Here is a 115,343-nt window from a genome sequence, read left to right as displayed (position 1 = left end):
GAACTGCCGAAGCCCGCATGGCGAAACAGGCCGTCAGCGTGGCACTCGACACGGGTGCGGCTCCACGAAACTGGAGCGCTCCGGTCAGCCGGGCTGCCAAGACGGCGGCACGCATCGCGCTGCGCCAGGAGGCGAGGCTTGCCGCCCATCACGCCAACACCGGGCGCGCCGGCATCGTCACCGAGTGGCAAGTGGCGTTCGACCAATTCGACCCGGAGGCAGCAGAGAGCATTGAAGAAGAAGCGCCCGGGCATTAGAGCGCCGGACGCGCAAAGGTCGCTCGAACAGTTTGATCTGGCGCGTGCCGGGTGACGCATGTCACCCCGGGTGGCGCATGCCGCCCCCTTTCCGAAAAACGATTCCGATTTTCGGCAGGACCAAGACGGTTATTTTGTCGCCTGAAGCTTGTCGACCGCAGCGGTGAAGCCCTTGAGCGAAACTGGAATGGTGACGGGCTTGCGCGTCACCGACTCCATGCCGATGCTCAGCGTGGTGCCCGACTTCAGCCCGGTCAGCAGTTCCGGCGTAAGCGGCACGGCGGCATAGGCGCCGTTCTGATCACTGGTCTGGATGGCGACAGCCGCCTTGTTGCCGGAATCGATCTGGTAGGAGGCGCCGGCGGGCAGGAACAAGCCGTGCGGCAATGCCAGCAGCATGGCGAGACTGCCATTGTCGGCCTGACGGCGCACGGTCAGCGTCAGCACACGCTGGCCGGTCTTGGATTCCGTCAAATTCTGCGAAGCCTGGCATTCGAGATCGGTGCCGGAACCGCCGCTGGCGCAATTGACTACCCAGGGATTGCCTTCGGGCTGCCTGGCTTCGGCTGGCTTGGCATCGGCTGGCTTGGGCTTCGCCTCCTCGGCCGATGCGCCTGAGCTTACCGCACCGAGCGCCGCGACTGTCACCGCCGCGCATGCCAGCATCCTGAACCGAGCGCCGCAAGACCCACGCAATCTGCCTGCCGTCATTTCCCACCCCACGAACCTGTGTGACATCCATCCCACTGCAGGCGATCCACAAAACTGGACCACATCTGCAGGATATATGCTCCGCTATATATTGTTACCGAATAACCACAGTATTGATGACTCTTCTTGGGAGTGTTTCACTCAAGGACTCGCTAATCAAGCGATTTCGGATATTGTCCCCCGACCTGGGGATTGTATTGAATGGGTTCGGGGGAACGTTCATCGCTTGGGATTAAGTCCAGCGCGCGCAGTTCGATGCGGCGCACGAGTACTCGTGATTTCCCGCAAACATCTTTGCCGTATACATATTTTCGGTATACACGGCAGCTTCTGAAAACCTCTGCATTGTCTACATTTGCATTTGCGCTGTCCGGTGCTGCAGCAGCGCAGGCAGACGACCTCTGGCAACCGCAGGTGCGCGCCGTCATCGGCGCCGACAACCGTGGCGCCAATGCCGCGATCGAAGGTTTCATCCCGCTCAAGCAGACCGCGGAGTCGGTCCTGTTCCTCGATGTTCGCGGCAAGCACCGGTTCGACGACGGCTTCGGCCAGGATGTCGGCATCGGCGTGCGGCGACTGGTCAATCCCGATCTGCTCGTCGGCGGCTATGCCTATGCCAATGTCCAGACCATCGACGGCCATACCTTCAGCGGGGCGACGCTCGGCATCGAGGCGATCACCGCCAATTATGATGGCCATCTCAATGTCTACGTGCCCTTCGGCGGCGACGGCAACGAAAGCAAGGGCAACTCCAGCCTGTCGCTCGTCGGCAACCAACTGCTTGAGCAGGTCTCCGTTCTCGACCGCCGCAGCTACAGTGCGTGGGGCATCGAAGGCGAGTTCGGCGTACAGGTGCCGTTCGACCTGCCGGACAACCATTCGCTGAGGCTGGATGTCGGTGGCTATCATTTCGCCGATCCCGACCATCGCGACGGCAGCATCACCGGCGCCAAGGCCGGCATCGAATATGCCATCCGCGATGCCTTCAACGCCGGCTGGGACATCACGCTAGCCGGCGAAGTGCGCAGCGACAATCGCGACCACACGCAGTTCGCAGGCTCGATCCAACTCAGCGTGCCGTTCAACCCACCGGCCCGCAACGCCTCGCAGGAGGAGATCGCAACCGCCTATCCGGCGAGCGAAGGTCTGCGCAAGCGCGTCAACGAGCGCGTGCGCGGCGATATCGGCGTCCGCGTCAACACGCAGGAGACGACGCGCGGCTTCACCCGCAACGCTATCAATGCGGCGACCGGCGCGGCATTCGGCACCTTCTTCTTCGCCGATGGCGAGAACAGCCTCGGTCTCGGCACCCAGGGCGACCCGACGACGCTGGACGACGCCGTCGCACGGGCCGGCAAAGACGGTTTCGTCGTCGCGCTCGGCGGCAAAGGCAACATCCTGACAGGCGGAGCGGCACTGGTGCAAGGCCAGACCGTGATCGGCGGCGCGGGTACGGTCAAAGCCCTCAGCTATTTCGGTGGCACCACAACCTACAACTTCGGCGGCTCGAACGGCATCATCGCCGGCACGAATCCCGGCAAGGCGGTGCTCAGTCTCGCCAATGGCAACACGATTTCCGGCATCACCGTCACGGGCGGTGGCATCGGCATCTCCGGCAACAACATCAACGGTGCGGTGCTGAACGATGTCACGGTGACCGGTACCGGCTCACACGGCGTCGCCTTCACCGGTACATCGACGGGGGTGACAGGCACCAACCTGACCTCGAGCGGCAAAGGCGGCGACGGGCTGCACATCGAGAGCGACGGCACCTTCAATTTCGCCGGAACCACCCTGCTTTCTGGCAATGCGGGCGACGGTCTCGACATCAAGGGCAAGGGCACCTACGCATTCGCGACGCTGCATGCGCAGAACAACACTGGCGACGGCATTCATGTTGTCGGCACGGCCAGCACCGGCAAATTCTCCAGCACGGGCGGCACCGTCTCGGGCAATGGCGGCATCGCCGTCTTCATCGACCCGATCACCGCGAATGTGGTGCTGGATCAAATCAGCCAGAAGGGCGGTGCAGCGGGCATCGTCCTCGACCAGGTGTCGGGCTCGTTCTCCGTCACGGGAAAGACAACCATCACCGGCACGTCCGGCGCCGGCATAAGCATTTCCAATGCGCCGGCGGCGATCCGCTTCGGTGATGTCGAGATCGGCACGCCGGGCGGAGACGGCATTTCCTTTGCCGGTGTCAACGCAGCCGTGGCTGCCGGCAACATCGTCATTTCCGGCCTGGGCCTCGGCGCCACCGGGCTCGACTTCTCAGGCAGCCAGACCGTCTTCACGGCACAGTCCGCCAGCATTGCGGGTGGCGCGGTTGGCATCGACCTCACCGGCACGCTCGCCGGCTCGAAGATCACGATCGCCAACGGCGGCAGCATTACCGGCGGTAGCACCGGCGTGCGGCTCGGCATTGCCGGCTCGCTTGCGGGCACCGCCAATGCCGATTTCAGGTTTGGCGGCGGCACGATCGGCGGCAGCCTTGCCTCGCTCGACGCGCGCGGCCTCAATCCCGGCGCCGGTACCTATGCGTTCAGCACGACCGTGTTCACCGGCGCGCAGCTCTTCGACATCCGCAACCTGATGTTCGTCGGCGCGACCGCGACGGGTAGCGGTGACGGCTCATCGATCGACGACCTGGCGACGATCGCGCAGGCCGACGCCAGCACCGATGGCGATGCCACCTTCATCCTCGTCAACCGGGGAACGGCAATCGACGCGGCTGGCGGCTTCACCCTCGTCACAGGCCAGATTCTGGCCTCCTTCGGCAATGGTCGCTCCTTCTCGCTGGGCGGGGTGCCGCTCAATGTCACCGGCACCAACGTCCAGAACGGAACGGCGATCAGTGATGCCGGCGGCGCGGCGACACTGACCAGCAGCGCCGGTTCCTCCACCATCGCGATGGCCAACAACACGTCGCTGCTGGATGTAAACCTCACCAATGCCAAACCGGGAGGCGGCATCGTCGTCCAGGTCACCGGAGCCTCGAACATAGTGCTCAACGGCACGGCGATCAGCGGCGGCTCGACCGGCTTCCAGGGCACCAATGTCAACGGCGCCGCGCTGACCAATGTTTCGGTTTCCGGCGCTACCCAGGACGGCATCGCTTTCGACGGCACATCGACGAACATTGGCGGCGCAAACCTCACATCGACCGGCAACGGCAATGCCGGCCTGCTCATAGCCTCGGATGGCTCGTTCAGCTTCACCGGTACGACACTGCTGTCGGGCAACACCGCTCTCGGCTTGGGGATCAGCGGCAATGGCGACTATCGGTTTGGAACGCTTAATGTTCTCAACAACGCGATCGGCGGCATCAGCGTTACTTCGGCGAGCAATGGGAAATTCTTCACCGCTGCCGGCACGATCTCGGGCAATGGCTCGGCGCCGGCTGCCCTTGGCGGAATTTTCTTCGGCGGCGTCGATCTCAACGTCACGCTCACCAGCCTGACCCAGAATGGCGGTGCCTTGGGCGCAGTGATTGCGGGATCCAAGGGCTTCTTTGCGATAACGGATGCAACGACCATCAGCAATGTCGCATTGGGCGGCATTTTAATGCAGGGAGGGACCGCCGACATACGTTTCAGCGGTCCGGTCTCCATCTCAAATTCCAGCAGCGGCGGTATCCTTGTCGACACCTACGCCGGTGCGGTCTCGTTCGATAGTTCCGTAACGATCAAAAATACCCTCGCGGGACCCGGCATACAGATCACGGATACGACGGGGGCCGTGACCTTCAGCGGATCTGTGGCGGTCAACAACGCTGGCTCGTTTGGCCTTGCTCTTGCAGACAACAGCGGTGCAGTCCGCTTTGGAGATGTCTCCATCGATCAGCCGGGTGTTGATGGCATCACGGTCAAGGGAACAAGCGGCGTCATTTCGTTCGGCAATGTAGACATCACCCGCCTGTGCAACTGCGGCATCGGTCTCGACCTATCCTCGAGCACATCGATCTTCGCCGCCAGCACGCTTGACGTCACCGGAACGACAGGCGCCGGCTCGACAGGCATCGACCTGTCCGGCACGCATGGCGGATCGGTTATCATCGGCGGTGGCGTCATCGCCGGCGTCGACACTGGCATACAGCTCGGCACCCACGGAATTGCCGGGGCGCAAGCCAACACTGCTTTCAATTTCGGAGCAACTGGTAGCAGCTCCGTCACCGGAGCAATCGCCTCGCTCGATACCCGCGGCTTGCTAGCCTCGAGCGGCAGCTACGAATTCAACACGACAATGTTTAATGGCCCACAGCTGTTCGACCCAATCAACGTTATCTTCGTTGGTTCCACAGCCACTGGCATCGGCGACGGCTCGTCGGTGGACAACCTTGCCAACATCGATTTTGCCGACGGCATCACGACCGCCAATGTGATCTTTGCTCTGGTAAACGATGGCGCCGCTATCAACGACACCACCGGCTTCACCCTGTCGGATGGCCAGACGCTGGCGTCGTTCGGCAACGGCCGCATTTTCAACCGCAGCGGCGCGCCACTTAACGTCACCCACGGCGCCAACATCATAAGAGGCGGTACCCAGGACGACCCCACCCACAATGGTGCGGCGACGCTCACCAACAGCGGCGGCGGCAACACACTTACCCTGGGCAATGGCAATCTTGTCGCGGATCTGATCGTCAATTCGATCGGGGTGGCGATCGACGGAACCGGTAACATTACCGACTTCAACAGCTCCGGTGTGACGATCCAGAATGCGACAACCGGACTTTTCCTGACCGGCACGCTCGGCGCCGTCACAGTCAACAATCTGACGATCCAGGGTCCGGTTCAGAGCGGCATCGTTCTTGCCAATACTGCTGCCACTTTCAATTTCACCGGCACCACAACCATTGCTGGCGGCTCGAACGCAGCGCTGCTCGCCAACAATTTCGATGGCATCGCCGATTTCGCCGACATCAACATCACCGGTGGCAATTTCGGCATCGGCATTGCAACCGGATCAAGCGGAACGCTGACCTTTGGCAACGGGAGCTCCATTGCCAACACCAGCAACACTGCCTTCTCAGTGGGATCGTCAGACGCGACTGTCGCCTACAGCGGCACCATCACGCAAAACAACGCCGCGAACGCTGTCGCCCTAACCGCCAATACAGGTGGCACGATCACTTTCGGCGCGATAACGGCCACCACTGCGGGCGCAAAGGCGATTTCGATCGCCAACAACACCGGCGGCATCTTCAATTTCACCGGACAGGTCAACGCCAACACCACCACTGCAACGGCCGTCATGCTCGACACCAACACGGGCGCGACAATCAACTTCACCGGCGGGCTGGATATCGTGACGACCGGCGGCGATGGCTTCACGGCTATCAACAACGGCCCGGGTCTCTATGGCGGTACGGTGACCGTCACCGGCGCCGGCAACACGATCGCATCTGGAGGCAATGGCCTCCTGATGGGGGGGATGGTGGTCGGCGCGGGTGGTATCACCTTCGACAGCATTTCCGCGAAATCCAACGCGGCCGGGGCCGGCGTTGCCTTGAGCTTCGCAAATCTGTTGGGTGACGTGCGTATCGGCGGCCTGACTGATACTGGTTTTGTTGGCGGTGTCTTCGCCGGCCTCTCGGGCCCAGGAAAGGTCAATCTCACCGGCACCATCGACCTCGACCTCACCGATCCATTCAGTATCGGCTTCGATTTCGGCGGCACGATCGGCACCGTCAACATTGCAAACGTCGCCGGCTCAACACTCACCATCGATGGCGCCTGGCTTGGTATCCAATTCAGCGGGGCGCAGGGCGGCACGGCCAACATTGGCGGCAATGGCGGCGCGGCCACCATCACCGCCGCTCAGGCCACCGGTTCGGCCATCGCTTTGAACAGCAACACCATTGGCGGGCCAGTGCTCAACTATACCGGCACGCTCAATGTGAGCGCGGGCAATGTGCTTTCCACCGGCGGCGCCGACCTTGCCGTGCTCAACCTTGCTGGCACCGTCACGTCGACGACAAGCGCCACAGCCTTCAATTTCGCCGTGGCGTCGGGCACCTACAACATCTCAAGTTCGATCACCCATTCCGGTGGAACTGGTGTCAATGTCGGTCCAGGCGCACTTGCAACCGGCACCATCACATTCTCTGGCGCCGCGAAGACATTCAACACCGGCGCCAGCACCGCCGTCTCGATGGCCGGCCTGGGCACGCTCTCGTTCACCAATGGCGGCCTTGGCATCACCACCAGCTCGGGCACCGGCCTCAGCGCGATCGCCGGCACCGTCAACATTTCGGGCGCCACCGGCAACACCATCAATTCGACTGCCGGCACCGCGGTCAGCCTCAGCAACGTCACGGCTAACGTCACGCTCAATTCCGCCACGGCAACAGGCGGCCCGAACGGCATCAGCCTCAACAACATGGCCGGCAGCTTCAGCGTCTCCGGCGCAACCCAAGTGTCTGGCACGACCGGCGCCGCGATCAACATCAAAGGCAGCAACGGCACGATCAGCTTCGCCGACCTCGACATCACGCTGAGCGTTGCGAACTCGACCGGCTTCGATGTCTCCAGCGCGACGGTCAACGCAAATATAACGGCGACAGACTTCGACCTGACCAGTTCGAGTTCGGCAGGAACAACTGCCGTCGACCTTGCCGGCACGACGGGTACAGCTACGATCCAGCTTGGCGACACAAACCCCAGCGGCGCCAGCGCCACGATCGGAGGCACAGGCTCCGGACCTGCCACCGGCTTCAAGTTCAGCGCCACCACCAATGTCGCTTTCATATACGGCGACGGCGAAGCAACCGACAAGGCTTCCGCGGTCAAGGCGGCCGACATCTTCTTTGCGCCTGGCAATGCCTTCCCGACGAACGGCAGCTACAATTTCCTCGATGTCGATGGCGCGGCGGGCGGCTTCATCGGCGACACATCCGAAGCGACCGGCCCGACCGTCTACTATGTCAGCCCGGCGGGAACCGGGACCGGCACCGCCGACAACCCTGGTTCGATCGCCGGTGCCGAGGCATCGGGCGCCAAAGTCATCGTCCTGGTCGATACAAACCAGAACGGCACATCCGACCTGATCGACATGCTGGTGCAGTCCAGCGGCAACAACACGCTCAACCTCGCCAACAGCCAGATCCTCATCGGCCTGGCGGCCGGTCAATCGATCGATACCGCGCCTCTCGGCGCCATCGGCGGCATCCTCGGCACGCCGCCGTTCCAATTCAGCGGCATCAATTCGTCCACCATCATTGCGGCCGCCGGCAATGTCGATACGGTGCTGCCGATATTGACGACGAGTGTCGGCAACACGATCCAGTTCGGCGCCAACGGCATTGGCGCGATCCAGAACGTGCGGGTCGACAACACCGGCGCCGGCTATGCGATCCAGGGCAGCAATGTCGCCGACATCATCATCCGCGGCGGCACCATCGGCACGCCGGTGAGCGACAGCTTCATCAAGGGCGGTAACGCCGGCGGCCTGCTGCTCAGCGACGGCGCCGCGAACAGCAAAATAGCGTTGTCCAATCTGACGCTGTCGGCCACCGGCGGCGGCGTTGCCACGATCGACGGCTCCGTTGGCGCAGGTGCAATGACCGTCAGCGAGCTGGAGAACCTCACCCTCAATCACCTGGGCGAAACAGGTGGCCTCGGTCTGTTCGATGTTACTTTCGACGCCAACCCGTCAACACCGGCGATCGATACCGTCAACGGCGGAACGCTGATTGCCGGTACCCAGGCAGCACCGCTCGCAGCCTATGGCGCATGGTTCGACGGCTATCGGGGCAAGATCGCCTTCTCCAACACGACGGCGGCTTCCGTTACCGGCCTCAATGCACCGCTCTCGGCGCAACTGGGCGCAGCCACCCCTAGCAGCATGGCGCTGCTGGTTGCTCCTGTGGCCGGCGCTGGATCGGAGATCGATTTCGGCACGGCGACGCTTTATGCGGACGGTACGGGACCAACGCCGGGATGGAAGGCCGCCTTCTACAGCCAGATCGGAAGCGGCAATCGTGCTGGCTTCTCCGGCGGCGTCACGATCGCGACCACCAATGCTGCGGGCTTGCTCTCGGAACTGGGCGGTACGCTTTTCCTCGGCACAGCAAACAACGTCATCACGACCAGTGGCGGCCCGGCGCTTGCCTTGTCCAATGTCGGAACCCGCATCGAGAACGGCTCAGGCGGTTCCGCCCACTTCGGTGCGATAACGGCGAATGGCGGCCAGAACGGCATCTACATCAACACGATCGCGTCCTCGCCGACCATCGTCTTCGACAGCACGGTCAACATCAGCAACACGACGCTGAATGCGATCCAGTTGGACAGCGCCGGAAGCGTCAGCTTCAACGGAAATGTGAGCATCACCGCGGCAAGCGTGGGCGGTGTCAAGTGGACCACAGCCAGCGCAACCGACACGCTGACCTTTGCCGGCAACCTTTCGATCGCCAACAGCAACGGCGTCGGCTTCTTCGCCTCCGGCGGTGTCGTCAATGTCGCCAATGGCGGCCAGATCACGACAACCTCCAACACCGCGTTTCGGCTGAGTGGCGTCAGTGTCGGCGCATCGGGCATCAAGTTCACAGGCGTGACCGCCACCGGGGCAGGCTCGGGCATAGACATCGCAAATGTAACGACAGCGGCCAGCGGCACGATCGATCTCGGCATCGTATCGCTCACCGGCATCACCTCTCGCGGCGTCGACATCACCGGCACGCTGGGTGCAGCGCTGAACTTCGGCAGCCTGACCATCGGCCTGAACAATTCCTCGGCTGTGGCGTTCGACCTCAATGGCGTGACGCTCGGCGCGGCGATCACCGCCAATGATTTCGATGTCTCGAACGCAGCTGCGACCGGAACCTCGATTGGCGTCGACCTCAGCGGTGTCACCGGCCACCAGATCGTGCGCCTCGGCGACAGCAACCCGGCCGGCAACTCCAGCAGCATTTCCGGCGTCAACACCGGCGTGATGCTGAACGCGACAAGCGATGCGCTGTTCACCTTCGGCGACGGCGGCAATGTGGCCGACGATGGCGACGAGGGCTCCACCATCAGCGCCGTGGTCGCCATCGATGCCAGCAACGCCCCGGTCGCCGGCACCTACAACTTCAAGGATGTCAGCTTCCAGTCCAGCCCGGGCAACGGCTTCGGCATCGGCAGGACTTTCTTCGTCGCCGCGACGGCGACCGGCGACGGCAGCGGCCGCGATGCCGCCAACCGCGCCACGCTGGCGACGGCCGAACTGGCGGCCGGCGTCAACGACATCTTCATCGTCATCAATGACAGCGGCGCGATCACGGCATTCAATTCGAACGGCAACAACAGCTTCGTGCTGAAGAACGGCCAGCGCATCCTCGGCTTCGGCACGCCGACGAACACGGCCAATATCGCGATCATCGCGCCGTCCACCATCCTGCTGGCCAGCAACACGATCAGCATCGCCGATCCGGAAAGCGGCGGCGGCGCGGGCCATGGCGGCGGCGCAACGCTCGTGACGAATGCCGGCAGCAACATCATCACGCTCGGTGCGAGCGGTAACTTCATCGACGGCTTCATCCTCGACGGCGCCGGTGGCGTTGCCCGTGGCATCAAGGACAACGGTGCCGGGGCCACCAACACCACCATCAGCCACATGACGGTCCGGAATTTCGCGACCACCGGTATCGAGATCACGCCGTCGACGAACACCACCGTCAGCGACGTCACTTTCTCGGGCAATGCGCAGGACATCTTCCTGAACGCATTGGGCACAACGCTTCGCAACATCACCAGCACCGGCAGCACCGGCGCCGCCGCGATCCGGCTCGACAACACCACCGGCACGACGACGCTGGACAATATCGACGTCAGCGGCGCGGCGGGTATCGGCCTGCTGCTGAACAATGTCGGCGGCACCATCAACGCCACCGATGTCGATCTGGCCGGTTCGGGCGGCGGCGTGTCGGTCGCCGGCGGCGCGGGCACAGTGGCCTTCGATGCCAGCAGCTCGATCAGCACGACCGGCGGAACCGCGCTCTCGCTGACCAACACGACAGGCAACATCACTTATGCGGGCGGTATCACCCATGTCGCGGCCACCAACGGCATCAACATCGACAACCACGAAACCGGTACGGTGACTTTCAATACCGGCACGATCAACATCTCCGGCGGCGGCATCGGCATCAGGGTCGCCAACAGCGGCAGCGGCACCGTCAATTTCAACAATTCCAGCATCCAGCTTTCGACGCAGAACGCCAACGGCGTTGCCCTGACAAACACCGGTGGCACCGTCAACTTTGCCACCGGCGCCGGAGCGGGACTGGACATCACCACCACGGCCGGCTCCGGTTTCACAGCAACCGGCGGTGGCACCATCACCGTTTCGGGCACTGGCAACAGCATCACGACCGGCACCGGCACCGCGCTCAATCTCGTCGGCATGACGCTCGGCGCTGGCAATGTCACGTTCGGCAGCGTCAGCGCGAACGGCGCTTCGACTGGCATCTATGTCGAGGCCGTCACCGGCGGCAGCCTGAACATCGGCGGCGGCACGATCCAGAATACCGGCGGCACGGCGATCGACATCTTCGGCGGCAGCAGCGACATCAATGTCTCGAACGCGACGATCACCAATGCGGCGGGCCGGTCGATTTCCGTGCGGACGCGCAACGGCGGCGCCATCAGCTTCCTGAACACGGACATCTCCGACACCGGCCAGGGCCTGCTGTTCTCGGGCAACACCGCCGGCACCACCGGCTTCTCGGGCACCGGCACGCGCACCATCAATGTCGCGGGCGCCAACAACGCCCTGACGGTCATCGGCGGCGCCGGCCATACCGTTAGCTTCGCCGGCACCACGGCGCTGTCGACGAACGGCGCCGGCAATGCCGTCGACGTCTCGAACGGCGCAACGCTCGCTTTCACCGGCACGGCGATCAGCGCCAATGGCAGCGGCGCCGCCCTGCAAGCCGATGGCGGCGGCACCGTGGCGATCAGCGGAACGGGCACGCTCTCCGCCGGCGTTACAGCGACGGCAGTCGATCTGAACGCCGTTGCGACCAACGGCATCAGCTTCGCATCCACCAGCAAGGCTGCGGGTGGCACCAGCGCCGTCGTCATGAACAGCGTGACCGGGACAGGTACCGTGGCGCTCGGTTCCGGCACGCTGAGCGGCGGCTCGGGTGCGGTGATCCGCATCGGCGACGGTGCCGGCGGCGCCAGCACAGGTGGCACCGCTGGTCTCACCTCTTCAGGCACGATCACCAGCGGCACCGGCCAGGCCATCAACATCCAGGACCGCACCGCGGGTGCGCAGGCCATCACGCTCTCCGGCAACATCAGTCACGCTGTCGCAGGCCAGAGCGGCATCGTTCTGGCCGACAATGCGGCGGGCGCAATCACCTTCTCGGGCGGCACCAAGGCGATCAACAGTGCGAACGCCTCCGCCGTCAGCATCCTCAACAATGCGGGCGCCACGGTCAGCTTCCTCAATGGCGGCCTCGATATCGACACCACCACCGGCACCGGCTTCAGCGCGGCGGGCACCACAAGCATCACCGTCGGCACCGGTGCGAGCCAGAATACGATCCAGTCGACAACCGGAACCGCGCTCAACCTGTCCGGCGTCGCCGTTGGACTGGGCGGCATCACCTTCAACAGCGTCTCAAGCAGCGGGGCAGCGAACGGCATGCTGATCAACTCGGTCAGCCATGTCGCCGGTTCCACCGGCATCGATATCCTCGGCGGCTCCATCCTCAACGCCACGAGCAACGGCGTCAGCATCGACTCCACTTCGACCGACGTCGCAATCGCCACGACCATCTCGAACACCGGCGGCCGCACGGTTTCGGTGACCAATTCCGGCCGGGCCGGCGGCAGTCAGATCACCTTCTCCGGGGCGATCGACGAAAATGGCCAAGGCATCAACCTCGACAACAACGACGTCGGCAGCAACGCGACGATCGGCTTCTCGGGCGGCCTCGACATCAACACCGGCGCGAACACCGGCTTCAATGCCGTCAATGGCGGCGTGGTCGAGGTCACGGGGTCGGCCAACACGATCATCACGACCACGGGCACAGCGCTCAATGTGGCCAACACCAGCATCGGGGTATCGGGGCTTACATTCCGCTCGATTTCCTCGAACGGGGCGGCAAGCGGCATCGTTCTCAACAATACCGGGACGCTGGGCGGCCTGACAGTGACTGGCGACGGTACTGCGGCGAACAATGGTTCCGGCGGCACGATCCGGAATTCAACGGGCGACGGCATCAGTCTGACGAATACCACGGATCTCCACCTTGCCCGGATGAACATCACCAACAATCTCGGCGACGGTATCGGCGGTTCGACCATCAACGGCATGGTGCTGGACCGGCTGAACATTTCCGGCAATGGCAACGATGCCGGGACGGACGAGTCGGGCATCAACATCGTTGACCTCACCGGAACGGCTTCCGGCGGCGCTCACCGTACCGCGATCACGAATTCAGTCATCAGCAACAATTACGAATTCGAGATCCAGATCACCAATCATGCCGGGACGCTGACCAACCTCCAGTTCACCAACAACAACGTGACCGCCGACGTCAGCGGTGTTCTTATCGGCAACGCGTTCAATTTCCTGGGAGACGGCACCTCCACCATGGGGCTGACCGTCAGCGGCGGAAGCTTCACTGGAAACTACAATCCCGCCAGCCCGCCCGCCAGCTCAACAGGGACCGGGCTCCATGCCGATACCAGCGGAACGGCGATGACGGTGAATGTGTCTGGCGCGACATTCACCGGCAACAATGCCGGCATCAACATCTCGACAGGACCGGGCAGCAGCACGCTGACTTTCGACCTCGACAACAACACATTCGTCAACCAGCGCTCGACCGCGATCAATATTTTCAACAACGGCAACGCCCCGTTCACCCGGACGATCAACGGAACCATCACCAACAACATCATCGGCAATGGTGCCGACTTCTCGGGTTCCACCGTTGGCCGGGGCATCGATGTCGGCAACGAGGGAGCGGTCAATCTTACCGTGCTGATCAGCGGCAATACAATCCAGGACATCGGCACGCCGGGAGGAGCTGCAAGCACCGGCAGCGCGGGTATCGGCTCCAACATCGGAATCATGGGATCGCCGACAGGCGGGGGTACGACCAACCTGACAATCACGAACAACACCATCAGCGATATACAGGATAGCCGCGCCATCCTGGTGGACGAAAGCAACGAAGCAACTGGCCCGCAGCCGACGGTGTTCGTCAACATCTCCGGCAACACCATCGGCGGCTTCATTGGCGGCCAGGCCGGCGACGGCTCGAAGATCCGCCTGGATCAAGACAACGGCACCTTCCGCGTGACGCAAGGCGCGCCGGGGAGTGGTGCAACCTCACTGGAGGCCGTCAACACCGGCGTCACCGGCGTTCAGATCAGCGTCGGAGGAACGGTCTCATACAACCAGGGTACCCCGCCGCTGCCGACAACCAACCCACTGCCGCTGCTTGCTGCACCGGGTGGCGTCGAAGCTCAGGGTGACGACCTGTGGGGCGACGTGCTGACTGGCGAAACGCTGGACACCATCATCGCCGCTGCGATCCAGCGTTGGGCCGCCACAGGCCTGACCGACGAACAACTTGCAGCCCTCAACGCATCGACCTTCCAGATCGCCGACCTTGGCAGCAACTATCTCGGACTTGCCAGCGGCAATGTGATCCGCATCGACGACAATGGGAACGGCCTCGGCTGGTATGTCGACGTCACCCCACTCAGCGACGAGGAGTTCGCCAACCGTGTCGGCGACACCCTGCTGTTCGCAGACGGAACAGCCGCGCCAGCCGGGCAATACGACCTGCTTACCACTGTCATGCACGAATTCGGCCATGTGCTCGGCCTTGGCGATCTCCACGCCGTGAATGACAGTTCAGATCTGATGGGCGATGCGCTCACAACGGGAGAACGACGCCTGCCTTCCGTGATATACACACCGCAAGTGAGTTATTATCAAGAACAAACCAGTAGATAAAGGTCGCGCTGATCGATTTAATCCACTTGTCCCGGCAATTAACGTGACAATAGTCATATATTTTGCTAAACTAATATTATAATATTACGCATACCTTCGTCTTAATTGCATACTCTGAACCTGAGGTGAAAAGGGGACATAGCCGTGGCGGAACCGTTTCTGTCTGAAATCCGGATCATGTCATTCGGGTTCGCGCCAAGAGGCTGGGCGCTTTGCAACGGTCAATTGTTGCCAATCAATCAAAACCAGGGCCTGTTCTCGCTGCTTGGAACGACATTCGGCGGTGACGGCAGAGTGAACTTTGCGCTGCCTGACTATCGCGGCAGAACACCCATCCATGTCGGTTCGGGGCATACGCTTGGCGATCGAGGCGGCGAGCCGGCGCACACGTTGTCGATATCGGAAATACCCCAGCATTTTCATGTGCTGTATGCGTCCAGTCAAACGGGCAACACGAACAATCCGAATTTCGCGGGCACAGGCAATGTTCTCGCCCAAGATCCTGGGAACGTCTATTCAACCGGGTTTTCTCCCAGCGCCGTTTCGCTCAACGCGGGATCCGTCGCCAATGTCGGCGGCAGCCAGGCGCATCAGAACATGCAGCCCTTCCTGACCCTGTCCTTCTGCATCGCGCTTCAGGGCATCTTTCCTTCGCCGACCTAGGAGATATCCATGGCACAGCCTTATGTTGGCGAAATCCGTATGTTCGGCGGCAATTTTGCGCCGGCAGGGTGGATGTTCTGCGAAGGGCAGCTTCTGCCCATCTCGGAGAACGAAACACTCTTCAATCTGATTGGCACGACCTATGGCGGTGATGGCCAGTCAACCTTCGCGCTGCCGGATCTGCGCGGCCGCATTCCCATCCATCAAGGCAACAGTTTTATCCTTGCGGAGAACGGAGGAGCGGAAGAGGTCACGGTGACGATTACCCAGATGCCGGCGCACAGCCATCCGCTTCTCGGTTCGACCGGCAACGGCTCGCAGGCAAATCCGCAAAACAATGTGCTGGCAAGTTCGACACTTGTGAAGCCGTATGCGGCCGAAAGCGCAACCGCCAGTTTGGCGCCCACGTCGATCGGCACGGTTGGTGGAAGTCGTGCGCATACCAACTTCCAGCCGTACCTCTGCATCAATTTCATCATATCGCTGTTCGGGATATTCCCGTCACCGTCTTGAGAGGACGATATGGCCGACCCTTTCGTCGCTGAAATCCGCATTTTCCCCTTCAACTTCGCTCCCAGAGGCTGGGCGTGGTGTGACGGCCAATTGCTGCCATTGTCGCAGAACACGGCGCTTTTCTCGCTGCTCGGCACTACCTATGGAGGCAACGGCAAATCGAACTTCGCGTTGCCGGACCTGCAAACGCGTGCACCGATGCATCCGGGCCAGGGGCCAGGGCTTTCGCTGCACGATCTTGGCGAAACCGGTGGCTCAGAAACGGTCACCTTGCTTGAAAGCGAGCTTCCCAATCACTCCCATCCATTTCGAGGAACCGTCGAAGACGGAACGCAGGGAACGCTGGCTCAGAACATAACCCTCGCCACATCCGTTAGCGGCACTTTGTACCAAACCGGGACGGCGAGCGCCTCTCTGGTGGCCATGTCGGCCCAGGCTCTCGCTCCCGCCGGCGGCGACGGCGCACACAACAATCTCCAACCCTATCTCACCTGCTATTTCTGCATCGCGCTGCAAGGCGTTTTCCCGCCGCGAGGCTGATCTGAACCGAAGCCCGGGAGGGGTATCATGGCCAATACCGAAGCCGCAGCCGCACCGGTCGCCGAAGCACCCAGTGCCGGACAGCCGCCTTTCTTCGAACTGTCGCGGCTGATGGTCGTCGCCGTCGACACCTCGACGTCATTCCTGTCCTACAAGGCGCAGACCAAGCCGAACGGCCCGTGGGAAGCGAACTGGACGCCGATCGACAAGAAATACATCTACACGCTCGCCACAAGCGGGCTGACCAAAGACGGGCGCGTCGCCGTCGCCGCCCAGGTCCAGGGCGGCGGCATTGCTTATATCGATGAATCCACCGACCAGTCCGGCGGCATCGAGCGCTGGAACGCGCCCACCCTGCTCGGCTCGCCGGGCGGCAACACCAACGTCGTCAGCCTGTCGATGGCGCGCGATGTCGACGGCCGCGTCGAAATCTTCGCCGTGGTCGCCACCACCGGGACGATCTGGTGGATCTACCAGAATCCCGACCAGATCGTCGAAAAGGACGTGACGATCACGCCGCCCGGCACGACCACACCAATCACCGTGAAGGTGCAGGAGCGCGTGCCGCCGGCGACACCCTGGAGCGCCTGGCAGCAGATTCCCGGCGGCCTGATCAGCATCAAGGCCTGCCGCCAGGGCGACGGCCGCATCGCGCTCTTCGGCATCAATTCCAATGGCAGCCTCTACCGCTGCGTCCAGGCCAATGCCACGGCGCTGAAAGTCAGCGACTGGTCGCAGTGGGTCCAGATGGACGACGCCCTCACCGGCAAGGTCCTCTACATGGCGCCGGTCGTCGGGCCGCTGGGCGCGCTGCATCTGTTCGCGATCAATTCGAACAAGCAGCTGATGCATACGCTGCAGCGGCCTGCCGCCTCCGACACATGGACGCCATGGCTGCGCAACGGCTTTTCGCGCACGGGGCTCAACATGGTGGCGGCCGGCCTGGACGGCAACGGCCATCTGATGCTGGTTGCGTCCGATGCGGCCAACGTCATTTCGGCCAACACGCAGACCAATCCGGCCGCGCTTGCCTGGACCGGCTGGCAGGACGTCGCCAATTCGTCATGGCCGGTGCAGCTTGCGCTCGACTACAATGCCGATGGCCGGCTCGCGCTGTTCTCGCACTGGCTGCTGCCGCCCGGCTCCGGCATTGGCGGCCTGTGGACCATCTCGCAGGCGGCGATCGACAGCACCGAGTGGGAATTGGAGTGGACACAACTTGCCGCAAGCAGCATCCAGCAATATTCGGTGGTGCGCGACCTGACGCCGCCGGCCAGTTGACCAGGCAAACTGAACCCCTGCCAGCCGGATGGCGCGGCGCTAGATCGGCTGGGCTGGCGTTTCGCCCGATCGGCGATGGCGATATGGCGTTCCTTGCCGCACTCTATGCGTCGACGCGCCTGGAAGAACTCGCCCAGACCGGCTGGTCTGAGGTCGCCAAACTCGACTTCCTCAACCAGCAGTTCCTCGCCCAGCACCAGCACTACATGCGCCACTATGCGGGCGCGCAATGGTTGATCGTCGAAAGCGACGCGACGGCCGTGGGGCGACTCTACTTCGTCCACTGGCCGCAGGAGATCCGCATCATCGACATCGCCCTGACGCCGGCGGCGCGCAACAAGGGTTTCGGCAGTGCCGTGCTGCAGGACCTGATCGAGGACGCGATCTCAACCGGCAAGTCCGTCTCGATCCATGTCGAGCGCATGAACCCGGCGCTGTCGCTCTACCGGCGGCTCGGCTTCCAGCAGACCGAAGACAAGGGTGTCTATCTGCTGATGGCGCATCCGGGCGGTCAGGCCGATCCGAGCCGCGCTCCCGGGTAGCACCCAAATGCCACTGAAGCGGCAAGCAGGTCAGGTGAAGACGGCCTCATAGCGCATGCCGTCATTCTGGCGTGCGATCGGCACGATGAAGATGTCGAGCGTGCCAAGCCTGGGATGGACAAGCGGATAGATGGCCTGCGACAAAGGCTCGGCCAGCGGACCACGAAAGGTCAGTGCGAAGGCGCCGCCGCTACGCAGCGCTGTCCCCAGCTGCCGCACCTCGAGCAACTGCAACGCAAGCGCCGTTTCAGCGACATCGAAATCCGTACCGATATGCGGCTCGAAATCCGCGCCCGTCAGTTGCGCAACCATATTTTCTCCCCAGCTCGACATGTTTTGCGGCCTGCGGCGAGCCCTGTCCAGTCCCCCGGCCCGATCCGTTACGCAGAGGTTTCCGCCGATCCTCCCGCGACCGACGAAAGATCAAAAATGAGGCCGCTGCCGGCCGAGGATGATTTTCTCGCGGATGTCAGGCGACGATGATTTTGAGCCCCGAAGACGCGAATGCTTCCGCCAGTTGCGACGGCGGCGGTCCGTCGCTGACCAGCCGTAGTCCCGCCTGCGGCGGCACGACATGCGCGATCGCATGCCTGCTGAACTTGGACTTGTCGCCCACGAGAATGGTGGCGTCGGCCCGCTGGATGGCGGCTTTCTTGACCGCTATCTTGTCGAGGTCGTAGTCCATGACGGTGCCGTCGTCATCGAAGCCCGAATAGCCGATGAAGGCGAGGTCGAAGCGGATCGACAGAATGCCGGCGACGGTGGCAGGGCCTGTCAACGAACCGTCCGGGCCGCGCGAGATGCCACCGAAGATGTGAAGCTCGAGGTCGGGCTCGCCCGCCAGTATCATTCCAGTGGCCAGGCTGGAGGTGAAGACCCTGATGCCGGCCCGCCGGCCACGCAGGTTCTCGGCCACCGCCTCGACCGTCGTGCCGACGTCGAGGAAGATCGCGGCCCCGGCAGGCACCATGGCGGCGGCGGCCTTGCCGATCCTCGCCTTGGCCTCGGCCGAACGCGACCGTTTCTCGTGGTAGCCGAGACGGATGGTCGAGTCCGACGGCCCTGCCCCGCCGTGGAAACGCTGGATGAGCCCGAGCCGGTCGAGCTGGATGATGTCGCGGCGCACCGACTGCATCGACACGTTGAAGCGGCCGGCGAGCGCTTCGAGCGTGGCATAGCCGCGCTCGCCGACAATCCCGACGATATCGGCCTGGCGCTGCGTCAACTCGCTGAGGAGCTCACCGTCGACTGTCATTTTTCTTCCTCGCAAGTTATATAGCTTACAAAGCTTGCGGCGGGACGCAACCGGGAAAGAGAGCCTATTCACGATGACAGCGCTGCGATGGATCAAACAGGACGAAAAGCTGACCCGCGATGGACAGGCCTTCGATCCTTACCGGCTGGAATGGACCGCCGACGGCAGCAGCCAGGATCATCCATCACAACCGGTGACGCCCGTCGAAGCGCTTTCCCTGCTGGGGGAGCGGGGGCTGCTGCGCCGCGTTCCGGTCGGCATCATCGGGCCGCGCGAAGCCACGCCTGCGCAATGCGCGCTGGCCGAAAAACTGGGTGAAGCGCTGGCGAAACACGGCCTGCAGCTGCTGTGCGGCGGCAAATCCGGGGTGATGGAGGCCGCCTGCAAGGGCCATGCCGCCGGAGGCGGACTGCCGATCGGCATTCTGCCCGATGATGAATGGCAGGCGGCGAACGCCTATGTGGCGATCCCGATCGCCACGGGACTGGGGCCGGCCCGCAACGCGATCATTGCCCGCGCCTGCATGGTCCTGGTGGCGATCGGCGGCGGCGTCGGCACGCTGTCCGAGATCGCGCTGGGGCTGCAGTTCAACCGGCTGGTGCTGGCGACCGCCGACGCACCACCGGTCAGCGGCGTGCCGCTGGTGGCGGATGTGGACGACATCCTGGAGCGGATCGCGAAAAGGGTATTTTCTTTCGCGTAAGATTTCTACCATTTGTCGTGAATCTATCATACAACCACGCTACGGAGCAGTGAACAGGGTCCGAAACCCAGCCAAGGGGACCGCCTTGCAGGTAATTGCGATCGCGTATCTGGTCTTTCTCGCCGCGCCGGTGCTGCTGCTGCTGCTCGGCTCGTTCGGCGAGACCTGGAGCAACACGTTGCTGCCGTCCGGCTTCACCGGACGCTGGTACGAAGAGGTGGCCAACGATCCGAGTTTCCGCCGGGCCTTCTTCACCAGCCTGCAGATCGTCGGCGTCACCTGCGTGCTCAACATGCTCATCGGCTTTCCGCTGGCCTACGCCATCCAGGCGGGCGCGCGCGGCGGCATGCGGTTCGCCGCAAGGCTGGTGACGCTGATGCCGGTGGCCGTGCCGGAACTCGTGCTCGCTTTCGGTTTCATCCTGGTCTTCTCGTCCGACGCGCTGCCCTGGCTGGGCAGCTTCTGGCTGCTTGCGGCCGGACACCTGGTGCTGACCCTTCCCTATACGGTGACGGCGCTTGTCGCCGACATGGAGCAGCTTCGGCTTGATGAATATGAACACGCCGCCGCGACACTGGGCGCCTCGTTCGCAGCGCGGCTGACCGACGTCACGCTGCCGCTGCTGCGCACGAGCCTGATCTCGTCGATGCTCACGGTGGCAGCCCTTTCCATCGGCGAGTTCCAGCTGTCGAACCTCGTCGCCGGCTTCCTGTCGCGCACCTATCCTGTGGTGCTGCTGCAAGCCTTCTACGGCGCGACGGGCTTTGCCTGCGCCGCCACCGTCGTCCTGCTCATCCTGGCCGCGCTCGCTTCGATCACCAGCAGCACGACCGCCCAGATCGCCGGCGTCGAACGGAAGAAGCCGCAATGACCCTCAGATATGAAGCCGTCAGCTATACCTATCCGGGCACGTCGATCGGTGTGTTCGACGTCTCGCTGGAGATCGGGCGCGGCGAACTGCTGGCGATCATCGGCGCGTCGGGATCCGGCAAGTCGACACTGCTCAAGCTGCTCGCGGGATTCGTGAAGCCGGCAAACGGCCGTGTCCTGATCGACGGCAAGGATGTCGGCGAGCTGCTGCCGGAGAAGCGCCGGCTTGGCGTCGTCTTCCAGAACTACGCGCTGTTTCCGCACATGCGGCTGTGGGAAAATGTCGGCTATGCGCTGAAGGTGCGCGGCATCGGCAAGGCGGAGCGCCGCGCCCTGGCAATCGAGATGCTGGCCAGGGTCGGCATGGGTGCGCGCGCCGACGACCTGCCGGGGATGCTTTCGGGCGGACAGCAGCAGCGCGTTGCGCTGGCGCGCGCGCTGGTGTTCGAGCCGCAGGGCCTGCTGCTCGACGAGCCGCTGTCGGCGCTCGACGCCGGACTGCGCGTGGAGATGCGCGACGAGATCCTGCGCGTGCAGCGCTCGGCAGGCATTGCCACCCTTCTGGTGACGCACGACCAGGAAGAGGCGCTTTCGATCGGCGACAAGGTCGCGGTGATGCATGAGGGCCGGCTCGTGCAGATCGGAACGCCACGCGACCTCTATGAAACGCCGGTCAATGCCTATGTCGCGGCATTCGTCGGCCAATCCAACCTGTGGCGCGGCAGGGTCGCCGGCACGGGACGGGTGGACACGGAGATCGGCCCGCTGGCCTGCGATACCAAAGGCAGGTCGAATGGCGAGGCCGTCATCGCCTTCGTCCGTCCCGAACGGGTCCAGCCGATGCCGAGCCCAGCAACCGAACCCGGCCGCTTTGCCGGCACCATCGAAGCCGACCGTTACCTTGGGCCGATCCGGCGCATCGATCTTGCGGTCCCGGGCGGCCGCATCCGCCTCGAAACCCATCTGCGCGGGCCGGTCACATCGGTCGAGATTCCACCCGACGCCATACGCCTCCTTCCAGCCAGTTGAGCAAACACAACCCGAAAAAGGACTTCCCGATGAAACGACGCCAATTCATTGTCAGGGCAGCCGCAATCGCTTTGACGCTGAGCTTCACGCATGCAAGCCAGGCCTTCGAAGGGCCTGAACTCTATGACGGCGAAAAGGCGCTTTACGAGAGCGCCCAGAAGGAAGGGCTGGTCGTATCCTTCGACACCGGCCCGACCTGGGCAAACTGGGCAGGGCAGTTCAAGGCCTTCCAGAAACGCTATCCGGGTGTCGAGATGGTCTACAACGACCTCGGCTCCGCAGCGACCGTCGTCGCGCTCGACAAAGCGCGCAATCGCCCGCAGGCCGATACCGCCTATTATTTCGCGGCCTCGGCGCTCGACGCGGCCAAGGCCGGCGTCGTCGAGGCCCACAAGCCGGTGAACTTCGACCGCCTGCCCGAGACACTGCGCGAAAAGGATGGCCGCTGGGTCACGGTGCACACGCTGAACGTGGCTTTCCTCGTCAACACAAAGCTGGTCAAGACGATCCCGCAAAGCTGGGCCGACCTGCTGAAGCCGGAATACAAGAGCGCCATCGTCTATCAGGACCCGCGCTCGACCGGCCAGGGCCAGGTCGTCACCTTCGCGGCAAGTTTCGGCAATGGCGGCGACATGGACAATGTCACACCCGGCATCAACTATCTCGGCGCGCTGACCAAGGCCGGCAATGTGCTGCGCACCGTCGGCACCACGCCCTATGCCCAGTTCCTCAAGGGAGAGATTCCGATCTGGATCGGTTACGAAAATGACGGCCTGAAAGCCAAGTTCGGCGACGGCATGGGCGACGGGGTCGCGGTGGTCATCCCGCAGGAAGCTTCTGCCGCGGCACCTTATGCGATCTCGCTGGTCAAGAACGGCCCCAATCCGAACGCCGGCAAGCTCTGGCTCAATTTCGTGCTGAGCGATGAAGGCCAGAAGATCTTCGCGGAAGGTTTTGTCCGCCCATCAGTCAGCGGCATCGCGCTGCCGGAGGCAGTTGCCTCCAAAATGCCGAACGCGCCGCAAGTCCATCCGCTCGATATCTCAAAATCGACGGCAAAGAAGAGCGAGATCGATGCCGGCTGGGCCAAGGCGGTTCTCGGGCAATAGAAATGCCCTGGTTCGCCACACGATCTTATCCGGACGGCTAGCGCCGATCCGGGCTCTACGCCGCCCGCGCCTGCCGGCGCGGGCGGCGTCTCCAGAGCAGTTCCAGCAAGAATGCAGGCGGGTTCGCGTCCGGAATTGCGCAAGAACAAAAAGGGGCGGAGCGTTTCCGTTAAAAACGAGAACGCCCTGTCCAACGGGAGCATGCCATGAGCATCAGAGCCTCGACGCCGATCCTCGCCGCCTTCTTGGGCCCGGGCGTGATCGTGCTGGCGTTGTTCTTCATCGTTCCGGTCTGTTCGGTGCTGATCGGGGCATTTTCCAACGGCGGCAGTGCCTTCTCGCGCCTCGCCGCCGATCCGGTGTTCTGGAACGGCCTCAAGGGTACGCTCATCCTCGGTACGGTCGCCCCGCTGTTTTCGCTGTTCATAGGCTTCTGCGTCGCGCTGACTCTTGCCCGGCTGGCGCCCGGGCTTCGCATGGCCGCCCTCATCGCCATCTCGCTGCCGCTCACCTTCTCGGGCCTGATCGTCGCCTACGGATTCATCCTGCTGCTCGGCCGGTCCGGTTTCGTCACGCTGCTTCTGGCCGAGATCGGCTTCGACCCTGCCGTGACCGGCTCATTCATCTTCTCGCCGATCGGCCTCGGCCTTGCCTATTCCTACTATCTGGTTCCGCGCGTCGTGCTGATCGTGCTGCCGGCGATCAGCAATTTCGACCGCAACCAGCTGATCGCCGCCCGATCGCTCGGCGCCGGCGGGATGCGCGCGCTGGTCGACGTGATGCTGCCGCAGATCATGCCGAGCCTGGTGGCGGCGTTCTGCCTGACATCGGCGGTTGCCGTCGGCGCCTATGGCACCGCGCTGGCGCTGGTCGGCACCCAGGTCAACATCCTGCCGCTGGTGCTCTACAGCAAGATTTCGGAAACCGGCACCGATCTGCCGGCGGCATCGGCCGCATCGCTGGTGCTGATCGCCATCTGCGCGGCCGTGGTCGCACTCGGCGAAGCGGCCGGCAGCCGGCGGATCGCCCGCCGCTAGAGCAATTTCAGGAAACGTGCCCAAAGGTTTTGCTGGAATTGCTCCAGCTCTTTGTTCTTGCGCAATTCCGGGGCGCAAAACCGCTTACACTTTTGCTGGAATTGCTCTTTGTCAGCCGCCCTTGCGCAGTTTGGCGACGTCGTCGGGCTTCACGTCGGGCTGCCGGCCGCCCCAGGTCGCCCGCGCCCAGTTGGCGAGATCGGCCAGCTGCTGGTCGCTCAGCTTGTCGTCGAACGCCGGCATGGGCTGCATGCGTTCCAATCCCGGAAACCGCTGCGCGGAGATACCGTGCAGGACGGTGTGGACGAAATTGCGCGCATCGGTGATGCGCATCGAGGCATTCGTCGCCAGCGGCACCACCACATGCGGAATACCTTGCCCCTCGACGCCATGACAGCCAGAGCAGAGGTTGATGTAGGTGGCGCGCGCCGATGCCGTCAGTTCCGCGGGAACACTGACCGGCGCAGGCGCGGGCGGCGGCTCGGACTGGCCAGGCGCGGCATCAAGATCGAAGAGGAACGCCGACAGCGCCTCAAGATCTTCGTCGGTCATGTATTGCGTCGAGAAATGCACGACGTCGAACATCTGGTTGGTCATAGCGCCTTGCGCCGAAATGCCGGACTTCATGAAGCTCGCCAGCAGCGGCACGTCGAAGCCCATGCGCGCCAGGCCGTCTTTGGTGATGTCAGGCGCATTGATGCCCTCGATGATGGTTCCCTGCAGATATTTCGACGGATCCATGCCTTGCAGCACGTTGCGTGGCGTGTGGCATTCGCCGCAATGCGCCAGCGCATTGGCCAGATAATTGCCACGGTTCCACAGCTCCGAGCGGGCAGGATCGTTTGCCGGCTTTTCGCCGGGCAGGTTGACGAGGTTCCAGAACGTCAACGACTGACGAATGTTGAAGGGAAAGGCGAGCTCGTTGTCCCTGTTTGCGACCTTCATCGGCTCGCGCGTCATCAGATAGGCGTAGACCGCATCGACATCTTGCGGCGTCATCTCCCGATAAGAGGCGTAAGGCATGGCCGGATAGAGATGGCGTCCGCCCTTGCCGACGCCGTCGCGCAGCGCGCGGTGGAAGTCGGCACGGGTCCAGTTGCCGATACCGTTGTCCTTGTCGGGGGAAATGTTGCTGGCATAGATGGTACCGAACGGTGTCTCGAACGGCAGGCCTCCGGCCCAGGCCGCGCCCCCCTTGGCGGTGTGGCAGGCATAACAGTCCGCCGCCACCGCGACATAGGCGCCGCGCTCGGCCAGCGTCTTCATCTCGTCAGCGCCGAGCGGCTGGTCGATATCCTTCGCCACGACGCTCTTTTCGAACAGGCCTATAAAAATGCTTCCCGCAACGATCGCAGCCAGAACGGCGAGTGCGACCACGCCCCACAGCAGCCTGCGTAAAGTCATGGAATGCTCCCTCAGGCTTTGACGAGGTCAGGCATTTTCAGAACCAGATCACGCACCGCCTGATGATAGCGGACGTAGCCGGTGCAGCGGCAGATGTGCTTGTCGAGCGCTTCGGTTATGGCCTTCTCGAGATCGGCCCTGGCGACCGGCTGGCGTTTCAACTGGTCGATGAAGACGGAGGCACCGGTGACGAAGCCCGGCGTGCAGTAGCCGCACTGGAACGAGAAATTCTCGATAAAGGCCTGCTGCACCGGCGACAGTTCGGAAATCGCGCCGGCGGCATCGCGCCTGGCGTGGCCTTCCACCGTGCGCACCTTCTTGCCTTCGAACCAGTGCGCGCCGGTGATGCAGGTGCGGACTTCGTCCAGCACGCCGTCATCCTTTTCCACGATCACCGTGCAGGCATGACAGATACCCTGGCCGCAGCCCATGCGCGAGCCGGTGAGATCGAGATATTCGTGGAGAAAATCCTGCATCATCATGGCTTCGGGCACGTCGGCGGGTCCGATTGCCTTGTCGTTGACGGTGAGCGAGAGCTTTTTCGTGGGTAGCGTCATGCCAGTGCCCCCCGTATCTTTTCCGGCGTTATCGGCAGATCATAGAAGCGCTTGCCGATGGCGTGCGCGATGGCATTGGCAAGGGCCGGCACCACGGCGATCATCACGACCTCGGCTATGCCCTTGGGTGGATCGGTTTCCGAAAGCGGCGGCAATATTTCCGACGTCTGCGTCCACACCGCCACGTCCCTGGCGCGCGGCAGTTCATAGCGGTTCCAGTTCCAGGTGCCGTCGCCGGGCCCGTCCTCGTAGAGCGGCAGATATTCCTTCAGCGCATGGCCGATGCCCATGGCCAGACCGCCCTGAAGCTGTCCGGAAACCAGTTCGGGCACCACCTGCGTGCCGCATTCCATGATCGAATGATGCGACAGGATCGTCACCTCGCCCGACGCCGTATCGACGACGATCTCGGCCAATGTCGCCATCGGTGCGTAATAGGTGACGCCGGCATTGTTGCGCTGCGCCGGCGGATAAAAGACCGCCGCGCGGTCGACGAACTGCCAGCCGTCCAGCGTCATCAGCGCCTTGGCCTGCGCCGTAGCCCCATCACCATATTTGAGCGCGAGCGCATCCACCGGCAAGCGTGTCCTGCCGATGCCGGGAACATCGAAATCGGCCTGCGCCCACTGCCAGCGGTTGAAGGTGTGGACCGTCACGCCGGTGACAAGGCCCAGCCGATGCGCTTCGGCGGCCACCGCCTCAAAAGTCAGCGGAGGCATACCGCCGGCATTCACCATGCCGTTTTCCATGCGGATATCCTCGCGCCGCACGAAATAGGGCGCGATGGAACCGCCGCCGATGCCTTGCGACCACAGCGACCTTGCCGCCGGCCAGATGGCGAATTCGACAAGCGCATGCGCCGCCTGCCGTGTGGCGTGGCCGAGATAATAGACGCTGTTGGTGGCGCTCATCGGCGAGGTGAAACTCGGCGTCCAGCGCGGATTGGCGCTGTTCCTGTCCTCGTCCGCCTGCGGCATCGTATAGGGCTCGTCGGTGGTTTCGAGCGGCATCTGCGGCCAGCGCACCTTGCCATACTCGGTCACCTCGGGCACGCGACCCAGTATGTCACCCACCATGATCGCCTGCGAGGTCGTGGTGCCGGTGCCGATCTCATGCGCGACATGCGCGAAGCTCACCCGTCCCCGGACATTGAATTCGAGCGCGGCAAGCGCCGCCTCCGCGCCGGTGCCGTAGTCCTTCTGGACATGGCCATAGCCGACGCCATAACGCTTGCCGGGATTGGCTGCATCGAAAGCCGCCTTTTTCGCCTGTCGCTGCGTCCAAAGCGGATGGGCCTTGGCCCTGAGCAGGATCTCCTCGTTGCGCAACGCTCCGGCCGGGATCGCCCCTTGCGTGTTCTTCATGCCCGACTTGAAGACATTCTTCAGCCGGAGATCGATCGCATCCATGCCGAGCGCTTCGGCCGCTTCGTCGACCATCATCTCGGTCGCCGACATAGATTGCAGCGTTCCGTAGCCGCGTGTCGAGCCCGCGTCGACAGCGCGCGAGGCAATGGCCGCAGCGGAAAAATCGCTTTTCGGCAGGTAGTAGATCGACTGCGCCGCGGTGGCGCCGACGAAGCCGACGGAGAATGAAAAATTGGCGCGGCCGCCGCCATCATTCTTGAAATGACCGGTCATGATCCGGAACTGGCCGGTCTTGCGGTCGACCACCAGCGTGTTGTCCATCCAGAAAGCGTGCCGCTTCAAACCCATCTGGAACTGTTCGTAGCGATCGTTGGCGAGGCGAACGGGACGGCCATCGCCGTAGAGGCCTGCCACCACGCAGAAGAACGCGAAGATCGAGTGGTCCTTGGTGCCGTAGCCGACGGTGTAGCCAACCTTGAGGTCGACCTCCTTGAGCGGAAATTTCGACTTGGAGACCAGTCCGGCCGAAACCTCGGCCACTTCATAGGGCGACTGCGTCGCCACCATGAGATGCAGGATACCGGTCGCCGCGTCGTACCAGACATTGCCGTTGTCGGCCTCCATGGCCGAAGCGTCGACCGACTGCGAGAAATACTCATTCCTCAGCACCAGGGCATCATCGCCGGCCATGCCGATTTCCTGCTCGATCTCGGCGGCCGCGGCCATGCCGCGCGCCATGGCGCCGCCAGCAGCATCCGCCTCCGGCCATTTCGGGTCGTCGCCGGAAAAGCCGCCATAGATGACTGTATCCTTGAGCGGCGAAAACCGGTCGGCCGCATCTGGAGTACCGCCGTCGATGCGCACATAACGCGCCGCGCCATAATGGGCTGGATGGCTGTAGGGCGCCTTTTCACCGTAGCGCACCACCGTATCGTCGAAACGGACCAGCCGCTTCGCCGCGTCGTAGCGAGCAAAATCATGATAGATGAGCAGCGCGACCGGCTGGCCGAGCAGCCTTGCCGTCTGCCCCTTGGGCACCAGGAAAACATCGCCGTAAAAACCCGGCACCGGAATGGCGATGCCATCGGCGACAAGATCTTCATGAAGCACCAGCCGGTCCGGCTTCAGGGCATCGCCGAGCACGCCGAGATCGATGCCCTCGAAGGTCCGATCGGCCTTGGTGGCGTGGATCATGAACGCGTGCGCCTGCTGCTTCGGCCAGCCGTTGAGGTCGCGGGCGCGGTAGTCGCGCGAGAAGGTCTTTTCGCCGGTCACCTTGGCGATGGCGTCGAGCCGGTATTTCGGCCTGCCATCGGCCTTAAGCCAATCCGGGCCGGGTTGCGGCGGTGTCTCGATCAGCCGCGCGGCGGCCGGGGAAGGCAGGAAGGAAACCTTGATGGCGATGCCTGCGGCGGCACTGGCCTTGAGAAAATTCCGGCGCGAAAGACTGGATCCCATCATCTCCTCCTGCGTCAGACCAGGGTCGTCCAACGTGATCAGAAAGCCGACATATCTTCCACGAACCACAAAGGTCCGGCGCTATCGTTCGAGCGATTATGGGACTGTGCAGGTATTTGTGCAACAAACCCGCTCAGAGATTTGCAGCCGATGGAAAACGCATTGTTTCCGCGCCGGCTTGCGACGCGAGCCTTGCAAATTCTGTAAGCACGGCGAGGCGTTCAGCCCCAGGGCTCCCTCACACGCGGCCAGACCGGACGTACCAGCTTTTCATAGTTCGTGGCGGCCGGGTCGCTCGGATAGGAACTCGGCGACGAGACATAGATGATCTCGGCGGCGATCGGCTCGAAGCCGGCGTAGAAATGGTTGGTCGACTTGATCAGCAGCACATCCTTCGACAGCGGATCGACGCCGAGATTGGAGAAGATATCCGGCTCGAAGGTCTGGGTACGGTTGGTGTTGAGGATGATGTCGATCTCGGTGCCTTCCAGGCGCACCAGCGCGGACGCCCCCAAGGTGACGCGGCTTGGACCAAAACTCTGCCAGCTCTCGGCAACAGCCTTCACCACACGCACCCTGGCGTCGATCGGCTCGCCCGCCAGCGGGCCGGCCTTGCCGCCGAAGCGCAGGTCGATGACCGCCCCCTCGCCCGCGGCGTGACAGAAGGTGACCGCGAGCGGATCCCAGATGGTGGCAACGCCGACATTTTTCAGGCCGCGCACCAGCATCGCGCGCAGCAGCGAGGTGCCGTCGCCGGCGACGCCGCCGCCGGGATTGTCCCAGACATCGGCGATCACCACCGGCTTCGCCTTGTTGGCGGCGCGAACCTCCAGCGCACGGTCGATGCCCGGCTCGGCCGTCAGCATCGGCATGGCCAGCTGCCCGCGCAGCGCGTAGAGTTCGCGTCCCAGCTGCTCGGCCAGGGCATCGCCCTTGGCCTTGTCATTGTCGGTGACGACCATGATGCGCGCGCCCATCTCCGGCACGTCGGCGGCCATGAAGCCATGGATGACGGAGGCCGAAAGCACGCCATCCTTGCCGTGCAGCGCCTTGATGCGGTCGACGAAGCCGCGCATCGGCTGGCGGCTGGTCGGCATCACCTCGATCATGTGGCAATCGAAGGTCGAGATCACCGGCCTGATCTCGCCACGCGCGGCGGCAAGACCGAGCTCGACGACATGTTCACCGCGCTCGTAGAAATCGGTATGCGGAAACTCCAGGAAGGCTGCGAGCACATTGGCGGCAGCGACGCGCTTCGGCGTCAGGTGACTGTGCGGGTCGAGCTCGGAAGCAACCACGACATCCGGTCCGACGATGTCGCGGACGCGAGCGAGAAGATCGCCTTCGCAGTCGTCATAGCCTTGCGCCACCATGGCGCCGTGCAGGCCGAGGATGACCGCGTCGACCGGAAGCGCTGCCCGCAACTGGTCGAGGATCTCGTCACGCAGCGCCTCGAAAGTCTGGCGCTGTACCAGCCCGCCGGGTTCGGCCCAGGTCGCGGTGCCTTCGATGACGGTCAGCCCTTCAGCCGCCGCGCGGCGGCGCAGGACAACGATCGGCGAAGAGCACAGCGTCGGCGTTTCCGGGTGCTGGCCTGGACCGGCATAAAAGGCCATCTCGAAAGAGGCGCGGTCGGTTGGCACCGGCGAGAAGGTGTTGGTTTCCGTTGCCAGCGAGGCGGTGAAGATACGCATGCGCTTTACTCGATTGATCCGTCGGGGAAGTTGCCTTCCGCGATGATCGCGGAAGGCATCCGGCTCATTTTGCCGGTGCGTAGGCAACCGCTTCGATCTCGACCTTGATGTCGATCATCAGCCGCGATTCCACGGTGGTACGGGCCGGTGGTTCCTTGGCGAAGAAGGAGCCGTAGACCTTGTTCATGCCGCCGAAGTCGCGCGCATCCTCGATCCACACAGTGGTCTTGACGACGTCGTCCATGGTGGCTCCTGCCAGCGCCAGCGCCGCCTTGACGTTTTCCAGCACCTGCCTGGTCTGCGGCTCGATGCCGCCGTCGACCACCGTGCCGTCCGCGCGCACCGGCACCTGGCCGGAAACGAAGACAAAATCGCCGGCGCGCACCGCCGGCGACAGCGGCACATGCGACGTTCCGAAAACCTGTTTGCGTGACATTCTCAAAAATTCTCCTGTTATTTGACGGCACCCAGGGCAAGGCCCCGGACGAGATAGCGCTGCAGCCAGGCAAACAGCACCGCCACCGGCAGGGTGGCCAGAAGCGCTGCCGCCATGACGTGGTGCCATTCGACGGTGTAGCGACCGGCAACCAGCGCGAACACCTGGATGGGCAGCGTGTAATTCTCCTGGCTGCGCAGAATGGTCAATGCGATGATGAACTCGTTCCACGCGTTGATGAAGGTGAAGATCGCGGTCACCGCGATCGCCGGCAGGCAAAGCGGCAGGAACACCTTGCGCAAGGTGAGCCAGCGACTCGCGCCTTCCATCCAGGCGGCCTCCTCGAGATCACGCGGGATGGTGTCGAAATAGCTTTGCAGCATCCACACGTTGAAAGCGACGTTGAAGGCCATGTAGACGACGCCGACGGCGGTCGTGCTTTCGATCAACCCCCATGCAGCGATCAGGCGAAACAGCCCTAGCACCAGCACGATCGACGAGATCATCTGCGAGACGAGCAGGAACTGCCGTATTGCACCGTGACCGGCGAAACGGAAGCGCGACATGGCATAGGCGGCGGGAACAGCGATGACGATGGCGCCGACGGTTGCCAGCACCGATACATAGAGCGAATTGAGCAAGGCCCGGCCGAAGCCCGTCGCCACCCACATCTCGGCAAAGTTCGACCAGCGGAATTCGCTCGGCCACCAGTTCGGGGTCAGCACCTCGGCACGCGGCTTGACCGCGGTGAGCAACATCACCGCGAAGGGGAACAACGTCACGACGATCAATGGCGACAGCAGCAGCCAGGCAATGACGGAGCGGGCGAGCTTGCTTCTCCTCATGCTTCGCGCTCCCGCATGGCCAAGCGAACATAGATCATGGTGAAGACGAGCAGGATCGCGAACATCACCAGCGAAACGGCCGAGGCCTCACCCAGTTTGCCGACGCGGAAAGCCAGCTTGTAGAGATAGGTCACCAGAATGTCGGTGGAATTGGCCGGGCCGCCCTGCGTCATCACCCAGATGATCGGGAACGAGTTGAAGACGTAGATCATGTTCAGAACAATGGCGATGTTGATGAACGGCTTCAGCAGCGGCAGCGTGATGGTGCGGAACTGCTGCCAGGCCGAAGCGCCTTCAAGCGCGGCCGCCTCATAGAGATCGTCGGGGATCGAGGACAGGCCGCCGAGGAAGATGGTGACGGTGAACGGCACGGTGACCAGGATGCCGATCAATATCTGCATCGGAAAGGCCGTGCCGGCGCTGGCCAGCCACTGGATGTTCTGGTCGATGATGCCGAGGCCCATGAGGGCCGAATTCAGCATGCCGCTTTCGCCGTTGAGCGCCCAGCGCCAGACCACGGCGGTCATGGTGAGCGAGACCGCCCAGGGCAGCATGATGATGACCCGGGCAAGGCCGCGGCCATAAAAATCCGAATTCAGGATCATCGCGACGGGAACCGACAGGATCAGCGCGCCGGCAACGACCGAAAGCGTCCACAGGCCGGTGCGCCACAGCGCCGAAATGAAGTCGGGATCGTCGGCAAGAGCCGCGAAATTGGCGAAACCGATGAAGTCGCGCAGCTGGCCGAAGCGGCTGACGTCGTGGGTCGAGATCTGGACCAGGTCGTAGACCGGCCAAAAGATCACCACCGCCGCCAGCAGCAGGCTGGGCAAGGTGAGCAGATAGGGCAGTGCGCGATTAGGCATGCGGAATCACGAACCAAGGACCTCAAAGTTTTAATGTCTGCGCCGCCCCTCATCGCCCCGCCGGGTACCTCTCCCCGTGAACGGGGAGAAGTGGGCTGACCGGCGGCACAGACAATCGAGTTCTAAAAGATAGGCTTACTTCTTCAGGACGCCGTTGGCCTTGGCGGCGGCTTCCTTCAGGACAGCTTCCGCCTCGCCCTGTCCAAGATAGATCTTCTGGACGGCGTCAGAGGTGATCTGGGCGATCTCTTCCCAACCCGAAATGACCGGTGCGAAACGGGCCTCGGGCAACAGGGCGGTGAAGGCGGCAAGACCGGCATTGTCGACGTAATACGGCATCTTCGCCTCTTCCTTGTTCACCGGCAGGAAGCCTTCGTTCTGGGTGAACTTGGCGCGCTGCTCGGTCGTGAACAGATAGTCGAGCAGCTTCCAGGCCTCCTCCTTGTTCTTTGAGTTCTTGAACATGATGATGGAGTCGGTGACGCCGTAGGTGCCGCGCGCGCCAGTCGGTCCGGCCGGGATCGCCGCCACGCCATATTTCAGGTTCGGCACCTCGTCCTTGATCTGGTTCATCAGGAACGGTGCGGTGATCATCATGCCGACCTTGCCCTGCTTGAACAGGTTCTGCACGTCTTCGCGGTTCATCGAGGTGACGCCCGGCTGGGTCAGACCCTCGTCGATCATCGACTTGTAGAGCTTGGCCGCATCGAGCGCGCCCGGCGTGGAGAGGCCCGAAGTGCCGTCCTTGCTGAGGATCTCGGTGCCGAACGACCACATGCCGTAATAATAATAGACGTCGGTCTCGATCTCCTTGCCCTGGATGCCGTAGCCGAACGCTCCCGCGGCCTTGATCTTGCGGGCGTCCTCCTGCAACTCGGTCCAGGTGCCGGGCGGGTTGGCGATGCCGGCCTTCTCGAACAGTTCCTTGTTGTAATACATGGCACGTGCCGAAGCGGCGATCGGCAAGCCGTAGGTCTTGCCTTCCATGATCGACGGCGACAGGAAAGTTTCGATGAAACGACCCTTGAAATCAGGCGTCATGTAGCTGTCGAGCGGCTCGGCGACGCCCTGCTGTACGAAATCGATCAGCCAGCGCGTGCCGATGATCGAAAGGTCGGCATTGGTGCCGGCGGTGATGTCGGTGGTCAGCTTCTGCAGCAGCACGTCCCACGGCACCACCTCGATCTTCAGGGTCGTGCCGGGATTGGCGGCCTCGAAGCCCTTCTTGACCTCTTCGAAATAGGGGCCGGTCTTCGAGCTGTACTCCGCGACGGTCACGCGCACCTCGCCTGCATCGGCCTGCGCGGTCACCGCCAACATGCTCAAGCCGGCCAGAAGGCCGGCAGTCCATTGTGCCAGTCTCATAAAATCTCTCCCATTGTCATTGCGGGCCATCGTCCTCGCGGACCAATGCCCCGGGCGGTAACATGCGGCTTTTCCCTTCATGTTACTTTCCTACATTATCGCTGAAAATCTGCCTTTCAAGCAGATTTTTCTGTTGCTTAATTACATTTTTGATTACATTTTCGCACCGGCTGGCTGGAGGAGAACTGCGGGCGATGTCCAATACGGAATTCCAGGGCAAGACCGTGGTGATCACCGGGGCCGGCGGCGGGCTGGGCTCGGCACTGGTGGCGCTGTTTGCCGAACGCGGCGCCCGCGTGGTCGGCTGCGACCAGTCGGCCGAGGCGCTGAACGGCGAAGCAATTGCCTCGCGCCATGTCTTCGACCTGACCCGACGCGAGGAGATGGAGGCCGCCGCAAGCGCGGTCGTCGCGCGGGACGGCGTGCCCGACATCCTGATCAACAATGCCGGCTGGACGCGTGCGGAGACGCTGACGGCGCTCAATGCGGCAACCATCGAACGCGAGCTCGACCTCAATCTCACCGGCGTCATGACCTTCGCCGACCCGCTGACCAAGGCGATGGCCAGGCGCGGCAGCGGCAGTGTCGTCTTCATCTCTTCGGTCAACGCCATCGCGCATTTCGGCAATCCGGCCTATGCCGCCGCCAAGGCCGGAATCAACGCCTATGCAAAGGCGCTCGCGGTCGAACTCGGCCGCAGCGGGGTGCGCGCCAATGTCGTCTGCCCCGGCTCGATCCGCACCGCCGCCTGGGATCACAGGCTGGAAAAGAACCCGGAAGTTCTCGGCAAGCTGAAGCGGCTTTATCCGCTCGGCCGCATCGTCGAGGCGCGCGAGGTGGCCGAGGCCGTCGCCTTCCTGGCATCGGCGCGTGCTTCAGGCATCACCGGCGTGGTGATGCCGGTGGACGCCGGCTTGACGGCAGGTTTCCTGCCCTTCATCGACGACATACTGGGAGGCTAGCCATGACCGATGTCTCGTTCCGAGGCCTGTCGAAATCATACGGACAGCACAAGATCCTCGAGGACATCAATCTGGAGATCGCCAGCGGCGAGTTCGTCGTGCTGGTCGGTCCGTCCGGCTGCGGCAAGTCCACGCTGCTGCGCATGCTGGCCGGTCTGGAGACGATCTCCTCCGGCGACCTTCTGGTTGGCGGCGAACGCTCCAACGACCTGCCGCCGCAGAAGCGCAACATCGCCATGGTGTTCCAGTCCTACGCGCTGTTCCCGCACCTCAAGGCTTCGCAGAACATCGGCTTCGGCCCCAGGATCCGCGGCGAGAGCGCGCCGGTGATCGAAGAGAAGGTCAAGAAGGCTTCCGGAATCCTCAACCTGTTCTCCTATCTCGACCGCTATCCGCGCCAGCTTTCCGGCGGCCAGCGCCAGCGCGTCGCCATGGGTCGCGCCATCGTGCGCGAACCTTCGGTGTTCCTGTTTGACGAGCCGCTTTCCAATCTCGACGCCCAGTTGCGCGTGCAGATGCGCACCGAGATCAAGGCGCTGCACCAGCGGCTCAAATCCACCATCGTCTATGTCACGCATGACCAGATCGAAGCGATGACCATGGCTGACCGCATCGTGGTGATGGACAAGGGCCGTATCCAGCAGGTTGGAAAACCCCTCGATCTCTATGACAAGCCGGCAAACAAGTTCGTCGCGTCTTTCATCGGCTCGCCGTCGATGAGCTTCGTTTCCGGCACGGTCAAATCGGAAAGCGACGGCATCTGGTTCGAACCTTCAGGGGGCGGCAAGCTGAAACTCGGCAAGGATCACGCGGCGTCCGGATCGATCGAAGCCGGCATCCGGCCTGAACATTTCGTCGTCAACGGCGATGGTCCGGTCAGCCTGCGCGTCGACGTGGTTGAGCCGACCGGCTCGGAGACCCATGTCTATGGTGCCATCGGCAACGACGCCATCCGTGCCGTGTTCCGCGACCGCATCGCGGTGAAGCCCGGCGACCGGCTGCCGGTCAGCGTCGCGCCCGGCAACATCCATCTGTTCGACACGGCGACAGGCCTGCCCCTGTGAAGACACCGACGGACATCATCACCCGCCTGCAGATGATGGCGCAGGACGGCACCAAGTCGGACCGTCGCCTAGCTGGCATGGTGCTGTCCGAACCCGATTTCGTCTCCAAGGCGGCGATTTCCGAAATCGCCACACGCGCCGGCATCAGCGAGCCGACCGTCACGCGTTTCTGCCGCAATCTCGGCTATGACGGCCTGCGCGATTTCAAATTCTACCTCGCCCAGGCAATCGCCATCGGCGGCCAGTATCTTTCCGCGGAACCGCCCGGCAGCGACGTGCGCGACCAGCGGATCGCCGCCGCCATCACCGAAGCGGCGATCGCCGCGATCCAGCGTGCCAGCGCCATGCTGCCGATGCCGAAGCTGATCGAGATCGCCGAACGCATCGCCGTTTCCGGCAACATCCTGTGTGTCGGCTCCGGCGGCATCTCCTCGATGATGGCGACCGAAATGCAGAACCGTCTGTTCCGGCTCGGGCTTTCCGCGCTGGCGCAGGTCGATGGCCAATTGCAGCGCATGTATGCCTCGGTGGCGACTCCAGAGACCACGGTGCTTGCATTCTCCGTTTCTGGCTACGCGCGCTCCACGGTCGAGGCCGTCCAGGTGGCACGGCAATATGGCGCCACCACCGTTGCCGTCACCCCGCCGGACTCAGCGCTCGCCAAGGCGGCGGAGACCCTGATCCCGTTCCAGTCGCTCGAAGACGGCAACATCTACAAGCCAACCTCGTCGCGCTACGCCCTGCTTGCCATCCTCGACATCATCGCCACCGCAACCGCCGAAGCTCGGGGGCCGAAAGCGCTGGAAAACCTTCGCCGGATCAAGCAAAGCGTATACACGCTGAAAGTGGCCGACCCGCGCCTGCCGCTCGGCGACTGATCCGCGGCATGATTTCATCCGAAAAATTGCAGACTTCGCGGATCAGATCATGCGACAGCACAACGAGTTTCCATCAGGTGATCCCATGACCTCGCGCCCCAAGACCATTGCCGAAATCGACACCCCTGCCGTGCTGATCGACCTCGACCGCGCCGAACGCAACATCGCCAATGCGCAGAAGGCGGCCGATGCCGCAGGCGTCAAGCTGCGGCCACACATCAAGACGCACAAGCTGCCCTTTTTCGCCAGGAAGCAGGTCGAGGCCGGTGCCGTCGGCATCACCTGCCAGAAGATCGGCGAGGCAGAAGTGATGGCCGATGCCGGGCTGACCGACATCTTCCTGCCCTACAACATCATCGGCAAGGCGAAGCTGGATCGGCTGCTGGCGCTGCACAGGCGCATCACGCTGTCCGTCACCGCCGACAGCGCGACCACCATCGCCGGCCTCGCCGAGACCTTCACGGATCCGGCGCGGCCGCTCAAGGTGCTGGTCGAATGCGACACCGGTGCGGCCCGCTGCGGCGTCCAGACGGCCGAGCAGGCGCTGGCGCTGGCCAGGCAGATCGATGCGGCGCCGGGCCTCGGCTTCGGCGGCCTGATGACCTATCCGGCCACCGGCGCACCGGAAGGCGCCGAAGCCTGGCTGGCCGCCGCGCGCGACCTGCTCGCCAGGGAAAGGCTGGCCTGCGAGACCGTGACCAGCGGTGGCACGCCCGACATGTGGCGCAAGCAAGATGCGGCGATCATCACCGAATACCGGCCAGGCACCTATATCTACATGGACCGCTACCAGGTGAAGCAGGGTGCTGGCACGGCCGACGATTGCGCGCTGACCGTGCTTGCCACCGTGGTCTCGGCACCGACGCCGACCCGCGCCATCCTCGACAGCGGCTCCAAGGCGCTCACCAGCGACCTGCTCGGCTTGCCGGACCATGGCGAACTGGTCGGCATTCCAGGCGCCCGCGTGACGGCGCTGAGCGAGGAACATGGCAAGGTCGAACTGAGCGGCGGCGCGACTCTGGCGGTCGGCGACCGTGTGCGGGTGCTGCCGGACCATGCCTGCGTCGTCACAAACCTTTTCGACGAAATCTACCTTGTTTCCGGTGATCGCGTCGTCGACGTGCTGCCGGTCGCCGCGCGCGGCAAACTTTCCTGAACCCTTCTCCAGACGAACGGAGCCTTCATGTCTGAAACCAAGAACCCATTTGCCGGCGACGCGGACCGTGCCTTCATCTGGGAAATGCTGATGCCGCGCGATTTCGAGGCCTTTGCCTCGCAGGACTGGTCGATGGTGGCCGGCGACTTCGACGAAACGCGCTTCCTCGGCATCCATGCCCACAATTCGCCCAACCAGGACGACTGGAACGCCGCCTTCCCGACCCTGCAAGCCTATCGCGACGAATGGCTGCGCCAGGCCGCCGAATCCGCTTCGGTCGCCTATGCCGAGCCGTTGCCGTCGGCGCTGCTCAAGGCGGTGACGCTCAACCGCATCGACATCAACGGCCATGTCGCTGTGGCACACAAGAAGTTCGACGGCACCGTGCCGCTGGCCGATGGCGGCGTCGACCATCTGAACTGGCAGACGCTCTATTTCTGCCGCAATGACGGCGACCGCTGGCGCATCACCGGCTTCGTCGGCTACATGAAATACCGCTGACGCGATCCAGGCGATCGCCGCAGGAGCGGCCCGTTTTTCACCCTGGAATGGCGCCTAGAGCGTTTCCGTTTTTCACGGAAACGCGGAAACGCTCTAAGCTTTTGTTTTCACAGCATTTTTGTAACGCCAAGTGATTCCACTTGGCTACAAAATGCTCTAAAATCGAGACTCGCGCGGGCAGTTTATTAACTGGCGCTGCAATAAGCTCTTTTCGGCCGCATATCGGCCACCGCCCGTATCCTGCGGGTGTGTATCGGAGCCGAGAAATGTCCGTGCATCGCCATCCCCTATTGGAAGGCCGCCTTACTGATGCCGCCAGCATCAAGATCAAGGTTCCGGCATGTCTCTGAAAGGCTCTGCCAAGCGGTTCCTGAAACACGGCGCGATCCGTGCCGGCCTGGAAGGCGTGGCGCTGACGCGGGCCGGAGCGCTGTGGCCGGCGGCTGCGGGGCGCGGCGTGATCTTCACGCTGCACCATGTACGCCCGGCGCGCCGCGGCGGCTTCGACCCGATCGCGACGCTCTCGGTGACGCCGGAGTTCCTCGATCAGGCGATCCGCGTCTGCATCGAGGCGGGCCTGACGCCGGCGGCGCTGGACGACCTGCCGCGCCTGCTTGCCGATCCGAGTGACAAGCGCCGCTTCGCGGTGTTCACGCTGGATGATGGCATGCGCGACAATGCCGAGCATGCCGCACCGGTGTTCCGCCGCCACAGCGTGCCCTACACCATCTTCATCGCCAAGGGTTTCGTCGAGCGTACCCGCTCGATGTGGTGGGAGACGGCCAAGATCCTGACGCGCTCCAAGGACCGGTTCGAGTTCGATTTCGGCAAGGGAACCGAGACTGTCGTCACGCAGAGCCTTGCCCAGAAGCAGGATGCCTATGAGCGGATCGTTCATTTCGTGCATTCCCACAACGAAGACGCCGCCGTTGCTGAAATCGACCGGGTGGCGCGATCACGCATGATCGACCCGCTCGCCATCGTCGACCAGCTGACGATGCCGGCCGATGAATTGCGGGCGTTGTCGACCGACCCCCTGGCGCGCTTCGGCGCGCACACGCAAACCCATATCGCCATGGCGAGGGTCGATGAAGCGCGACTTGCTGCGGAAATCACCGGATCCATGGATGCCGTCGAAACCTATGTCGGTTACAGGCCAACGACCTTCGCCTATCCCTACGGAACCAGGATTGCGATATCGCAACGCGAATTCGATGCCGTTGCGAAGGCCGGCATCAAGCTGGCCGTCACCACGCGGCCCGGCACACTGATGGCCGACAGTCTGGACAAGCCAACCGAGCTGCCGCGCGTCTCGCTCAACGGCCACTACCAGCAGCGGCGCTATGTGAAGGCGCTGCTGACCGGCATTCCCTTCAAACTGTTCTGAGGATCAGAACGCCTCGCTTGCCGGTCGTGCGGTTCAACAATCATTCAAATTGACCATCGGCAGTCGATGTCGGCAGCGGTCCCTCATAGCGGGCGCGCGGACGGATCGGCTTGCCCGACAGGACCTGTTCGATGGCGTGCGCGGTCCAGCCGATGCTGCGGCCCAGCGCGAACAGCCGGATGGGCGCATCGGCCGGCAGGCGATAGGAGCGGGTCAGCGCCACCAGCGCGAAATCGATCGTCGGCTGCGCGCCGGTTGCTTCGATGGCCGCCTGGCGCAATTCGACGATCTCGCCATCCAGCTCCATATCCGCCAGCAGGGCCGCCCCACGCGGATCGCCATCCGGATAGAGCGGATGGCCAAAGCCGGGCAGCGGCCGATCATGATCGATCCAGCGTGCCATGGCCGCGCGCACGCCGATCCTGGCCGCATCGTCGACCAGCATGGCAACGGCATCGGCGGCGGTGCCGTGGCGCGGGCCATAAAGTGTCGACAGCCCCGCCAGCAGGCAGGCAACAAGTGGTGCGCCGGTGGAAGCCGCGACACGGGCGGCAAAGGCCGAAGCATTGAGTTCGTGGTCGGCCACCAGCACCATGACACGGCGCAGCACCTCCGCCGCCTGATCGACCCGCCAGCCTTTCGCGAGCCTCAAATGCACGGGCTCCGTGCCAGGGGCGGCACCCAGCGCGCCGGCGAGGGCCGCGATGGCCGGCATCGCGTCGGCCTGCAAAACGGCGGCATTGCGCCCCAGCGAAGGCTGCCCCCTGGGCGCCAGGCCGGCAAGAACGGAAAAGGCCTGGATGATACCAGTCTCCGTCGGCGCTCCGGACGTTGCAAAACGCGGAGTGGCTGTGCTGGCCCATAGGAGCCGTGCCGCCTCCTCCAGGCTGGCCTCGCGCGAGAAGGTGACCGCGTCCTCGCCACGGTAGATCAGCCGGCCGTGGATGACGGTCGACAGCCCGGTGGCGAAGACCGGCTCACCCCAGGCAACCGCACTTTCGGCGATCGCGGCGACACGACGCCCGCGCGCCCGGCGAGAGGTGAGCGCTTCGATATCCTGCGAGCGGTAGAGACTGCGGCGCGGGTCGGCGGGGTCGGGCTGCATGCCGATCTGGTTGCGGCTGACATAGGCGTAGAGCGTCTGCGCACGCACACCCAGCCTGTCCAGCGCTTCGTCCCGTGTCAGCCAGGCGCTCATATCAACTCACATATTGATTATATTGATCAAGATTGATGACAATCAACAACAGCATTATCTCGGATCGAAAATTGGTCAAGGAGAAGATGATGACAAGCGGACTGGATGATGTGATCGCCGCCGAAACCGTGCTGTCGGAAGTGGATGGGCTCGGTGGGCACCTGACGATCCGGGGCCATGCTTTGCGTGACCTTGCCGGACGACGCGACTTCGCCGGCGTGATGCACCTGCTTTTCGATGGCTTCTTCAGCGAACTGCCGGGTGAGAGGGAACTGGCGGCAAGGCTTGGGCGTGCCCGCGTCGAGGTGTTCGAGCGCGTCGAAGCGCTGCTGCCGACGCTGGCCGGGCTCTCCGTCTATGACGGCATGCGCGCCGGCACGGCGCTGATGCCTGATGGCGACACGCTGGACGACGCGCTGCGCCTGATCGCGGCGCCGGCCGTGCTGACGCCGGCGCTGCTGCGCCTGCGCAAGGGCCTGGAAGCCATCGCGCCAAACGCCGAAGCCGGCCATGCCGCCGACATGCTGACCATGCTCGCCGGCACTGGCGTCAACCGCGACCTGAGCGCGGCGCTCGACACCTATCTTGTCACCGTCTGCGATCACGGGCTGAACGCCTCGACCTTCGCGGCACGCGTGGTGGCCTCGACCCAGGCCGGCCTGACCTCGGCGGCGCTGGCCGGGCTCGGCGCCCTGAAAGGCCCGCTGCATGGCGGCGCGCCGGGGCCGGTAATCGCCATGCTCGATGCCATCGCCGCGACAGGCGATGCAACCGGCTGGCTCGAAAAGGAACTCGCCGAGGGCCAGCGCATCATGGGCTTCGGCCATCGCATCTACCGCGTGCGCGACCCGCGCGCCGACGTGCTGAAGACGGTGGTGCGGCGCATTGGCCCCGATGGCGCGGCCGGCCGTCGCCTGGCCTTCGCCGAGACCGTGGAGCAGGCAGCGCTCGATGTTCTGAAGCGGGCCAAGCCGGACCGCGTGCTGCAGACCAATGTCGAGTTCTACACCGCGCTGCTTCTGGAAGCGGCGGGTTTCCCGGAAGAGGCCTTCACCTGCGTCTTCGCCGCCGGGCGCATGGCCGGCTGGATCGCGCACGCCCGCGAGCAGCAGGCGACCGGACGGTTGATCCGGCCGCAGTCGCGCTACATCGGACCGGTGCCGGATCTGGTTGCCTAGAGCAATTCCAGGAAAAGTGCGTAGCGGTTTTCCGTGAGGAAACACTCTCGGGGGCCGGACAACGGAAGAGTGCCGATCGCCCGGTTGGCACTCCTCCGACGTTGCCATCTCCACGACACGGAAAAGCCTCTTGACTTAGAGCGCACTCTAACTCGTAGCTTCCCCTGCGTCGTGACGAAAGAAGGCGTTGATGAAGATTGGCGAGCTGGCGAAGCGTTCGGGACTGTCTGCCTACACCATCCGTTATTATGAGCGGATCGGGCTGCTTCCGTATGCCGACAGGGATCCATCGGGCCAACGTGACTACGACGCATCGATCCTGACCTGGATAGAGTTTCTCGACCGTCTCAAAACGACCGGGATGCCTGTTCGGGAAATGCTGCGCTACGCGGCCTTGCGGGAGCGCGGCGTCAACACGGAAGCCGAACGCGGGGTGTTGCTCGAGCAGCACCGTGAGCGCGTCCGCGCGCATGTGGCCAAACTGCAAGCCTGCCTTCTCGTCCTCGACACCAAGATCGCCGGATATGCCGGCGTGAAACAGAGGATGAAGGACTATGACGCATCAATCCCCGAACGCCAGCGAAAGCCGGCTCGAACGCGGCAAGCGCGCGCTCGCTGAAATCGACGGCGAAGCCGGCCACAAAGTCATCGCCGCACTGGCCGACATTGCCCCCGACTTCGCGAACTACGTGTTCGAGTTTTCGTTCGGCGACATTTACAGCCGCCCCGGCCTCGACCTGCGCTCGCGCGAGATCGCGACCATCGCGGCGCTGACGGCGATGGGAACCGCAACCCCGCAACTGAAAGTCCATATCGAGGCGGGGCTGAATGTCGGGCTGACCAGGGACGAAATCATCGAAACCATCATCCAGATGACGGTTTATGCCGGCTTTCCGGCGGCGCTCAATGGGCTGTTTGCAGCCAAGGAAGTCTTCACCGCACGGTCTCCCGTTCAGAAAGAGGAAGCGGCATGACGCGCTTCCGCGCGCCCTGACCAGCGACCGGTGACAGCATCGCGCGGTAATCCCCCGTGAAGGGATCACCGCATCCCGTCATGCTCAGACACCTTCGACGAGCACGATCTCGCCATCCGCCACCTTCTGGCGGATGGCCGCGGCGCGCTGGTACTCCGGCGAGTGGTAGCAGTCATGTGCCACCTGCAGGCTTTCGAACTCGATGATGACGTTGCGGCCGCGCCCCTGCCCTTCGGCCTTCTCATGCGCGCCGCCACGAGCCAGGAACCTGGCGCCAAAACGATCGAAGGCGAGTTTGGCGGCATCGACATAGGCCTTGTAGCCTTCCGCATCGCGCACATCGACACGAGCGATCCAGTATCCCTTCGGCATATGCAAACTCCCTGCTGAGTGTTCAGGCCGCGGCCATCTCGTCCAGGATAGCCTGGGCGGCGGCGCGCCTGTCAACCGCGCTAACGATCGGCCGCGCCACGACGAGGTGACTGGAGCCATTGCGGATGGCGTCAGCGGGGGTGACGACACGCTTCTGGTCGCCACGGTCAGCACCGGCCGGCCGGATGCCGGGCGTCACCACGGCCATGTCCGGACCGACGACCTTGCGCACGGCCGATGCTTCTTCGGCCGAGCAGACGATACCGCCCATGCCCGCGGACAGGGCCTGTTCGGCACGCCGCAGCACCAGCGTGTGCGGGTCGTATTCGTAGCCGGCATCGATGACGTCCTGCTCGTCCATCGAGGTGAGCACGGTGACGGCAAGCAGGCAGAGATCACTGCCTTTTGCCGCTTCCACCGCCGCACGCATGGTCTTTGGATAAGCATGCAAGGTGAGCATGGTCATGCCCATCCTGACGATGTTCTCGACACCCTTGGCAACGGTGTTGTCGATGTCGAGCAGCTTCATGTCGAGGAAGATCTTCTTACCGTCGGCGGCAAGGTCACGCGCGAATTCCAGGCCGCCGGCGAAGGCGAGCTGATAGCCGATCTTGTAGAAGGAGACGGTGTCGCCAAGCTCCTTCACCGCCTTCTCGGCCTCAGTCACGGTTGGAATGTCGAGGCCGACGATCAGCCTGTCGCGCATGTCATTCATATCGCTCATCCCTTCGTTCTCTAGCCGCATGATCTGTGTCCGAAAACCGGTAACCACTTTTTGCTCCGCTGACCTTCGGTTCGGGATCATGCTTTGGTGCGTGCACGCTCGACAAGCGCCTGCGCCACCAGGTCCATGGCGTGGCGAAGCCGTTCGTCGACAAAATTGCCGTCGGTGTCGAAAGCGCTGCCGCCGTTCGGCACCGAACATTCCGGCGTGACGATGTCCATGTGGCAGCGTAGCAGGATGGCGCGCAGATGGTTGATGGCACGCACGCCGGCGAAATGTCCTTTCGACGACGAACACAGCGCCACCGCCTTGCCAGCCATCGGCTTCAACTGCCGGCCGCCGTCATGGCGCACCATGCTCACCCAGTCGATGGCGTTCTTGAGCAGCGGCGAGACCGAGCCGTTGTATTCCGGCGTGACCAGCAGCAGCCCGTCATGGGCACCGAGCTGACGCGCCAGCTTCATGACGTTTTCCGGGATGCCGGTTTCCTTCTCGATGTCCTCGTCGAAGATCGGCATCGGATAGTCGGCCAGCGAGATGCGCGTCACGTCAGCGCCGTGCATGGCCAGCGCCTTCTGCGCGACATCGGCGGTCCTGCCACTGAAGGCACCGCTGCGGATCGAACCCGCGAAGACGAGGATCTTGGGAATCACGGCATGGCGCTCCTTTGCCGTCCGGCAGCTATAGGCGATGCCGCCGCCGAATCAAGCGCAAAGCTGTGGACATGCCGGCTTCCAGGCAAGCCAGGGGCAGGTCCCGGGTCATGCAGCTACATCGTCAACGGCCAGCTGGCGGCTGGGCGTGTCTATCTGTCGAGAGGATCGACTGAACGCGCTAGTTCGCCGGCCTGCGGTAAATCCACAGCCGCGTCGGCGGGATGTTGCGCAGCACGAAATGGAAATGTTCCACCGTGTAGTTGCCGCGCCCGGGTGGGATCGGTGACATCGGGCCATAGGTCAGCTGCACCACCGGCCGGCCGGCCGGAATGCGGTCGAGCAGGCTTTCGAGGTAGCTGATGCGCTGGGCGACCGGGAAATTGAGCAGCGGCACGCCGGTGACCACGGAATCGAAGGTCAGGCCACTGTGTTCGCCGAGCGTGTCGTTGAGGTTGAAGGCATCGCCCTCGATGACGTTGACGCCCGGATAGAGGCGACGCAGGTGCTGTACGAAATCGTGCGAATATTCGACGGCGTAGAGGTTTTCCGGCTTCACACCGCGCTCCAGAATGGCGCGGGTGATGACGCCAGTGCCGGGACCGACCTCCAGGACCGGCAGGCCGGAGCCGGTATCGATGATCGAGGCCATCTTGCGGGCGGTGATCGAACTGGTCGGCACGATCGAGCCGACAGCCTTCGGCTTGTCGATCCATCCCTTGAAGAATTTCAGCTCGTCGTCGAATTTCTCGGCGAGCGACTTCCTCAGTCCAGGGCCACGTCCCATCAAGCTCTCCTGACCGGCTCCCCCCGGAACCAACTATCGCATGCTACTTAGCAGTTACGCAGGGGTAGGCAAGGCAAACGTCCACCAATGTCGTGGACAAGACATTTTTTGTCGTCGCCGGGAGCGAAGCGTCTCACGCCTCAGCGCTCTCCGAACGACTCGAAAAAGTCCTTCATGCGCGAGAAGAAACCGCTCGACTGCGGGCTGTTGTCCTTCGACGACAACTGTTCGAACTCCTCCAGGATCTCGCGCTGGCGTCGCGTCAGATTCTGCGGCGTCTCGACCGCGGTCTGGATATAGAGATCGCCGATCTGTGGCTGGCGCAGCACCGGCATGCCCTTGCCCTTCATGCGGAACTGGCGACCGTTCTGGGTGCCTTCCGGCACCTTCACCCGCGTCTGGCTGCCATCCAGCGTCGTCACCTCGAACGAGCCGCCAAGGGCAGCCGTCGTCATCGAGATCGGCACCTTGCAATAGAGATCGGCGCCGTCGCGCTGGAAGAACTCATGCGGCTTGATGGCCAGGAAGATGTAGAGATCGCCGGACGGGCCGCCGCGCAGTCCGGCCTCGCCTTCACCGGCAAGCCGGATGCGGGTGCCGTCCTCGATACCGGCCGGGATGTTGACGGAGAGCGAACGCTCCTCGGTGACGCGACCCTGGCCGGCGCATTTCGGGCATGGATCCTTGATGGTCTGGCCACGCCCCCCGCACTGCGGGCAGGTGCGTTCGATCGAGAAGAAGCCCTGGCTGGCGCGCACCTTGCCGTGACCGTGACACATCGAGCAGGTCACCGGCTGCGTGCCAGGCTTGGCGCCGGAACCCGAGCATTCGTCGCAGGACAGCGATGCCGGCACATGGATCTGCGCGGTCTTGCCGGCATAGGCCTCCTCGAGGCTGATCTCCATGTTGTAGCGCAGGTCGGCGCCACGCTCGCGGCCACCTGAACTGCGGCGGCGTCCGCCGCCCATCATCTCGCCGAAAATGTCTTCGAAGATGTCGGCGAAACCACCAGCCGCGAAGCCGGCGCCGCCGCCATTCATGCCGCCATTCTCGAAGGCGGCGTGGCCGAAACGGTCATAGGCCGCGCGCTTCTGCGGGTCCTTCAGCGTCTCGTAGGCTTCGTTGATTTCCTTGAACTTGTGCTCGCAGGAGGCATCGCCGGGATTGCGATCGGGATGGAACTGCATCGCCAGCTTGCGGAAGGCGCTTTTGAGCTCCTTCTCGTCGGCGCCCTTTTGCACGCCAAGCGTTTCGTAGAAATCAGCTTTCATCGAGAGCCTGTTCCAATCCCGCCGACCGATGGCTCAAACAAAGGCCAACGTCTGAAGCGCATTGTTTCGACCAGTCGTCCAAAGACTGGTCTCCGATTTAGTAACGATGCGGCGCTAATGCCAGTACCGGCAAGGAAACGCTGCATTTTTCTGGTGTACGGTTGCAAAAAAGCCCGGCTCGGCGCCGGGCTTTTCTGGATTTTTGACCCTCAGGCCACTCAAGCCGACTTCTTCTTGTCGTCCTTGTCGTCGATTTCCTCGAAATCGGCGTCGACCACATCGGAATCCTTGGCGGCGTCCGCCTTGGCGTCGGCCTCCGCGGCTTCCTTCTGCGAGGCCTCGTACATGGCCTGGCCGAGCTTCATCGAAGCTTCGGTCAGCGCCTGGCTCTTGGCCTCGATCTCGGCAGCGTCGTCACCTTCGTTGGCGGTCTTCAGCGCGGCGATCGCATCGGCAATCGCGGTACGATCGGCTTCGGAGACCTTGTCGCCGTAATCCTTCAGCGACTTCTCGGCCGAATGCACCAGAGCCTCGGCCTGGTTGCGGGCCTCGACCAGCGCGCGACGCTGCTTGTCGGCCTCGGCATTGGCCTCGGCGTCCTTCACCATCTTCTCGATGTCGGCGTCGGACAGACCACCGGACGCCTGGATGCGGATCTGGTGCTCCTTGCCGGTGCCCTTATCCTTGGCCGAGACGTTGACGATGCCGTTGGCGTCGATGTCGAAGGTGACCTCGATCTGCGGCACGCCGCGCGGAGCCGGCGGAATACCAACCAGGTCGAACTGGCCGAGTATCTTGTTGTCGGCCGCCATTTCGCGCTCGCCCTGGAAGACACGGATGGTCACCGCGCTCTGCGAGTCCTCGGCGGTCGAGAACACCTGGCTTTTCTTGGTCGGGATCGTGGTGTTGCGCTCGATCAGGCGGGTGAACACGCCACCCAGCGTCTCGATGCCCAGCGAAAGCGGGGTCACGTCGAGCAGCAGCACGTCCTTGACGTCGCCCTGCAGCACGCCGGCCTGGATGGCGGCGCCGAGTGCAACGACTTCGTCAGGGTTCACACCCTTGTGCGGCTCCTTGCCGAAGAACTGCTTCACGACTTCCTGGACCTTCGGCATGCGGGTCATGCCGCCGACCAGAACGACTTCGTCGATCTCGCCAGCCTTGAGGCCGGCATCCTTGAGCGCTGCCTTGCACGGCTCGACGGTGCGCTGAATCAGGTCGTCGACCAGCGATTCGAACTTGGCGCGGGTGAGCTTCAGCGTCAGGTGCTTCGGACCGGAAGCATCCGCGGTGATGAAGGGCAGGTTGATTTCGGTCTGCGCCGAGGACGACAGCTCGATCTTGGCCTTTTCGGCAGCTTCCTTGAGGCGCTGCAGGGCGAGCTTGTCGTTCTTCAGGTCGATGCCCTGTTCCTTCTTGAACTCGGCCGCCAGGTATTCCACCAGGCGCATGTCGAAGTCTTCGCCGCCGAGGAAGGTGTCGCCATTGGTCGACTTCACTTCGAACACGCCGTCGCCGATCTCGAGAACCGAGATATCGAAGGTGCCGCCGCCAAGGTCATAGACGGCAATGGTCTTGCCTTCCTTCTTGTCGAGGCCGTAGGCGAGCGCGGCAGCGGTCGGCTCGTTGATGATGCGCAGCACTTCGAGGCCGGCGATCTTGCCGGCATCCTTGGTGGCCTGGCGCTGGGCGTCGTTGAAATAGGCCGGAACGGTGATGACCGCCTTCTCGACTTTCTCGCCGAGATAGGCTTCCGCCGTTTCCTTCATCTTCTGCAGGATCATGGCCGAGATCTGGGAGGGCGACTGCTTCTTGCCGCCGGCTTCCACCCAGGCGTCGCCATTGTCGCCGTTGACGATGTTGTAGGGGACAAGCTTCTTGTCCTTCTCCGTCACCGGATCGTCATAGCGGCGGCCGATGAGGCGCTTGACCGCGAAGACCGTGTTTTCAGGATTGGTGACCGCCTGGCGCTTGGCCGGCTGGCCGACGAGGCGCTCGCCGTCGCCGCTGAAGGCGACGATCGAAGGCGTGGTGCGTGCGCCTTCCGCATTTTCAATGACCTTCGCGTCCTTGCCGTCCATGACGGCGACGCAGGAATTGGTCGTCCCGAGATCGATACCGATTACTTTTGCCATCTAGTCTCTCCACTAAGCAGGCTTTCAAGGACCCTGTCAGGCGTTCCGGCGAAAGCCCCTGTTCACAGAAATTCCGCGCCAGCCCACTGTTCAAGGCGGTCCGCACGGTTGCGGCGTATATAAGAACAGGCCGCCCTGCACGCAAGCATTCTGCGCCGCTGCTTTTCCACTGCCAATCTTCCTTTTGGCCGTCGAGGCATTCTGAAGGTCGCCGGACGCTCGCCGGCAGCCTAATGCCTTGAATCCACGCAACATGCCTGCCGCAAATCGAATCTGGTTCGGCGTCAGGCGGTGCGCCAATCACTTATGGCAACGACCTGTCAGACACCGCCAGAACCCGGGATCAGCACCAAAGTCCCATGTCTGTCACGGCTTTTTGCACAAAATGGTGCGAAAACAGCGGCAAAGGCACATTCCTGGGGCCAGAATCAGCCAAGGCGAATGGACGCCGTGTGCCGGCTCGGCTAGGGTCCGCCCGTCTCAGCGCATCGTCTCAAGTCTTCCTCGGAATGCCCACCCTGCCAGCCTCGCACCTCTACGCCTTCGCCCGCAAATGTCTCATCGCCCTTGCCGCAGTGGCCTTCCTGGCCGGCTGTACGGCCGCGACCCCGCCCGAGCAGGTGCTTTCCGTGCCGGCGCCGGCGCAGAAATATGCGGCCATCGTCGTCGACGCCAAGACCGGCGCGACCGTGTTCGAGGTCAACTCGACCACGCCGCGTTATCCGGCCTCGCTCACCAAGATGATGACGCTCTATCTGCTGTTCGAGGCGCTGCAGAGCGGCCGCATCACCAAGGAAACCCAGATTCCGGTCTCTGCAAACGCCGCCTCGCAGCCGCCGACCAAGCTGCGCTTCCGGCCCGGCGAGACGATCGATGTCGATTCCGCCATCCGCGCGCTGGTGGTGAAGTCGGCCAACGACGTCGCAGTGGCGGTCGGTGAATATCTCGGCGGTTCGGAAGAAGGTTTCGCTGCCGCAATGACGGCCAAGGCGCGCCAGATCGGCATGCGCTCGACCACCTTCCGCAACGCGTCGGGCCTGCCCGACGACAGCCAGCAGACGACGGCGCGCGACATGGCCGTGCTTGGGCTGGCACTCAGGGCGCACTTCCCGCAGCACTATCACTACTTCTCGGAAGCCGACTTCATGTTCCGCGGCAAGCTGGTGCGCGGCCACAACGACATGCTGGGCCGCGTCTACGGCGTCGACGGCATCAAAACCGGCTACATCCGTGCGTCCGGCTTCAACATCGTCACCTCCTACGACGCTGACGGAAAGCGTTTCGTGGTGGTGGTGATGGGCGCAGACACAGCCCGCCAGCGCAATGCCCATGCCGAAGCGCTGCTGCAGCGGGCGCTGAACCCCAACGGGTCAACTACGCGCCTGCTCTACACGGCGGCGCAATAGCCGCCGCCGGGGCATGACTTACGCCAACGTATGCCTTTCTCGGCCACGTGACGGCTCGGATGCTTACCCCTGGACAACGGAGTCCGATACATTGAGCATGCATATAAGATCCTGAGCGACGTCACGGATCCCCAAAACACCTGGCGGAAACTTGCGGCGATGACCATCAAACCGCTGTTGCTGATGGCCCTCCTGCTTCCCACATGCGCCTATTCGGCTCAGTCTGCGCCAACCACACAAGCGGTGCAGAAGCACGACCTCACGAAAAACTGCCACTACGCGTTCCAGACCGAAAAGAGCTTCGTCTCGCTCCCCGAGAGCCTGCCGTGCACGTTGAACCTGGCTGCCAGCGACACCTTCTTCGCCAGCTACATCACCTCGATCCCCGATGCATTGAAGGGCGACGGCGTGTTCGGCAACTTCCGGCTGGATGGCGGAAAGCCCACCCTGACCGTACGCAGCTATACGGACGAAGCCCGCGGCATTCAGCAACGGCTCATCACCACCAAACTGGTGAACTTGCCTTCACCCTCGAACCGCGATTACGCCACCGTGTCGACGATCGTCGTCGCATACAGCAAACAACGGTCCGGCTCGGAGACGCTCGAGGCTGTCGAGGAAACCTACGACTGCTGGAACAGCATTTCCTATTCGACGCGAACGGCAGTCATCGCCTCGCTGTGCGACCGACGATCTGCCGTGTCCGCCACCGACGCCAGTTGGCAGGCGAAACTGATCCGCAGCATCAAGGCCGAGTAGAGCCGGTGAGGCAGCCTTTCGACTAACGGCTTTCGGCAGCGCAAGCCATCGCCGGGGGTCTGCTGCGGCGAGTTTCCTCATCTCACCCAGAGCGTCGCCGTTCTCACGGAGAGGCGGAGACGCTCCACATCTTTGTTTTCGTGCAATTTCGAATGGAACGCCGCTGCACAGTTTCGTGGGCTTACTCCACAGCTAGGCGAAGAACCGCCGCAGCTCGCTGGCGACCAGCCCTGGCTTGCCAACATTGTCGGCCGCGATGTGGCCGACGCCCTTGAGCAAGACCCGTTGCGCCTGCGGCAGCTGGTGCTGCAACGCATCGAGCGCCATCGGCAAATAGGGGTTGGACTTGTCGCCACCGATGAGCAGGACCGGCATGCGGATGGCACCAAAACTCCGCACCTGCCCAGCCGTGGCGGCGATCAATTGCGCATCGTAGCGGAAGGTGGGCACCAGTTCGCGGATGGCCGCCGCTTCCTCGTCCTGGCCGCGCAACGCCATGCCCATTATCGCAGCCAGCAGCAGCCGGGGCAGTCCGGTGAACCAGTCGCGCCGGTCGCTTGTCCCTTTCATAATCGTGCTCAGGGCGGCCGCCAGATTGCCTGCGGCAAGCTCGCGCTCGTAACGCGGCACAAAGTCCAGCGGCGATGGGGTGCCAACGGGCAGCGGCGGCTCGTACAGCGCGATTCTACCCAGCATTTGCGGCCGGCGCAGCGCCGTCCACAGCGTGGCAATGGCGCCGGAGCTCAGGGCGAAGACGTCACGCGCGCCTGTCTGCGCCAGCACCGTCGACAGATCGTCCACCTCGGTGTCGACGCCGTAGTCCGGTGGCGGCGGCCCACTGAGGCCACGCCCACGTCGATCAGGCAGATGCAGCGTGAAGCGATCGGCCAGCAACTCCGCCAACTGGGTGAAGTTACGGCTGCTCTGCATGCCTCCTGCCAGCAGCACGAGACTGGGGCCAGTGCCGACCTGCCGGTAGCCGATGATCGTGCCATCCCGCGAGACAGCGTGATCGACGGTCCATTCGATCATGGCGTTTCTCCAAACCCGCCGCCGATCCCGTTGAGAGGTAGGTGATGGACGCAGGACTTGCGAGACCTACAGGACACCGCATCGACAGTCACCAGTCAAAGATCTTTCCATCATCACCACGGAGCCAAGCCAGTCTGGCTGAGGCTGTGACACCACAATCGATCCTCCGCTCTAGCGCGGCTTTCGCGTCGCGATACCGGCGGCGAAGATGCCGAGCAGCGTCAAAAGCGCAATGCCGAGGCTGACATAACGCGCCGCATCGACAACCGAACCCCCGCCGGCCGCCATCAAGGTGCCGGCGAGCGCCGAGGTGATCGAGAAGGCGATGAGCTGCGTGATGGTGATCGCGGCAGCCGCCTTGCCGCCCTCGGCAGGATCGGTGGTGCTGCTCATGGCGGCGACGCCGAGCAGCGGCCAGGCAAGGCCGATGCCGATGCCGGCCAGCGCAAGCATCGCCGCCCAGATCGCAGCCAGGGTCAGATCCGCGCCTTCCGCCTGCAGCAGGCCGTAGGCCATCAATCCCGCCGTCAGCAGCAAAGGGCCGAAACGGATGGCGCGGCGGCGCACCGTCTCGGATGAGACCGAGACGATGAAAAGCTGGGCGATGACCCAGGCCAGCGACAGTATCGCGCCGAGCAATCCGGCGACCACCGGGCTCAGTCCGGCGAGCTTCTGACCAAAGAACGGAATGAAGTTTTCGACCATCACGCCGGCGCTGAGCGCGGCGACGGTGAGGTAGACCCATTTCAGCGTGTTGCCACGCCGATAGGTCAGGCGAGGCAGCAGCGTGTTGTGCGAGCGTTGCTCGACCATGACGAAGAGAACGAGCAGGGCAAGCCCGAAGGCAACCGCCACAAGGGTCGGCCAGCCGATCGGCACGACGGCGCTGAGGCTGACGGCGACAATGGCCAACGTCAGCGGGATGAGCGAGCCCACCGGCACGGGTGCATGCTGGCCGGAACCGATCTTGCCTGCGAAAGAGCGTTGCGCGACGATTGCGAACAGCAGCGCAAACACCGCCAAGGCGCCATAAGACCAGCGCCAGAGCCCGAACTCCGCGAAGACACCGCCGAGCACCGGGCCGAACAAGGTGCCGACGCCCCACATGGCCGAGACGACGCCGGTTGCCCTGGCCCAGTGCCGGTCCGGCAGCGCCGCGCGGATCACCGCATAACCGAGCCCGGCCAGCAGGCCCCCACCCAACCCCTGCATGACGCGGGCAACGATCAGCAGCTCCATTGTCGGGCTGGCGGCATTGGCGGCGCCACCAATCGCGAAGGTGACGAAGGCCAGCACATAGGCCAATGCCGGCCCTTGCCTGTCGAGGATGCGACTGACGAAAAGCGCGGCAAAGATGGCCGCGATCACAAAGGCTGTCGTCACCCAGGCATAATAGTGCTGTCCACCGATATCGGCGACGATCGAAGGCATCAGCGCGGCGGTGAAATAGATGTTCATCGCGTAAAGCAGCACGCCGCTCGCCATCACCAGCACGATGGCAAGGTGCTTGCCGGAAAGCAGATCGGACCAGCCATCCGCTCCATTCGCAGACATGGTCGCTTTTTCGTGCATGATCTTTGTCTGAAAAGTCTGCAACTTTTCAGAGTCATGCACCAAGGGTTCGGCCGAACCGGCCGACGCAACGGGGTCGTTCATGGATGTCTCCTGGGGAATCTTGGGCGGCTCAAAGCCGTTTGGAGGGACGTGTTCTCTTCATTGCACCTCGTGCAAGGACCCGGCAGCGCCGCGCAGGGAACTGGACGCGGCCGCCACTTCATAATAGATTGAGCGATCACTCTATTTATCACTGCCGCGACGTCAAGATATAATAGAGCGATCATTCTAAGATTCTTCGGGGAGCCGATGGCACGCAAGCTCGTTCACGAACAGCATGAAGGCAAACGACAGGAGATCCTGGCGGCGGCGCACCGCTCGTTCCTGCGCCATGGGCTGCAGGGCGCATCGATCTCGATGATCTGCAAGGAAGCGGGGATCGGCCCAGGGCACCTCTATCACTACTTCCCGAGCAAGGAGGCCATCGTCGAGGATATGGCCAATGACTACCTGACCGCACTGCATGGCCATTTCAGCGGCCACGGCGAAGGCGCCAGCACGGCAACCGTGCTGTTGTCGGAGCTGTGGAGCATGAAGGACTGGGATGCCCTTTCCGAATGCCGCATTCTGTTCGAGTTGTTGGCCGAGGCAGGCCGCAACGAGAAGATCCATGCCATCCTGAAGGACAACACAGACGGCGTGCGCGCGTTACTGGCCAGGACGCTGAAAGCGGGACAGGCGCGTGGCGAGGTCGACCCCGGCCTCGATCCGGGACACACCAGCGCCATGCTGGTGGCGATCCTCGACGCCGCGCCCATGCTGCCGCTGATGGCCTCGGACATCGACTTCGAGGAAAGCCGCAAGCTCATTACCACGATGGTGGCGAGGTTCCTGCAGCCGCCGAAATGAGTGGCACGCAGACCAGGAGGCGCCCGGCGTGTCGTCCCGGTTCGCACCGCGACGACACTTGACCTTTCAGGTCTCGATCAGGCTCGCTCGGCCGCAATCGCCCAGTTGTGCAGACAACGATCCAGGCCGATCGCTATTTCCAGAACGAGCACGTCGTGCTCACGAGTGGCACCACCTTTTGATCTCGACACGAACTTGTGCGGAAAGTCAGTCCGGCGCGAAATCGAGCAGACCTCCATCCATTTGAAGCCGTTGTCGACCTCGACGTCCATGGTGATCTGCGAGTAGCTGGGAAGCCGGTCGGACGCGACAATGCGGGTTGGAAGATTGATCACGGAAGCAATCATCTTGCGGACGGGCTCAAGGCAGGCGGTATGATAGTCCATGCCGGTATCCGCGGTGAAGGCCGCCTGAAACTCCATCTGCCAGAATTCCTTGAGCCGCATGTGAGCGGTGGTCTGCTCCTGCTCGCGGCGATAGGAGCGGCCGGCCTGCCAGATGCAGAGCGGCAATCTGGTGCCGGTGTGCGTTTCGAGAAGATGGGTCATGTAGGCATAGGTGGAAGGGGTGGTCTCGGGGCGAAGGACCAGTTCCGTCTCGGTCGCCGTCAACCTCTCCTGTACCCAGACGTCGTCGTTCTCGTAAGCATTGGAAATCAGATGCCGGGGAACGAGCGTGGGAGCCTCCACGCGCCGCACATCCCACGCGGGATTGATGGATCGCAGGAAGGTACGGACTTCTTGTGAAAAATGACAAATGAATTCCTCGCGCCGGAGGATGTCACCTTCCTCCCAATGCACGAGCGAATTGACGTTGAGAATGCTGAGCATGGCCCAATCTCCATGATGGCCATTGAAGGATGCGGTGGATGCTTTACGTCCAATCGGCGGCGCGAAAACGCGCTGCGTCACGACTGGACGAAAAGACCTCGCCCTCCAAACACGCATGCGACGACGGTCCGCTGGTTGCGGCCTCCCTTCGTCGACATTGCATGTGCCCTGCTCATGGTCGGTACGGGTGCCTGAATATCGGCACCCGGTCAACCCCGGGACGTATCCCTCCTACCGCCGATGGGCGTTGCCGCCCTTGCCTTCCTCGTTGGGGGCGAGGCCGTAACTCATGCGGCGCATCTGTTCGATGACACGCTCCATCTCGTCCTCGGGCAGGATCGGCGGCTCGCCCAACATCAGCGCCTGGACATACATATGCGACAGCGTCTCCACTTCGATCGCCAGCCACAGCGCCGCTTCGAGCGTGGTGCCCAGCGAGATCTGCCCGTGCTGGCCGAGCAGGCAGGCCAGCCGGCCTTCCAGCGCAACCAGGGCATGGTCGGACAGCGCCTGCGTGCCGAAGGTGGCGTATTTCGCACAGCGTATGGTCGAACCGCCGGCAACGCCGGTCATGTAGTGGAAGGCCGGGATCGTCTTGTGATGGCAGGCCAGCGTGGTGGCATGCACCGAATGGCAGTGCAGCACGACATTGACGTCACTGCGATTGGTGAGGATGTCGCGATGGAAACGCCATTCCGATGACGGCATGCGGCCAATATAGGCGCCCTCGAAATCCATCGACACGATATCGTCGGCTTCCATGGTCTCATAGGGCATGCCCGATGGAGTGATCAGGAAGCCCTCACCCGAACGTACCGAGAGATTGCCCGCGGTGCCCTGGTTGATGCCGCAGGAATTCATGCGCCGGCAGATCGAAACCATCTCCTCGCGCAGGGCGCTGTCGCTGCTGGTTGCTCTACTCATCGTCTACTCCATATGAAAAACCTGCTGCAGCGGCACCACCTGCGGTTCGTTGCGGTCGGTGACCTGCATGATGTCGGCCATGAAGTCCCACCAGCGGCGGTTGACCTCGGTTTGCGGCAGCGCGTCCATGGCGTGGTCGTCGGCCCGGACCAGCGTCGCGAACAGATGATTGGTCTCCGGGTCCAGCCAGATCGAATAGTCGGAGACGCCGGCCCCCTGCAGCGCCTGTCGCAGTTCCGGCCAGATCGCGTCGTGCCGCCGGCGGTACTCTGCGGCCTGGCCGGGATTGAGCACCATTCGAAAGGCGATGCGTTCGGGCATGGTGGTCGCTCCGCTCAGACGATGCCGCCGCCCGCGGCTGAAACGGCCGGCCGCTCGGACGCGACCTTCGCCCGATAGCCACTGGCGCGATAGGCCGTGACCGGATCAACGGCGCCACCTCGTCTCAGGCGGGCCATGGCTAGGATCGGTTCGACGTCGGTGCGATAGGCCGCCTTCAGCGTCTGTGTCGCCATCAGCGCATCGTTCGTTTCCTGGAAACCTTCCAGCGCCTTGCGGTCGACCAGCAGCGCCGCCGCATAGGCGCGCTGCACCTCGATCGCCGACAGCATCAGGCTTTCGATCGGGTCGGTGACGTTGTGGCTCTGGTCGAGCATATGCGCCGGCTGGAAATCGCTTGCACCGTTCAGCTCGGCATCGACCAGTTCATTGAAGACGAGGAACAGCCGGTAGGGATCGATCGAGCCGGCATCGAGGTCGTCGTCGCCATATTTGGAATCGTTGAAGTGGAAGCCGCCCAGTTTGCCGAACTGGATCAGCCGCGACACGATCATCTCGATATTCACATTGGGCGCGTGATGGCCGAGATCGACCAGGCAATAGGCCTTGTCGCCGAGCTCCCTGGCGATGATGTAGTTGGTGCCCCAGTCCTGCACGACGGTAGAATAAAAAGCCGGCTCGTACATCTTGTGTTCGGTGAACAGGCGCCAGTCCGGTGGCAGCTCGGCATAGATCGCCTTCATCGCGTCGAGATAACGTTCGAAGGCACGTGCGAAATTGACCTGGCCGGGGAAATTCGAGCCGTCGCCGATCCACACCGTCAGCGCCTTGGAGCCGATCGTCCGGCCGATCTCGATGCATTCGAGATTGTGCTCTACCGCCTGGCGGCGCGCACCGGCATCGGCATGCGACAGCGAGCCGAATTTGTAGGACAGCTTCTGGTCCTGCGCATCGGAGAAGGTGTTGGAATTCATCGCGTCGAAGCCGAGACCGAAGCGCGAGGCAGCCTGCTTGAGCCGGTTCGGATCGGCCTTGTCCCAGGGGATGTGCAGCGAGACGGTCGGCGTCGCCCGCGTCAGCTGGCTGATAACGGCGCAATCCTCGATCTTGTCGAAGACATCGCGCGGCTCGCCGGGCCCGGGAAAACGGGCAAAACGCGTGCCGCCGGTACCGACACCCCAGGACGGGATCGCCACGCCAAAGGCCTCAACCTTGTCCAGGATCGCGTCGATCGAAATGCCGCGCCGGTCGAGCTGCTCGCCGAGCACCCCATAGTCTGCCTTGAGCGCTTTCTCGCGCGCGGCATTGCTCTTCTCGACAACATCCCGCGCGATCACCGTTTCCATATCGTCCTCCTCACCATCTGAAAGCGCGCAGCAGGAAATCCGGCGTCGCGTCGTGCTCGGCATAAAGCTGCTGTCTTTCGGCAACGCTCGCGGTCTCGAGGATGCCGGTCGTCACCAGAGCGGTGCGCAACCCGGCCCCTCCCCCGCCGGCAATGTCGTGCTCGATGCTGTCGCCGACGCAAACGACACGGGCACGGTCGGGATTGCCCAGCAGCTTCAGCGCAGCCGCATAAATCTCGGCAAACGGTTTGCCGATCCATGTCACCGGCCCGCCGAGTTCGACATAAAGCTCGGCTATACGCCCGGCACCGAAACGCCGGCCGACCGACGTCAGCATGATCTTGTCGGGGTTGGTGCAGAGGCACACCACGCCGCGCGCCGCCGCGGGTTCGAGCAGGCGGCGGTAGTGGTCGAGATCGAAGCGATCGCCCTCGCTGGCCGCGAGCAGCACGATGTCGGCCTCCAATCCATTGTCGACCAACGTCAGCGGCAGTCCCTCGACAGCGGACCGGTCGCCATCGCGCGCGATAAGCAGGCAGCGCACATTCTTTCCGCCGGCAAGCGAGCCGTGCAGGCTTTGCCAGGCGACCTCGCCGGAAGAGAGAAAATGTCCCCAGCTTCCGGGAATGAAGCCGAGCTTTTCCAGCCGCGCCTCATTGGGCTGGGAACGCTTGCCGGAATTGGACAAGAGCAGGGTCTGCTTGCCGGCCTGTTTCAGATGCATCAGCGTCTCGACCGCGCCGGGGTAAGGCGCGGTGCCATCATGCAGCACGCCGAACTGGTCGAGGATGAAGACATCGAAGCGGTCGGCAAGATCACGAATGCCTGAGAGTTCTAGCGTCATTACAAGTCTCCCACCGCCTGCAGCCCGCCGAGGGCAAGCCGCGCCGCGCCGGCCGCTGCCTCGGTCGACCGGGCCGGCAGCAACGGAACCTGCAGTTCGCGCTGCCGTATTGCGCTCCATTGAGCGTTGGCAGCGCCGCCGCCAACGCTTCGCACCGAGCGAAGCGGATCGGCGCCGAGCTCGGCAAGGCGGGCAAAACCCAGCCTTTCGATCGCCGCCATGCCTTCGAACATTGCTTTCAGGAATTCGGCGTCGCTGGCCGGGCGCGGCGCCAGTCGCGGCGCAAAGGCGGCATCGAAGACGGGAAAGCGTTCACCGGGCTCCAGCAGTGGATAGAAGTCCAGGCCGGTCGAAACCGCGGGATCGATCGCGGCCGACAAGCGGACAATCTCATCGGAAGAGAAGAAATGCGACAGCACTTTGCCGCCGCTGTTTGAGGCGCCGCCGGCAAGCCACATGCCGTTGATGCGGTGGCTGTAGACGCCGTAGTCCGACGCAAAGATCGGCCGGTCGCACAGCAGCTTCAGCGTCAACGTGGAGCCCAGCGCGGTAACGCCGTCGCCTGGCCTATCGGCGCCGGTCGCCAGGAAGGAGGCGCAGCCATCGGTGGTGCCGGCAACGATCACCACCTCTTCACCAAGCCCGAAGGCCCTGGCCATGTCGGGCGCGATGGTCTCCACCGGCGCGCCGGGTGCGACAACGCGCGGCAGCAGGTCCATGTCGAGCCCGGTCGCGCCGATCCATTCCGGCCATAGCCGCTCGACCGGATCATAGCCGGTCTTCAGCGCGTTGTTCTCGTCGGTGGTGCCGAAATGGCCGGCCAGCCGCCCGGCAATCCAGTCGGCCTGGTGCAGGACCTTCGCAATACCCGGCACCGCCTGGAACCGCAGCGCCTTGGCGAGCCCGGAGGTGGCGCCGTGGGCACCACTCTCGGCCGGGATGACGGCACGGATTCGCGCCAGCAACGCGTCATCCTCGACCCTGTCATTGTACATCAGCGGTGCGGCGAGCGGCTCACCGTCGCCAGCGACAGGCAGCAATGTGCCGGACGTGGCATCTACCGCGATGGCATGCACGCTCGCCCGATCGATCCCGGCAAGCGCCTGCGTCAGTGCGCGTTCCACCGCCTTCCACCAGATCGACGGATCGCGTGGATCGGGTCCGAATTCCGCGAGCCGGGCAGCACCCTGCGCCACGATATCGAAGGACGGCGTCATCGCTACGGCGCGGGCGCCGGACGTGCCGAGATCGATGCCAATGGCCAGAGCGTTTCCGCCTTCGGAAACGCGGAAACGCTCCGACTTTTGCTGGAATTGCGCGAGCTGCTCGTCCATCAGGCAATCTTCTTCCGGGCAAGCTCCTGGCGATACTTCTCCGCGTCCCAGTCGGTCAGCTGCCGATGTTCTTCTTCGGTCAGCACACGGACCGGCGCATCGGCCGCAACGCGTGCCGTCACATCGGCAAGGCAGCGTGCCATGGCATCGGCGCCCGGCACGGCATCATCGCGCATCAGGACGCCGATCCCCGGCCAGAGGATCGCGACGGGTGCGGTGCCCAGTCGTGCAACGACGGCGGCGGCATTTTCATTGCCCCCGGCGATGACCGAACCGGCGCCGAGGAAAATCACGTGATCCGGATAGAGACTGCCTCGGGATGCCAGCGCGATGCTCTGCGGATCGGTCGCGACCGAATGTGTGGCCTCGGACAAAGGCAACCGGTAGTCGGAACCAGCCATCAACCGGGTCAGCCCGTCCATGTCCGGGCCGAGGGCAGCACGAGGGGCTATATGCAACCGCGCCTTGACGTCATCGAGCAACGCCTTGGCCTGCTCGACCGTTTCAGCACCGACAACCAGACCATGATTGGCGAGGATCAGCACATCCGGCCGGTTGCCGCTGTTTTCCGCAATGGCAAGCGCCAGCGGCAGGCCGGGTCGTGCATAAGGCACATAGGCCCAATTGAGGCCGGCAAGGCGCGGCGCGACCTGCTCGACGCAGTCGCTGCGTACGGCAAAGGCAATCGTGTCGACGCAATGGACATGCAGCACCACGCGATGCAGCATCAGCGCATGCACGGTGGTCTCGATCGATGGGCGCAGGCCCGAACCATTGAGTTCGCTGACGACGAATTGCTGCGCCTGTTCAGCGGCAGGGTCGACGGCCTCGACCGCCGCGACCAGCGGCGCCATCTCGACGGGCACCATGATGTCGCGCTCGGCGGCATGGGCGAGCCAGGTGCCGGAGGCCTTGATCCACAGCGTGCCGTCGACCTTCAGCGAGGTGTTGCCGCCGGCACCCTGGGTCAGCAGGGGATCGCTGCCGATGTCGGCCGACAGGGTTTTCAGCGCGGCAAGCTCGGCTCGCCAATCGACCGCAGGCATGACGCGATCCTTTCCAGATCCGGTGTCGAAATCGGCCGGCAGGCGGGCCGGCCGATTTCACGGGAGGAGGCGCCAACCGGCGCCTCCTCCCGCAAACTCAGAAGTCGAAGTTGTTGATGTTGTCCTTGCTGAAGACGGTCGGCGCGCCGAGCAGGATCTCCGAGCCGTTGATGACGGAGAGATCGCCAAGCTTGCCGGCCTTCACCGAAGTTGCCCCCGGTGCCAACGTGCCGTCAGCGACGGCGCGCAGCACATGGGCGGCGGCATAACCGAGATCGACCGGGTTCCACAGCACCACCGACTTCACGCAATCCGCCGCAACATAGGGCTTCATAGCGTTCGGCGTGGCAAGACCGACCACCGCAACCTTGCCGCACTTCTTGGCCTGCGTGACCGCATCCGCGGCGGCCGGCGTGGCGACACTGGTCATGCCGAAGACGCCCTTCAGCTCATCACCATATTTGTTGAGCAGCGTGTTGGTCTGGTTGAAGGAGAGGATGTTGTCCTCTTGCGCTTCCACCGTTTCCAGCCACTTCATCTTCGGATGGCACTTGGCCTGGTAAGCCGCCATTTCGGAGATCCAGCGCGCCTGGTTCGGCGTCGTGAAGGTCGAGGTGACGATGGCGAAGGCACCATCTTCGCCGGTTTCCTTGGCCATGGAATCGACCATCGCCTTGGCGATGCCGTTGAACTCGGCCTGGTTGACGAACCACTGGCGCGCATCTGGTGTCGAGTTTGCATCGTAGCCGACGACGTTGATGCCGGCGGCCAGCGCCTTCTTCAGCACAGGCGCGATCGCGACCGGATCGTTGGCGGCGAACAAGATGCCGTCGACGCCGCTGGTGATGTAGTTGTCGATCAGCGTGATCTGGTCATCGATGTTGGCCTTGCTCGGACCGTCGGTCTTTGCATCCATCGTGCCGATTTCCTTGGCGGCGTCGGCGATGCCCTTGGACGTGGCATTGAAGTAGCCGATGCCGACGAGCTTCGGCACGTCGACGACTTTCAGCGTCTTGCCCTTGCGGTCGGGCGCGTTGGTCGGCGAGCCACCGTCATAAGGCTTGGCAGCAGCCGTCGCCGGGGTGGCATCGCAGGCGAGCGGGTTGGTCGGCAATTCATCGCCACCGGTCCAGGCGGCGGATTGGGCATGGCTGAGGCTTGTCGAGAACGACAAGGCCAGCAGTGCGCTGAGCACTCTATTACGCATTTTCATCCTCCAATTGTTCGTCCGGACACTGATGAGCGGCAGTGAAGGACGCTTCTCCCGTTGTTATCGAGTGCCGCTCCTCTCGAAGAGGTTGCTGGCGAGGATCGCCAGGATCAGGACCGCGCCGATGAGCATGATGGTGCCGTCGCCCTTCACACCGGCGAGCGACAGGCCGTTCTTCAGCGCCTGGATGAGACAAAGGCCGATCATCGTGCCGGCAATGGTGCCGCGGCCACCGAAGATCGAGGTGCCGCCAAGCACCACCGCGGTGATGGCGTCGAGCTCGATGCCGGTTCCCATGTCGGAGCGCGTGGTCGAGACGCGCGAGACGAAGATCACGCCGGCCACAGCCGCCGCAAAACCCGATGCGGTGTAGAGGGCAAGTTTGGTCTTCTCCACCGAGAGGCCGGAAAAGCGACTGGCGACCTCGTTGGAGCCGATGGCGTAGACCGTGCGGCCCCAGCGTGTGTAGGCCAGGATGATCGAGGCGATGATCGCAGCCGCCGCCAGGATCCACAGTTGCGTCGGCACGCCCAGGACCTCGCCCTGGCCGAGCACATAAAACCACTCCGGATAGCCGCGCACCGAACGCGCCTGGCTGATGCCTTCAGCCAGCCCGCGATAGAGCGCCAGTGTCGCCAGCGTCGCGATCAGTGGAGGTACGCTGAAACGGGTGATAATCAGGCCGTTGCCGAAACCGGCCAGCGTGCCGACGGCGATCGCCGCCACCGCAGCCAGAGGCAAAGGCAAGCCGATATTCTGCCAGAACACCCCGGTCAGGATCGCGGTGAGGCCGAGGATGGAGCCGACCGAAAGATCGATGCCGCCGGTGGCGATGACGAAGGTCATGGCGATGGCGATGAGGCCGATCTCCGTCATCAGCCGGCCCTGGTTGAGCAGGTTGGAGACGGTGAGGAAACGATCGGACTGGAATGACAGCACGATCAGCACGACGACCAGCAAAAGGGCCAGAAAGGTTTCGTGACGGAGCAGGGATTTCCAGTTCATCCGTGCCCCCTCAAATCCTGCTGCGCCGGCGCAGCATGTCGGCAAGCACCGTCGCCAGGATCAGCAGGCCGATGACCGCGCGCAGCCAGTAGGCCGAGACGTTGACGAAGATCAACGCCGAGCCGATCGTGGCGAACAGGATGGTCGCCAGCGTCGAGCCTATGACCGTGCCGGAACCGCCAAGGATCGACACGCCGCCGATGACGGCGGCGGTGATGACGGTGAGCTCCAGATTGGGCGGCACCGTCGACTGGATCACCTGCAACTGCGTGGCGAACAGGATGGTCGCCAGACCGGCGAAGGCACCGTGGATGACGAACACCGCGACAGTGCGGCGCTCGACCGGAATGCCGGTGGCGAGTGCCGCCTCGGCATTGCCGCCGATGGCATAAAGCGAGCGACCGAAGGCCGAGTAGCGCATCCAGAGGGCTGCAAGCACGGTCAGCACCACCATGAAGACCAGCGGCACTGGCAGGCCGAAGACACTCTTCTGGGCGATCAGGAAATCGGGCGGCAGGTTGGTGATCCAGGTGCCGCCAGTGACGCTGATCAGGCCGCCGCGCATGATCGACAGGGCGCCCAGGGTCACCACGATCGACGGGATGCGCGCATAGGCGACGAGCATGCCGATGACGGCATTGACCGCCATGCCGACCAGAACCGGCGCCAGCCAGGCGACCCAGACCGGATAACCGGCAACCGCCAGCGTGCCCGAGATCGTCGCCAGCACGCCAATCAGCGCGCCGACGGAAACGTCGATATGGCCTGTGATGATGACCATGGCCATGCCGATTGCGGCGACGGCGATGTAGGCGTTGCCGGAGAAGATCGTGGTCAGGTTGTTGGCGCTGATGAAACGCGGATTGACCATCGTCACCACGACGAAGAGGGCAACGATCGCTGCCAGCACGACGAGCTCCTGGCCATAGTCGGCAAACAGCCGCCGCAGGAAGCCCGACCGTTGCACGGCCGGACGGGTCGGCGGCAGATCGACGATTGCACTCATCACGCCGCCTCCCCGCTCTGGTGCGCCGTCATTGCCATGCCGACACGTTCGGGCGTGGCGTCGGCCCGGTCGATCTCGCCGGTGAGGCGGCCGCCGCTGATCACCAGCACGCGGTCGCTCATGCCGAGCACTTCCGGCAGCTCGCTGGAGATCATCAGTATGGCGACACCCTGTTTCACCAGCTCACCCATGATGGTGTGGATCTCGGCCTTGGCGCCAACGTCGACGCCGCGCGTCGGCTCGTCGAGGATCAGCACCTTGGGATTGGTCTCCAGCCATTTGGCGATCACCACCTTCTGCTGGTTGCCGCCCGACAGTTCACCGACCGGCTGGCCGATGTTGCGGCAGCGCACGCTGAGCCGCTTGACTGCGTCGAGCGCGCGTTGCGTTTCTTCGCCGGCCTTGATGAAGATGCCGGCCGAAAAGCGCTCGATGGAGGCCATCGACACGTTCTTGCGGATCGCCATCTGCTTGACCAGGCCCTGCTGGCCGCGATCCTCCGGCACATAGGCGATGCCGAGGTCGCGCGCCTGGCGCGGCGAGGTGATGGCAACCGTCCTGCCTTCAAGCACGATCTCGCCCGAGGTTGCCGGGGTCATGCCGAACAGCGTGAGCGCAAGTTCAGTGCGACCGCTGCCGACCAGGCCGGCAACGCCGAGAATCTCGCCGCGCCGCAGGGCAAAGGAGATGTCCTGCACATGGCGTCCATGGTTGAGGTTCTTCACCTCCAGCACCGTGTCACCGATCTTGGCGTCAGCCTTGGGAAACAGGCTGTCGATCGGCCGGCCGACCATCATGGCAACGAGAGCGGCTTCATCGACCTCGCCAATGTCGCGGGTGGCGACATAGCCGCCGTCGCGCAGCACGGTGACGCGGTCGGCCAGCGCGAAGATCTCCGGCATGCGGTGGCTGACATAGACGATGCCGACGCCGCGCTCGCGCAGCTGCCGCACCACCGCCATCAGGCGCTGCACGTCCGCTTCGACCAGCGAGGCGGTCGGCTCGTCCATGATCAGGATGCGCGCATTCTTGGAAAGCGCCTTGGCGATTTCGACACGCTGGCGCTGCGCCACCGACAGCGTCAGCACCTTGGCGTCGACGTCGAGGTCGAACGTGTCGAGCTGGTCGAGCAAGGCGCGCGTGCGTGCCCGCACCTCGCTCCAGTCGATCCAGCCGCCGGGCCTGCGTGGATAATTGCCGAGGAAGACATTCTCCGCCACGGTCAGTTCGGGAAACAGCAGCAGTTCCTGGTAGACGGTTGCGATGCCGGCAGCCGAAGCATCGCGCGTCGAAGCGAACCGGACCTCCCTACCGTCGACCGTGATGGTGCCGGCATCGGGCGAATAAAGGCCGGACATCATCTTGATCAGCGTCGACTTGCCGGCGCCGTTCTCGCCGAGCAGCGCATGCACCTCGCCCGGCCGTACGTCGAAACTGACATCCTTCAGCGCCTTCACGCCGACGAAGGATTTCGACATGCCGGCGAGGCTGACATAGGGGGCGGCGGTCACAGGCTTGCCTCCCTTTTCTCCGCACGTGCTGCATCACGGGCATTGCCGGCCAGTTCGCGCCAGCGATCGCGATAGGCTTCGAGGCCAGGCACGACGCTCGCGACGACCGGCACCGTGTCGTCGCGGAACGGCATCGTTCCGAGCGCCTTGAAGGCAAGGGCGGCGGCACCCGTGGCCGAGCCCTCGCTCATTTCGGAATGGATGACCGTCTGACCCGGGCGCAGTTGCGCCAGCATCGCCGTCAAAAGGTCGATCTTGGCGAGGCCGCCATCGACGACGAGAAGATTGTCGGAACGGATCAGGTCGAGCGACAGGTCGGTCATCATCAGCACGTAGAGGGCAGCGACCGCGGCACGCTCCTCACCCTCGACATCGCCGCCGACGATCCTGCCGCTGGTTTCCGGAAACGGTCCGCCGGCAGCCCATGACGGCAGGGCGAAGACACCACGCGCCATCACCCGCTCGACCGCCTGCTGCGGGATCGCCTGGTTCCAGCTGTCGCTGATCAGGTCATATTCGCGCCCACCCATGAAGCGCAGCGATGGCGCCGGCTCGCCATCGACCGTGACATTGGCGATCATGTCGCGCTCGCGGTCGAGCGCATCGAGCGGGCAATCGAGATTGATGATGATGACCCAGGTGCCGGTCGACACCAGCGTGAAGCCGGACAGGCCGGTCATGCGGTAATAGGCAAGTGCGGCATTGGAATCGTGCACGCCGTTGTGGACGCTGATGGTGCGGCTGGATCCGTCCGCCAGCGCGACATCCGTCTCGCCGATGACCGCACCGGCAGGCGCTATTTCCGGGAACTTGCCGCGCCAGCCCAGCCGGTCGACCAGCGAGGAGAAATCGCGCTTCAGCGGCGCCCATAGCTGGCTGTGCGCGCCGAGATAGGACCATTCCGCCAGCGGACGGCCGGAGAACCGCCAGCCCCAATACTGCGGATAGCACAGGATCGCCTCCGCATTGGCAAAGGCACGTGGCTCTTCCTGTTTCAGCCAATAGATGTGGCGCGCGATCGAGAAGCCGAGCGGCAGCCAGGGCGTATAGCTTTCGGAAAAATCCGGCAGCATCGGATCGATCACCCGCGCGATCGACGGCGGGATTTCCTGCTCGTAGTCGAGGATCGGGTGCAGAAGCTCGGCGCCGCGCACCAGGGCGAAAGCGCAGCCATGGGCCGAGACCATCAGCCCGCCGACATCATGCATCGCCACGACGTCGGCGAGTTCGCGGCTCATCCAGGCGAACAGGCGCTCGTCGTCAAGCACGTGCCTTCCGCGGTACTCCTTCCAGACCGGCCGGGTGCGGCGCTCATCGAGCAGGGCGCCGTCGGGGGCGAACACAAACAGCTTCGAATTGGTCTTGCCGAGATCGAAAACTGCGAGTGCGCGGCTCATCCCATCAATCCCCCGCTGGGCGCGATGCGCAGGGCGATACCGGCCGCCTCCAGCATCTTGGCCTGCTGGTCCGACAGCCCGTCATCGGTGATCAGGACGCCGATGCGGGTCAGCGGCAAGGCGGCGTGACGGGCATGGATGGAGAATTTGCGGCTGTCGGCCAGAACGATGACCTGGTCGGCGCTGCGGCTGAGATCCTGGATGGCACGCACCATCAGCGGATGCGATTCAAGCAGGCCGTCGGCGCTGATGCCCTGCGCACCCAGGAAGAACTTCGAGGCAAAGAAAGCCGGCTGCGACGGCGAATAGATGACGCGCGGCTCACGGTACAATTCGCCGCCAGCAATCGTCAGGCTGCATTTGCCATGCTCGCCAAGATAGGCGGCAAGCGGCATGGAATTGGTGAAGAGGCGGACGTTGCGTTCGGCCAGTTTGACGCCGAGATGGTAGCAGGTCGAGCCGCCATTCACGATGACGGCATCGCCATCCATCACCATGGTCGACGCCAATTCAGCGATCTGGCGCTTGGCATCGACGGCGAGGTCGCGGTTTTCATCGTAGGGCCGGGCAAAGGCCGTCGTCTGGGAGGCTGCGCCATCGAGCGCAGAGATGCCGCCATAGACCTTCCGCGCGCCGCCGGACTGGTCGATCTTGTCGATGTCGCGCCGGATGGTGGCAGCCGACACGCCAAGCTGTTCCTGCAGCTCGCGCACCGACGCAAAGGGCCGGTCGCGCAGCAGATCGATGATCTGCCGATGGCGGACCAAGTCGTTCAAGCCAAAATCCTCCCAAGACGGCCGATTACCGAGCGCCATGATCCAAGTTACGCAAAATCGGTGATCGCGCAAGTCATTTGTGAAAAACTTTGCTCATATTGCGATGCATATAAATCAGTTAGCAGCCGCGATATGATCGAGTTTAATCTTTCATGATTGACAAACCGCATGGCTTGGATTGATTTTAGCGTTCATGCTGCGCCCGGGAGGCCGGCGGGAGGATCAGATATGCTCGACAAACAGCCGGCGCGGCTCGCCAATCTCTGGAACGACGAGAAAGCGGCCGCGATGAGCGAGCCCGAACGGCTCGTCTATCGCTCCAACCTGTTGGGTTCCGACAAACGCATCACCAACTACGGCGGCGGCAACACGTCCTCGAAGGTCTGGCAGAAGGATCCCCTGACCGGCGAGGATGTCGAGGTGCTGTGGGTGAAAGGCTCGGGCGGCGACAGCGCCTCGATCAAGCTCGACGGTTTCGCCACGCTTTACATGGACAGACTGCGGGCGCTGAAGAACCTCTATCGCGGCGTCGCGCATGAAGACGAGATGGTCGGCTACCTGCCGCACTGCACCTTCAACCTCAACCCGCGGGCGGCCTCCATCGACACGCCGTTGCACGCCTATGTGCCGAAGCCGTTCGTCGACCACATGCACCCCGATGCCATCATCGCGGTGGCGGCCGCAAGCAATTCCAAGACGCTGACGAAAAAGATCTTCGGCGAGGCAATCGGCTGGCTGCAGTGGAAACGGCCCGGCTTCGAGCTCGGCCTGTGGCTGGCGAAATTCTGCGCGGAGAACCCTGAAGCGCGCGGCGTCATCCTGGAAAGCCACGGCCTGTTCACCTGGGGCGACACCCCAAAGGAATGCTACGAAACGACCGTCGACGTCATCAACCAGGCGATCGACTGGTTCGAGCGCGAGACAAAGGACAAGCCGGCTTTTGGCGGTGCGGTCACGCAGTCCCTACCCGCTGCGGAGCGTCGCGCCATCGCGGCACGGCTGATGCCGATCGTGCGCGGCATGATTTCGAAGCCAGGCGCGATGAAGATCGGTCATTTCGACGATTCCGACGCCGTGCTCGAATTCGTCAACGCGGCCGAGCTGCCGGCGCTCGCGCCGCTCGGCACCTCCTGTCCCGACCATTTCCTGCGCACCAAGATCCGGCCGCTGGTGATTGGTTTCGACCCGGCCAAGCCGGATATCGATGCGGTTGCCGCAGCCCTGCCTGGCGCACTCGACGCCTACCGCGCCGACTACCAGGCCTATTACGAACGCTGCAAATACGCCGACTCGCCCGCTATGCGCGACCCCAATGCGGTGGTCTATCTGATGCCGGGCGTCGGCATGTTCACCTTCGCTGGAGACAAGGCCACCGCGCGCATCTCGGCCGAGTTCTACGTCAACGCCATCAATGTCATGCGCGGTGCCGCAGCCGTCTCGTCCTATGCCGGTCTGCCCGAGCAGGATGCCTTCGACATCGAATACTGGCTGCTCGAGGAAGCAAAGCTGCAGCGCCTGCCGAAACCGAAGTCGCTGGCCGGCCAGATCGCCTTCGTCACCGGCGGCGCCGGCGGTATCGGCAAGGCAACCGCCATCCGCCTGCTGCGCGAGGGTGCCTGCGTGGTCCTGGCCGACATCGACGCGCCGGCGCTCGCCGCGGCACAGGATGAACTGGCCAAGGTTTTCGGCAAGGATTTCCTGCGCAGCGTCAGGCTCGACGTCACCGACGAGACGGGCGTGGCTGCCGCCTATGCCGACAGCGCGGTCGAATTCGGTGGTGTCGACATCCTGGTCTCGAATGCCGGCATTTCCTCATCGGCACCGATCGAAGACACCGAACTGTCGATGTGGAACCGCAACATGGACATCCTGGCCAAAGGCTATTTCCTGGTGTCGCGCGAGGCCTTCCGCACCTTCAAGCAGCAGAAGCTCGGCGGCAACATCGTCTTCATCGCTTCCAAGAACGGGCTCGCCGCCTCGCCCAATGCGGCAGCCTACTGCACCGCCAAGGCAGCCGAGATCCACCTTGCCCGCTGCCTGGCGCTCGAAGGCGCGGACCATCAGATCCGCGTCAACACTGTGAACCCGGACGCGGTGCTGCGCGGCTCCAAGATCTGGACCGGCGAATGGCGTGAGCAGCGCGCCGCTGCCTATTCGATGCAGCCGGACGAACTGGAGGAGCATTACCGCAAACGCTCGATGCTGAAACGCTCGGTGTTTCCGGAAGACATCGCCGAGGCGGTGTATTTCCTGGCGTCCGACATGTCGGCGAAATCGACCGGCAACATCCTCAATGTCGATGCCGGCAACGCCCAGAGCTTCACGCGTTGAACAAGTTTCACGCGCTGACAACAGTCAATCGCACGCGGTGGGGGCACCGCGTGTGGGGCGACTGGCATCACCAGATGCCAGTCGCCTGACTTCAGAGTATCTATGCCCCTCTGACGTAAGGCAGCAGCTCCAGTCCACCGCGGTAGATCATGTCGCCGGCCACATAAAGGATGACGACAAGGCCGACATAGGCGATCCAGCGATACTTCTGCAGCAGATTGGCAATGAAGCTCGCGGCGATGCCCATCAGCGCGATCGACAGGACGAGGCCGAACACCAACACCCGGGGATGCTCGCGCGCCGCACCCGCGACGGCCAGCACATTGTCGAGCGACATGGTGATGTCCGCGATCACGATCTGCCAGGCGGCCTGCGCGAAAGTCTTTCTCGGCGCGGACGCGCTGCCATGCGCGTTTTCGCCGGCAACGCCTGCAAGCGCTTCCTGGCCATGTCCATGCTGCAGTTCCTTCCACATCTTCCAGCATACCCAGAGCAGAAGCAGTCCGCCGGCAAAGAGCAGGCCGACGATCTGGAGAAGCTGGGTGGTGGCGGCGGCAAAGCCGATGCGCAGGATGGTGGCGGCGATGATGCCGAGCAGGATCGCCTTGGCGCGCTGATCCTTGGGCAAGCCTGCCGCTGCAAGGCCGATGACGACGGCGTTGTCGCCGGCGAGCACCAAGTCAATCATGATGACCTGGAACAGCGCTGTCATCGCTTCGGGAGTGAAAAAGGAATTGATAATTTCTGTCATACGGCACCCTTGATATCTGAAGGGCGGCGTAGCTTTCAGAGCTGCTCTGGCGCGATCGCGCTAGCGTATCGACACTTGTTGCCAGAAATCAGGGACGTCTCAGCCAGGCCACCGGATTGAAATCCCAGTCCGACATCACAGCCATGGTGGCTGCCAGAGGGGCCCGGCCTGGTGGACCTCACCTACGCGACATGGCGACAAAATTCAATGGCCAACTGCAGCGTAGCGGCAAAGGTCACAGCCGACGCGTGCAGAGCGCCATTCCACCGCCGGAGTACCGACTGTGGAATGGCGCGTTGCGCAAGGATGGCGCTATCCCTTGGCGAGGCTGGCGTTGCCAGCGCCGGCTGGAGCGCTCTTCGCCTGCCATTTCCTGTGCAGGTAGAAATACAGTTTCACATATTGACCGACGAGGATCGCGTTGAGGATCGTGCCTTCGCGGATGAACATGATCTGGTGCAGGAAGATCAGGCCGATGCAGGCCGCGACGACCAGCAGGGTGCAGTCAAACGCGGTTTTGATGTTGCCCCATTTCCTGCCCGTCCGCTTGAAGACGGTGTTGACGAACATGTCGATCGGCATCAGCACCAGATTGGCGCGGATCATCAGGAACAGGCCAAAGGCCAGCGCCGCGTCGCCGAACACCAGCAGCAGCACCTTCTGATAGTAGACATCGAGCGCGATGAAGCTGGTCATCTTCAGGTTGAAATCCAGGAACACGGCGAGCGCGAAAGCCGGGATCAGCGAGGCGAAGTTGGTGAGCTTGAAGTCTTTCGGCAGCACCAGATAGGTCAGGAACAGCATGATCAGTTCGAGGATGAAGTTGTAGGTCCCCTGGCTGAGCGGCGGGAACACCAATGTCATCGTCCGGGTCAGACTGCTTTGCGGCGAGATGCCGATGCCGGCCCTGATCGCCAGGCTGACGCCGACCGTCAGGATGTAGATACCGAGCAGATACATGATCCAGCGCGCCTTCAGGCTGCCGGTGCTTTGCATTTCGTCTGTGGCCGCTTGATGTGCCATAGGCGTTCCCCTCCCTTGATGTTCCGATTGCACCCGGCAGGCCTCCTCCGCCCGCGAGGTGTCGTGATTTCTTTGGCGACCGGCTATTCCATGAAGCGGAAGCGGTGCAACGAGATGAACAGGCTGAGCAGCTTGTTGACAACCGGCTCGCCCTCGTTGCGGTTGCCCATCTCTTCCAGCGCGGCATCGACGGCGGCGGCACTGGCTGTCAGTTCATCCACCGTCATATCCGCCATGACGCCGTGGATTTCGAGCGGCATCACCGCCTTCTCCACCTTGTTGTCGGTGACGATGCAGGCGCCGGAATAGCGGTCCACCTGCTTCAAGCAGTGACACATCTCCTCGCTGTCCTGGCCGACGACGACGAAATAGGGCGTCGGGGCCGGCCAGAAGGTGGCGACGGCGCCGCGGGTTACGTTTACGCCCTGGAACAGGCCGCTGACGATGTGGCGCTTGCCGTCGGCATAACGCTGGACAACACAAAGCCGGCTCAGCGTCTTGCCGTCATGTTCCTGGACGACCGTGCCATCCTTGAAAGGAACCCAGATTTCCTGGTGGAACTTGGCGTGCCCACGCCCGTAGACGTCGAACAGCAGGACCTTGGCCTGGCTGCCATCCGCGGAAATCTCCAGCGGCACGATGTCGAGCGCCTGCGGTGTCAGGTCATCCAGGCCCGGCCGCCCTTTGGTGCGCATGCCGGAATAGTCGATGTCGGCGTTGCGCAACAGCTTGCCGCCCTCGGCGATCAGTTCACCGTCCTTGAAGACGTAGAGCGGATTGATCCGCGACAGGCTGTCGGTCAGCACGATGTCGGCGAAACGGCCCGGCGTCAGCGAACCGATCTGGTCGTCCATGTGGAACGATCGGGCGGTGTTGTAGGTGGCCATCTTGATCGCCTTGATCGGATTGATGCCCATGTCGGCGCACAGCGAGATGATCCAGTCCATATGGCCCATCTTGTGCAGGCGCTCGATCGAGATGTTGTCGGTGCACAGCATGAAGTTGTCGGTCGGGAACTTGCGGTCGACAATGCTGCGCAGCAGCGTCCGGATCACCTCGTTGCTGCCGACGCCGAACTTGATGTGGGTCGGGAAGCCGTAGCGGATGCTCTTCTCGATATCGTCACCGGTCCAGACATCGTGGTTGTTGGAGACGCCGATCGCCGGCAGGTAATTCAGGACCATGTCGGACAGTGCGGTGACGCCCCAATGACCGTTGAGGAAGCCACCCTTCTCGCGGACCCAGGCAGCCTTGTGGAAGTCGTCGTCATTGCCTGAGCTGTAGGTGAAGTGTTCGAATTCGCCGAGGCCGATGACCGGCTCCATCTCCAGAACCGCTTTCGTCACCGACGCAGACGTCTTCTTGCCGGGTGCGAAGGCATAAAGACGATAAGGCAGCTTGTGATAGTCCCTGAACAGGTCCTTCGCCGCCTGCACGCCGTCCTCGCCCGCCGCACTCAGAAGATCGAGGCACTCGGCAAAGATCGTCGTGGTTCCGCACGGCACCATGGCTTCGGCGAGCGCCGTCGGATTGGCGAGTTGGGATTCGAAATGCAGATGCGCGTCGATCAGCCCAGGAATCGCATAGAGCCCCTTGCCGTCGAAGACCTGCCTGACCTTGATGGTCGTCTCATCCGGATTCAGCGCCACGATGCGCTTGTCGTAGACGAGGATCGAGCCCTGGTAGACGGTCTCGCCATGCACGTCGAGGATGTTGAGGTTGTTGACGAGAAGGTCTGCTTCCTTCTTGCCGTGCAGGATATCGAAGATCGCCCTGACCTTCTCGTAGTGATCGATCTTGACGTGCTGCATGCTGGCCGTTCCTCCCTCGCCGCTCTTGTGCGGACAATAAGAGGTGATTGAACCGCTTCCGAAAAGCAGTATTTTCTGCACACATCGCTCTCTTTTCGAGAGCAATCGGTCATGAGGTTCCCGGTGCTGCATTCCCGTATCCTGCGCTATCTCGACGAGGTCGCGCGTAGCGGCTCGATCCGCGGCGCCGCTGAAAAACTGCATGTCGCCTCATCCGCCATCAACAAGCATGTGCTGCAACTGGAAGAGACGATCGGCGAACCGCTGTTCGAGCGCCTGCCGCGCGGGCTGAGGCTGACGCCGGCCGGTGAAATCCTGGTCGCCCATGTGCGCCGGACGATGAAGGAGTACAGCCAGGTCGAAGCTGAGATCCGCGACCTGAAGGCGCTGCAGAGCGGCGAAGTCATCATCGCCACGATGAACGGGCTGGCGGGCGGTATCGTCCCGCAGGTGGCGGCCGCCTTCTGCGCGCGCCATCCGAAGATCAAGATATCGATCCGGGTGATGTTCATCCGCGACATCGTGCAGGCGGTTGCCGATGGCGAGGCCGATCTCGGCTTCGCCTTCAACCTGCCCGAACACCAGCAACTGGAAGTGCTGACCAGGATGGATGGCCGCCTCGGCGCCATCGTCTCGCCTGAACACGCGCTTGCCGGCATGGAATCGGTGCCGCTCGCACATTGCGCCGACTATCCACTCATCTTCGCCGATCGCAGCATGCTGATGTTCGACATCATGACGGATGCCTTCCGCCAGGCCGCGCTCGACGTCGAGCCGAGCTTTCTGACGAACTCGATCGAGTCGATGAAATACCTGGCGGCGGCGGGAAACGGCGTCGCCTTCCTCAGCAAGTTCGACATCGCCGAGGAATATCGCAGCGGCACGCTGGCCTATCTGCCGATCCGCGACCGTGCAATGGGCAAGAACATGCTGTCGCTGGTGCAGCGCGAGCGGCGCTCGCACGGCCTGGCGACATCCATGTTCGCGGAAGAGATCGCAAGAGCGCTGCGCGCTACCATCGAGTGACACCGACCGTTGCCACGCCAACGCAGCAGCGGCCGGCAATGGTTTGCCGGCCGCTTTTGTCTGGGTCACACCTGCTTACAGCCCGTTGTCCTTCAGGATCTGCGGTGCGTTTTCCTTGGTGATCGTCAGGGTCGGCAGGATGACGGTCTTCTCGACCTTCTCGCCGCCGAGGAACTTCAGCGCCTGGCGCAGGCCTTCGGCGCCTGGCGTGGCATAGAGGAAGGTCGCTGACAGCTCGCCCTTGTTGACGAGTTGTACGCCCTCATTGGGCAGGCCGTCGATGCCGATGAACTTCATCTCCTTTTCACGGCCGGCATCCTTGGCGGCGAGATAGGCGCCATAGGCCATCGGGTCGTTGTGGCCATAGACGAGATCGATCTTCTCGTTGTTGCGCAGCGCAGTCGCCATGATGTTGTAGGCTTGGTCCTGCTTCCAGTCGCCCGACTGCTTGTCGAGCAGGTATTTGATGCCCGGCTCCTTGTCGGTGAATTCATGGAAACCGTCATGGCGATCATGCGCGGCCTGCGTGCCCATGCCGCCCCAGATCTCGACGACATTGCCGGCGGCCTTGCCGGTGCCACCGAGAAGCCCGACCGCATATTCGCCGGCCGCGCGGCCGATCAGCTTGTTGTCGCCGCCGACGAACTGCGTGAAATCCTTGGTCTCGACATTGCGGTCGAGCACGAAGACCGGAATCTTGGCCTCGATCGCCTTCTGCACCACGCCGGTGAGCCCGGCCGATTCCTTTGGCGAGATCAGCAGCGCGTCGACCTGCTGCTGAATCAGGTTCTCGACATCGGCGACCTGCTTCTCGGTCTTGTCCTCGCCATCGGTGATGATGAGATTGACGTTGGGATGTTTGGCGGCTTCGGCAAGGATGTCCTTGTTGAACTGCGCCCGCCACGGCTCGATGGTGGTGACCTGGCTGAAGCCGATGGTCCATTTCTTGTCTTCGGCAAAGGCACTGCCCGGCATCAGGACGGTGGTAGCGGCAAGCACTGTCGTCAGGGCTGCCAGCCCCAGCAATTCACGGCGTTTCATTTGCGTTTCCTCCGATTGTTCGAGACTGCGTCTCTTTTGTCGTCCGCTCCTCCGCGGACGTTGGCGTCAGCACCGGCCGCTTTCGCGGCAGGCGCAGATGGGAAAAGAGGTCGGCGGCGTTGCGCTCCTGCACCAGCACCGTGCCGATGATGATCAGGCCCTTCAGCACAAGCTGCAGGTTGGAATTGATGTTGTGCAGTTGCAGGATGTTGGACAGCAGCCCGAAGATCAGCACGCCGCAGAAAGTGCCGGCGAGGCTGCCGCGACCGCCCATCAGGCTGGTGCCGCCGATGACGACGGCGGCGATGGCGTCGAGCTCCAGCCCGGCGCCGGCGTCCGGCTTGCCCTGGCGGTACTGCGCCACATAGAGCACGGCGGCGATGCCGGCGAGCAGGCCTGACATGGCATAGGTCGCGATCTTGACGCGACCGGCGGCGATGCCGGAAAGCCTGGCCGCCTCCTCATTGCCGCCGATGGCATAGACATAGCGGCCGAATGGCGTGAAGCGCAGCACGGCGCCATAGATGACGATGGCGCCGAGGAAGAACAGCCCCGGCATCGGGATCACGCCGAAGGCGAGCGACCGCAGGACCTCGAAATCCTCGGTCGCGTTGGAGCCGGTATAGACCGGCAGCACGGCGTTGTTCTGCCCGGCGGTCAGGCGCGCGATGCCGAGCGCCGTCACCATCATGGCCAGCGTGACGATGAAGGGCTGCAGCCGGCCGGCGACGATGATGACGCCGTTCAGCGCGCCGAACAGCAGGCCGACGCAGGGCGCCACGATCAGAACGCCGAGCACGCCGAATTTCGAACCGACCTGCGGCAGCAGAAACCACAGCGCGAAGGCGCAGAGGATCACGCCAACCACGGCAGGCAGCGCGACGCCGCGCGTGACATCGAGCTGGGTGGCGCGATGCTGTGCGCCTGCCGCCGGCCTGGCGAGGTTGGCGAACAGGAAGCGTGTGACGACGACACCGAGGAACAGGGCAATGAAAGCCACGGCCGGGATGCCCATGACGGCCGCCGGCGTGGCGCCCGGCATCGTCAAAAGCATCGCCGTCACCACGGTGCAGATCGCCATCAGCGAGCCGACCGAAAGGTCGATGCCACCGGTGATGATCACCGCGGTCATGCCGGTGGCGATCAGGCCGGTGGTTGAGACCTGTCGCAGCACGTCGAGCAGATTGCCGTAGGACAGGAAGATGTTGCTGCCCTTGGAGGTGACCGGCGAGGAGAACACGCCGATCAGGAAGATGGCGATCAGCCCCCAGTAAAGCTTGGTGCGCGACAGGACCTTCAACGCGCTCATGCTGCCGTCCGTCCCTTGGCATGCCGGGGTGCTGCCAGTTGCATGATGCGTTCCTCGCTGGCCTGGTTGCGGGGGAGAATGCCGGTCTGGCGGCCTTCGGCCATCACCAGGATGCGGTCGGACAGATGCAGCAGTTCCGGCATCTCGGAACTGACGACGACGATGGCGAGCCCTTCGTCGGCCAGTTTGAAGATGAGGTCGTAGATGTCGCGCTTGGCGCCGATGTCGATGCCGCGTGTCGGCTCGTCGAGCAGCAACACGCGCGGCTTCGTGGCCAGCCACTTGCCGATCACCACCTTCTGCTGGTTGCCGCCGGACAGCGTGCTGGCAATCTGGTCGATGCCGCTGCAGCGGATGCCCAGTGCCTTGACGGCCTCGTCGGCCAGCGCCTTTTCGTCCGAGACGGAGCGCAGGCCGAAACGGGACAGCGCGCCGACCAGCGGCAGCGCGACATTGTCGACGATCGAGGCCTTGAGATAGAGGCCCTCCGCCTTGCGGTCCTCGGTGACCAGCGCGATGCCGAGACGGCGCGCATCGCGCGGCGAACGGATCGCCACCGGCCTGCCGTCCAGCCGGACGTCGCCGTCGACCTTGCCCACGGCACTGCCGAAGATCGCCTGCAGGATTTCGGTGCGGCCGGAACCGAGCAACCCGCCGATGCCGAGGATCTCGCCGCGTCCGAGATCGAAGCTGACGCCGGAGATCACCTTGCGCCAACCGTGGCGATCCGGCCTCTCGAAAGAAAGGGCGCGCACCGTCAGGATCGGCATGTCGTAGTGGGCGGCGCGCATGGCGGTGGACGCATCGAGCAGCGTGCGCCCGACCATGGCGGCAATCAGCCTGTCTTCGTTGAGTTCGCTCATCGCGCGCGTCAGCACATGGCGCCCGTCGCGGAAGACCGTGGTGCGATCGGCAAGATGCATGACCTCGTCGATGCGGTGGGAGATGTAGACGATGGCAACGCCCTGCCCGGCGAGCTGGCGCATGATGCGGAAAAGCCGCTGGCATTCGGCCGGCGACAGCGCCGAGGTCGGCTCGTCCATGATCAGGATGCGCGCATCCTTCGACAGTGCCTTGGCGATCTCGACCAGTTGCTGTTCGCCAACCCGCAGGCCGCCAACACGCGCCTGCGGATCGAGGTCGATGCCCAGCGACTTGAGCAGGACGCGTGATGCGTCAAGGCTGGCCTTGCGGTCGACGATCAAACCGGCGATCAGCTTTTCGCGACCGAGAAAGATGTTCTCGGAGACGCTCAGCTCTGGGACGAGGTTGAGCTCCTGGTGGATGATGGCGATGCCGGCATCCTCGGCGTCGCGCACGCCGGAAAACCGCACCGGCTGGCCGGCGACGGAGACGACACCCTCATAGTCGGTGTAAACGCCGGAGAGGATCTTCATCAGCGTCGACTTGCCGGCGCCGTTCTCACCCATCAGCGCGTGGATCTCGCCGCGCCGCAGGTCGAAGCCGACGTCGCTCAGCGCAACGACGCCGCCGAAAGCCTTCGAGATGTTGCTGGCGGCGAGCATCGGCTGCCCCGCCACGGGGGCACCATGTTCCGGCGCGGATTCACGTTCGGCCATGACAGGAACGGCCTCCCTACCGTGCTGCCAGTCACGGTGAAAAGCTAATCTAAACGTTTCGAAATAGTCAAGGATGGAGTCAGGTTCGAGATGCGATGTTTTTTTGATTCTTGCTAAAAACAGGAGAATTCCATAGGTATGGACAATTGATGCGCTTCAAAACGTTTCGAAAATGACCGAGCCTGGCCTCAGAAAATCCCGAAAGAGCGGCGCACCGACCATGCTGCACGTGGCGGAAGCCGCGCGCGTTTCGGTGGCGACGGTCTCGGCCTATATCAACGGCACCACCACGGTCAGCCAGGAGCTTTCGGCTCGCATCGAGCAGGCGATCCGCGAGATCGGCTACAAGCGCAACGCCATTGCGCGCAGCCTCAAGATCGGCACCACACGCACGATCGGACTGACGGTGCCGCACATCACCAATCCGTTCTTCACCGACGTCGTCTCCGTCATCCAGCAGGCCTTCGATCGCGCCGGCTATGCGGTGATGCTGTGCTGCACCGATGAGGATCTGAGCAACCAGGATGAGCAAATCCGGCTGCTGCTCGACCGCATGGTCGACGGATTGATCATCGCCCGCGTCGGCGACGGCGCCTATCTGAGGGAAACCGTCGAACGCGCCAATGTGCCAGTGGTGCTGCTCGACCGCGAAGTCGACGGGGTCGACAGCGACCGGGTCGTGCTCGACAACCATCAGGCGGTGTTCGAAGCGATCACCTACCTGCTCGATCTCGGCCACCGCCGCATCGGCTACATCACTGGCGCCTTCAATATCACGCCGATGCGCGACCGCATGACCGGCTATCATGAGGCGCTGCTTCATGCCGGGCTGGAGTTCGACCAGAGCCTGGTGCGCTCCGGCGACCTGCATGAGGCCGACGGCTACACCGCCGCCATGCAGCTGCTTTCCCTGCATGAGCGCCCGACCGCGATCTTCTCCGCCAACAACCCGATGGTGGTCGGCGCCATGAAGGCGATCCGCGACCTCGGCCTGTCCTGTCCGGAGGACGTCTCCGTCATCTGCTTCGACGACTTTCCGTGGGCCGACGTCTTCAACCCGCAACTGACCACGATCGCGCAGCCGGTGCAGGCGATCGGCGAACAGACGGCAAGCCTGCTGCTCGATCGCCTCAACGGCAACCGCGAAGCGCCGTCGCGGCGGCTGGTGCTGAAGGGGCGGCTGATGGTGCGCAATTCCTGCCGGCCGCTGCTGGCGTCGGTCAATAAGGACACTTCGGCAGCAGTCGTCGCATCATCGAGCTAGCAGTGGCCGCTACCGCCATGCGCTTGGGCTCGCCAGATCCCGCGTCCAGAGCCTAGCATCTATATCCGACGGACTGGCGCGGGGTACCGGGCAACCACGTCGTCAACCGTCAACAATGTGATGCCTTCTACGATCGATTGCGCAACCAGGATTCGATCGAAGGGATCCTTGTGAATGGGTGGAAGTCCATCCACGGCAACGGCGTGCTCACCTGTGACCGGGAGTTCGTGGTAGCCGTTGTCGACCAGTCCGCGTCTCAACAGACGCGGATCGACCGTGAAGTCAGCGCGACCAAGTCCGCGCTTGATAGCGACCTCCCAGAGACTGGCCGCGCTGAACAACAGATCATTATCCGCAGCCTCAATTTCCGCGAGTGCGGCGGGCGATAGTTTGCCTGGCTCGGCTGCGGCCCAGAGCAGCAGATGCGTATCCAACAGGAGCTTCATGCATCGCCGCCAAACAACTTTTCGATCTGATCACCGCCCATGCGATCAAAGTCTTCTGGCACGGAGAACTGTCGGGCCATGAAACCGACACGACGGGTTTCGCCGGCGGCCGGAGCCTCCAGTGCAACAACTTTCACCATCGGCTTGCCGGATTTGGCAATGATGAAGGATTCGCCCTTTGCGGCCTTGTCGATGAGCCGCGAGAGATGCGTCTTGGCCTCGTGAATGTTGACGGTACGCATAAAACCTCCAGGACTTAGTCCAGCTAACTTAGTCTAAGTGAACTCAATCAGCAAATGCAATGTAAGGGTCTAGTCCACGGCGTGAAGCTCGCGCGGGATCGCCTCGCCGACGGCAAAGCCTGAGAAGGTCACGTCAAAGCCTGGACCTTGCGGCGAGCAGGCCATGACGCCGATGTGCGCTTCATCCGCCGGGAACGGACACAGCCGTGCCATCTGCCAGGCCGTGTCACCGACCGCATATTGCACGCGCACCGCGTCGCCGTGCCGGGTCAGGCGAATACGAACCGGATCGATCGGGCTGGCAGCAGGCAGCGGGATGACGGACCAGTCCGAGACGCCACGCGTGACGACGACGGAAAAATGCATCATGCCATCGGTGTATTCGATGCCGGCCTTGATCCAGTGCTGCTCGTCCAGCCGCAGGAAAAGACCAGCCTGGTCGTAGAGATCGGCATAGTCGCCGAGCACGGTCGCTTCCGCTGAAAAATCATCAGCGACCGCACAGGTGTAGGCATGGCCACTGTCACGGATGAAACCGTAGAAGGTCTCGCGCCAGAAATCCGTGTCCGGCTCGGTCCTGAGCTTCAGCGCGCCGGCATCGCCCGACCAGGATTTCGGCTCGTTGAGCCAGGAAAACTGCACTGCCAAGACCATCACCTCCGCGAACATGCTGGCGCCCAGTGTGACGAGACGCCGGGCTTTGTCAAAGCCGTCAGCGGCTTGCCCGCAACGGACGCGGCTTGAGGAAACTCAACAAGGCATCGATGAAGGCCCGGGTCTTGCGTGGCATGAGCTGCCTGCTCGGGAAGACGGCCCGCACCATTGCCGGGGACAGCCGCCATTCGGGCAGCACACGGACGAGTTCACCGGTGGCGAGATAAGGCTGTGCGAACAGGTCCGGCATCGCGGTGATGCCGGCTCCGGAGCGCGCCAGGCGAAAAAGCAGATCGTAGGAGTTCGCCGAAACCCGCCGTCCCGACATGTCGACCGGAACCGAAAGCGCGTCCCTGTTCAACAACCAGCTTACTGGCATGCCGTCGGCGAGCAGGACGAGCAGTTGATGCTGCCCCAGCGCTTCGGGCGTATCAGGTTCGCCGGCTTGCTTCGCATAGTGCGGCGAGGTGTAGAGACCGATGCCCATGTCGACCAGATGCCGGGTGGTCAGCTGCACGTCGTGGGTTTCGCCGCCGATGCGGATGGCAAGGTCGAAGCCGTCACCGATCACGTCGACATAGCGCGGGGAAAGGTCGAGCTCGAGCTGGATTTCGCTGTAGACCTTGCTGAACTCCGCCAGCATCGGCGCCAGCGAGATGGCGGCGAGATCACCGGGAACGGACACGCGCAGGCGTCCCGAGGGCGTCACCTGCCGATGCTCGGCGACCGCCATGACCGCATCGACCTCGTGGATGATCTGTTCCGCCGGAATGAGCACGCGCTGTCCCATCTCGGTCAGGAAGTTGCGGCGCGTGGTGCGCTGGAGCAGGCGCTCGCCCAGCTGGCTTTCGAGAACGGAGATGCGGCGCGACACCGTCGATTTCGGCAGGCCCAGCCGTTCAGCGGCAGCGCTGAAGCTGCCGGTTTCGGCGACACGCGCGAAAATCATCAGATCGAATGGGTCGGGTGCGGTCGACATGCCTGGCCATGAATTGTTTCAAACATGAAACAATCAAACCCATTCGCGACAATAGCGCAACGACGAGATTGCCGATTAGCTGGCGCAGTGAACCTCATTGCTCATCGGGTGCAGACGACGTGACCGCATCGGCCAGAAACCTCCTCGACAAGGCGCTCGTATGGGAAAGCGCGGTGGGCTGGACCCCGGAATGCCTCGACGAGGGCCCGGAGATGCTGGTGCGGTATCGCGACGCCGGCTTCTCCTTCCTGTCGCTGACGATCGGCGCTGACTGGGACCGGCCGGAGCCGACGCTGCGCCACCTGTCGCAGCAGCGGCGCTGGTTCGAGCAACGCGCCCATGATTACCAGCTGATCGAAACGGTTGCCGACATCCGTGCCGCGAAACAGGCGGGCAAGATGGCGATCAGCTTCCACCTGCAGGGCGCCGGTCCGGCGGCGCACGAGCCCGCCATGATCGACAGCTGGTATCGGCTCGGCATCCGCTGGATGATCCTGGCCTACAACACCCGCAACCCGCTCGGCGACGGCTGCCACGAACCTTCGGACGCCGGCCTTTCGATGCTGGGACGCGCCTTCGTGGCGGAGGCGAACCGCGTCGGCATGATGCTCGACGCCAGCCACGCCGGCATCAACACCTCGCTCGACATCATCGAGCTGTCGGAAAAGCCGGTGGTGTTTTCCCATTCCAGCGTCCGCGCCCTGAAGAACCATGAGCGCAACATCGACGATGTCCAGATCAAGGCGCTGGCCCGACGTGGCGGCGTCGTCGGCATCAATTCCATCGGAGCCTTCCTGACAGACGACAACCGTTCGGATGTTCCCGCCCTGATGCGCCACATCGACTATGTCGCCCAGCTGGTCGGGCCTGAACATGTCGGCCTCGGTCTCGACACCGTCTTCTACCAGCCCTTCATGACCAAGCTCTACGACGCCGGCCCGATGATGGCCCTGCGCGGCTATCCGCGCCCGCCCTGGGCTGATGTCAAACCGGAGGTCCTGCCCGAACTGGTCGAGGCGCTGGAACGCCATGGCTATTCGGAGACAGCCATACTGGGCGTGCTGGGCGAGAACTTCATGCGGGTCGCCGAACAGAACTGGCGTCCGTCCAACACCTGAAGCAGGAGCGCATCGTGAAACTGATGAAATGGCTGCTCGCGGCAGCCCTGTTCACCGCCAGCCATGGCCTCGCCTATGCCGACCCGAAACTGGTCGAGATCGCCAGTTTCGGCGAACACCCCGCGCTCAACCAGGTTGCCGAGGGCTTCAAGGCGCGGATGACGGAGCTGGGTTATGTCGACGGCAAGGATGTCACCTATGGCTTCCAGCACGCCAATTTCGACCGCAGCCTCGTGCCGCAGATCCTGCGGCAGGTGGAAGCAAAGCATCCGGCGCTGATCCTGGCCATCACCACCGGCCTCAACCAGGCGGCGGTGCGCGGCATCACCGACAAGTCGATCCCTGTCGTGTTCGGCGCGGTCGTCGATCCGGTCGTGGCCGGCATCGTGCCCGACTGGCAGCACGGCTCGGCCTGGAGCACCGGCGCATCGATGCTGCCCGACTTCGACGCGTCGTTCGACTACCTCAAGAAGGTGCTGCCTGGGGTCAAGAAAGTCGGCACGCTGTTCAATCCGGGCGAGGACAACGACACCTCCAACATGGAGCTGATCAAAAAGGCTGCCGCCAAGGCCGAGCTCGAGGTCGTCGCCGTACCGGTCGACAATCCCAACGACCTGCCGCAGCGCGTGCAGAGCTTCGCCGGACAGGTCGACGCCATCTTCCTGATCCAGTCCAACGTGGTCCAGACCTCGGTGCCGGTCGTCGCCCAGGTGGCACAGCGGATCAAGCTGCCGCTGTTCAACTCAGTCTACGCGCCCGATCTCAAGGACCAGCTCGCCGGCTTCCACGCGATCTCCTACCGCAAGAATGGCGAACACGCGGCCGATATCGCCGACCGCATCCTCAAGGGCGACAAGCCGGCCGACATCGCGCCCTATGTTCCCAAGGCCGAGGACTTCGACGCCTATGTCAGCCCCAAGGGCCTTGCCGCTGTCGGCCTGACGGTTCCGGACGCGCTCAAGGACAGCCCATGGCTGCTCAAGTGACAGCGACGGGCATGCCCTTGCTCGTCTGCACGGGCCTGCGCAAGACCTTCAATGCGGGTCTCGCCGGTGCCAGACCCGCGCTTAACGGGGTGGATCTGGTTCTCAACCGCGGCGACTTCGTCGTCATCATCGGCTCGAACGGCGCCGGCAAGTCGACGCTGCTCAACACCATTGCGGGTGCGATCGAACCGGACGGCGGTTCGATCAGCCTCGATGGCCGCGACATCACAAGGCTCGCCGCGCACCGCAGGGCCGGCATGATCGCCCGCGTCTTCCAGGACCCGATGGTCGGCACCGCGGCGGCCATGACCATCGAGGAAAACCTCGCGCTCGCCGAGCAGCGCGGACAGCGCCGCGGCTTCGCCCGCCATCTCGACAGCGCCAGTCGCGAGCGTTACCGGGCACTGCTCGCCGGCCTGTCGCTCGGCATGGAAAGCCGGCTGTCGACACCCGTCGAACAGCTTTCGGGTGGCCAGCGCCAGGCGCTGTCGCTGATCATGGCCTCGCTGTCGCACCCTTCGCTGCTGCTGCTCGACGAGCATACGGCGGCCCTCGATCCGCGCACCGCCGACCTCGTCATGGAGATGACCCTGCGCATCGTTGCCGAACAGTCGCTGACCACCTTGATGGTTACCCACAACATGCGTCAGGCGATCGAGACCGGCAATCGGCTGATGATGATGGATGCAGGGCGCGTCCGCGACGACATCGGCGGCGCGGAAAAGGCGGCGCTCACGCCGGCCGACCTCGTCGAGAAGTTCAGAATCGACAACGACCGCATGCTGCTTGGGACCTGACCAATGGACGTGCTCCACGCCTATCTCAACCTCGTGCCGGTGACGCTGTCGCAAAGCCTGATCTATTCGTTCCTGGTGCTCGGCATCATGATCCCGTTCCGACTGCTGAGCTTTCCCGACCTCACCAGCGAAGGCGCGTTTCCGCTCGGCGGCTGCGTCTGCGCGGCCTTGCTGATGGCCGGATGTCCGCCGCTGCTGGCAACGCTGGCGGCGATGTTGGCCGGCGTCGGCGCCGGTGCTGCGACAGCTCTCGTCCACCTGCGTTTCCGCATCAACTCACTGCTGGCCGGCATCCTGATCTTCACGGCGCTCTACAGCCTCAACATGCGCATCCTTGGCCGCTCGAATGTCGCCCTGTTCGGCGCCGACAACATCTTCATGCAGATCAATCCGGCCATCCTGACCGATATCCGCCTGCAGGTGGTGACATTCGCACTGCTGATCCTCGCCGTGCTGGTCGCCTTGCGCTGGTACCTGTCCACGCAGTCCGGCGCAGCCCTGCGCGTCATCGGCATCAATCCGGACCTGGCGCCTTCACTGGGCATCAGCATCTGGACCTGCACCATCGTCGGGCTCGGGCTCGCCTCCGGGCTGACGGCGCTTGGCGGCGCACTCATCGTGCAGTTGCAGGGCTATGCCGATGTCGGCATGGGTACGGGCATCCTGATCAACGGCCTCGCTTCGCTGGTCATCGGCGAAACGATCACCGGGCGGCAGACGGTGACCCGGCAATTGCTGGCGCCGATGGTCGGCGCGACGGTCTATTATCAGCTCGTGTCGCTGGCGCTGTCGCTCGGCCTGCAGCCCAGCGACCTGAAGGTGGTGACCGCCGCCTTCGTGCTGGTGACCCTGGGCTTGCCGATACTGCGCAGCCGCGGCGCGCTGCGCGAAACCATGCGCGCCTGAATCCAATCCAGGTGTAGCCTATGGCAGCTTACCCGGACTGAGGTCATTCAAACGATCAAGGCCACGGCCAAGCCCGAAAAGGCCAGCAGGAAGCCGCCAATGTAGATGCGGAACGTGGTCTGATATCGCGCCGCCGCATTCGCATGGATGCGGTTGTTGAGCATGCGAAACAGCACGATCGTGAACAGCACGGCACTGCCGAACAGCGCCAAAGCGATGATGAAGTCGGAGGCGCTGTAGAGCGCAGGAGACGATGCATCGGCCTGTGAGGCCCAATTGGCCAGGAATGCCAGCAGGAAGCCGAGGACGATGCCGACGGACGTCACCATCGGCTGTCGATAACCGGCGATCTCACTCTCGAACTGCTTGTCGTTGTCGTCCATCCGGATCACCTCTTGCTGCGACAAGTCGTCCCGACACCGCTCATCATGTTTATCGCGGATGGCGGCAGGCCGCCGCACAGCGCGGTCGCCGACCGCCGGGTTCAGCATTGTGCGCGGATTAACTTTGGAATGCCGAGACCATGCGATCAAGCATCTTGTCCAGGATCACTTCCGACGTCGCGAAATTGAAGCGCACATAGCCATCAGCCGACGGATCGAACATTGCGCCCGCCATGGTTCTCACGCCGGCCTCGTCAAGCAGGTCGTATGGAGTTCGGTTTTTCGCGGGACGGGCAAGGTCGATCCAAGCCATGTATGTGGCCTCGCCGGGGATCATCCTGGCCCCGGGGATCAGGCTGACCGCATCGGCCACCCTGTCGCGATTGCGGCGCAGGACCATCTGCTTCTCGGCGAGCCACTCGTCTCCTTGCACCCAGGCCGCCTCCGTGGCGTCGACGCCGAACACGTTGGGTTGCCCGAGCAGCGAGCGGGCGACTGTCTGCAGAAATCTGGTTTGAAGATCCGAGGAGGAGAAGTGCATCACGCCGCACCGCAGGCCCGGTATGTTGAAGGCTTTCGACGCCGAGGTCAGCGTGATGACCCGTTCGTCGAGTTCGCCGCCAAGGCTGGCCAACGGAATGTGAACTCCATCGAGCGTCAGGTCGGCATGGATCTCATCCGAGATCACGATCAGATCATGCTTTGCCGCCAGCGTTTTGACAGCATCCAGCTCTTCCCGAGTGAGGACCCTGCCGGTCGGATTGTGCGGGTTGCACAGGATCAGCATCCTGACGTCCGCTGGAAGCGAGACATCGCCATTCGGTGCGAAACCATTGCGGGTATCAACGAGTGGCAATGGATGAAGACGTCTTGCGGTCTCTTCGATGAGCCAACGGAAGGGCGGGTAGCAAGGCGTGTGAACCGCCACGCTCTCGCCGGGTTTGGTGAAGGCCAACAGGCATGCGGCAATTGCCTGGTCGAGCGACGTCACCACCTCCACCGTAGCGGGGTCGGCCATCCAGCCGAAGCGCTTCGCCATGCGCCTTGAGAACTGATCCGCCACATGCGCGCTCATCGAGCCGGCTCCCCGCACGGGGTAGCCATAGTCCATTTCTCGCACCAGGCGTTTGATCGCCGCCTGCACGGCAGGGGGAGCTCCATAGTCCGTTTCGGCAATCCAGGCGGGATATGCCTGTTGACCGGTGAGACTCCACTTCGCATTGCGCCGCGCGCGAAGAAGGTCTTCTTCAAGGCGAACGAACGTCATGGGTGACCTTTTTTGTCCGTGATTTTCGTAACGATATAGCATAACGTTCTGGTGTAAGCCACGATAAGAAGCATCCTAGGGTGAAACATCTGACTGAGTGACTGACCGATAGTCACTTGACTCCTTCTCGCTCACATCAATATGAAGATGAACTTGATAGCCAAGTTCAACTTTTGTGACGCGATCCGCTCCGCGCGGTTCGCGCAGGGTGACTCATGTCCGATGCCAGCGCGGCGCTCGAAGACCGCAACACCGTCCAGCCGATCTCCGACCAGCAAAGAGCGCCGGAAGCTTCGGCACCCTACCTGCCTCGAACAGGCCAGCTCTGGCGCCTGCTCGGACCAGTCCAGGCGCATCTGGTCGGCTGTTCGTTTCTTTCGGCCCTGGGCGCGGCTGCAGGGATCGCCCCTTATATCGCCATCGCGGAGATCGCCCGTCTGGCGCTCGGCGCCGCCACCATCGCGTCGGTCAGAGACAGCATCTGGCTGTGGGTGATGATCGCCGTCGCAGGTGGGTCCCTGCGCCTGATCCTCGTCTTCTTCTCCTCCCGGCTCGGCCACTATGCCGATGCGGAGATCCTCCACCATATCCGGGTCGGGCTGGTGCGCCGCCTCGGCGTCTACCCGATCGGCTGGTTCAAGGCCGTCGGGTCGGGCGCCGTCAAGAAGGCGATGACCAGCGACCTTGAGGACATGCATCAGCTGATCGCCCATGCGCTCGGCGAGATGATCGGCGCCGCCGTCGCGATCGTCGTCGGCATCGGATATCTCGTCCTTGTCGACTGGCGCATGGCGGCGGTGACGATCTTCGTCCTCGGTGCCTGGGCGGTGTGCTTCCAGGTCGCCATGCGCTCGATGTCCTTCCATCTCGGGCGTCTGAACACCGCGGAAGCCCGGATCAGCGCCGCCAGCGTCGAATATGCGGACGGCATTTCCGTGGTGAAGACCTTCGGCACCGGGGGCAGGATCATGGAGCGTTTCGCCGATACGGTGCGCGAGCATACCGAGGCCTTCCGCATCTGGGTCGACGAAACCCGCTACAGCTCCGCAGTCGCGCGCCTGCTTGGTTCGGAGATGGCGCTGCTTGCCGCGGTCATGGCGGCCGGCATCTGGCTGATCAGCCGCGACGCCATCGCCGCCGCCGACCTGCTGCCCTTCCTTGTCGTGGGCATCGGGCTGCCGACATCGATCATGCCGGCCATCCTCGGGTCGCAGGGCCTGCGCAAGGGCCGGATGGCGGCCGGAAACATCGAACGCCTGTTGTCCCGGCCGGGCCTTCCCGAAACGAGCCGCCCGCAGACGCCGTTCGGACATCAGATCGAATTCGATGGCGTGTCCTTCAGCTATGACGGCGGGACCGAAGCCCTCTCGAACATCCGTGCCGTTTGCGAGCCCGGCACGATCACAGCACTGGTCGGCCGCTCCGGTGCTGGAAAATCCACGCTGGCGACCCTGGTGCCGCGCTTCTTCGACGTGACCGGCGGTGCCATCCGCATCGGCGGCGCCGATGTCCGCTCCATTCCGACGCCGGCGCTGCTGTCTTCGATGTCACTGGTGTTCCAGGACGTCATCCTGCTGCGCGACACCGTGCGCGAAAACATCCGCATCGGCCGGCACGATGCCAGCGACGACGAGGTGCGTCGCGCAGCGCGGGCAGCCCAGATCGATCATGTCATAGCGCGGCTTCCCGATGGCTACGATACCGTGCTCGGCGCGGACGGTGCCGGGCTTTCAGGCGGCGAACGCCAGCGCCTGACCATCGCCCGCGCCATCCTCTCCGACGCTCCAATCGTCATCCTCGATGAAGCCACCGCAGCGCTCGATCCCGACAGCGAAGGCGCGGTGCAGACCGCACTGGCCGAATTGGCCGCCGGCAAGACGGTGCTGGTGATCGCGCATCGCCTGCACACTATCGCCGGTGCGGACCAGATCCTGGTCCTCGACGCCGGCCGGGTGGCCGAGCGCGGGACCCACGAACACCTCATGGCGCGCGACGGGATCTACGCCCAGATGTGGCGCGCACAGCAAGACGGAGCCCGGGCATGACGCTCATCTTCAACCTGTTCAAGCTTTGGCCGAATCCGTCCCTGCTGATCCGGCTGGGCTTCCTGCAGGCGGTCATGGCCGTGCTGCAGGGACTGCTGCTCGGCCTGCTGGTTCCCATCCTGGGCGCTCTTTTGAGACCGCATCCGGACTTCGTAACCGCGATGCCCTGGCTCTATGCCGGCGCTGCCGGCCTCGTGGCCTATGGCGCGCTCAGCATCGTCGCGACGCCGGTCGGCTTTGCCGCCAGCGGCGAACTGGCGGCCCAGCTGCGCCTTCATTTGATGCGCCATGTCAGCATCCTGCCGCTCGGCTGGTTCACCACCGAACGCAAGGCCCGCCTGGCGCGGGCGGTGACGGAGGACGTCAGCCACATCGCCCATCTGGCCGTCGTCACCGGCGGGCCGGCGCTGACGTCGATGCTGGTATCGGCCACAATCCTGATCATCACGCTTGCCGTGGACTGGCGCATGGGACTGCTGTTCGCGGCGATCGGCCTCGTCGCCTTTCTCGCTCTGCGGCGCTCGTCACGGGTTGCCGACGAAGCGGTGATCCTGCTGGAAAAGGCCAACACCGAGGTCGCCGGCCGCGCCATAGAATTCGGCCAGGCTCAGCCCGTGCTGCGCGCTGCCGGTCTCGGTGAAACCGGCAGCAGCCTGATGCGCGATGCCCTCGAGGCCCATCGCCGCGTCTACCGCGAGGGGATGAGCCGGTCGATGGAACCGGACCTGACGTTTACCGGCGTCATCGTGGCCGGTGTCGCCGGTGTGGTCGTGCTCGGCGCCTATCTGCTGATCGAAGGCTCGACAACGGTGGCGACAACCGTCGCCTTGCTGGTTCTCGCCGTTCGCTTTCTGGAGCCTCTCGGCGGACTGATCGACCTCAACGGCGCCCTTCGCGAGATGGACAATTCCATCAAGCGCCTGATGGCGATCCTGGAAACGCCGACCTTGCCGCAGCGGCCTGGCGCGGTTCTGAAGCCAGGCGATGCCTCGATAGAATTCGAGGACGTGTCCTTCGCCTATGGCGATCGGCGCGCACTGGCCAATGTGTCCTTCCGCTGCGCGCTGGGAGAAACCACCGCACTGGTCGGCCCTTCGGGCTCCGGCAAGACGACGGTCATTCGCCTGATCGCCCGCTTCTTCGACGTCGACCGGGGCGCGATCCGCGTCGGTGGCATCGACGTGCGCGACCTCGACCAGCAGGCCCTGATGGACGACATCGCGATCATCTTCCAGGAGGTCTACCTCTTCAACGACACCATCGAGAACAACCTCAGGCTCGCGCGTCCCGACGCCACTGCGCAGGAGCTGGCCGAGGCTGCCCGCGCGGCGTGCCTGGACGAGGTCATCGAGCGGCTGCCGGACGGCTGGAACACGCAGGTCGGAGAAGGCGGCGCGCAGCTTTCCGGCGGCGAGCGCCAGCGTGTCTCGATCGCCCGCGCCTTCCTGAAGCAGGCGCGCATCGTGCTGATCGATGAAGCGGGGTCGGCGCTCGACCCCGAGAATGAGCGGGCCATCAGCGAGGCGATCGCCAACCTGGCCAGCGATGCCGAACGCACGGTGATCGTGATCGCGCATCGGCCAACGACGCTGGCCGCCGCCGACCGCGTCATCGCGCTCGACGCCGGACAGGTCGTCGAGAGTGGGCCAACCGCGGAGCTGCGCCGCGCCGGAGGCGTCTTCGCAAGGCTCTACGACCAGTCCGAGCAGGCACGCCAGTGGCGGATCGGGGAAGCCAGCTTCCCCCCGGCATAGCCGACGCCATCGGCGCCCTGCGGCCGGCGCAATCCAGTTTCATCACCCAAGGGGATATTCGTGCGCATCACCATGCGACCGCCTGTCAATTCGATCCAGCCAGGCAGCTTCAAGGCAGGACCGCCGGCTTCGTTCCTGATGGCGACAGTCCTGCTGTCATCCAGCGCGCTCCATTGCACCGGGGCGTGGGCGCAAACGACCTCGAAACCCGAAACCGACACCGGCGTCACCGTTCTCGAACGCATTGTGGTGACGGCACGGCGGGCGAGCGAGGAAGCCCAGTCGGTTCCCATCTCGATCAACATCCTGGAAGGCGACAGGGTGAAGGAGATTTCCTCGACCTCGTCGAATTCGGACATCGCCCGATCGATGCCGAACTTCTACAATGGCTACGCCGGCACGCGATACACCAACAGGGCGGTGATGCGCGGCGTCGGCTCCCTGTTGCCGATGTCCCCCGACGACACATCCGTCGTCTTCAACGTCGGCGATGTTCCGACCTCAGCCTTCGGCCCGATGCCCTCGACGCTCGATCTGGAACGGATCGAGGTGCTACGCGGGCCGCAGGGCACGCTTTATGGCCGCGGCGCACAGGCGGGCGCAGTGAACTTCGTGCCGGTCCAGCCCGGTTTCGCAAAAGAACTGCAGCTGCGCGGCGAGATCGGCAGCAACGGCAAGGCGCTCGGCGAATTCATCGCCAACACGCCGCTGATCGACGACAGACTGGCCGGCAGGCTGGCGGTCCAGTATTCGCAGCAGGATGGCGACATCTTCAATCCGATCCGGAATGGCGAGGATGGCGGCTTCCAAATCGGGGCAGCGCGCGGTTCGCTGCTGTTCACACCCGACACCGACACCACCGCGCTGCTGAGCTTCAACTACAACAGCAATGACGGCGCCACCCAGAACGTGCTGCGCAACGCGTCCTGTTTCCCGTGCAGCGGGTCGAACCCGGCCGAACATCACTTCGTCGACAATCACGGCGCCAACCTGCGCATCGAACGCGCCTTCGAGAGCTTCCGCCTGACGTCGATCTCCAGCATCCAGCGCTATGGCTCCAACAGCAGGATGGATCTCGTCGACGGCCTGCTCTGGCCGGGTTTTCCCGCTGGCATGATCAACGATACGCATGCGGACATATTCCACAGCGACAGCCGCGAGACGGACTACTTTCAGGAAATCCGGCTTTCGTCACCCGAAGACAGCACGACGAAATGGACGGCGGGCATCAATTTCTTCCGCTCCGAATTCGGCGTCGGGAGCTACGGCGAAAACGTCACTTTCCCGGGTTTCGAACTGTTCAGCGGGCGCCAGACTCAATCGCACAGCACCAACAGCTATGCCGCCTTCGGCGAGGCCACGGTGCCCCTGGCTGGCGGGCTCAGCGGCATAGCCGGATTGCGGCTGACGCATGAGGACAAGAAGAGCGCGTATCGTTTCCAAGGCGATGGCGCGCCAGGTACCGTCGATCGCTATGAGCAACGCTCCGGCTTCTCCGACGCCTATCTCACCGGCCGGACCGGCCTTTCCTACGACTGGTCCGACGACTTCATGACCTATGCCACGATCGGCCGGGGCGCCGTGGCCGGCGGCTATCCGACGGCAACGATCCAGATCATGTTCGGCCGAGACGAACCGATGTTTCCGACCTCGCTGAGCTGGACCTATGAAGCCGGCTTCAAGTCGACGTTGTGGGATGGCCGGGCGACCCTGAACGGATCAGTGTTCCACAACGATGTCAGCAATGGCCACCTGCTGTCTTACGATGCCACCACCATGGCCTATTCGATCGCCGCGCTCGACTATACGAGCTATGGCGGCGAGCTTGAGGCCAGGGTCCAGCTGACCCCGGAGCTCACCCTGTTCGGCGGGCTCGGCTTCACCCGCGCGACCCTCAGGGATGTGCCCGCCAACAGCGGCACCGGCGCAACGTCGGGCAACGGCGTCCCCAACGTGCCGGAGTTCACCGCCAATATCGGGGCCGAATACCGGGAAGCCGCCACACAGTTCGGACTGGATGGCGGCGAAGTCTACGCATCCGCGTCCTACCAATATGTCGGCGCCCGTGCCGCGGACATCAAGAACAGCTTCGACCTCGCGCCCTACGGCATCCTCAACGGCCGCATCGGCTGGGAAGGAGACAAGACCGGTATCTACGCCTTCGGCCACAACCTTCTCGACAAGAGATACGAAGTCACCGGCGGCATGAGCGGGCGCGAACAGGTCATACGGCCGGGGCTTGGCCGCACGATCGGTGTCGGCGCGACGGTCAGGTTCTAGCATGCGCCACGCACGGCAGAATGAGTTCACCCGACACATCGATGCGGCTCTGGGAGCAGAGGCGTTCCGGCCGGCCGGCCGAGTCGCGGTCTATGCCGCTCTGGCGATCCTGCTTACCGTCATCATGCTTTTCAGCATCTGCGCCGGCCAGTATTCGGTCGCGCCGCAAAAAGTGCTCGCCATCATCGCCGGCCAGATCGCAGGCGGCCAGCCGACATGGTCCGCCATGGACGAGCGCATCGTCACCCTGGTTCGCGGCCCACGCATCCTGCTCGTCGCCGCCTGCGGCGCCGGCCTGTCGCTCGCAGGGGCGGCGATGCAGGGGGTTTTCCGCAATCCGCTGGCGGCACCGGAACTGCTTGGCGTGTCGTCGGGCGCCGCGTTCGGCGGCGCGCTGGCCATCCTGCTCGGCGCCCCGGCAGCAGTCCTCGTCGGGGGCTCCTTCGGCGCGGGGCTTGTAGCACTTTTGCTGGTCGGCATGGTGGCAAGGATCGGCGGCCGGTCGGATACGACCGGCGTCATCCTGGCCGGCGTGATCGTTGGCGCCTTCTTCACCGCGCTGGTCTCGATCGTGCAGATGTTCGCCGATCCGCATGACTCGCTGCCGGCCATCGTTTTCTGGCTGATGGGCAGCTTCGCTACCGCCGGCTGGCGCCAGCTCGCCATCGCGACGCCTGGTATCGTGCTGGGCGCATGCATCCTGTTCATGATGCGCTTTCGCATCAACATTCTCTCGCTTGGCGATGAGGAGGCTCGCGCGCTTGGCATACCGGTCGAGCGTGACCGCTGGCTGGTCTTTGCCGCAGTGGCCCTGATTTCCGGCGCGATCGTGTCCGTTGCCGGCATTGTCGGCTGGGTCGGGCTGGTTATCCCGCATCTTGCCCGCCTGCTGGTCGGCCCGGACAACCGCCATCTTCTGCCGGCTTCATGCCTGCTCGGCGCCACCTATCTGACGCTCGTCGACACACTGGCCCGCAGCGCGACGGCAGCGGAGATACCGCTCGGCATCCTGACGGCCATGATCGGCGCACCCTTCGTCGCGCTGCTGCTTCGGCGCATGCGCAGAATGGCGGAGGCCGCGCAATGATCGGCTTGCAGGATGCCGGTGTCAGGTTCGGTCAACGATGGATATTCCGCAACCTCGACCTTCGGGTGGCACAGGGCACAAGCCTTGCCCTGCTCGGCCCGAACGGCCGCGGGAAAACCACCCTGCTTCGGGCACTGGCCGGAACGCAGTCCCTGACGGAAGGAACGCGCAAGGCTCCGGAAGCGATCGGATATGTTCCACAGTCCGGCGCGCCGGTGACCTATGCGGTGCTCGACATGGTCGTCATGGGTCGAGCCCAGGCATTGGGCGTCTTCGGTTCACCATCGAGCGAAGACTACGAGGCCGCGCACGATGCCCTCGCGCATGTCGGCCTCGCCAGCCTGGCACCACGCTCGTTCGCCGCGATCTCGGGCGGTGAGCGACAGCTCGTCCTGCTGGCCAGGGCGCTGGCGACGGGCGCCCGCACGATCATCCTGGATGAGCCGGCCTCGGCGCTCGATCTGGCCACCAGCACAGGCTGCTGCTGATCCTGAACGCGCTGCGCCGGCAAGGTGGCTATTCCATCATCTTCAGCACGCATCTGCCCCAGCACGCGCTGAGCGCAACGGATGAAACGGTGCTGATGATCTCGAACCACGAGATCCTGCGCGGACCGACGAAGGTCATGCTCAGCGAGAAAAACCTCGAGCGGACCTATCACGTGCCTGTCCGCCGGGTCGCGATGACGGACGGCACGATCGCGATCGTGCCGGTGCTGGGCGATACGATCGAGGCAAGGGGAGAAGACAATGCGAAAGTGGACTAGGCGGAACGTTCTTGCGGGGACCGGCGCAGGCATTTCGGCACTGGCGCTGGCCGCTACGAGCCGGAGCGCAGGGGGCGAAGCGTCCTTCGAAGGCCCTGGCATCCGGTTCCTGGACATGACCGGCGAAGAAATCACCCTGCCTCGCCCCGCCCGCCGGATCGTGGATCTCTGGACGATCGGGACGGCCTTCGCCATCGCAGCGCATGGTTCCCCGTCGCGGATCGTCGGCGTCAACACGATCGCCCATGCGCAGTTCAGAAGCGGGCTGCTGGGCCGCCTCTATCCTGAGGTTCTCGAGATCCCGTATGATCTCTCGATCGGAAACGGCGCCCCGAACATCGAACGCCTGGCCAGACTCGATCCCGATCTCGTCATCGATTTCAGGCAGGGCGGTCATGACAGCGCCGCCGCAATGCGCAATGCCGGACTGCGCGTGGCGCGTTATGGCGAGATCGAAGGCGGTATCCGTGCCACCATCGCGGCGCTGCTGACGATGTATGGGCAGATGATCGGCGACACCGCACGCGCGCAGCGGATCGTCGCGCTGATGCATGAAAGGCTGGCACGGCTCGACGTGCTGAAAACCGTGCCGCAGCCCGACCGACAATCGGTGCTGCTGGCGATGCCGTCGGGCGACAACCTGTTCGTCTCGGGCGGCGATCTGGGTGGGCTTTTTTCCGATTTCATCTACCAGGCCGGCGGCGTCAATGCGGCGGCGGTGCTTCCGGACTTCTCCATTGCAAGCATAGAACAGATCGCCGCCTGGGATCCGGACGTCATTCTCGTCTTCCAGTCGGACGGCGCCGATCTGGCACAGATCTACGACCATCCCATCCTCGGCGGCGGCAAGGCGGTTGCCGGACGCCGCGTCTACATGCTGCCTATCGGCGCCAACAACTGGGGATCGATGGGGCCTGACGAATTTCTGTCACCGATCTGGCTGGCGGAACTCCTCTATCCGCATCTGCTGGACGGCGCGCTGCGCGAAGACATGCGCCGGGCCTATGCGACGATCTTTGATCGAGACCTGACAGATCAGCAGCTGGACGAAGTGCTGAAGATCGATCTCAACAGCAGGTCGGCCAACTATGAGAGATTCCTGAAGCGGGCTTGATGCGTTGCTCAATGGAGGCAAGACCGCTGAGACCACCACCTGTCGACCTCGAAGTGACTTCCCTAAACCGGCCGGCTGTGCTTTTGGTCGATGTCCCACGCATGGTCGAAAGGAAGAACGCTTGGCGATGGAGACCGCTGCAACGCGAAAACCGAGAACGCAGCCGGCGGAGAAACGCCGCGACGACCTGATGAATGCGGCCCAGAAGCTGTTTCTGGAGCATGGTATCCTCGCGACGACGATCGAGCAGATCGCATCGGGCGCGGAACTCTCGAAAGGGGCGTTCTATCTCCATTTCGATTCCAAGGATGAAATCCACCTGGCGCTCTGCGAACGCTTCAGCCGGCGCTTCAACGACAGCGTTCGCGAAGCCGTCGCACGGGTACCCCGGGATGACTGGCGCCGGAAAGTGACGACATGGGTGCGCGCAAGCGTCGGCGGCCTCCTCGACGAAGGCGACCTGGTGAACATGCTGTTCCATTCACACCCGATACCGGTGAACACTGGATGGGACGACATCGTGGTCGCGCCACTGCTCGACCTGCTCGAAGCCGGCGCCGCGCACGACGCATGGAAGCTGGAAAACAGCCGGTTTACAGCGATCTTCCTCTATTCGGGGCTGCATGGCGTCGTCGACGACGCCTTGATGGGAACGCGCGGCATGAAACGGACGCATCTCATACGCGGGATCGAGACGATGTGCCTGACCGCCCTTGGGCTTCCCGAGTAACGCCCGCCGTTCACTTCACCGGCCGCTTCTCCAGCTTCCTCGCCAAAGTGCGGCGGTGCATGCCGAGCCGGCGCGCCGTCTCCGAGATGTTGAAATCGGTCTCGACCAGCGTTTCGTGGATGCGTTCCCATTCGAGGTTCTTGATCGAGGTCGGGCGCTGCGACAGCGGCACGTCGACATCGCCTTCCGTCCTGCCGAAGGCTGCCTCGATGTCGTCGGTGTTGGCGGGCTTGGCGAGATAGTGACTGGCGCCGAGCTTGATCGCCTCGACGGCGGTGGCGATGCTGGCGAAACCCGTGAGCACGACGATGCGGATCGACGCATCGCGGGCATGCAGCGCCTTGACGCATTCGAGCCCGGAGCCGGTGCCGAGCTTCAGATCCACGACAGCAAATTCAGGCGTGTCCTGTTCGAGAAAGTCGGTGAGGGCCTGGACGCTGTCGCAGACATCGACATGGTAGCCGCGTTTCTCGAACGAGCGTGCCAGCGTGCGCGCAAAAGCAGCGTCGTCTTCGACAATCACCAGCGAGCGGTCAGGCGCCATTGTCGTCTCCTGCCGAGAGAGAATCGAGAGGCAGTGTCAGCGTCACGCAGGCGCCTCGGCCGGCGTTGCGCGCGGTGACGGTTCCGCCGAGCTTTCTGATCACATTGACGACCAGGAACAGCCCGAGCCCGCCGCCTTCGCGGCCCTTGCTCGACATATAGGGCTTGCCGAGCGCCGCGAGTATCTCCTTGTCGAAACCCTTGCCGTGATCGCGTACCATCAGCACCAGGGCCTGTCCCTGCCGCCTGGCGGTGACACCGACCCATTGCGGCGATGCCTCGAAGGCGTTGTCGAGCACGTTGAAGATGACCTGCTTGAGCGCCGCATCCGAGACAATCGGCTCGTCCGGTTCGAATTCATTGTCGTAGTCGAGCTGTGCCGGCGACCTGTGATCGCGCCATTCGGCGACGAGCCCGTCGAGAAAGGCGCGCGCCGTGGTGTGGACGCTGCCCTCGCCGCGGGCCTGGCCGGACGACATCAATATGCCGGAGACAATGCGCTTGCAGCGATCGAGCTGGGCCTGCATCTCGTCGACGTCGCCAAGCAGCTCCGGATGCCGCGCGATGATGTCGGAATGACGCCAGTCGCCGAGCAGCACGGAGATGGTGGACAGCGGCGTGCCCAGCTCATGGGCGGCACCCGAAGCCAGCAGGCCCATGCGGACGATGTGGTCCTCTTCGGCCGACTGCTGGCGCAGGTCCGCCAGATAGGCGTCACGTTCGCGCAGATTGCGGTTGATGCGGGTCATGAACAGCACGATCAGCCCGGCCGCCAGGATGAAGCAGACGAACATGCCGCGGATGTGCAAATCGAGCAGATCGCCGCCGTGATGCGACATCTCGATCGGCAGGAACACCATTGTCAGAAGCACAAAGCAGAGCGAGGCGGCAGCGACGAGCACCCATGTCGACCACGGCGCCAGCAGCACCGCGCCGAGGGTAATCTGCAGCAGGTAGAGCGAGACGAAAGGATTGGAGGCGCCGCCGCTCAGATAGAGCTGCGCCGTCAGCGCGGTCATGTCGAGCAGCAGCGACGCGAACAAGACGCCATTAGATACTGGCCTCGCCATGCGCAGGAACAGCAGGCTGGCCAGGTTGAGGCCGACCAGCGACAGCACGACCGCAGCCATCTCCGGCAGCGGCAAGTCGATGCCGAAGCCCCATTCGATGGCCGCGATGGTGATCACCTGTCCGGCGACGGCGAGCCAGCGCAGCTGGATCAACAGAAGAAGGTTCTTCCTGTTGGTGGCATCCGGATTGAAAATGATCGTCCTCCCCAGAACGTTTCCGCTTTTGGCGGATCCGGTCGGGGTCTGTGTCTTCCAGCGTGGCGGCGGCGTCAAGGTCATCCGCGCTTCCGATCGCCGGCATGGTACCGGCCGCGCAACAGGACAAAGCCCAATGCAGCCGAAAGCATGGCGGCGAGGCCAAACCATGTCAGGGCATAGACGAGATGGCTGTTGCGGAAGGAGACCACCGTCAGGCCGCCGCGCGGCGAAGTCGCAGTGTTCGGCAGCGCATCCGCATCGACGAAGAAAGGCGCAGCGTCGGCCAGGCCGCGTTCTGCGGCGATGGCGGCGACATCGCGCGAATACCAGCGATCATGGGCCGGGTCGTTCTCGCGCAGGAAACCGCCGCCCGGTTCGCTGATGCGCAACAGGCCGGTGACGGTCGTTTCGCCTTCCACGAGATCGGCCCGGCGCGTCGCCGATGCCTTGCGGTCCGGAGTCACGAAGCCACGATTGACCAGCACGATGAAGCCCTCGTCGGTGCGGAACGGCGTCATCACCCAGAAGCCGCCGCCCAGGGCGGTCACCGCCTGCGTGAACGTCTCGCGGTCGTTGAGATAGGCGCCGCTCAGGCGCACTCGGCTGTATTCATGGGTCTGTGGGCTGACGCCGGCCCATTCGGCAGGCTCCGGCAATGCAACCGCCGGCGCGTGGATGCGCTGCTCGACACGGGCGATGAGGTCCAGCTTCCATTGTCGCCGCTCGACCTGCCAGACGCCGAGGCCGACAAGGATGGCGATGCAGAAAAGCGAGAGCGTCAGGAACACGAAACGGATGACAGGCGAGCGGCGGGAGTGGAGCCCCTCCTGCTGTCTCGATCCATTGCTGTCGACGTTGGTTCCCCCTGCGCCCTCGCCGGCGCTCACGGCATCTCGCTCATTTCGTGCGGCCCAGGCATCATGTTCGTGTTGAGATGATACATCACCCACAGCGAACCGGTCAGCACGATCACCACAACGATGATGGTGAACATCGTCGCCAGCATCGACCAGCCGCCTTCCGACGACGAGTTCATGTGCAGGAAGTAGATCATGTGCACGACGATCTGCACGACCGCGAACACCATGACGATGATGGCGGCGGCCTGCTTGTTCTCGATCGCCCCGGTCATCACCAGCCAGAACGGGACCGCCGTCAGGATGACGGACAGGATGAAGCCGGTCAGGTAACCCTTAAGCGTCGCATGGCCATGGCCGTCGTCATGCGCGTGGTCATGCGTGCCATGGGGGGCGGTGGCGGTCTCGTGGTTTGCGCTCATCGCAGCATTCCCATCAGGTAGACGAAGGTGAATACGCCGATCCAGATCACGTCGAGGAAGTGCCAGAACATCGACAGGCACATCAGGCGGCGGCGGTTGGCGGCGATCAGGCCGCGCTGGCCGACCTGGACCATCAGCGTCACCAGCCAGATGATGCCGAAGGTGACGTGCAGCCCGTGCGTGCCAACCAGCGTGAAGAAGGCCGACAGGAAGCCGCTGCGCTGCGGGGTCGCCCCTTCATGGATCATATGGGCGAATTCGTAGAGTTCGATGCCGAGGAAGGCGAGGCCGAACAGGCCGGTGACGCCGAGCCAGATCTGCGTGGCGGCAACGCGGTTCTTCTCCATCGACAGCATGGCGAAGCCATAGGTGATGGACGACAAGAGCAGCATCGTCGTGTTGACCGCCACCAGCGACAGGTCGAACAGGTCCTTCGGCGCCGGACCGGCGGCGTAGTTGGTGCCGAGCACGCCATAGACGGCAAACAGGATCGCGAAGATGAGGCAGTCGCTCATCAGATAGATCCAGAAGCCGAGCATGGTGCTGCCACCCTCGGCGTGGTCGTGCTCGTCCTTCACATAGAAGGTCGGCACGGCTTGATCGGCGGCCGTCGTCATGGTGGCGCTCACGCTCTTGCCGCGAGGAGCTTCGTCCTCGCCTCCTCGGTCTCGGTGACTTCCTCGACAGGAATGTGGAAGTCGCGGTGGTAGTTGAAGGTGTGGCCGATGGCGACGACCAGCAAAGCGAAGGAGCCGATGGCGGCCAGCCACCAGATGTACCAGATCAGAGCGAAGCCGATGACGGTGCTGAGTGCCGCCAGGATCACGCCGGTGCCGGTGTTTTTGGGCATGTGGATCGGGCGATAGCCGGAGAGCGGCCGGCTGTAGCCGCGCTTCTTCATGTCCCACCAGGCATCGTTGTCATGCACGACCGGCGTGAAGGCGAAGTTGTAAGCCGGCGGCGGCGACGAGGTCGACCATTCGAGCGTGCGGCCGTCCCAGGGATCGCCGGTGTCGTCGGCGAGTTTCTCGCGCCGCATGATCGAGACGAAGAACTGCAGCAGCATGGCGGCGATGCCGACCGCGATCAGAGCAGCGCCCAGGCCGGCGATGATGAACCAGATCTGCAGCGACGGATCGTCGAACACGCGCATGCGGCGGGTAACGCCCATCAGGCCGAGGATGTAGAGCGGCATGAAGGCGAGCCAGAAACCGACCACCCAGCACCAGAACGACACCTTGCCCCAGAACGGATCGAGCTTGAAACCGAACGCCTTCGGCCACCAGTAGGCGATGCCGGCGAACAGGCCGAACAGCACGCCGCCGATGATGACGTTGTGGAAGTGCGCGATCAGGAACAGGCTGTTGTGCAGTACGAAGTCGGCCGGCGGAACCGCCAGCAGCACGCCGGTCATGCCGCCGACCGTGAAGGTCAGCATGAAGGCCACGGTCCACATCATCGGCAGGTCGAAGCGGATGCGGCCGCGATACATGGTGAAGAGCCAGTTGAATATCTTGGCGCCCGTCGGGATCGAGATGATCATCGTGGTGATGCCGAAGAACGAGTTGACGCTGGCGCCCGAACCCATGGTGAAGAAGTGGTGCAGCCAGACCAGGTAAGACAGGACGGTGATGACGACCGTGGCGTAGACCATCGAGGTGTAGCCGAACAACCGCTTGCCGGAGAAGGTCGACGTCACTTCCGAGAACACGCCGAACAGCGGCAGGATGAGGATGTAGACTTCAGGGTGACCCCATATCCAGATGAGGTTCACATACATCATCGGGTTGCCGCCGAAGTCGTTGGTGAAGAAGTTGGTGCCGACATAGCGGTCGAGTGAGAGCAGCGCCAGCACCGCCGTCAGCACCGGGAAGGAGGCAACGATCAGCACGTTGGTGCAGAGCGATGTCCAGGTGAAGACCGGCATCTTCATCAGCGACATGCCGGGCGCGCGCATCTTGACGATGGTGCACACCAGGTTGATGCCCGACAGGGTCGTGCCGACGCCGGCGACCTGCAGCCCCCATATGTAATAGTCGACGCCGACCCACGGACTGTAGCCGATGTTGGAGAGCGGCGGATAAGCGAGCCAGCCGGTCTGCGCGAACTCGCCGACGAACAGCGACGCCATCACCAGCACCGCGCCGCCGACCGTCATCCAGAAGCTGAAATTGTTGAGGAACGGGAACGACACGTCGCGTGCGCCGATCTGCAGCGGCACGACATAGTTCATCAGGCCGGTGACCAGCGGCATCGCCACGAAGAAGATCATGATGACGCCGTGGGCAGTGAAGATCTGGTCGTAGTGATGGGCGTTGAGGTAGCCCTCCGAACCGTTGAAGGCCATGGCCTGCTGCAGGCGCATCATGATGGCGTCGGCAAAGCCGCGCAGCAGCATGACGATGCCCAGCACCATGTACATGATGCCGATCTTCTTGTGGTCGACGGAGGTGAACCACTCCCGCCACAGATAGCCCCAGAGCCGGAACCAGGTGAGTGTAGCAAGCAACGCAACGCCGCCGAGCGCCACGACCGCGAAGGTCGCGACAACGATCGGCTCATGCAGCGGGAATGCTTCCCACGTCAGGCGTCCGAAAAGGAATGTGGTTTCCACGTTTTGCGGGACAGCCATGCGTCAGAGCCTTGAAGAAAGAGCGGGGACGTCGAGTTCTGACATCACGCCGGGCAGTTCCGCGCGCTGCCACGGCCTGAGCAGGCCGGCGCCGCGGAGCGGGGAATGGTCCCTGGGACCGATGCTGTTGTCGCCGGCGGCGCGCGCCGCGCGGAAGGCGGCTTCGGCTTCCTCGGCCGTGCAGATGGTGGCGACATAAGATGGCCGGGGTCCGAGGATCGAGCCGCGCCGGGCGAACTTGTCGTATTCGAGCGGCAGGGTGTTGTAGGCACCTTCGAGGCCGAGCCCGCCCTTGGCGTTGATCGACATCATCTCGTTCATGCACATCTTGCCGCGCTCGACGCACATGTTGAGGATGGCCTGGTAGAGGTTGGGATCGACCGCGCCGTAGCGGCGCACCGGTTCGTTCTCGCTCGGCCGCTCCAGCTCGAGGTAGTTCGCCCGGTCCAGCGTCTGGCCGGCGGCCTTGGCTTTGGCCACCCACTGGTCGAAACCAGCCTCGGACTGGCCATGGAAATCGAAGCGCATGCCGGAAAAGCCGGCGCCGCTGTAGTTCGCCGAGAAGCCCTTGTAGGTGCCTTCGTGGTTGATCACGGCGTGGAGCTTGGTCTCCATACCAGCCATGGAATAGATCATGCCGGCGAGCGCCGGGATGTAGAAAGAGTTCATCACGCCGGACGAAGTGATGCGGAAATCGATCGGCCTGCCGACCGGTGCGGCCATCTCATTGACCGTGGCGATGCCGTATTCGGGGTAGATGAAGAGCCACTTCCAATCGAGCGACACGACCTCGACCTTGAGCGACCGGTGCTGCTCGGTCACCGGCTGGCCCGGCGCGATGCGGTCGAGACGGCGATAGGGATCGAGCAGATGGGTGCCCAGCCATGTCAGCGCGCCGAGGCAGATGATGATGAGCAGCGGTGCCGCCCAGATGACGAGTTCCAGCTTGGTGGAATGGTCCCAGTCGGGCGCGTAGGTGGCGGATGCGTTGGAGTGCCGATAGCGCCAGGCGAAGAACACGATCAGCAGCATCACCGGCACGATGATGATCAGCATCAGCAAGGTCGACACGACCAGCAGGTCGCGCTGCTGCGCGGCAATGTCGCCCGCCGGCGCCAGCACCACGAAATCGCAGCCGCTCAGCATGGCAGCCAGCGGCAGGACCAGCAGGGTTGCAAGCCTGCGCCCCAGCCTATGCAGAGGGAGCCCGTGAAAAGAGAAAAGCGACCGATGTGTGGACATGAAAGCGTCCGCCCGTCATTGTGCACTGCAAGATGTATGACGGAGTAGCCGAGCCGGACACGGCCACGACATTGGACAATTTGTCCAATCCCCCTGGAGAGTGCGATGCATCAAGATTTTAGGTGCACCGCGGCATGTCTCCGCGGCCGTGTTTTTGCTGCATGATCCTCGCCGAAAAGTTCGGGGGCGTGCTTCTGTATTGGGACGGCACCGCAGGGATGACTGAAGCGACACCAGCCAACACGCGCGGCGACCACCATGACGTCAACCCCGGCGACATCGCCGTCGGCGTCGTCATCGGCAGGACGTCGGAGTTCTTCGACTTCTTCGTCTATGCGATCGCCTCGGTGATCGTGTTCCCGAAGCTTGTCTTCCCCAACACCGATCCGCTGACGGCCACCGCCTACTCCTTCGCCATTTTCGCACTTGCCTTCCTGACCAGGCCGCTCGGAACCATCCTGTTCATGGCCGTCGACCGCCGTTACGGCCGCAGCGCCAAGCTGACCGTCGCGCTGCTGCTGCTCGGCACCTCGACCGTGGCCATCGCCTTCCTGCCTGGATACGCCACCATCGGCGCTGCCTCTGGCTGGCTGCTGGCGCTGGCGCGCATCGGCCAGGGCATCGCCTGGGGCGGCACCTGGGACGGATTGCCGTCGCTGCTGTCGCTGAACGCGCCGGAGCACCGGCGCGGGCTTTACGCCATGGTGCCGCAACTCGGCGCCCCGATCGGGCTGATCGTGGCCAGCACGCTGTTCGCCTTTTTCGTCCTCAACCTGTCGGCCGAGGACTTCTTCGGCTGGGGCTGGCGTTATCCGTTCTTCGTCGCCTTCGCCATCAATGTCGTGGCGCTGTTCGCCAGGCTGCGCCTCGTCGTGACGCCGGAGTTCGCCCGCCTGTTCGAGAACGGTGAACTGCAGCCGACGCGGGTGCGCGAGACGCTCAAGGCCGAGGGTCGTGTCGTCGGCATCGGCGCGTTCGTGCCGCTGGCGAGCTTCGCCCTGTTCCACATGGTGACGGTGTTTCCGCTGTCATGGGTCTTCCTGTTCACGCAGGAAGGGCCAGGACGCTTCCTGCTGATCGAGGCGGGCAGCGCCGTGTTCGGTCTGCTGGCGATCGTGGCGTCCGGCCTGATTGCCGACCGCATCGGCAGGCGCTCGCTGCTGTTCAGCACGGCCGTCGCGATCGCCGCCTTCAGCGGTTTCGCGCCGCAGCTTCTCGACGGTGGCACGGCGGGCGAAATCGCCTTCATGGTGCTTGGCTTTATCCTGCTCGGCCTGTCCTTCGGCCAGTCGTCAGGCGTGGTGGCATCGCGTTTCTCGCGCCGCTATCGCTATACCGGTTCGGCGATCACATCCGACCTGGCCTGGATGTTCGGTTCTGGCTTTGCGCCACTGGCTGCCCTGCTGCTGTCGGCCAATTTCGGCCTGATCTCGGCCGGCGCCTACCTGCTCTCCGGCGCGATCTGCACGCTGGCGGCATTGTGGGTCGCCGGACAGGCGATCGACCGCGGCTGGCAGGAGAAAAGCGCGGCCGACTGACGCAAGCCACTGCCGGACTTCGCCATCGCTTCCGGCGTTCTGGGCGTGAAAAGCCGGATTCGGCTTTCGCCCACAACTCGGGACGCTCGTCGTCCGCCGGCAGGGCAATTGTAGACCCCTCTCCACCACCCCTCCGCGGCAGCGCGTTCCAACTCGGGTTCCTTGCCCCCTATCAATATGGAAATGGCGGTCGCTCCACTCTCCATTCCACACGGTGGCGAGAGTGTGTGAAACCGCCGCATCGCCTCAACCAAAAGGCGTAAATCCTGCGTTTCAGGCAGAAACTTTTCCTAAAGATTGAATGTTTCAGCTTTCGAAACTTCCGTTTCTCGGCTAGGCAAGTGATGGGCAGCAAGGGGACAATCTATGGCCGACAACGACAAGATTTCCAACGATCTGGTTACTGAACTGACCGCAGCGATCGTGGGCGCGTATGTAACCAAAAATCCGGTTCCGGTATCCGAATTGCCTGGCGTCATCGCCAGCGTTGCGGACAGCATCGGCCGGCTGGGACAGACCCAGCCAGAGGTCGTGCCGGAACCGCAAAAGCCGGCGATTTCGATCCGGAAGTCGCTCACCCACGACTATCTGATCAGCCTGGAAGACGGCCAGCAGTACCGCACGCTGAAGCGCCATCTCGGCAAGCTCGGGCTGACCCCCGAGGAGTACCGCGCGAAATGGGGGCTTCCCGTCGATTATCCGATGGTTGCGCCGGCCTACGCCGCGAAGCGGTCGGAACTTGCCAAGCAGCTCGGCCTGGGCAGGAAGCCCGGAACCAAGCGCGGCCGCGGCAAAGCCAAGGCCTGAGCCGCAAGCCGACGGGCATCGCGAGGCCGCGATGCCTGGAGCGGTTCCGGAAAGAACGGGCTGGCCGCTCGAGTGATTGGGCCGGCGATCAGAAGCCCGTTACCGAATTGGCGATCTTCTTCGGCGCACCCTTTTCGATCCTGTAGAAGGACATCGCGCGTTCGCTGGCGCCATCCGACCGGAAGTGGAAGACGCCGGCCGAGCCGCGGAACCCATTCTTGTTCTCGAAGACCTGCGCCGTGAAGCCTTTGGGGCCCATGGCGCCGGCAATGCCAGCGGTCAGGGCCACGCTGTCATAGGCATAGATCGCGTTGACGTCCGGTGCGTAGCCATAGGTCGCCTTGAAACGATCGGCGATCGGACCGGCCTCGCTCTTGTCCAGCGCCGCGAAATACGCCCCCTGAAACAAAGGATCGGCGAGCGGCTGCTCATGCCAGCGCGCAGTGCCGATGATCGACACCTTGCCGGCCGAGACGCCGCGCGCCTGCAGCGCGCGCAGGAGAGGCAGCGGGCTGGCGTCGCCGATGGCGATGACCACACCTTCCGGCGTCGATACGGTCGCCAGCATGTCGGTCGCAGCCTTCTCAGCCTCGATCACCGGATCGAACGGCATGGTCAGCGCCAGCGCGGCACCGGTGATGCTCAATCCGTTCGACACCCGTTTTTCGATTGCCGCGGCGACCGGCCCCCTGGCGACGAACAGCACGAATTTGCGTTTGCCTTTCTGGGCGATGGCTGCGGCGCCGGCGGCGGCACTGTCCGCTTCGTTCAGGGCCATGGCATAGAGGTTCGGCGCGCCGGGGAAATTCTCCGCCAGCACCAGCACGGGCGGTCGTGTCGGCCCGGAGATGGACGTCAGCCGCTGCGCGGCGTCGAGTTCGGTCGGGCCGATGATGACCTTGGCGCCGGATGTCATCGCCTTGACGACAAGGTCCCTGGCGACGGCGCTGTCGCCGCGCGTATCCTGGACGGACAAGGTAATGGTCTGGTTGCCGAGATCCGTCATGGCGAGCTTGGCCGCATCGAACATGCGGCGGCCTTTTTCGCCCGCCGCACCGGAAGCCGACAGCGGCAGCAACATGGAGACCTTGGTCTCGCCGCTGCCGAGGGTCTGCGCCGATTGTGCGGGACCCGCGGGCGGCGCCGGGTTGCTGGCGGCGCTGCCGGTATCAGGAGCAGCCGATGCGGCACCGCCGGTCGGGTCGAGAACATCACCGGCGGTCTTGGACTGGCATGCCGCCAGCGCCAGGGCGGGCAGCGCGACCAGAAGCACACGGCGGCTTATGCCCGCAGGATGTCTTGAAGGAGATTTCCCCGCGCTAGAGGTCATGGACGATCCTGCTCCCTGACGCCCTGCGCGATCTTACGGCGATTGCCGCCAAACCCGTAGCTGCGGGGACAACCATTCGGGTGTGCGCAACCGAACGCCCGCTCAAGCGGGGCGACCGGCCGACAGCGGAGAACGCCGACTGCGGGAGGGACCTGCCGCGCAAGATCAAAGAACCGTCGGCATGCCTGCCCGGCGCTTCCGCTCTTTCACGGAAACGCCCGACCGGTTTGTTTTCGTATGGACGCAAGACCGCTGCGCACTCTCGCTGGAATTGCCCTAGAGCGTTTCCGTCTTTCACGGAAACGCGGAAACGCTCTAAGCTTTTGTTTTCGTCGCATTTTTGTAACGCCAAGTGATTCACTTGGCTACAAAATGCCCTAGTGCATGTATTCGAGCATGCGGTCGTGGAAACACTCGCATTTGTTGAGCGTGTCCTCGTCGCGGTAGTTTGTCTTGAGATAGCCATAGGCCATGCCGCAGGCGACCTTGGCTTCGGAGGCCCAGACGAAGACCGGACGCGAGGAGCGCACCCATTCTTCGCTCTTGGCCGCGGCGACTGCCTCGTCCATGAGCCGCACGACCTCGGTCTTCAGCGTGCTCATATTTTCCTCCAGGATCAGGTTGGAGGTGCCGACCGTGCGGCAATAGTCGCCTGTCGGCGCGCCGGTGAGGTCGGCGGCCTGCAGGCCGGTCGCCGACAATGAAAGCAGCGCTGCGATGCCCAGTTTCCGAATGTTCATGATTGTCCCCGTTCGCCCTCTGTTACCCGTTGTGCTTGCCGGTGTCGTGATTGGTCTCGTCGAAGAGCACCCGCACGGTTTCGGCAACCCCGTTGAAGCTCTCGACCGGGGCCGGCGGCGCGACGTCGACCGGCTGCGGCGCGGGTTGTGAGCTCGCCTCAGCATGCCCTGAGCCGGCATCCTTGCCAAGGTTGTCCAGCAGCGCCGACAGGTCGATTTCGTCACCAGACTGGTGGAAATCGGCGATCACATCGGTCACCGCGGGTGCGGCCGCATGCTCATCGCCACTGGCCGGGGCAACCGCGGCCTGCTGGTGGGTACCGAGCACCGTTTCGAGCTCGACTTCGATGTAGGTTCCCTGCGTGCCATCGGCCATGTGGAAGGTTCCCTGTCCTGCAACCGCCTGGCCGTCGATCGCCTCGTGGCCCGGCGTCGTCGAAACCGAGATCGAGGTGACGCCGTTGTCGGCAAGGCTCGACAATTCACCGGCCTCGCTGATGCCGTCGGCATTGGCATCCTTCCAGATCAGCAGATTGGCGAAGGCGGCATCGTCATGGTCGAGGACGCCGTCATGGTTGCTGTCCAGCGATGCCAGCGCTTCCGCACCCGAACCGAACTGGCCACCGTTGAAGGACGGCGTGAACAGCTCCGTACCATCATCGATCTTGCCATTGTGGTTCGCATCGAAAGCCAGGATGCCGTCGCCCGACGTGTTCCAGGCGATCTGGTCTTTCGCGCCGTCGCCATTGATGTCGAACTGGACACCGTGGTTGACGTCGGAGAAGGCGAAACCGTCATGGTTGAGATCGAGCATGATGGGGTCGGTGGCCTTGGCGAAGTTGATATCAGATAGATTGCCGTAGCCGACGCCGGTCAGAGTCATAACATGCTCAAGCGTGAACCCGGAGCTCGCCAGATCGTTCGTATTGGAAGAGACCGTCATCGTATAGATGCCGGCATCTGCGTTTAAACCGGTCGATGAATATATGACGACCGTGTAGACACCTGCAGAAATCTTGCCAATGGCATCAATAATCTCGGCTCTCGGATTGCCATTACCATTGCTGGTATCGTTGGTCAGACCCGATGTTGCTACGAAGGCACTGTTGTGCAGTTCGATAACCTGCTTCCCTGAAAGAACTTCAGTATCACCGGCAGGGTTCGTCGTAATGCTCTGGAAGAAATTCCCGTTCGATACATCGTTGCCACCGAGCAGTATGGCGATCTTGTCGCGTGCCGTTTCGAACGATGAAACCGTGACCACGGTATTGTCCCCGGAGCCGACTGCATCATGTGAGAAGACGATCTTGTCTGCCGCACCGTCAGATGTACCGAGGCTCACGCTCCAGTTCTTACCCGTCACCGAACCTGCATTGATGACGACGGTGTCCGCGCCAGCGCCGGCATTGATCGTGTCGCCCGCACCGCTCGAAACGATCTTGTCGGCATTCGCCGAGCCGGTCAGTGTCGCTGCGCTTGATAGGTCGGTGTTGGTCAAATTCCAGCCGTTGCTACCGGTCGCACTGGCAACGTTGATATCGATGCCCGCACCGCTGACCGAAGCCGTACCGTTGTTAATGGTAGCATTCGTGGCAGTCCAATCAGCTGTTGCGGTCGCATTGACCGTCGCTCCAACTGATACCTTCAGGATATCGGCTCCGGAGCCGAGGTCCGTGATGGCATCAGTGCCTCCGCTGATATTGAAAGTATCGGCACCTGCGCCGCCGGTCAGGCTGTCGTTTCCAGCACCACCGGTAAGGTTGTCAGCGTTGGAGGATCCAACAATCGAGAGATTTTCCGTCTGATTGTGAAGATCAATCGTCACTCCGGCCGCGGCTCCGGCTGCCGAGACGGTGTCCACGCCCACAAGACCAGCGTCGCCAAGGCCGTTGAGCCCAGTCGAGGTCGACGTGAGGATCAACGTATCCGCACCGTTTCCAAGATCGATCTTTCCACCTCCGGCAATCAATGCGTCGAGCTGAGCACCGGTGAGCGTCACGGTCTCGCCACCGGCCGTGCCAGTGAAATTGACCGTCTCGATGTTGCTGAGCGTGGTGGCACCCAGCGACGAGAGGTTAACGCTGCCACTGACAGTAATGTTCAACACATCGGTGCCAGCACCGAGATCGATTGCGTTGAGCCCTGCCCATTGCTGGGCGGTCATCGTAACCGTGTTGTTGTTGGTGCCGGACGCGGTGAGGTTTTCGACACCTGCAAACGTCAAGCCTGCCAGATTGGCCGTCCCACCGGTAGTGAGCTCGAGCGTGTCCGAGCCTCCGGCCAGATCGATAGATCCCCCCAGTCCGGTCAACTGGGCACTGGTCACCTTCAGCGTATCGCTGCCGGCACTGCCGACAAAACTCAGGGTTTCGACATTGGCCAGCGTCGCCATCGACGAGATGTCAGCCGTGCCGTTGATGAGGACCTTCAGCGTGTCCGAACCACCAGCAAGGTCGATCGAGCTTAGGGCAGCGAGCTGCGCCGCGGTCATTGTCACGGTGTCGTTGCCGGTGCTGCCGATCAGATTCTCGACGCCGGTCACGGTGCCGGTGCTAAAATCCACCGTCGTGGCGTTCGTCAGCGTGATCGTGTCAGTATCGGCGCCACCAGTGATGGACTCCCCGGCGACGAACTCGCCATTGGCCAGCAGGAAGTTATCGTTGCCGGCCCCACCCGACAGCGTGTCCGCACCCGCACCACCGCTGATGGTATCGTTGCCGACGCTGCCGGTGATGGTATCGGCATTGGACGACCCGGTGATCGTGAAGCCATCGGACTGGTTCTGGAGATTGATGACCACTCCGGATGCTGCTCCAGCAGCCGAAATGTTCTCCACTCCGACAAGGCGCGCGTCGACAAGAGCATTGAGCCCGGTCGAAGTCGACGTGAGGGTCAGGGTATCAGCGCCGTTGCCGAGATCGATCTTGGCACCAGCGACAATCAGCGCGTCAAGCTGGGCCCCCGTCAGGGTCAGCGTGTCGACGCCATTGCTGCCGATGAGATTGATCGTCTCGATGTTGGCGAGTGTCGGCAACGACGCCAGGCTCGCATTGCCGCTGACCTGGATGTTCAGCGTGTCGGTGCCGGCGCCGAGATCGATCGAGGTGAGCCCGGCAAATTGCGCCAGGGTCATCGTGACCACATTGTTGTTGGTGCCGGACGCCTTGAGGTTCTCGACGCCGGCAATCGCCAGGCCGGTCAGATCGACGGCTGTGCCATCGGTCAGCTCCAGCGTATCCGAACCGCCGCCCAGATCGATCGACCCGTTCAGCGCCATCAATTGGGCACCGGTCAGCTTCAGCGTGTCGTTGTTGGCGCTGCCGACGAAATTCACGGTCTCGACACCGGTCAGTGCCGGCATCGTCGAGATATCGGCAGTACCGTTGACCAGCACGTTCAGCGTATCCGCGCCTGTCCCGAGATCGATCGAGGCGAGCCCAGCAAATTGCGCCGCGGTCATCGTCACGGTGTCGATGCCTGTGCTGCCGACCAGGTTTTCGACGCCAGTCACGGTACCCGTGCTGAAGTCGACCGTCGTCGCATTGGTGAGACGGATCGTGTCGGTGTCAGCGCCGCCATCGATGGATTCGCCGGCAACGAACTCGCCGTTGGCCAGCAGGAATGTATCGTTGCCGGCTCCACCCGACAGCGTATCCTTGCCCGTGCCGCCGCTGATGGTGTCGTTACCATTGCCGCCATTGATGGTGTCGTTGCCTTCCTGGCCGAAGATGATGTCGTTGCCATCGCCGCCATTGATGGTGTCGTTGCCACCGCTGCGGCCGCTTTCCTTGGCCAGTTCGGCCTGGTTCGCTGGATCCGACAGATAGGCCATCGTCGATGCACGGTCCCATTTGCCACCGTGCAGATATGACGCTAGCGCCGGGTTGGATGGACCCGAGGCTGCCGCTTCCAGGATCTGGAAGACGGACCAGCCCGAACCCGGCAGGACCGACAGGCCCGCCTTCGTCGCGAGAGCATCGGTGTTGGCGACATCGCCGAAGATGATGTCGTTGCCGCCGCCGCCATTGATGGTGTCGTTTCCAGCAGCAGCGAGAGCGGTCGACCCGCCCAGCACCGCCAGCGCGCCGGCAAGTTGTTCAGCGGACGTCACGTTGAGTGCGCTGCCGGTACCACCGTTTGCAATGCCATCCTCGACGTCGCTGAGATAGCCGAGGCCCGTTGCGCCGATGTTGATGCCGATCGCATCGATCGTATATTTGTGCCCGGGATCGCCTGCATTGAGGATATTGGCGACATCGTTGACGTTGTCGGGGCTGCTGCCGGTGTATGTACCAAGCAGCTCCTGCATCGCCCGATCGGAATCACCGGAGCTGGTGTTGCCGCCCGAAGTAACCCAGGATGTCGGTTCGCCGTCCGAGACAAACACGACCTTGTTCACATCGGCGTTGGGCAGATCGTTGTTTCCGCTGTTGCCGGTGATCCAGTTGTAAGCGCCCTGCAAGGCCGCTTCATAGTTGGTACCACCACCCGCACCCATGTTGTTGATTGCATCGTGAGCAGCCGTCGTATCCTGCTTCACGCCATTCACGATCAGGTTGAACGTGCCGCGATTGACGGCGCTGTCGTAGAAATCGACGATCGTGACACGGATGTTTTCCGCGCCCGAATTGGCCAGTTGGTCAATCAGCGCGTTGACGCCGTTCTTCAAGGCCTGCATGCGCGAAATGGTGGACCCACCAAACGAGATGGTGTCGGTCATGCTGCCGGAACTGTCGAGCACCAGCACGATGTTGGCGGACTGTCCCTTCGTGACGGTCACCGACCCCGGATCGCCGATCAAGGTATCGTCGACGCCACCACCCTGAATGACACCGTTGTTCGGTCCCTGCGGATTGGGCACGATGTGGGTGTCTGTCTGACCCGATGCATCGTCGCTCTTCGAGCCGACGACCAGAAGTGGCGACTCAACGTTCTTGACGTTGATGTCGAGCTTGGTTGTCGACGTGTCACCATCAGCGTCGCGGATCGTGTAGACGAAGTGGTCGACCTGGTCGGCGGTGATGAAGTTCGACTTGGCCGTATAGGTATAACTGCCATCTGCTTTCAGGTGCAGCGTGCCATAGGTGCCGACAATATCGGTATCGATACCCGTTGTTATGGCTGTCCCGGTGTTGCTGCCCGCAGCGACACCCACCACGCCACCAGCCGGCGAAGTGGTCGCTGGACCATCAGCGCCGAACACGTCAGCGCCGTTGCCGTTGTCGACCAGTACGTTGCCGAGGACCGCACTGCCTTCGTTGACGTTGGCGACGTCGGCGTGGGCGATCGGCGCATCATCGACGATGGTGATCGTCAGGCTGCCGGCAGGAGCCGCATCGCCATCGCTGTCGGTCACGCCGACCGCGACGGTGACCGCCGTGTTGTTGGTGTCGCCG

The 115,343-nt window shown here is 63.4% G+C and carries 96 protein-coding genes and 1 pseudogene (1 of these 97 only partly in view); 41 read left to right on the top strand and 56 right to left on the bottom strand.

From position 1 onward, the window contains the following. Positions 1 to 257, top strand: the 3' portion of a protein-coding gene (locus AC3WTO_RS21185; protein WP_492462884.1) for a DUF6925 family protein. 784 nt of this gene lie to the left of the window's left edge; the window shows 257 of its 1,041 coding nt (coding positions 785-1,041); its start codon lies beyond the left edge, outside the window; the stop codon is at positions 255 to 257. Positions 258 to 386: 129 nt separating this feature from the next. Here the strand turns inward: AC3WTO_RS21185 and AC3WTO_RS21180 are convergent, their stop codons facing one another. After that, positions 387 to 968: an invasion associated locus B family protein gene (locus AC3WTO_RS21180; RefSeq protein WP_492462883.1), complete on the bottom strand. Its 582-nt coding sequence runs from the start codon at positions 966 to 968 to the stop codon at positions 387 to 389. Between the two features lie 345 nt (positions 969 to 1,313). Between AC3WTO_RS21180 and AC3WTO_RS21175 the strand changes: the two genes are divergently transcribed. From AC3WTO_RS21175 to AC3WTO_RS21150, 6 genes are all read left to right on the top strand, one after another. Then, positions 1,314 to 14,936 (top strand): hypothetical protein, encoded by a 13,623-nt coding sequence (locus AC3WTO_RS21175; RefSeq protein ID WP_492462882.1) that lies wholly within the window; start codon positions 1,314 to 1,316, stop codon positions 14,934 to 14,936. Between the two features lie 144 nt (positions 14,937 to 15,080). Then, positions 15,081 to 15,599 (top strand): phage tail protein, encoded by a 519-nt coding sequence (locus tag AC3WTO_RS21170; RefSeq protein ID WP_492462881.1) that lies wholly within the window; start codon positions 15,081 to 15,083, stop codon positions 15,597 to 15,599. A gap of 39 nt (positions 15,600 to 15,638) precedes the next feature. Then, the gene (locus AC3WTO_RS21165) at positions 15,639 to 16,112 is read left to right on the top strand and encodes a phage tail protein (protein WP_492462880.1); all 474 of its coding nucleotides are present in this window, start codon (positions 15,639 to 15,641) and stop codon (positions 16,110 to 16,112) included. Positions 16,113 to 16,121: 9 nt separating this feature from the next. Next, a complete protein-coding gene (locus tag AC3WTO_RS21160; RefSeq protein WP_492462879.1) occupies positions 16,122 to 16,652 on the top strand; it encodes a phage tail protein in 531 nt (176 codons plus the stop codon). Positions 16,653 to 16,679: 27 nt separating this feature from the next. Further along, complete coding sequence (locus AC3WTO_RS21155; RefSeq protein WP_492462878.1) at positions 16,680 to 17,933, top strand: DUF8189 domain-containing protein; 1,254 nt, start codon at positions 16,680 to 16,682, stop codon at positions 17,931 to 17,933. An 83-nt stretch (positions 17,934 to 18,016) separates the two neighbouring features. Further along, positions 18,017 to 18,475 carry a GNAT family N-acetyltransferase gene (locus AC3WTO_RS21150; protein ID WP_492462877.1) on the top strand — a complete coding sequence of 153 codons (459 nt, stop codon included), beginning with the start codon at positions 18,017 to 18,019 and terminating at the stop codon, positions 18,473 to 18,475. Positions 18,476 to 18,505: 30 nt separating this feature from the next. Here AC3WTO_RS21150 and AC3WTO_RS21145 read toward each other — a convergent pair whose 3' ends face one another. Both AC3WTO_RS21145 and AC3WTO_RS21140 read right to left on the bottom strand, forming a co-directional pair. After that, complete coding sequence (locus AC3WTO_RS21145; RefSeq protein ID WP_492462876.1) at positions 18,506 to 18,787, bottom strand: DUF6916 family protein; 282 nt, start codon at positions 18,785 to 18,787, stop codon at positions 18,506 to 18,508. 157 nt (positions 18,788 to 18,944) lie between these two features. Then, on the bottom strand, positions 18,945 to 19,730 hold the full coding sequence (locus AC3WTO_RS21140) for a DeoR/GlpR family DNA-binding transcription regulator (RefSeq protein ID WP_492462875.1): 786 nt from the start codon (positions 19,728 to 19,730) through the stop codon (positions 18,945 to 18,947). Positions 19,731 to 19,803: 73 nt separating this feature from the next. On the opposite strand from AC3WTO_RS21140, the gene AC3WTO_RS21135 reads away from it, so the two are divergent. The 5 genes from AC3WTO_RS21135 (at position 19,804) to AC3WTO_RS21115 (ending at position 24,478) form a co-directional block, all read left to right on the top strand. After that, entirely contained in the window at positions 19,804 to 20,433 is a 630-nt protein-coding gene (locus AC3WTO_RS21135; RefSeq protein ID WP_492462874.1) for a TIGR00725 family protein, read from the top strand. Positions 20,434 to 20,518: 85 nt separating this feature from the next. After that, a complete protein-coding gene (locus AC3WTO_RS21130; RefSeq protein WP_492462873.1) occupies positions 20,519 to 21,304 on the top strand; it encodes an ABC transporter permease in 786 nt (261 codons plus the stop codon). Beyond that, positions 21,301 to 22,332, top strand: a complete 1,032-nt coding sequence (locus AC3WTO_RS21125; RefSeq protein WP_492462872.1) for an ABC transporter ATP-binding protein — start codon at positions 21,301 to 21,303, stop codon at positions 22,330 to 22,332. The genes AC3WTO_RS21130 and AC3WTO_RS21125 overlap by 4 nt, the downstream gene beginning before the upstream one ends. A 29-nt stretch (positions 22,333 to 22,361) precedes the next feature. Further along, positions 22,362 to 23,441 carry an extracellular solute-binding protein gene (locus AC3WTO_RS21120; RefSeq protein ID WP_492462871.1) on the top strand — a complete coding sequence of 360 codons (1,080 nt, stop codon included), beginning with the start codon at positions 22,362 to 22,364 and terminating at the stop codon, positions 23,439 to 23,441. 206 nt (positions 23,442 to 23,647) lie between these two features. Further along, on the top strand, positions 23,648 to 24,478 hold the full coding sequence (locus AC3WTO_RS21115) for an ABC transporter permease (RefSeq protein WP_492462870.1): 831 nt from the start codon (positions 23,648 to 23,650) through the stop codon (positions 24,476 to 24,478). A 111-nt stretch (positions 24,479 to 24,589) separates the two neighbouring features. Here AC3WTO_RS21115 and AC3WTO_RS21110 read toward each other — a convergent pair whose 3' ends face one another. The 9 genes and pseudogenes from AC3WTO_RS21110 to AC3WTO_RS21070 form a co-directional block, all read right to left on the bottom strand. Next, entirely contained in the window at positions 24,590 to 25,882 is a 1,293-nt protein-coding gene (locus tag AC3WTO_RS21110) for a c-type cytochrome (RefSeq protein WP_492462869.1), read from the bottom strand. Between the two features lie 11 nt (positions 25,883 to 25,893). Beyond that, the gene (locus tag AC3WTO_RS21105) at positions 25,894 to 26,439 is read right to left on the bottom strand and encodes a (2Fe-2S)-binding protein (RefSeq protein WP_492462868.1); all 546 of its coding nucleotides are present in this window, start codon (positions 26,437 to 26,439) and stop codon (positions 25,894 to 25,896) included. Continuing rightward, positions 26,436 to 28,496 (bottom strand): xanthine dehydrogenase family protein molybdopterin-binding subunit, encoded by a 2,061-nt coding sequence (locus AC3WTO_RS21100; protein WP_492463012.1) that lies wholly within the window; start codon positions 28,494 to 28,496, stop codon positions 26,436 to 26,438. Before AC3WTO_RS21100 ends, AC3WTO_RS21105 begins: the two co-directional genes overlap by 4 nt. A 684-nt stretch (positions 28,497 to 29,180) precedes the next feature. Continuing rightward, a pseudogene (locus AC3WTO_RS21095) lies at positions 29,181 to 29,264 on the bottom strand (twin-arginine translocation signal domain-containing protein); the annotation flags it as partial. Positions 29,265 to 29,485: 221 nt separating this feature from the next. Continuing rightward, the gene (locus tag AC3WTO_RS21090; protein ID WP_492462867.1) at positions 29,486 to 30,958 is read right to left on the bottom strand and encodes a M81 family metallopeptidase; all 1,473 of its coding nucleotides are present in this window, start codon (positions 30,956 to 30,958) and stop codon (positions 29,486 to 29,488) included. Positions 30,959 to 31,022: 64 nt separating this feature from the next. Beyond that, positions 31,023 to 31,394 carry a RidA family protein gene (locus AC3WTO_RS21085; protein ID WP_492462866.1) on the bottom strand — a complete coding sequence of 124 codons (372 nt, stop codon included), beginning with the start codon at positions 31,392 to 31,394 and terminating at the stop codon, positions 31,023 to 31,025. Between the two features lie 17 nt (positions 31,395 to 31,411). After that, positions 31,412 to 32,239, bottom strand: a complete 828-nt coding sequence (locus AC3WTO_RS21080; RefSeq protein ID WP_492462865.1) for a carbohydrate ABC transporter permease — start codon at positions 32,237 to 32,239, stop codon at positions 31,412 to 31,414. After that, positions 32,236 to 33,105 carry a carbohydrate ABC transporter permease gene (locus AC3WTO_RS21075; protein ID WP_492462864.1) on the bottom strand — a complete coding sequence of 290 codons (870 nt, stop codon included), beginning with the start codon at positions 33,103 to 33,105 and terminating at the stop codon, positions 32,236 to 32,238. The genes AC3WTO_RS21080 and AC3WTO_RS21075 overlap by 4 nt, the downstream gene beginning before the upstream one ends. A gap of 135 nt (positions 33,106 to 33,240) precedes the next feature. Continuing rightward, positions 33,241 to 34,470, bottom strand: a complete 1,230-nt coding sequence (locus AC3WTO_RS21070) for an ABC transporter substrate-binding protein (protein ID WP_492462863.1) — start codon at positions 34,468 to 34,470, stop codon at positions 33,241 to 33,243. Between the two features lie 194 nt (positions 34,471 to 34,664). Between AC3WTO_RS21070 and AC3WTO_RS21065 the strand changes: the two genes are divergently transcribed. The 6 genes from AC3WTO_RS21065 (at position 34,665) to AC3WTO_RS21040 (ending at position 40,418) form a co-directional block, all read left to right on the top strand. Then, positions 34,665 to 35,432, top strand: coding sequence for an SDR family oxidoreductase (locus tag AC3WTO_RS21065; protein ID WP_492462862.1), 768 nt, complete (start codon positions 34,665 to 34,667; stop codon positions 35,430 to 35,432). A gap of 2 nt (positions 35,433 to 35,434) precedes the next feature. Next, positions 35,435 to 36,496, top strand: a complete 1,062-nt coding sequence (locus AC3WTO_RS21060; RefSeq protein WP_492462861.1) for an ABC transporter ATP-binding protein — start codon at positions 35,435 to 35,437, stop codon at positions 36,494 to 36,496. After that, positions 36,493 to 37,374, top strand: coding sequence for a MurR/RpiR family transcriptional regulator (locus AC3WTO_RS21055; RefSeq protein ID WP_492462860.1), 882 nt, complete (start codon positions 36,493 to 36,495; stop codon positions 37,372 to 37,374). The genes AC3WTO_RS21060 and AC3WTO_RS21055 overlap by 4 nt, the downstream gene beginning before the upstream one ends. An 85-nt stretch (positions 37,375 to 37,459) precedes the next feature. Beyond that, positions 37,460 to 38,530, top strand: coding sequence for a D-TA family PLP-dependent enzyme (locus tag AC3WTO_RS21050; protein ID WP_492462859.1), 1,071 nt, complete (start codon positions 37,460 to 37,462; stop codon positions 38,528 to 38,530). Positions 38,531 to 38,557: 27 nt separating this feature from the next. After that, the gene (locus AC3WTO_RS21045; RefSeq protein ID WP_492462858.1) at positions 38,558 to 39,031 is read left to right on the top strand and encodes a hypothetical protein; all 474 of its coding nucleotides are present in this window, start codon (positions 38,558 to 38,560) and stop codon (positions 39,029 to 39,031) included. A gap of 340 nt (positions 39,032 to 39,371) precedes the next feature. Further along, positions 39,372 to 40,418, top strand: a complete 1,047-nt coding sequence (locus AC3WTO_RS21040) for a polysaccharide deacetylase family protein (RefSeq protein ID WP_492462857.1) — start codon at positions 39,372 to 39,374, stop codon at positions 40,416 to 40,418. Positions 40,419 to 40,458: 40 nt separating this feature from the next. Here the strand turns inward: AC3WTO_RS21040 and AC3WTO_RS21035 are convergent, their stop codons facing one another. Then, positions 40,459 to 41,616: a citrate synthase gene (locus AC3WTO_RS21035; RefSeq protein WP_492462856.1), complete on the bottom strand. Its 1,158-nt coding sequence runs from the start codon at positions 41,614 to 41,616 to the stop codon at positions 40,459 to 40,461. 89 nt (positions 41,617 to 41,705) lie between these two features. On the opposite strand from AC3WTO_RS21035, the gene AC3WTO_RS21030 reads away from it, so the two are divergent. The 3 genes from AC3WTO_RS21030 (at position 41,706) to AC3WTO_RS21020 (ending at position 43,768) form a co-directional block, all read left to right on the top strand. After that, positions 41,706 to 42,794 (top strand): citrate synthase/methylcitrate synthase, encoded by a 1,089-nt coding sequence (locus AC3WTO_RS21030; protein WP_492462855.1) that lies wholly within the window; start codon positions 41,706 to 41,708, stop codon positions 42,792 to 42,794. Between the two features lie 190 nt (positions 42,795 to 42,984). Beyond that, entirely contained in the window at positions 42,985 to 43,413 is a 429-nt protein-coding gene (locus AC3WTO_RS21025; protein WP_492462854.1) for a MerR family transcriptional regulator, read from the top strand. After that, positions 43,349 to 43,768 carry a carboxymuconolactone decarboxylase family protein gene (locus AC3WTO_RS21020; RefSeq protein ID WP_492462853.1) on the top strand — a complete coding sequence of 140 codons (420 nt, stop codon included), beginning with the start codon at positions 43,349 to 43,351 and terminating at the stop codon, positions 43,766 to 43,768. The genes AC3WTO_RS21025 and AC3WTO_RS21020 overlap by 65 nt, the downstream gene beginning before the upstream one ends. A gap of 84 nt (positions 43,769 to 43,852) precedes the next feature. On the opposite strand, the gene AC3WTO_RS21015 is transcribed toward AC3WTO_RS21020, so the two are convergent. The 6 genes from AC3WTO_RS21015 to dnaK form a co-directional block, all read right to left on the bottom strand. Then, on the bottom strand, positions 43,853 to 44,140 hold the full coding sequence (locus AC3WTO_RS21015) for a DUF1330 domain-containing protein (RefSeq protein WP_492462852.1): 288 nt from the start codon (positions 44,138 to 44,140) through the stop codon (positions 43,853 to 43,855). Between the two features lie 22 nt (positions 44,141 to 44,162). Next, the gene (gene pyrF / locus AC3WTO_RS21010; protein WP_492462851.1) at positions 44,163 to 44,864 is read right to left on the bottom strand and encodes an orotidine-5'-phosphate decarboxylase; all 702 of its coding nucleotides are present in this window, start codon (positions 44,862 to 44,864) and stop codon (positions 44,163 to 44,165) included. Positions 44,865 to 44,941: 77 nt separating this feature from the next. Further along, on the bottom strand, positions 44,942 to 45,517 hold the full coding sequence (locus AC3WTO_RS21005; protein ID WP_492462850.1) for an NADPH-dependent FMN reductase: 576 nt from the start codon (positions 45,515 to 45,517) through the stop codon (positions 44,942 to 44,944). Positions 45,518 to 45,698: 181 nt separating this feature from the next. Next, complete coding sequence (gene pmtA / locus AC3WTO_RS21000) at positions 45,699 to 46,304, bottom strand: phospholipid N-methyltransferase PmtA (protein ID WP_492462849.1); 606 nt, start codon at positions 46,302 to 46,304, stop codon at positions 45,699 to 45,701. Positions 46,305 to 46,444: 140 nt separating this feature from the next. Further along, complete coding sequence (dnaJ, locus tag AC3WTO_RS20995) at positions 46,445 to 47,575, bottom strand: molecular chaperone DnaJ (RefSeq protein WP_492462848.1); 1,131 nt, start codon at positions 47,573 to 47,575, stop codon at positions 46,445 to 46,447. A 218-nt stretch (positions 47,576 to 47,793) separates the two neighbouring features. Beyond that, positions 47,794 to 49,710 carry a molecular chaperone DnaK gene (dnaK, locus tag AC3WTO_RS20990; protein ID WP_492462847.1) on the bottom strand — a complete coding sequence of 639 codons (1,917 nt, stop codon included), beginning with the start codon at positions 49,708 to 49,710 and terminating at the stop codon, positions 47,794 to 47,796. Between the two features lie 509 nt (positions 49,711 to 50,219). Here dnaK and AC3WTO_RS20985 point away from each other — a divergent pair. Both AC3WTO_RS20985 and AC3WTO_RS20980 read left to right on the top strand, forming a co-directional pair. Beyond that, positions 50,220 to 51,116, top strand: coding sequence for a D-alanyl-D-alanine carboxypeptidase family protein (locus AC3WTO_RS20985; RefSeq protein WP_492462846.1), 897 nt, complete (start codon positions 50,220 to 50,222; stop codon positions 51,114 to 51,116). A 159-nt stretch (positions 51,117 to 51,275) separates the two neighbouring features. Next, the gene (locus AC3WTO_RS20980; protein WP_492462845.1) at positions 51,276 to 51,875 is read left to right on the top strand and encodes a hypothetical protein; all 600 of its coding nucleotides are present in this window, start codon (positions 51,276 to 51,278) and stop codon (positions 51,873 to 51,875) included. Between the two features lie 192 nt (positions 51,876 to 52,067). Here the strand turns inward: AC3WTO_RS20980 and AC3WTO_RS20975 are convergent, their stop codons facing one another. Both AC3WTO_RS20975 and AC3WTO_RS20970 read right to left on the bottom strand, forming a co-directional pair. Next, on the bottom strand, positions 52,068 to 52,907 hold the full coding sequence (locus tag AC3WTO_RS20975) for an alpha/beta fold hydrolase (RefSeq protein WP_492462844.1): 840 nt from the start codon (positions 52,905 to 52,907) through the stop codon (positions 52,068 to 52,070). Positions 52,908 to 53,078: 171 nt separating this feature from the next. Further along, positions 53,079 to 54,563, bottom strand: coding sequence for an MFS transporter (locus tag AC3WTO_RS20970; protein WP_492462843.1), 1,485 nt, complete (start codon positions 54,561 to 54,563; stop codon positions 53,079 to 53,081). A gap of 207 nt (positions 54,564 to 54,770) precedes the next feature. On the opposite strand from AC3WTO_RS20970, the gene AC3WTO_RS20965 reads away from it, so the two are divergent. Continuing rightward, positions 54,771 to 55,370: a TetR/AcrR family transcriptional regulator gene (locus AC3WTO_RS20965; protein ID WP_492462842.1), complete on the top strand. Its 600-nt coding sequence runs from the start codon at positions 54,771 to 54,773 to the stop codon at positions 55,368 to 55,370. A gap of 77 nt (positions 55,371 to 55,447) precedes the next feature. On the opposite strand, the gene AC3WTO_RS20960 is transcribed toward AC3WTO_RS20965, so the two are convergent. From AC3WTO_RS20960 to AC3WTO_RS20900, 13 genes are all read right to left on the bottom strand, one after another. Next, positions 55,448 to 56,200 (bottom strand): aminoacyl--tRNA ligase-related protein, encoded by a 753-nt coding sequence (locus AC3WTO_RS20960; RefSeq protein ID WP_492463011.1) that lies wholly within the window; start codon positions 56,198 to 56,200, stop codon positions 55,448 to 55,450. Between the two features lie 231 nt (positions 56,201 to 56,431). Continuing rightward, on the bottom strand, positions 56,432 to 57,124 hold the full coding sequence (locus AC3WTO_RS20955; RefSeq protein WP_492462841.1) for a class II aldolase/adducin family protein: 693 nt from the start codon (positions 57,122 to 57,124) through the stop codon (positions 56,432 to 56,434). Positions 57,125 to 57,127: 3 nt separating this feature from the next. Continuing rightward, positions 57,128 to 57,445, bottom strand: coding sequence for an L-rhamnose mutarotase (gene rhaM, locus AC3WTO_RS20950; RefSeq protein WP_492462840.1), 318 nt, complete (start codon positions 57,443 to 57,445; stop codon positions 57,128 to 57,130). Between the two features lie 14 nt (positions 57,446 to 57,459). After that, on the bottom strand, positions 57,460 to 58,749 hold the full coding sequence (rhaI, locus tag AC3WTO_RS20945) for an L-rhamnose catabolism isomerase (protein WP_492462839.1): 1,290 nt from the start codon (positions 58,747 to 58,749) through the stop codon (positions 57,460 to 57,462). 10 nt (positions 58,750 to 58,759) lie between these two features. Beyond that, a complete protein-coding gene (locus AC3WTO_RS20940; RefSeq protein WP_492462838.1) occupies positions 58,760 to 59,593 on the bottom strand; it encodes a TIGR01459 family HAD-type hydrolase in 834 nt (277 codons plus the stop codon). Then, entirely contained in the window at positions 59,593 to 60,927 is a 1,335-nt protein-coding gene (locus tag AC3WTO_RS20935) for an FGGY-family carbohydrate kinase (protein WP_492462837.1), read from the bottom strand. The genes AC3WTO_RS20940 and AC3WTO_RS20935 overlap by 1 nt, the downstream gene beginning before the upstream one ends. Beyond that, entirely contained in the window at positions 60,927 to 61,973 is a 1,047-nt protein-coding gene (locus tag AC3WTO_RS20930) for a class II aldolase/adducin family protein (protein ID WP_492462836.1), read from the bottom strand. Before AC3WTO_RS20930 ends, AC3WTO_RS20935 begins: the two co-directional genes overlap by 1 nt. 97 nt (positions 61,974 to 62,070) lie before the next feature. Further along, a complete protein-coding gene (locus AC3WTO_RS20925; protein ID WP_492462835.1) occupies positions 62,071 to 63,180 on the bottom strand; it encodes an autoinducer 2 ABC transporter substrate-binding protein in 1,110 nt (369 codons plus the stop codon). 63 nt (positions 63,181 to 63,243) lie between these two features. Continuing rightward, entirely contained in the window at positions 63,244 to 64,188 is a 945-nt protein-coding gene (locus AC3WTO_RS20920; RefSeq protein ID WP_492462834.1) for an ABC transporter permease, read from the bottom strand. A 10-nt stretch (positions 64,189 to 64,198) separates the two neighbouring features. Further along, on the bottom strand, positions 64,199 to 65,194 hold the full coding sequence (locus AC3WTO_RS20915) for an ABC transporter permease (RefSeq protein WP_492462833.1): 996 nt from the start codon (positions 65,192 to 65,194) through the stop codon (positions 64,199 to 64,201). After that, complete coding sequence (locus tag AC3WTO_RS20910; RefSeq protein WP_492462832.1) at positions 65,194 to 66,705, bottom strand: sugar ABC transporter ATP-binding protein; 1,512 nt, start codon at positions 66,703 to 66,705, stop codon at positions 65,194 to 65,196. Before AC3WTO_RS20910 ends, AC3WTO_RS20915 begins: the two co-directional genes overlap by 1 nt. Continuing rightward, the gene (locus AC3WTO_RS20905; RefSeq protein WP_492462831.1) at positions 66,702 to 68,102 is read right to left on the bottom strand and encodes an FGGY-family carbohydrate kinase; all 1,401 of its coding nucleotides are present in this window, start codon (positions 68,100 to 68,102) and stop codon (positions 66,702 to 66,704) included. Before AC3WTO_RS20905 ends, AC3WTO_RS20910 begins: the two co-directional genes overlap by 4 nt. Continuing rightward, positions 68,099 to 68,917, bottom strand: a complete 819-nt coding sequence (locus AC3WTO_RS20900) for a DeoR/GlpR family DNA-binding transcription regulator (protein WP_492462830.1) — start codon at positions 68,915 to 68,917, stop codon at positions 68,099 to 68,101. Before AC3WTO_RS20900 ends, AC3WTO_RS20905 begins: the two co-directional genes overlap by 4 nt. Before the next feature lie 189 nt (positions 68,918 to 69,106). Between AC3WTO_RS20900 and AC3WTO_RS20895 the strand changes: the two genes are divergently transcribed. Then, the gene (locus AC3WTO_RS20895; RefSeq protein WP_492462829.1) at positions 69,107 to 71,209 is read left to right on the top strand and encodes a bifunctional rhamnulose-1-phosphate aldolase/short-chain dehydrogenase; all 2,103 of its coding nucleotides are present in this window, start codon (positions 69,107 to 69,109) and stop codon (positions 71,207 to 71,209) included. A gap of 100 nt (positions 71,210 to 71,309) precedes the next feature. Here AC3WTO_RS20895 and AC3WTO_RS20890 read toward each other — a convergent pair whose 3' ends face one another. The 3 genes from AC3WTO_RS20890 to AC3WTO_RS20880 form a co-directional block, all read right to left on the bottom strand. Further along, on the bottom strand, positions 71,310 to 71,960 hold the full coding sequence (locus tag AC3WTO_RS20890) for a TerC family protein (RefSeq protein WP_492462828.1): 651 nt from the start codon (positions 71,958 to 71,960) through the stop codon (positions 71,310 to 71,312). A gap of 312 nt (positions 71,961 to 72,272) precedes the next feature. Next, complete coding sequence (locus tag AC3WTO_RS20885; RefSeq protein WP_492462827.1) at positions 72,273 to 72,983, bottom strand: YczE/YyaS/YitT family protein; 711 nt, start codon at positions 72,981 to 72,983, stop codon at positions 72,273 to 72,275. An 83-nt stretch (positions 72,984 to 73,066) separates the two neighbouring features. Continuing rightward, positions 73,067 to 74,794 carry an amidohydrolase family protein gene (locus AC3WTO_RS20880; protein ID WP_492462826.1) on the bottom strand — a complete coding sequence of 576 codons (1,728 nt, stop codon included), beginning with the start codon at positions 74,792 to 74,794 and terminating at the stop codon, positions 73,067 to 73,069. A 111-nt stretch (positions 74,795 to 74,905) separates the two neighbouring features. On the opposite strand from AC3WTO_RS20880, the gene AC3WTO_RS20875 reads away from it, so the two are divergent. Beyond that, entirely contained in the window at positions 74,906 to 75,820 is a 915-nt protein-coding gene (locus tag AC3WTO_RS20875; protein WP_492462825.1) for a LysR family transcriptional regulator, read from the top strand. Between the two features lie 75 nt (positions 75,821 to 75,895). Here the strand turns inward: AC3WTO_RS20875 and AC3WTO_RS20870 are convergent, their stop codons facing one another. From AC3WTO_RS20870 to AC3WTO_RS20860, 3 genes are read right to left on the bottom strand one after another with little or no spacing between them, the layout of a single operon-like run. Next, on the bottom strand, positions 75,896 to 76,861 hold the full coding sequence (locus AC3WTO_RS20870) for a substrate-binding domain-containing protein (protein WP_492462824.1): 966 nt from the start codon (positions 76,859 to 76,861) through the stop codon (positions 75,896 to 75,898). After that, complete coding sequence (locus AC3WTO_RS20865) at positions 76,848 to 78,170, bottom strand: ABC transporter permease (RefSeq protein WP_492462823.1); 1,323 nt, start codon at positions 78,168 to 78,170, stop codon at positions 76,848 to 76,850. The genes AC3WTO_RS20870 and AC3WTO_RS20865 overlap by 14 nt, the downstream gene beginning before the upstream one ends. After that, positions 78,167 to 79,750 carry a sugar ABC transporter ATP-binding protein gene (locus tag AC3WTO_RS20860; RefSeq protein WP_492462822.1) on the bottom strand — a complete coding sequence of 528 codons (1,584 nt, stop codon included), beginning with the start codon at positions 79,748 to 79,750 and terminating at the stop codon, positions 78,167 to 78,169. The genes AC3WTO_RS20865 and AC3WTO_RS20860 overlap by 4 nt, the downstream gene beginning before the upstream one ends. A 220-nt stretch (positions 79,751 to 79,970) precedes the next feature. On the opposite strand from AC3WTO_RS20860, the gene AC3WTO_RS20855 reads away from it, so the two are divergent. Further along, the gene (locus AC3WTO_RS20855; protein WP_492463010.1) at positions 79,971 to 81,014 is read left to right on the top strand and encodes a LacI family DNA-binding transcriptional regulator; all 1,044 of its coding nucleotides are present in this window, start codon (positions 79,971 to 79,973) and stop codon (positions 81,012 to 81,014) included. 59 nt (positions 81,015 to 81,073) lie between these two features. On the opposite strand, the gene AC3WTO_RS20850 is transcribed toward AC3WTO_RS20855, so the two are convergent. From AC3WTO_RS20850 to AC3WTO_RS20835, 4 genes are all read right to left on the bottom strand, one after another. Continuing rightward, positions 81,074 to 81,460: a type II toxin-antitoxin system VapC family toxin gene (locus AC3WTO_RS20850; RefSeq protein ID WP_492462821.1), complete on the bottom strand. Its 387-nt coding sequence runs from the start codon at positions 81,458 to 81,460 to the stop codon at positions 81,074 to 81,076. Continuing rightward, positions 81,457 to 81,702, bottom strand: coding sequence for a type II toxin-antitoxin system Phd/YefM family antitoxin (locus tag AC3WTO_RS20845; protein WP_492462820.1), 246 nt, complete (start codon positions 81,700 to 81,702; stop codon positions 81,457 to 81,459). Before AC3WTO_RS20845 ends, AC3WTO_RS20850 begins: the two co-directional genes overlap by 4 nt. Before the next feature lie 69 nt (positions 81,703 to 81,771). Continuing rightward, on the bottom strand, positions 81,772 to 82,350 hold the full coding sequence (locus AC3WTO_RS20840; RefSeq protein WP_492462819.1) for a DUF1349 domain-containing protein: 579 nt from the start codon (positions 82,348 to 82,350) through the stop codon (positions 81,772 to 81,774). 64 nt (positions 82,351 to 82,414) lie between these two features. Continuing rightward, positions 82,415 to 83,335 (bottom strand): LysR family transcriptional regulator, encoded by a 921-nt coding sequence (locus tag AC3WTO_RS20835; RefSeq protein ID WP_492462818.1) that lies wholly within the window; start codon positions 83,333 to 83,335, stop codon positions 82,415 to 82,417. Between the two features lie 119 nt (positions 83,336 to 83,454). Between AC3WTO_RS20835 and AC3WTO_RS20830 the strand changes: the two genes are divergently transcribed. The 4 genes from AC3WTO_RS20830 to AC3WTO_RS20815 are packed head-to-tail and all read left to right on the top strand — an operon-like array spanning position 83,455 to position 87,142. Then, positions 83,455 to 84,453, top strand: a complete 999-nt coding sequence (locus tag AC3WTO_RS20830; protein WP_492462817.1) for a dipeptidase — start codon at positions 83,455 to 83,457, stop codon at positions 84,451 to 84,453. A 23-nt stretch (positions 84,454 to 84,476) separates the two neighbouring features. Continuing rightward, positions 84,477 to 85,439 carry an ABC transporter substrate-binding protein gene (locus AC3WTO_RS20825; RefSeq protein ID WP_492463009.1) on the top strand — a complete coding sequence of 321 codons (963 nt, stop codon included), beginning with the start codon at positions 84,477 to 84,479 and terminating at the stop codon, positions 85,437 to 85,439. Beyond that, entirely contained in the window at positions 85,424 to 86,236 is an 813-nt protein-coding gene (locus tag AC3WTO_RS20820; RefSeq protein ID WP_492462816.1) for an ABC transporter ATP-binding protein, read from the top strand. The genes AC3WTO_RS20825 and AC3WTO_RS20820 overlap by 16 nt, the downstream gene beginning before the upstream one ends. A gap of 3 nt (positions 86,237 to 86,239) precedes the next feature. Beyond that, entirely contained in the window at positions 86,240 to 87,142 is a 903-nt protein-coding gene (locus AC3WTO_RS20815; protein WP_492462815.1) for an ABC transporter permease, read from the top strand. A gap of 47 nt (positions 87,143 to 87,189) precedes the next feature. Here AC3WTO_RS20815 and AC3WTO_RS20810 read toward each other — a convergent pair whose 3' ends face one another. Both AC3WTO_RS20810 and AC3WTO_RS20805 read right to left on the bottom strand, forming a co-directional pair. Beyond that, complete coding sequence (locus tag AC3WTO_RS20810) at positions 87,190 to 87,525, bottom strand: hypothetical protein (protein WP_492462814.1); 336 nt, start codon at positions 87,523 to 87,525, stop codon at positions 87,190 to 87,192. A 118-nt stretch (positions 87,526 to 87,643) separates the two neighbouring features. After that, positions 87,644 to 88,792, bottom strand: a complete 1,149-nt coding sequence (locus tag AC3WTO_RS20805; protein WP_492462813.1) for a MalY/PatB family protein — start codon at positions 88,790 to 88,792, stop codon at positions 87,644 to 87,646. 215 nt (positions 88,793 to 89,007) lie between these two features. On the opposite strand from AC3WTO_RS20805, the gene AC3WTO_RS20800 reads away from it, so the two are divergent. From AC3WTO_RS20800 to AC3WTO_RS20765, 8 genes are all read left to right on the top strand, one after another. Beyond that, positions 89,008 to 90,837 carry an ABC transporter ATP-binding protein gene (locus tag AC3WTO_RS20800; RefSeq protein WP_492462812.1) on the top strand — a complete coding sequence of 610 codons (1,830 nt, stop codon included), beginning with the start codon at positions 89,008 to 89,010 and terminating at the stop codon, positions 90,835 to 90,837. Further along, positions 90,834 to 92,591, top strand: a complete 1,758-nt coding sequence (locus tag AC3WTO_RS20795) for an ABC transporter ATP-binding protein (protein ID WP_492462811.1) — start codon at positions 90,834 to 90,836, stop codon at positions 92,589 to 92,591. Before AC3WTO_RS20800 ends, AC3WTO_RS20795 begins: the two co-directional genes overlap by 4 nt. Before the next feature lie 60 nt (positions 92,592 to 92,651). Next, positions 92,652 to 94,871, top strand: a complete 2,220-nt coding sequence (locus AC3WTO_RS20790; RefSeq protein WP_492462810.1) for a TonB-dependent receptor — start codon at positions 92,652 to 92,654, stop codon at positions 94,869 to 94,871. A gap of 1 nt (position 94,872) precedes the next feature. Then, complete coding sequence (locus AC3WTO_RS20785) at positions 94,873 to 95,958, top strand: FecCD family ABC transporter permease (protein ID WP_492462809.1); 1,086 nt, start codon at positions 94,873 to 94,875, stop codon at positions 95,956 to 95,958. Further along, positions 95,955 to 96,446, top strand: coding sequence for a metal ABC transporter ATP-binding protein (locus tag AC3WTO_RS20780; protein ID WP_492462808.1), 492 nt, complete (start codon positions 95,955 to 95,957; stop codon positions 96,444 to 96,446). The genes AC3WTO_RS20785 and AC3WTO_RS20780 overlap by 4 nt, the downstream gene beginning before the upstream one ends. Before the next feature lie 89 nt (positions 96,447 to 96,535). Continuing rightward, on the top strand, positions 96,536 to 96,724 hold the full coding sequence (locus AC3WTO_RS20775) for a hypothetical protein (protein ID WP_492462807.1): 189 nt from the start codon (positions 96,536 to 96,538) through the stop codon (positions 96,722 to 96,724). Beyond that, the gene (locus AC3WTO_RS20770) at positions 96,708 to 97,838 is read left to right on the top strand and encodes an ABC transporter substrate-binding protein (RefSeq protein WP_492462806.1); all 1,131 of its coding nucleotides are present in this window, start codon (positions 96,708 to 96,710) and stop codon (positions 97,836 to 97,838) included. Before AC3WTO_RS20775 ends, AC3WTO_RS20770 begins: the two co-directional genes overlap by 17 nt. 127 nt (positions 97,839 to 97,965) lie before the next feature. Further along, complete coding sequence (locus tag AC3WTO_RS20765; protein WP_492463008.1) at positions 97,966 to 98,568, top strand: TetR/AcrR family transcriptional regulator; 603 nt, start codon at positions 97,966 to 97,968, stop codon at positions 98,566 to 98,568. A gap of 10 nt (positions 98,569 to 98,578) precedes the next feature. Here AC3WTO_RS20765 and AC3WTO_RS20760 read toward each other — a convergent pair whose 3' ends face one another. Genes AC3WTO_RS20760 through cyoA form a run of 7 tightly spaced genes read right to left on the bottom strand, consistent with a single transcriptional unit; the run spans position 98,579 to position 105,436 of the window. Further along, a complete protein-coding gene (locus tag AC3WTO_RS20760) occupies positions 98,579 to 99,112 on the bottom strand; it encodes a response regulator transcription factor (protein ID WP_492462805.1) in 534 nt (177 codons plus the stop codon). Next, entirely contained in the window at positions 99,102 to 100,460 is a 1,359-nt protein-coding gene (locus AC3WTO_RS20755) for an ATP-binding protein (protein ID WP_492462804.1), read from the bottom strand. The genes AC3WTO_RS20760 and AC3WTO_RS20755 overlap by 11 nt, the downstream gene beginning before the upstream one ends. After that, positions 100,457 to 101,266 (bottom strand): SURF1 family protein, encoded by an 810-nt coding sequence (locus tag AC3WTO_RS20750; protein WP_492462803.1) that lies wholly within the window; start codon positions 101,264 to 101,266, stop codon positions 100,457 to 100,459. Before AC3WTO_RS20750 ends, AC3WTO_RS20755 begins: the two co-directional genes overlap by 4 nt. Continuing rightward, positions 101,263 to 101,658, bottom strand: coding sequence for a cytochrome o ubiquinol oxidase subunit IV (gene cyoD, locus AC3WTO_RS20745; protein ID WP_492462802.1), 396 nt, complete (start codon positions 101,656 to 101,658; stop codon positions 101,263 to 101,265). Before cyoD ends, AC3WTO_RS20750 begins: the two co-directional genes overlap by 4 nt. After that, entirely contained in the window at positions 101,655 to 102,275 is a 621-nt protein-coding gene (gene cyoC / locus AC3WTO_RS20740) for a cytochrome o ubiquinol oxidase subunit III (RefSeq protein WP_492462801.1), read from the bottom strand. The genes cyoD and cyoC overlap by 4 nt, the downstream gene beginning before the upstream one ends. Before the next feature lie 8 nt (positions 102,276 to 102,283). Then, positions 102,284 to 104,290, bottom strand: a complete 2,007-nt coding sequence (gene cyoB, locus AC3WTO_RS20735) for a cytochrome o ubiquinol oxidase subunit I (protein WP_492462800.1) — start codon at positions 104,288 to 104,290, stop codon at positions 102,284 to 102,286. Positions 104,291 to 104,293: 3 nt separating this feature from the next. Then, positions 104,294 to 105,436 (bottom strand): ubiquinol oxidase subunit II, encoded by a 1,143-nt coding sequence (cyoA, locus tag AC3WTO_RS20730; RefSeq protein ID WP_492463007.1) that lies wholly within the window; start codon positions 105,434 to 105,436, stop codon positions 104,294 to 104,296. A 314-nt stretch (positions 105,437 to 105,750) separates the two neighbouring features. On the opposite strand from cyoA, the gene AC3WTO_RS20725 reads away from it, so the two are divergent. Continuing rightward, positions 105,751 to 107,070, top strand: a complete 1,320-nt coding sequence (locus AC3WTO_RS20725) for an MFS transporter (RefSeq protein ID WP_492463006.1) — start codon at positions 105,751 to 105,753, stop codon at positions 107,068 to 107,070. A 366-nt stretch (positions 107,071 to 107,436) separates the two neighbouring features. Beyond that, the gene (locus tag AC3WTO_RS20720) at positions 107,437 to 107,877 is read left to right on the top strand and encodes a Ros/MucR family transcriptional regulator (protein ID WP_492462799.1); all 441 of its coding nucleotides are present in this window, start codon (positions 107,437 to 107,439) and stop codon (positions 107,875 to 107,877) included. An 88-nt stretch (positions 107,878 to 107,965) separates the two neighbouring features. On the opposite strand, the gene AC3WTO_RS20715 is transcribed toward AC3WTO_RS20720, so the two are convergent. The 3 genes from AC3WTO_RS20715 to AC3WTO_RS20705 form a co-directional block, all read right to left on the bottom strand. Beyond that, positions 107,966 to 109,207 (bottom strand): type 1 periplasmic-binding domain-containing protein, encoded by a 1,242-nt coding sequence (locus AC3WTO_RS20715; RefSeq protein WP_492462798.1) that lies wholly within the window; start codon positions 109,205 to 109,207, stop codon positions 107,966 to 107,968. Between the two features lie 377 nt (positions 109,208 to 109,584). Beyond that, on the bottom strand, positions 109,585 to 109,947 hold the full coding sequence (locus tag AC3WTO_RS20710; protein WP_492462797.1) for a hypothetical protein: 363 nt from the start codon (positions 109,945 to 109,947) through the stop codon (positions 109,585 to 109,587). A 22-nt stretch (positions 109,948 to 109,969) separates the two neighbouring features. Next, a partial coding sequence (locus AC3WTO_RS20705) for a beta strand repeat-containing protein (RefSeq protein ID WP_492558435.1) occupies positions 109,970 to 115,343 on the bottom strand: 5,374 nt, incomplete at its 5' end.

Source organism: Mesorhizobium sp. EU05-FHT14A09, from assembly GCF_058790995.1.
The sequence above is the reverse complement of the archived record's forward strand: the minus strand, read 5'-3'. Positions and strand labels throughout refer to the sequence as shown.

Excerpts from the sequence above, each read along its gene's own strand:
- AC3WTO_RS20820 (WP_492462816.1), top strand. The coding sequence starts at position 85,424 with ATGGCTGCTCAAGTGACAGCGACGGGCATGCCCTTGCTCGTCTGCACG.
- AC3WTO_RS21015 (WP_492462852.1), bottom strand. The coding sequence starts at position 44,140 with ATGCCGAAGGGATACTGGATCGCTCGTGTCGATGTGCGCGATGCGGAA.
- AC3WTO_RS21135 (WP_492462874.1), top strand. The coding sequence starts at position 19,804 with ATGACAGCGCTGCGATGGATCAAACAGGACGAAAAGCTGACCCGCGAT.
- rhaM (WP_492462840.1), bottom strand. The coding sequence starts at position 57,445 with ATGCCCGAACGCATCGCCTTTCGAATGGTGCTCAATCCCGGCCAGGCC.
- AC3WTO_RS21120 (WP_492462871.1), top strand. The coding sequence starts at position 22,362 with ATGAAACGACGCCAATTCATTGTCAGGGCAGCCGCAATCGCTTTGACG.
- AC3WTO_RS21035 (WP_492462856.1), bottom strand. The coding sequence starts at position 41,616 with ATGAGCGCCTGGCTGACACGGGACGAAGCGCTGGACAGGCTGGGTGTG.
- AC3WTO_RS21065 (WP_492462862.1), top strand. The coding sequence starts at position 34,665 with ATGTCCAATACGGAATTCCAGGGCAAGACCGTGGTGATCACCGGGGCC.
- AC3WTO_RS20980 (WP_492462845.1), top strand. The coding sequence starts at position 51,276 with ATGACCATCAAACCGCTGTTGCTGATGGCCCTCCTGCTTCCCACATGC.
- AC3WTO_RS20880 (WP_492462826.1), bottom strand. The coding sequence starts at position 74,794 with ATGCAGCACGTCAAGATCGATCACTACGAGAAGGTCAGGGCGATCTTC.
- AC3WTO_RS20955 (WP_492462841.1), bottom strand. The coding sequence starts at position 57,124 with ATGAGTAGAGCAACCAGCAGCGACAGCGCCCTGCGCGAGGAGATGGTT.
- dnaK (WP_492462847.1), bottom strand. The coding sequence starts at position 49,710 with ATGGCAAAAGTAATCGGTATCGATCTCGGGACGACCAATTCCTGCGTC.
- AC3WTO_RS20795 (WP_492462811.1), top strand. The coding sequence starts at position 90,834 with ATGACGCTCATCTTCAACCTGTTCAAGCTTTGGCCGAATCCGTCCCTG.
- AC3WTO_RS20815 (WP_492462815.1), top strand. The coding sequence starts at position 86,240 with ATGGACGTGCTCCACGCCTATCTCAACCTCGTGCCGGTGACGCTGTCG.
- pyrF (WP_492462851.1), bottom strand. The coding sequence starts at position 44,864 with ATGAGCGATATGAATGACATGCGCGACAGGCTGATCGTCGGCCTCGAC.
- AC3WTO_RS20935 (WP_492462837.1), bottom strand. The coding sequence starts at position 60,927 with ATGGACGAGCAGCTCGCGCAATTCCAGCAAAAGTCGGAGCGTTTCCGC.
- AC3WTO_RS21145 (WP_492462876.1), bottom strand. The coding sequence starts at position 18,787 with ATGGTTGCGCAACTGACGGGCGCGGATTTCGAGCCGCATATCGGTACG.
- AC3WTO_RS20785 (WP_492462809.1), top strand. The coding sequence starts at position 94,873 with ATGCGCCACGCACGGCAGAATGAGTTCACCCGACACATCGATGCGGCT.
- AC3WTO_RS20930 (WP_492462836.1), bottom strand. The coding sequence starts at position 61,973 with ATGCCTGCGGTCGATTGGCGAGCCGAGCTTGCCGCGCTGAAAACCCTG.
- AC3WTO_RS20860 (WP_492462822.1), bottom strand. The coding sequence starts at position 79,750 with ATGGCCGAACGTGAATCCGCGCCGGAACATGGTGCCCCCGTGGCGGGG.
- AC3WTO_RS20780 (WP_492462808.1), top strand. The coding sequence starts at position 95,955 with ATGATCGGCTTGCAGGATGCCGGTGTCAGGTTCGGTCAACGATGGATA.
- AC3WTO_RS20870 (WP_492462824.1), bottom strand. The coding sequence starts at position 76,861 with ATGAAACGCCGTGAATTGCTGGGGCTGGCAGCCCTGACGACAGTGCTT.
- AC3WTO_RS20865 (WP_492462823.1), bottom strand. The coding sequence starts at position 78,170 with ATGAGCGCGTTGAAGGTCCTGTCGCGCACCAAGCTTTACTGGGGGCTG.
- AC3WTO_RS21085 (WP_492462866.1), bottom strand. The coding sequence starts at position 31,394 with ATGTCACGCAAACAGGTTTTCGGAACGTCGCATGTGCCGCTGTCGCCG.
- AC3WTO_RS20720 (WP_492462799.1), top strand. The coding sequence starts at position 107,437 with ATGGCCGACAACGACAAGATTTCCAACGATCTGGTTACTGAACTGACC.
- AC3WTO_RS20905 (WP_492462831.1), bottom strand. The coding sequence starts at position 68,102 with ATGAGCCGCGCACTCGCAGTTTTCGATCTCGGCAAGACCAATTCGAAG.
- AC3WTO_RS20975 (WP_492462844.1), bottom strand. The coding sequence starts at position 52,907 with ATGATCGAATGGACCGTCGATCACGCTGTCTCGCGGGATGGCACGATC.
- AC3WTO_RS20940 (WP_492462838.1), bottom strand. The coding sequence starts at position 59,593 with ATGACGCTAGAACTCTCAGGCATTCGTGATCTTGCCGACCGCTTCGAT.
- AC3WTO_RS21090 (WP_492462867.1), bottom strand. The coding sequence starts at position 30,958 with ATGCGTATCTTCACCGCCTCGCTGGCAACGGAAACCAACACCTTCTCG.
- AC3WTO_RS20725 (WP_492463006.1), top strand. The coding sequence starts at position 105,751 with ATGACTGAAGCGACACCAGCCAACACGCGCGGCGACCACCATGACGTC.
- AC3WTO_RS20845 (WP_492462820.1), bottom strand. The coding sequence starts at position 81,702 with ATGCGTACCGTCAACATTCACGAGGCCAAGACGCATCTCTCGCGGCTC.
- AC3WTO_RS21025 (WP_492462854.1), top strand. The coding sequence starts at position 42,985 with ATGAAGATTGGCGAGCTGGCGAAGCGTTCGGGACTGTCTGCCTACACC.
- AC3WTO_RS21125 (WP_492462872.1), top strand. The coding sequence starts at position 21,301 with ATGACCCTCAGATATGAAGCCGTCAGCTATACCTATCCGGGCACGTCG.
- AC3WTO_RS21160 (WP_492462879.1), top strand. The coding sequence starts at position 16,122 with ATGGCCGACCCTTTCGTCGCTGAAATCCGCATTTTCCCCTTCAACTTC.
- AC3WTO_RS21020 (WP_492462853.1), top strand. The coding sequence starts at position 43,349 with ATGACGCATCAATCCCCGAACGCCAGCGAAAGCCGGCTCGAACGCGGC.
- AC3WTO_RS20970 (WP_492462843.1), bottom strand. The coding sequence starts at position 54,563 with ATGAACGACCCCGTTGCGTCGGCCGGTTCGGCCGAACCCTTGGTGCAT.
- AC3WTO_RS20985 (WP_492462846.1), top strand. The coding sequence starts at position 50,220 with ATGCCCACCCTGCCAGCCTCGCACCTCTACGCCTTCGCCCGCAAATGT.
- AC3WTO_RS21155 (WP_492462878.1), top strand. The coding sequence starts at position 16,680 with ATGGCCAATACCGAAGCCGCAGCCGCACCGGTCGCCGAAGCACCCAGT.
- AC3WTO_RS20965 (WP_492462842.1), top strand. The coding sequence starts at position 54,771 with ATGGCACGCAAGCTCGTTCACGAACAGCATGAAGGCAAACGACAGGAG.
- AC3WTO_RS20960 (WP_492463011.1), bottom strand. The coding sequence starts at position 56,200 with ATGCTCAGCATTCTCAACGTCAATTCGCTCGTGCATTGGGAGGAAGGT.
- AC3WTO_RS21050 (WP_492462859.1), top strand. The coding sequence starts at position 37,460 with ATGACCTCGCGCCCCAAGACCATTGCCGAAATCGACACCCCTGCCGTG.
- AC3WTO_RS20755 (WP_492462804.1), bottom strand. The coding sequence starts at position 100,460 with ATGACCTTGACGCCGCCGCCACGCTGGAAGACACAGACCCCGACCGGA.
- cyoC (WP_492462801.1), bottom strand. The coding sequence starts at position 102,275 with ATGACGACGGCCGCCGATCAAGCCGTGCCGACCTTCTATGTGAAGGAC.
- AC3WTO_RS21110 (WP_492462869.1), bottom strand. The coding sequence starts at position 25,882 with ATGACTTTACGCAGGCTGCTGTGGGGCGTGGTCGCACTCGCCGTTCTG.
- cyoB (WP_492462800.1), bottom strand. The coding sequence starts at position 104,290 with ATGGCTGTCCCGCAAAACGTGGAAACCACATTCCTTTTCGGACGCCTG.
- AC3WTO_RS20855 (WP_492463010.1), top strand. The coding sequence starts at position 79,971 with ATGCTGCACGTGGCGGAAGCCGCGCGCGTTTCGGTGGCGACGGTCTCG.
- AC3WTO_RS20825 (WP_492463009.1), top strand. The coding sequence starts at position 84,477 with ATGAAATGGCTGCTCGCGGCAGCCCTGTTCACCGCCAGCCATGGCCTC.
- AC3WTO_RS20810 (WP_492462814.1), bottom strand. The coding sequence starts at position 87,525 with ATGGACGACAACGACAAGCAGTTCGAGAGTGAGATCGCCGGTTATCGA.
- AC3WTO_RS20800 (WP_492462812.1), top strand. The coding sequence starts at position 89,008 with ATGTCCGATGCCAGCGCGGCGCTCGAAGACCGCAACACCGTCCAGCCG.
- AC3WTO_RS20760 (WP_492462805.1), bottom strand. The coding sequence starts at position 99,112 with ATGGCGCCTGACCGCTCGCTGGTGATTGTCGAAGACGACGCTGCTTTT.
- AC3WTO_RS20765 (WP_492463008.1), top strand. The coding sequence starts at position 97,966 with ATGGAGACCGCTGCAACGCGAAAACCGAGAACGCAGCCGGCGGAGAAA.
- AC3WTO_RS20850 (WP_492462821.1), bottom strand. The coding sequence starts at position 81,460 with ATGAAGCTCCTGTTGGATACGCATCTGCTGCTCTGGGCCGCAGCCGAG.
- AC3WTO_RS21060 (WP_492462861.1), top strand. The coding sequence starts at position 35,435 with ATGACCGATGTCTCGTTCCGAGGCCTGTCGAAATCATACGGACAGCAC.
- AC3WTO_RS20915 (WP_492462833.1), bottom strand. The coding sequence starts at position 65,194 with ATGAGTGCAATCGTCGATCTGCCGCCGACCCGTCCGGCCGTGCAACGG.
- AC3WTO_RS21040 (WP_492462857.1), top strand. The coding sequence starts at position 39,372 with ATGTCTCTGAAAGGCTCTGCCAAGCGGTTCCTGAAACACGGCGCGATC.
- cyoA (WP_492463007.1), bottom strand. The coding sequence starts at position 105,436 with ATGCTGAGCGGCTGCGATTTCGTGGTGCTGGCGCCGGCGGGCGACATT.
- dnaJ (WP_492462848.1), bottom strand. The coding sequence starts at position 47,575 with ATGAAAGCTGATTTCTACGAAACGCTTGGCGTGCAAAAGGGCGCCGAC.
- AC3WTO_RS21045 (WP_492462858.1), top strand. The coding sequence starts at position 38,558 with ATGTCTGAAACCAAGAACCCATTTGCCGGCGACGCGGACCGTGCCTTC.
- AC3WTO_RS20895 (WP_492462829.1), top strand. The coding sequence starts at position 69,107 with ATGCTCGACAAACAGCCGGCGCGGCTCGCCAATCTCTGGAACGACGAG.
- rhaI (WP_492462839.1), bottom strand. The coding sequence starts at position 58,749 with ATGGAAACGGTGATCGCGCGGGATGTTGTCGAGAAGAGCAATGCCGCG.
- AC3WTO_RS21075 (WP_492462864.1), bottom strand. The coding sequence starts at position 33,105 with ATGCCTAATCGCGCACTGCCCTATCTGCTCACCTTGCCCAGCCTGCTG.
- AC3WTO_RS20805 (WP_492462813.1), bottom strand. The coding sequence starts at position 88,792 with ATGACGTTCGTTCGCCTTGAAGAAGACCTTCTTCGCGCGCGGCGCAAT.
- AC3WTO_RS21100 (WP_492463012.1), bottom strand. The coding sequence starts at position 28,496 with ATGGCCGGCGATGATGCCCTGGTGCTGAGGAATGAGTATTTCTCGCAG.
- AC3WTO_RS21070 (WP_492462863.1), bottom strand. The coding sequence starts at position 34,470 with ATGAGACTGGCACAATGGACTGCCGGCCTTCTGGCCGGCTTGAGCATG.
- AC3WTO_RS21150 (WP_492462877.1), top strand. The coding sequence starts at position 18,017 with ATGGCGTTCCTTGCCGCACTCTATGCGTCGACGCGCCTGGAAGAACTC.
- AC3WTO_RS21030 (WP_492462855.1), top strand. The coding sequence starts at position 41,706 with ATGACAAGCGGACTGGATGATGTGATCGCCGCCGAAACCGTGCTGTCG.
- AC3WTO_RS20900 (WP_492462830.1), bottom strand. The coding sequence starts at position 68,917 with ATGGCGCTCGGTAATCGGCCGTCTTGGGAGGATTTTGGCTTGAACGAC.
- AC3WTO_RS21080 (WP_492462865.1), bottom strand. The coding sequence starts at position 32,239 with ATGAGGAGAAGCAAGCTCGCCCGCTCCGTCATTGCCTGGCTGCTGCTG.
- AC3WTO_RS20835 (WP_492462818.1), bottom strand. The coding sequence starts at position 83,335 with ATGTCGACCGCACCCGACCCATTCGATCTGATGATTTTCGCGCGTGTC.
- AC3WTO_RS21165 (WP_492462880.1), top strand. The coding sequence starts at position 15,639 with ATGTTCGGCGGCAATTTTGCGCCGGCAGGGTGGATGTTCTGCGAAGGG.
- cyoD (WP_492462802.1), bottom strand. The coding sequence starts at position 101,658 with ATGAGCGCAAACCACGAGACCGCCACCGCCCCCCATGGCACGCATGAC.
- AC3WTO_RS20715 (WP_492462798.1), bottom strand. The coding sequence starts at position 109,207 with ATGACCTCTAGCGCGGGGAAATCTCCTTCAAGACATCCTGCGGGCATA.
- AC3WTO_RS20885 (WP_492462827.1), bottom strand. The coding sequence starts at position 72,983 with ATGGCACATCAAGCGGCCACAGACGAAATGCAAAGCACCGGCAGCCTG.
- AC3WTO_RS20925 (WP_492462835.1), bottom strand. The coding sequence starts at position 63,180 with ATGCGTAATAGAGTGCTCAGCGCACTGCTGGCCTTGTCGTTCTCGACA.
- AC3WTO_RS21180 (WP_492462883.1), bottom strand. The coding sequence starts at position 968 with ATGACGGCAGGCAGATTGCGTGGGTCTTGCGGCGCTCGGTTCAGGATG.
- AC3WTO_RS20710 (WP_492462797.1), bottom strand. The coding sequence starts at position 109,947 with ATGAACATTCGGAAACTGGGCATCGCAGCGCTGCTTTCATTGTCGGCG.
- AC3WTO_RS20920 (WP_492462834.1), bottom strand. The coding sequence starts at position 64,188 with ATGAACTGGAAATCCCTGCTCCGTCACGAAACCTTTCTGGCCCTTTTG.
- AC3WTO_RS21140 (WP_492462875.1), bottom strand. The coding sequence starts at position 19,730 with ATGACAGTCGACGGTGAGCTCCTCAGCGAGTTGACGCAGCGCCAGGCC.
- AC3WTO_RS21105 (WP_492462868.1), bottom strand. The coding sequence starts at position 26,439 with ATGACGCTACCCACGAAAAAGCTCTCGCTCACCGTCAACGACAAGGCA.
- AC3WTO_RS20890 (WP_492462828.1), bottom strand. The coding sequence starts at position 71,960 with ATGACAGAAATTATCAATTCCTTTTTCACTCCCGAAGCGATGACAGCG.
- AC3WTO_RS21115 (WP_492462870.1), top strand. The coding sequence starts at position 23,648 with ATGAGCATCAGAGCCTCGACGCCGATCCTCGCCGCCTTCTTGGGCCCG.
- pmtA (WP_492462849.1), bottom strand. The coding sequence starts at position 46,304 with ATGGGACGTGGCCCTGGACTGAGGAAGTCGCTCGCCGAGAAATTCGAC.
- AC3WTO_RS20770 (WP_492462806.1), top strand. The coding sequence starts at position 96,708 with ATGCGAAAGTGGACTAGGCGGAACGTTCTTGCGGGGACCGGCGCAGGC.
- AC3WTO_RS20875 (WP_492462825.1), top strand. The coding sequence starts at position 74,906 with ATGAGGTTCCCGGTGCTGCATTCCCGTATCCTGCGCTATCTCGACGAG.